Below are 115,343 nucleotides of genomic sequence, written 5' to 3'. Positions count from 1 at the left end.
ATTCGTTTTGCTGTATCAAAAAACAGTATGGTTTTCATCACTCAAAACCATACTGTTCCTATTATTACACACTACTATAATTATTACTATTAATGAACTGTTATGAAACAGCCTATCTTTAAAGTTTTGTTATTATAATTCAAATTGAGCTATAAGCTCTGAAAGCTTAGCAGATATATTCTGTAATTCTTTTGCAGAAAGGGTTATATTATTAAGTCCTTTATTCTGACTTTCCAGAGATGCTGTTATTTCCTCCGTAGCTGCACTGGATTCCTGTGCAACAGAGGAAATATCACCGATAAGTTTTACTGTTTCTTCTTTTTTTCCATGGACCGCTTTCATATCTGAGTCAATTACCTGCAATTGATTTAACGCTGAATGTACTGCTTCTAAAATACTTCTAAAGGATTCGCCTGCCTCTCTGGAAGCATCATTCGTAAGGCTTACTGTCTGTATTCCCTTTTCCATAATATCAACGGTTTGTGAAAAAGCCAGCTTCACCTCTTTTGAGATATTATCTATCTCCAGGACAGAGTGTGTGGTCTGTTCCGCTAATTTACCAATCTCTTCTGCAACTACCCCAAACCCTCTGCCCTGTTCCCCGGCTCTTGCGCTTTCGATTCTGGCATTCACTGCAAGCAGATTGGTTTGATCTGCGATTGCCTTGATAACGGATGTTACATTTACAATAGTACCAAGCTTAACAGCAAGTTCATCAAGCTTATCTTTTATCTCACCAATGACTTTTCCGTTACTGTCTACCTGATTGTGAAGCTCTTTTTGACACAGGCTTCCCTGTTCACTTACAAGTTTTATATTCTCCATGCTTCCTTGAGTAGCAGCCAGATGACCATAAAGAGAATTAATCTTATTGGCAAGAACATTCATATTATCCAGTCCTGATTGCGAATCATCTGCCAACCCTGCCGCTCCGCAGGCTAACTCTTCTGAAACCTTTGATATTTCCATTGATAAACGGGAATTTTCATCCATTGAAGTATTTAACTCATTGACATTATCAAGTACCTGTAAAGAATTCTCTTTTATTCCCTTTACTAATTGCACCAAGTTCTCCCTCATGGAATCCAGAGCGATACTAATATCACCAATTTCATCCTTACTCTGTATCCTGGCGCTCTTTCGAAAGTCACCAGCTGCATATTGCTTAATATTCTCTGATATCAGTGAGACAGGTTTTAGTAATCCATTTGAAAATAAAATGCCCAACCCTGCTGATATCACTATGATAATAAGGGTCACCAATCCCATAAGAAGAGAGGAGGACTGGATTTCAGAATACATCGACACCAGTGATATGCCAATATTTAAAGAGCAGGTTTCCTTGTTATATTCAAACTCAGTGGAAATATTATAAACTGTAGTACCATCCGGCATAGTCAGTATGCTTCCGGTCGCGGAAGTTTTTTTAATGTCTTTCCCCCCAGTCCTGCCAACTGTAGCTGAGGATACTCCATCCACATCATTACCGGAATCCTCAATAATCTTATCATCTGTCAAAAAGACTTCCGCCTTCGAGTTTGACAATGAAATATATGTAATATTTCCGTTTCCTTCTTCTTTTATTTCTTTGAACATTTTCTGCATGTCAGATAAGTCTGTAATATTATTTTTTATCAGTTCTCTCTTAATGGTAGTAATAAGAGTCTGCCCGTCACTTTTCATCTGGACCGTGACAGCTCTCTTCATTACAAAAAAAGAAACAGCCATATAGGACAGGCCGCAAATAATAACCAGTAATACAATAAAGAAACTAATTTTTTTACGCAATGATAACCGCACTTTTTTATCCTCCCTTTACAATGATTTTACCTAGGAGCAACGATAAAATCAAGCTAATTCTCTGTTTTATAACCTATTTATACTATATTCGACAAACAAAATGCAAAAATAGGCCGGACATTGTGTCCGGCCTGGCAGTAATACAATAATGCTATATTTAACATATGAAATCTTCTTCCTATTCGACTGAATCAAGTGCCTGCTTTAAATCTGCAATCAGGTCCTCTGCATCTTCTATTCCGATGGAAAGACGTAGGGTATCCTCGTAGACACCAGCCTTCTCTCTCTCCTCTGCTGTTTGGCCAAAATGAGTGGAAGTAGCTGAATGTACAATCAGAGATTTGGCATCACCCACATTTACCATATAGTCAAATACTCTCACCTTCTCGAGTACTGTCTTTGCCGCATTTAATCCTCCTTTTAACCGAATAGACAGGATAGCACCCGGCCCCTTGGGGAAATACTTCTTTGCCAGTTCATAATAAGGGCTGTTAGAAAGACCAGGGTAATTTACTGCAAGAACTTGAGGGTGAGTGCTTAGGAACTCTGCCACCTTCTTTGCATTCTGCGTATGACGTTCCATACGAAGAGAAAGAGTCTCCATTCCCTGTAACAGATAGAATGCAGAGGTAGGTGAAAGATGTGATCCCAAATCTGTCAGATATCGTATTCTCAGCCTTTTCGTAAAGATCGAGCGATTAAGTTCTGCTTCTCCAATAGAGTTTTTGTATTCCTCATAGAAGGCTTCGAATTGAGGGAATTTACCATTAAACCAGTTAAAACCTCCTTTTTCCACCACAAGCCCTACAATGATGGTACCATGACCGGACAGATATTTGGTCGCCGAATAGCAGATAATATCCGCACCATAATCAAAAGCTCTTAACAGATAAGGAGTAGCAAAAGTATTATCAATAATCAAAGGAATTCCGTTTTCATGGGCAAGGTTAGCCACTGCCTCAATATCAACGATATTCATCCCTGGATTACCAAGGCTCTCTATGTAAATTGCCTTTGTTTTCTCATTGATAACCTTCTTATAGGATTCGATATCATTTTCATTCTCAACGAATCTTCCCTGTATACCATATTCCGGTATTATCTTATTTAAAAGAGTAGTACTTCCGCCATAGAGGGTCGAAACAGCAACAATTTCATCTCCTGCTCTGGCTATATTTAAGAAAGTGTTTGAAATAGCTGCCATACCGGAGCTTAAAGAGAGGGCAGCACTGCCACCTTCCAATGACGCTATTCTTTTCTCAAGGACATCATTGGTAGGGTTTGAGAAACGCACATAGGAATGCCCTTCTTCTGAGTATTCAAATAATCTGGTACAACGGTCGAAATCCCCCAGCTCAAAGGCTGCTGTCTGATAGATAGGAACTGCCTTTGAACGGTAATGTTCCGCCGGATTATATCCTGCATGGAGCTGTCTGGTCGTAAACCCTAGTGAATTATCCTTGTATGCCTCATAACTCATATTGATACCCTGCCTTTTTATAGAGATATTTTTCTAATGTCCTAAGTAATATATCTGCCACCAATGCGATACCGGCGCAGAAAATGGTTCCCCAAATAATTTTATAGGAGTTCATGGTTCGTAATCCGTCAAATAGAATCCTGCCCAGTCCTCCGGCATGTATCGTTGCAGCAATGGTGGCAATTCCTATGGTTGAGATTACTGCCAAATGAATTCCTGCCATAATTACCGGCAGGGCAAGAGGAATCTGCACCTTATAGAGCCTTTGCCAATCACTCATTCCCATGCCTTTTGCTGCTTCCATTACTGCTGCGTCCACACCTCGTAAGCCTGAAATATTATTGCGAAGCAGCAGGAACTGGTTATACAAGACCAGCACGAAGATAGCTGTCTTTTCACCAATCCCCATCAAAGGAATCAGCAAAGAAAATAAAGCCAGACTTGGTATGGAATACACTACTCCAAACACCTGAAGAATAATATTTGAGATAAGCTCTGACCGTATTACCAGTATGGTTATCGCAAAGGCTAGAATAACGGATAGTGCCAGTGTGATTCCAACAATCTTTAAATGCTCTATGAGGGCAGTAAAGAGTTTATCATGATATTTAAAGAAATACTCAAACATCAAATTCCTCCCCCATCTGTTATAAAGTACTGCTTACTTGCCGAGCGGATTAACGACTCTACAAATTCATCAGCCGGATTCTTAATAATCGCTTCCGGCGTATCAAACTGTTTTACCTGCCCTTTATCCATAATAAGAACCCTAGTACCTAACTTAAAAGCTTCATTAATATCATGGGTAACAAACAGAAAAGTTTTTTGGGAAGCCTCATGAATTCTTAGAAGTTCATCCTGCAGCTTTTCACGGTTAATAGCATCAATTGCACCAAAAGGTTCGTCTAAGAGCATAAGGGAAGGGTCTGCCGCCAGAGCTCTTGCGAGGCCAATTCTTTGCTGCTGCCCTCCTGATAACTGGGACGGATAGCGATCTTTAAATTCCTTATAGTCCAGATTCACGAGACGGAATAATTCTTCTTCCCTTTTCCGTATCTTTTCCTTATCCCATCCCAGAATCTTTGGCACAGTCGCGATATTATGATAGATTGTCATGTGAGGAAATAGTCCTACCTGCTGAATTACATAACCAATACTCCGCCTTAGCTTTACCGGGTCCATCTCCTGTATATTCTGACCGAATAATCTTATCTCTCCGCTGTCGGGCTCGTAGATTCGGTTAACCAGCTTTAAAAGTGTGGTTTTGCCGCAGCCGGAGGTTCCAAGGATAGTTACCAGCTCACCTTCCCTAATGCTTAGATTCACTTCATCCAGAGCCATATAATTGGAGCCTTTAAATTGTTTATTTATATGAATAAATTCAGCAGCGATATTCATTCTATCATCCTCATTCCTGCACATGGTTTTGTTTAATCAGATCTCTGGATCAGGTCAAATTATTCTGTATATCCTTGTCGTTTGTTAAGCTTCAGAGATTTTGTAGGGCAGCCCTCCACGCAGATTCCACAGCCGACGCATTTTGACTGGTCTGCCTGAATTTTACTCTCTTTTTTAAATACATCAAAATGACAGGTTCTGATACATTTACCACAGGATATACAACTATTATTATCCAGCTTAATAACATAATTGGTCTCCGGCCAGAAGCCCAGACTATCTCGTCTTTTCTGCCCTCGGAAAAGATAACAGCAGTCTTCACAACAGTTACAGATTCCGTTAGGATTTACCGTGTGCATCAATCCATCTTTATCTGCCTTTCGGACAATCTCTTTAGCCGTTTCTTTATCAATTCTCTCTGATAATCCTCTGTGAGCAAAGGAGTTAATACCGTTCTTATAGGTAATGCAGGTTCTGGTGGGCAGACCACAGTCTCCTTTTAAGCTCCTGCAGTCGCAGAAGTTTAGATATACCGGACGATCCTGTTCTTCAATAAAGGCAAGCACTTCCTTAAGAGGCATGATGACATCCGAGGTCGGTCTGACATTCTTATCCTGAGACAGTCCATTATAATAGGCTTCAAAGTACCAACTATCCAAAGCCTCCCGTCCCTCTTTCGGGAAGCTTCTGTAGGTATCTGTCTCTGAAATTGAGAAAATATCCAGCCTTCCATAAAAGTCTGAAAGCTTATACCTCTCACTTTTTTCATCTGCAAGGGATATAATCCCTCTTTTATAGCTTGATTGGATAAATTCCTCTGCCTGCCCTAATCCAAGTTCCTCTATATCTGACGCTGTAAATGTATCCTTCTCTATATTACTTATAAAATCTATCTCCACTTTGGTAAATATCTGTTCCAAATAAGGATAGGCAGCCTCCGGAACTTTAAATTTCTCAATAAAGGACTGGCTTATCATAGTAACCCCTTTCGCAAGTATCAAACCTTCGTATTTACAAACTTTCATATAAAATAATGTTTTATTTCCCCTAATTACTTAATAGAATAATTACTTAATGGAGTCGTAGAATTCCTTTGCTACATCTTCGTATTCCTGCTTATCTACATCCACTTTGGCATTTAAACCAGTAATCGTTTTTGTATCTATCTTGGCATCAATAGCATTTAATACATCCGCGATATCAGGATTTGCATCCAGTATGTCTTTTCTGACTACTGGTGCAATATTGTAAGGAGGCCATACATATTTATCGTCCTCTAATAAAGTATAGGTTGATGAATCTACCAACTGTCCTTCTGTTGTATAAGCTACGGCTACATCTGCTTCGTCATTCTTTAATACCTCATACTTTAAGCCATTGTCATATACCTTGGAAGACTTCCATTTAAAATCACCATATTTAGCCGTTAAAGCAGGAATTCCGTCTTCTCTGGTATCAAATTCACCCTGGGAAGCAAATCTTAATTTATCTGCGTTCTTTTGCAAGTCAGAGATGGTCTTAATTCCGTATTCATTGGCTGCCTTTGTGGTAATTACAAGTCCCTGACCGTCATTTGCCTGCGCATAATCAAGCCATATCAGGTTGAACTGCTTCTCATATTCAGCTTTAACGGTATCATAGACTTTCTGAGGGTCTGTTTCTAAGGGAAGCTTTAATACAGAGAGCAATCCGGTACCGGTATATTCAGGGTATAAATCAATATCCCCGCTGACTAAAGTTGTATGTACCACTGCACTTGCCAGGTTAAATACTCTCTCTACCTTATAGCCTTTGTCTTCAAGAGCCAGGGCATAAATCTCTGCCAGCAGAAGATTCTCTGTAAAATCCTTGGAACCGATTTTAATTACCGTGTCTTTTTTGTTGTCCTCTGCTGCCTTCGTAGCTTCGGGAGTTGCAGTACCTGCATCAGTTGCGGCTTTTGTAACCTCTGGTGTTGATTCTGATTTACCGGTATTGGTGTTTCCATTTTTTGAACAAGCGGCTAAGGATGCCACTACTAAAATAAGTGCTAACATAAGTGATACTCTTCTAAAAACAGAATGTTTCATATATTCTCCTTTTCCGCCCCTACTTAGGGGCACCCCTCCACAGGGGCATCTATTCTTCCTATTCATGTTCATTCCATATTCATATAAAATTTATTTTCCAGGATTCTTATACCTGGTAATTCTATGGTCTAATAAATTAAGTAAATATCCTGATAACAAGGAAAGGATAGCCACACTTGCTCCACCTATTATCAATAAGTCAGTCCTCATAAGTCCTAGTCCGGTAAAGATAAGGCTTCCCAGTCCCCCTGCTCCGATATAAGCTGCCAGTGTAGCACTGGCAATTACTTCTACCACAGCTGTCTTTATTCCTGTAAATATCAGTGGAAATGCTAATGGAAATTTCACTGTAAAAAACATCCTCCACCTTCCCATTCCCATAGCATAGGCTGTCTCCAGAACAGGACCCGGCAATGTCTGAAAAGCAAGGGTAGTATTGATTAAAACCGGGGGTATGGCAAGGACTGCCAGAGCTGTTACAGCAGGCTTCATCCCAGTACCCATTATTGGTATACAAAGAATCAGGATGGCGAGGCTGGGTATTACCCTGAGAGTTCCGAAGATACCTTTAAATAACTTTGTAAGGCTTCTACATCGCGTACTGAATATTCCAAGTGGAATTGCAATTACCATAGCAAAGATGATGGAAACCAGACTTATATCAAGATGTTCCAAGGCTAATTTCAAAACATCATTCCAATTATGTAGCAAATAATCCAGAATTGGCTGCATGGAGTACCCCTTTCTTTTTTTATTTCATACTATTTTAATATGAATAATATGTATTAAAGACATAGTAATGCAGAATGTAAAAAATGTCAATGATTAAATTTTTCATTTTCATTTGAATTTATTAAAGGTAGAAAAAGGCAAAAAAATACCAGATAATATTAAAATGATTTTCCTAATGTTGATTTTGAAGTCATTGTATCAAACATGTAGGTTCATTTCCTATCATCTGGTAATTTTTAAGTATTATTACGTTTCAAACTGTATTCGTTAAGCTCTTCCACAGCAGAATTTATATTTCTTGCCGCTGCCACAAGGACAGGGATCATTTCTTCCAACTTTTTTCTCTTTTACAATTGTATTAGCCTTTTTTTGCTCCAGATAGAGTTCTTTTCTTCTCTCCTGGGATAAGAGGCTGTCCCATACAGGAAGCTCATAAAGCCATTCAGCTTTTGCTTCAACCATATTGCGGTATAATTTCTCTTTATCAAATCCAAGATTAACTACAGTTGTTTCTTCCATTTCTTCGATGGGATTTTCTTTTACAAGACTTTCATTGATACCATCTAAGAATCCAGTCATAAGGGAGATTGTAGTTCCATATTTTTCAGCAAGTTCTGCTACTGTTCCTTCCACTACTACTTCGGGCTCCGCAAGAATCTTCTCATATATTCCCTGCTCTACGCTAAAATAATTTCCCCAGAAAAGCTGTCCTTCTTTTTTGTTTGTGTCGAGGGCATATGCAAAATCTCTCCACTCTGTTAATAAACTCATTGTTTTACCTTCCTTTATCAAACTTTTGATTCTCTATAGATTTTTTACATAATCTTTTTTATTTATGTATAATCTTAGAAATACTGTATCATACTATAGTTAATCTAATTCCAATCCGAACTAGATTAAGGTACCATCAACTCGTTGGACCCCCCCTCCAGCAAGAGGATGTCCGCCTTGTGCAGTTTCTGCACAGACAATACCAAAGAAAAGTTAAATACTTATCCTCCCCTTTTTAGTGAACACTCCGTTGCAAAGGCGTAACGGGGTGTTTGCTTTTTTATAAAGAAGATTGTATAACCTCATGGTTTTGACATCATGGGGGTTTTTGAAAACCTACTGTTTTCTTGGGTTTATCGATTAACACGATTTATGGCACAATGTGTATTTTAACATATAATTTCTTTCCACGCAACTTTTACGCTACTTTTAATTTGCACCGAATATTTTCATTAACTTTCACATTTATATATTTGTTTAAATTTGGTATAATAGTTATATGAATTTTCCATAATCCATAGTATGTGTAAGTTTTAGGAGTAGCATTATGATCATATTACTTTTTCGCCCTTTGCTTATCATTTTTCTTGGCTTGATATTTAAAGTTATGCCTCTTGATAAACCAGGCGGTAAATTTCTTATGACAGGATTTCAGATACCTTCTGCCTATAAGTCTAAGCAACATTGGATTTATGCTCAAAAATTTGGGCCAAAGGTATTTATAATAACTGGACTCATATCTTTTGTACTTACAATTTTATTACTATTTTTTAGGAGAAAAGCAATTTCTTATGATACTATGGAATATGCTACTGCTATTTTTAACGCTCTCTTAATGATTATCTCATTTATTGTATTAGAGTATAAAGTTAGAAAGCTGAAATCAGATATTAATTCCAAAGAAAAAAATAACGTTTTTTGAAGAAAGTTTTGATAAATTTATCTCACTTGGCTAAAAATCTGTATCTTGTATAAACTTGACTCCAGTACTCGTATCTAAAGACATCTCAATTTTACCACTTGCCTTATAGCCTGTTAATGCGATAACTGTATCCCCTTTAGGTAGTGTATAAGTAAATTCTTTCTGGTCAATAGGAATGGATATAATTTTATCATCTACAATCAAATCCAGTCTCATAGAATCTTTCTTCATGGTTGTTGAATAATGTATTGTTACTTTTGATTCCTGTTCTGTATGAATGATTTTACTAAAATCACATCCACTAAAGGTACCAACACTAATTTCAAAATTATTGTCAGAATACGAGCTGCTATAATTTTTAGTATTATAACCTACCGTGCGTTGTATTATCATATCATCGGTAATGTCATCTAAGGATTTCATATCCTTTACGTGAATTGGTTCGTCATCAGCATCATCTTTCATACTTGTTACACTACTTGCATCTGATATTTTCGTTTGATTATTCACATTTTGATATATATAAATAATGCTAAATCCCATAATGACTAAACCAGATATAATAGGTATTACCTTTTTTCTTATTAACATATAATCTCCTTCTGTAGAATTTTACGATAATAAGAATATTTTAGCTTATATCTACAATTTTGTAAATATTTCCAACGATAGACTTTGTTTAATATTATCTTACAGTTATTTTATTTCTTTATTCGTTGGGACATTCCCCTTTTCTTACCGCAATAAGAACGGTTAAATAGTCCTTTATCATCTCTCTGGTTACATTCATATAGGATAGATATAAATCTGTCAGCGACTTCTTTAAACTGAGAATCATCTCTTTATCTTCTACCTCCGGAGGTACCGGTGTATATTCCACCAATAATACCGTTCTTGCAACATCGTATAAATAATCGCCATGGCAGATATTCATAAAGTCTATTATATAGGCATCTCCTGCTGACAATATGATATTACCCGGATGGAAATCTCCATGGCATAAGGTGTTTCCATTTGGTAGTTGATCTATCATCTGCAATAAATTATCCTGTTCCTCTGCTGGTAATGAGGTCTGTGGTATAAATTGCTTCAGAAAATCCTTGTAATCTGCTACACTGCAAATAGTATTCTGGGCAACTGTTTTATGAAGTGTTGCCATATAGGAAGCACATTTTTGTACATCGCGAGTTCTCATGACCCAATCCAGCAATGATTCTCCCTCTATCTTATCATATATAATGCCTTTTCTGCCTTCATAAGAGATTATTTCATATATCTTAGGTTTTGCAAATTCCATATCTCTTATTAACATTGCATTACGATATTCATTTTCTACTGCTTCATCAGGGTACTCCTTATGAAAAAGTTTAAGTACTTTACCTTCTTCCCATTCGTATACGCTTGCTGTATTACCGATACCAATAATTTTTCCGAATTTCATATGCTGAACTCCATTATTTTATTATTCTGTTTCTAAAGCAATAGAAACCAAATCATCATATTCTATTGAGAATAACATACTGTCAGTCACATTCTCAACCCGTGATAATCTGTTTGCCTGATTGACCAGTGCTTTCTCATAGTAATTTCTAACATCTCTGGCATTTGCAAAAGCAGGCAGATGCATGCTTTTCTGCTTGACATAGTAGGAATATGCTTGCTGTTCCGCTTTATCAGATAATGTAAGACCAGCTTTTGTACACATTGTTTTTAAAATCAGTATTAAATCCTCCGCACTGTAATCATCGAACTCAATAAACTTATTAAATCGAGAGCGCAATCCGGTATTGGAATTTAAGAAATTTTCCATTTCCTTTGGATAGCCCGCTACAATTACCACTAAGTCAGCACGCCCATCTTCCATTGCTTTAACAAGTATATCAATGGCTTCTTGCCCGTAATCTTCGTTGCCACCGTTTTCCGTCAAAGAATAAGCCTCATCAATAAATAATATCCCGCCCTTAGCTTTGCTGATGATTTCCTGGGTCTTAATAGCTGTCTGACCTACATATCCAGCAACCAGTCCTGACCTGTCGGTTTCTATCAGTTGTCCTGTTGAGATAAGGCCCAAACTCTTATATATTCTAGCCAGAAGCCTCGCTACTGTTGTTTTTCCTGTTCCTGGATTACCGGAAAAAACCAGGTGCAAGGATATTGGAATACGTTTAAATCCTCTCTCTTCACGCATTTTTTGCACTTTTATTAAATTAATCAAACTGTTTAAATCGCTTTTTACACGATCCAGTCCAATTAACCCATTCAATTCTGCCATTAACTCTTCAAGACTCTCCTGAGTATCCTGGGTATTTAAATCTTTTACAGCCACTTCCTCTATTTCTGCTTCACAAAATTCTTCTAGGCTGTCCATAGGCAAATAATTCATTGCAAGCAAGTTATTGATATTCAACAGATATTGATACAATTCAGCTATCTTTTCAGGAACAATATCCGAACAGCTTCTATATAAAAAGAGTATTCCCATTTCTTTTAACAGAATCAGGACGCTGATAGCAGCCGCACTATCTGAACCATTCCGTATTAATTTTTGATCAGCTTTAATAAAAACATCCATGCATTCAGGAATTTCCAAAGAATATGGCCCATTTTCTTTAACACGTTTTTCAACAGCTTGGATGTAATAGTCAATGTCATCAACTTGCAATAATTCCATTATAATCTGCTTTTCTACTTCATCTATCTCACCATCTACAACAGATAAATAAATGAGGAGTTCTATAGCCATTTCAAGGAATTGTGTCCCCACGGACCGTCCATCTGAAAAACCAATCCCCACTCTATCCATCGTGTCACACATACTAAGAATTTTATCAATAGCCGAATGTTGTTCTCCCAGAAGTTGAAACCATTGTTCATCGGTCAATGGTATATTATCCTCTTCCAATATTATATTTCTTTGCTTGCTATCTTCTAACAGGATTTCCAATACCCCATCATAGACCATCTGAGCATTTTGAATCATCTGATTGAAATCTTGACTAACCAGGTTAATCCCTTTATCATAGTAAGCTTCTTTATAATCATACATATATTTTAGTATAAGTTTATAAAAACTCATTTGCCCACGAAGATTTCCTGCGTTCCCCGCTTCTTCATCCATTTCTTGAAGCTTCTCTATTTTATTTATAAGAGATTTAAAGTTATCACTTGCTTCACAACTGCAGGCATCGCATAGGGAATCCACAGGAGACATTTCCGATTCCGTAAATGTATTATTGCAAAGTATACACTTATATACAGGACTACTGGGTTTTGATTTCTTTAAAAAGTTTAACATTCAGATGTCTCCTTTTATTCTCATTAGTATGGTGTTAGTACTTATTACTGTCAGTATAATACATTAATATACATAAATCTACCATATTCACATGTAATACACCATAATATCGGAATGCAAATTCAATATTTCCCTTTTTTTATATGCTCTTTTAAGACCTGAATATTTTTATTGATTTCCTCAATCACCTTGACAAACTCTTCCTCAGATTTCCCTGTGGGGTCTTCAAGTCCCCAGTCTTCCCTGTGCCTGCAGGGCAGAAAAGGACATTGTACATTACAGCCCATGGTAATAACAATATCTACCTCAGGAATATCTGCTAAAAGCTTTGAATATTGTGTTTTCTCCATGTCAATACCATACAACTTTTTCATAATGCGAACTGCATCCTGATTAATCTGAGGCTTTGTTTCCGTACCGGCAGAATAGCTTTCAAATACTTCCCCAGCAAGATATTTCCCCAATGCTTCCGCTATTTGACTTCGGCAAGAATTGTGGACGCATATAAATGCGACTTTTGGTTTATTGTCCATTCTTCTCTCCTTTCTTAAATGGCACGCCTTGTTGATCAAAAAATTTATCCTTTAGATAGAGTGAAAGCTGTACCAGTATAATCATAACCGGCACTTCAATTAACGGTCCGATGACGGCGGCAAAAGCCTGGCCGGATCCGATTCCAAAAACAGCAACGGATACTGCTATTGCAAGTTCAAAGTTATTACTGGCTGCTGTAAAGGATAGTGTTGTAGTTTGTTTATAAGGAAATCCCTTTTTATAAGAGATAAAAAAGCTGATGACAAACATCAAAATAAAATAAATTAATAGGGGAATAGCTATCCTTACCACATCAAAAGGCAATCTTACAATTAACTGCCCTTTTATCATAAACATAATGATGATTGTATAAAGTAATGCTCCCAGTGCAAGAGGTGAAACCTTCGGAATAAAGGTATGATTAAGCCACTCTCTGCCCTTAAAATGTATAACGGAAAAACGTGTGATAATCCCGCAGATAAACGGGATTCCCAAATAAGTCAGCACGCTTTTTGCGACTTCTCCCACAGAGATGTGAACAGCTGCTCCTGTCCAGGAGAGCTTCAGAGCGTGAGGAATTATTGTAAGAAACAGCCAGATATATACTGAGTAAAGCAGTATCTGAAAGAATGCATTCAGCGCGACCAGTGCGGCGCAGTACTCGTTATCCCCCTTTGCAAGGGTATTCCAGATAATTACCATAGCAATACACCTGGCAAGTCCTATTATGATGATTCCCTCTGCATATTGCTGTTGGTCCGGTAAGAATAGAAGGGCAAGCAGGAACATCAGAACCGGTCCGATGATCCAGTTCTGCAGCAAAGAAAACCCAAATACCTGCTTATTGTCCGCCACTTTTCCAATCTCTTCGTATTTGACTTTAATCAACGGCGGATACATCATTAAGATTAAACCCACTGCTATAGGCCAGGAAGTAGTCCCTGAACTTAGACTGTTTATTGCTGTAGCAGCACCTGGAAAAAAGTTGCCGATGCCGACTCCTACTGCCATGGCAATAAAGATCCATAATGTCAGAAAACGATCCAAAAAAGATAGTTTGCCACCCGTTCGTTCCATAATTTTAAACCTCCTCAATTTCAAAAATTATTTTTTATCTCATTTGTAGCCGGGATTAACATAATAAAGCCTTAAACTCCATAGTATTTCCTTAATTCTATAAAGTTTATGTTTTCATATCAAAAAATATTGATATGTTATACTTAAGAAAAACCATCACACTGATGGTTATCTTAATCACAGCATCGGTCAGGCTGCTGCTCCTCATAAGGAGTGGTTAGTTTATTTAAAAGTTCTTCTGCATATCTGCTGCCAGATTCACTTAAACGATAATGTGTCCATTTACCCTCCTGCCTGCTGTCTACTATGCCGGATTCACAAAGGATCTTCATATGGTAGGATAAAGAGGATTGGCCGATGTCCATCTGTTCAATTAAAACGCAGGCACACTTTTCACCGCTGCGTAAAAGTTCCAGTATCCCAAGCCGTTTTTCATCACAGAATGCCTTAAATACTCTGGCGTTTTTAACATGTTCGCTTTCTATCTCCATCACCTCAAATCAAATATTTTTGATATGAATATTATATTGTTATTACGATCCGCTGTCAATCCTAAAAAACAGATCCTTAACTATCTATTTGCTTCAGTCAATAATCTGTACAGAATTGCCTTCTATCCAGATAGCCTGTGTATCTGCCAGGTAAACTGGGTTATCTTTCGGCAGATCACCGCAGTTGGTCCCTTCCTTGCAATGGACATGGATTTCATTCCTTATATATCCTAAACTATCAGGAAAATTCCCGGCAGTAACCATACTCCCAGCACTTACTCCCAAATAGAACAGTCCATTTTCTACACTTCCCTTTATGACTTCATCAAATCCAGTCCGATTAATTTCTGAAAGCAGAATAGCAGAATCACCTCCACTGAAAACCAGCAAATCATAATGATTTAGCTCATCTACAGATAGAAGGCGATAGAGAGGCGGGATATCCGTAACCTCTGATGAGTATGTCCTTGTATAATTCTTAGATAACAGATATCCCAAATGATAAACAGAGATGTTTTCCTCCAATATTCCCATATTCATCAGATTGAAAATGCACAGCGATATCCCTTCTCTTGCACCGTCATTCATAATTGAGGCAGAAGGAACAAAGATAACTTTAATATCACATGCCCTTTTCTGTATTTTATCAAAGAAAAATACTTCAAGGTTTTTCGTTAATCCAGCCGAAGTAAGAAGAAGCCTTCTCATACATGAAACCTCCTGTTCTTATGCTCTTGTCACGACCCTGTTGATTTGTAATGGCTTAAGCCAAATCGGAAGAATCCATAACTGGGAATTAAAAAAAGCAATGCTGCTACCGGAAAGAACATAAAAAGAACATTTTTCTCTTTATCCAATAAATAGAGCAGCGGATAATATTGAATTAAAGCCAGCGGTATTACAAAGGTAAGGAACTTCAGAATTCCGTTCCCATAGGCAGAGAAGGGAAATCTGCCGAACTGCCGTGCCCCATAGGTAAAAATATTCATAAACTCCAAGCCTTCAATCGTAAAAAAGGAAAATGCTGCATTTATAAGGAATAATCCAAAGAACAGAGCACTTCCGCAAAGTATCATTAGACCGAGCGTCACGACCTTTTGCCAAGTCCACACAATACCACTGATTGGAATCGCATAACATAGTACAAAGATAGCCTGTAACAGTAAGCCGAGTCTTGTAAAATCCATGTTGGGCATCAATATTTGTAACAAAATATTTCTAGGTCTGACAAGAGCACGGTCGAATTCTCCGTTACCAAGCAAACGTGAAAATACGGCAAATCCACCTCCAAACATCTCTCCCAGAGAAAAGGCCATCATAATTACCGCGAAGCACAAGAACACCTGCCTATTCGTAAAACCGTCTACTGCACTGACTCTGGAAAAAATAAAATATAATCCAAAAAAGGCCGTAAAAGCTGTAATAAATTGCCCGAATATCGTTAAAAAGAAGGATACTTTATACTGCATCTGGCTCTTTAAGTTCATACATATATAATTTAAGTATAACTTCATCTTAAACACCATACCCTTTCTCTCTTATCTCCATCTATCTCAACAAGTTCGTACCGAGGATTTCACAGGCACCAACTTGCGTAGGAAAAATGCTTCTCAATTTCCCCCCAAAAAACTCTCCTTGAAAAATGCTTCTTAATTTTTCCCCAAAAAGCTCTCCTTGAAAAATGCTTTTCAATTTCCCCCCAAAAAGCTCTCCTTCCCCAACAAGTTCGTGCCAAGGATTTCGTAGGCACGTACTTGGGTAGAAAAATGCTTCTTATTTTTTTCCCAAAAAGCTCTCCTTCCCCAACAAGTTCGTGCCGAGGATTTCGCAGGCACGAACTTGCGTAGGAAAAATGCTTTTCAATTTTTCCTACTATCCGCCTTGTACCACTACTCTTTTTAATGCATTTTGCATGGTAAACTTACCGATAAGAAACAGTGCTGCAAGCCAGAATATCTGAAAAGCAATCCCCTTTAAGGCTTCCACCCCAACAATACTCTCATTGTATATAAGAAGGGGCATATTTTGCATTGCCGCAAAGGGCAGTAATTTAACAATAGCAAGCACTGAGGGCGGAAAAAAGGGTAAAGGTATTATTCCTCCCGATAAAAACGCTGTCAATGCTGTTACGATTATCTTAACACCTCTTTGAGATAGTATATAGAACAGAGAAATATACATAAGCATAGCAAATGCCACTACAACGCCTAAGGCAAGTATCATAGATATTAAAAATAAGAAAAACTGTCCGCTGACAAGGGGCAGGGACATCCGATAAGGCTTTGGAATCAATAATGCAACCAATAGAACAGGCACGCAGTTTACTACTGTAAATGCTACTCGGTTCGCCGCCGACTGACAATACCAGCGGCCATATAAATCCATCGGCCGGACAAGTTCATATGCAATAGAACCATCTCCAATTGCAGAATAGATTTCACCATCTTGGAATACCACCGAAAACAGAACTATAAATATTTGCTGCATCCATATGTAAGAAACCGTTTGTGAGAGGTCCATAGGGAAAACATTATGACCCGTCCGGTAAAGCATCGAATATGCCAATATTTCCATGATACCCCATCCAAACCTTGTTATAATTGCTCCGAAGGTAACAGCACGGTATTGAAGGCTGTTCACAAATCGTATCCGAAACACTGACATGTACATCTTCATATATGATTCTCCTTAAAAACGGCAACTTAACCTCTGTAAGTATTTTCACAGTTAAAGCCCCTGACCTTAAAACCATTCTTAAGATATAATCTCTGAGCTTTTCTGTTCTGGTAGTAAGTCGCTAAATATAAATTGTCAAAGTAATTTTCATATATCCTATCTTTTATGCAATAGTTTAGAATATCACTTCCATAACCTTTCCTTTCATAATTAGGATGTACTGCAATGATATCAATATAATTTTCATTAACTATATATAAGCCGACTAAATCATCATTTATCCAAAAAGTTTTAAAATCATTTTCTTTCATTCCTTTTAACCATGCCTTATTTCCCTCATGATTCTTACTGAAGATATCTTGATCTTCCTTACACGCTATCTGCTGCTTTCTGAAAGCTTCATCTAATAATTTTAGGTATTTTAGAGAATGTTCCTCCTCATAATTTTTAGCACTCATATCTGGTCTCAAGGTAAAATCTTTCAGTCTGTTTACCTTAACTGAGTCTTTTGTAATATAAAACTCGAAACCAAGGGCATCTCTTACTAAACCGTATTCCATAAAATAATTTACTAGTGCTTCATTATAAGCATTAAAATTAACATAGATATCTTTATTCTCTTGTACACTGACGAAATAATTCAATTCCACTTCTATGAATTTTATAACTTCATAGTCACTCACATCATTTTCAAAAGATAGTTGAAAGGAATAAAAGGTGTCGCCTTCAACAACAGTAAAAACCCCGTGATTATACTCCTGCTCAAGAATGAATTTTTTAGATACCCTTCCCGCCCTATAAGACCTATAAAATATATCAGCTGCACTATGATTGATTCTTAATAACATGCACCTGGCATATTCTAAATCCTCATCCACCATTTCTCTGAACATATAAATTACCTCAAGCCAAATAGATTCCGTAATCTAAAATGACGTTTCCTTGTTCATCTTTTTGTGTAAAACGCGGGCAGTTGTACCTTTCAAAGATATAAGCCCTATTTTCATCATCACTTTTAAAGTTCCCCATATTATTTTTTTGAAATTCTGCTATGCATTCATCGTTCATATTGTAGATACTGCCGTCACTGTCTGACCCTTTAATCCAGCATATACCTGCATCACTTTCTTCCAGATCAATAAACTCGTATCCTTCCGGTACCTCAGTATCTGTCGGAAGGAACAAACCCATCCAATACTCAAAAGTATTTTCAAAGTCTGAACCATTACAACGCATAAAGCCCAAGTAACCATTTTCAACATTTTCTAGGGAGCCTAATTTCTCCAGTTCTTCAAACCACCCATTTTCGAACCATTCTCCCCACTTATATCCATAGCCGCCGTCCTTACCCCTATCGGCATTTGTATATCTCTTACCAATAAAACGCATTGCCGGTAAGTGTTCCTTATAAACCTTAATAATTTCTGCCATATTAATCCTCCTATCCTATAAATAATATTTCTATTACTTGTTACTATAAATGTAGATAGTTTGTCCATATATCCATTTAAAGTCAGGGTTCTGTGATTCCGAATTAGAATATTATACTCCAGTTTTATCCAAACTACCAGATATCTTTTAAATTAAAATTATTACTTCCGCAAGTTTTTATTTAGGCTATGACAGTATCCCTATGGCAGTATCCGGATATTAACATTAAAAAGCAGTTATCCGTAAGATAACTGCAAATAAGGTATTGATGATTTAATAAAGGCTGCTTCTATAAAAATAGCTGCTTCTATAATAATAGCTTCTTCTATAATAATTGCAAAGCGGTATATTCTCTAAGATATGCTCCACGTTTCTCTTCGTAGGTAGACGCATACTCCTGATGACGTGAAAATATCTCCAGTGCCGTATCAAAATCAACCCATTCTGCTACCAGCTTTCTTTCTGCTTCCATTTCGGTTAAGTTTGTAGATGACTCTCCTATAATTTCACAAATATAATAATAGTCTATGTATTTGTAATCTTCATAATATTCGTTAATTTGAAGATACGCACCGTCCCTGCTTGTCTTAACGATATATCCGGTCTCTTCCTGCAGTTCTCTGACACAACAATCTTCTAGGCTTTCCTCCTCTTCCAGCCCTCCACCCGGAATCATAAAAAAGTCATTCTTTAATTCATGAACTAAGAGAATCTGGGAATCTTTCAGTAAAATTCCACGGCAGCCTGTTCTTTCTTTTGAATAACTCACAAATTTATTTTCACCATATATTTCTTTTGTTATCATAACTATTACTCCTTCTTATTCGGTCTTAACCAGCGGTATTGGTACACTTTAAGCTTTCTTCAGCTGATAGCCAAAAAAACCGATTGAACCAAATAACAAAATTATGAAAACCGGCACAAACAGCAATGGCATATTTTCCGCTGAAGTTGAATGTAAAATGATATAAGAAAAAACTAAAACTACACACAATTTTAATGTCCCCAGCATGTTTTTTAAGATTCTGTATACTTTCTCTCTATTCCGCTCTGTTACTTGTACTCCGGTATTCCATGTCCCGGGAAATCTTTCTATAAGAGAGAGAAATAAAAACAATCCCCAATTAACCGCCAGCAGTACTTTTAATGAGCTTTTATCAGTGATTTTATCGATTTTCCCTGCAAAATTATAATGACCGGGTATTTTTACAGGTATCTTATCCCAGGATACTAGCAAAAAAATCGATACCCCTAACAGGCATAGTACAGATAATATATTTATAATATAGTCATATTTATTTCTGGCAACTTTCATATTGACCCTTTCACTTTCAATTCTTTTGTTTAATACTATTACTCTACCTTACATATCTTCTGTCGTTACGCAAGCTCAAGAACATAACTTAGTTCTTCTCTTTCTTCCTCGGAAGCCTTATTCCGACGACCTTTCGTTTTACTTTCCAATTTCATGCCCAACTTCTCCATCACTCTATAAGATGCAACATTTTCACTATCGCAGTGTGCAATGAACTTCTTTATATTCAACTCATTCTTTGCAAAGTTTATGATTTCCTTTGCTGCTTCAAGAACATAGCCATTCCCCCAGTACTCCTTGCCTATAATCCAGCCAAGTTCACCCTCTGTATTCCCTTCATTGATATAAATACTGATAGCGCCGATATGCTGACTATCCAGCAGAATAGCAAATTCATAAAATGCAGGATTGGGTTTTTGCCATTCTACATGTGCCATTTCCAGGAAATTCTTAGTTTCTTCGATATCAGTATTGGGCAAAAACATCATATACTTCGTATTTTCCAAATCACTTGAATATTTGTGCGTAGACATAAGATATTGAGGCCCTAACGGTGCCAGCAGTAACCTTTTAGTATGTATATTCATTATTATTGTTCTCCTTTATTTTTATAAACCCCTCTTAGTTTAACTCTTTCCTTAAATATCTGCATCCATCTTCCACTATTACCCCTAGCTTATAGCCGCATTTTTCATATAAACCTCTTGCTTCTATGTTAAAATCAAAAACATTTAAGGTGATTGTTTTGCAGCCAAGCTTTTTCACTTCATATTCCATACGTTCTAGTGTTTGCCCAGCATACCCTTTTCTTCGGAATTCTTCCTTTATATATAAGTCACATAAAAATGCATCTTTATTACCCTCAAGCATATACCAAATGTACCCTACGTCTTCTTTGTTTTCATTTACAATTGAAAAGAAATAGTTATTCGGTGTATCTAACCCTTGGGGAATAATATTATTCATGTCTTCCTCAGCTCTTTTTAATGCCATTTCTTCTGTGTAATTATTTGATTTTATGAAATCCTTTGCATATTCATGTATGCTAAAATCTTTAAACTTTTCAAATTGCAATTTATCAAATTTATTAAATTGTACTATCACTTTGTATCCTCCATGATTCGATTTCAGGCTATTGAAAGATATCTATTAAAAGCAAAATTTTTACTGTCTTTTATCCATTATACATAGTTTCGAATATCTGCCCCTCTATACTGATTATGTCATCTATTGGAATCTCTGTACCATCGGTCATAACAACGTTATGCCCATATTTATCTATCTTTTTAGCGGTACTGATTATAGTAACATAAGTCCCGCCATCCTTCTTTGTATCCGGCTGAAAATAGGTGATTACAATTTCAGGATGCTCTTTTATCCCATCTGTTATAATTTGCAGCCGAGCGCTTAAAATGTCCTTCATATATTCATCCAATTTTACTCTTTCGTCTGTCAGCCTTGCAGTTTCTTTGATGGCAGAATCATATCCGGTCAGTGCGGCAAAAGGTGAGAACTGAGCTGCCCGGTCAAGGGCTGTCATCTGAGGATGTTTGGCAGAGATATGGTGTGGCAGATCGATAATATCGTCATAGGTCTTTTTCATGCTTTATGTCCTCCAATCTGTTTGTTCCGGTCTACAGTGGTAGCTCCTTCCTCAAAGTTCATACCCTTTAAGATAGCGTTCTTACCATGTTTCTTTTTTATCTCTAACATGGCTTGCTGTAACTTCTTTTCCCGTGCAAGTTTAGCTTCTTCCTCTTCTTTTTTTGCCTGTACTGTCTTATAGTCCGTAAAAAGATCAAGCTGTTCAAAGCTTTCCATCTTTTGAACAGCTGCTTCATCAATAACATGATTCGCAGTGATATTGACTCTTCTGACAAGGAGATTATTATCAACGATACGATCAAAAAGCTCGGTAATAGCATCCAGAATTAGTTTTGTAGAAGAGGTGTGTCTTCCTAGATTTATTGAGCCATGGGCGGATTTTGGTACGGAACGCCCATAGTGGTCAGTGGTGATTTCTCCGCGATAGGACTTTTTTATCTCCGGATTTGCCAGATTTTCTATATCATATCCGACGGTTAAAACAAGCTGATCAGTCATTAGTCTTTTATCCACCAGATCAAGTACAAGCAGATCTGCCATTTCCCTCACAACCAGCTTGGCTTTGTCATAGGAATAGGCACTATGCAGCACCTGTCCTGAGCCAATGCTGTTAGTGCTTGGCTTATACGCTTTAATATCTGTAATCGTACATGGCTCCCAACCCCAGGCATGATCAATCAGCAATTCCGCATTGATACCAAACATTTTGTACAATAAATCTTCATTGTAGTAATCGGAAGGCTTTCCGATAGAACATCTTGCGATATCTCCCATCGTATAGAGACCTTGCTCTTCCAACTTCTTGGCATATCCTTTTCCTACCCGCCAGAAGTCTGTTAACGGCTGATGTGACCACAGAGAATGTCTGTAACTCATCTCATCCAGCTCAGCAATTCGCATGCCGTTACTATCAGCAGGGATGTGTTTTGCCTGAATATCCATAGCAATCTTGCTAAGATAGAGATTTGAGCCAATACCTGCTGTTGCTGTAATCCCGGTTGTATTGAGAACGTCCATTATCATTTTTGTGGCAAGCTCACGGGCTGAAAGGTTGTAGGTGCCAAGGTAATCGGTGGCATCAAGAAGTACCTCATCGATTGAGTAGACATGAATATCTTCCGGTGCGATGTACTTTAAATAGACATTGTAAATTTTCGTACTGTACTCAATATAATACGCCATTCTTGGCGGAGCAGCAATATAGTTCAGTGCGATACTTGGTGAGGCTTTCACTTCAGTATCTATGAAAGAGTCACCGGAAAAGGCGCGTCCCGGGGCTTTAAGCAGCCGTGCTGCATTCACTTCCCTGACCTTTTCTACAACTTCAAACAATCTTGCCCTGCCGGGAATTCCATAGGCTTTCAGAGAGGGAGAGACAGCAAGACAGATGGTCTTTTCGGTACGGCTTGCGTCTGCTACTACAAGATTAGTAGTCAGCGGATCAAGGCCTCGTTCAATACACTCGACGGAAGCGTAAAAAGATTTTAAGTCGATTGCTATATAGCTTCTGTTCTTCATGATTATTTCTCTGTGTCCCTCCTATTCAACGAATTCCTATATTCCACTCATCTATTTAATTATGAAGTATTCTATAGTTACTATACACTTATATACCAAAATATCCCGTATTTATCCATTACATTCGCACAGCAGGAACTCCAAGGTAAGGCACCCAACGGAATCAGAATACTTCCTTTTACGTAAGCTTGTAATCCAACCTTCATAAGATTCCCTTTCTCCTAATTGCTTCTTAGTTAACTTACTTGTATTGTCTTCTATGCAGTAACTTCCATTTCAAATAGTGCCATTGTTCTTCCTTTATCAGATTCAGCTGTTTTTATATGCTTAAAACCGGCATCCATATATATCTGCTTTACAACTTCTTTGTTATTTCCGGTATCCAGCCGAATATACTTGACTCCTCTTTCAATACACACGTTTTTGATATACGCTATTACCTGCTTTGTCATTCCTTGATGAGCAAACTTTCTTCTGACACAAAATTTATGCAGATAAGCTGCTTCGTTATCCTTTGCATCGGGCCACCAGAGAGAATCTCTCCATTGCAGAATGAAACTACAGGCATGTTCTCCGTCAATACTGCCAACACAAAAATATTCTTCCTTTGCTTCTTCGGTTACCAGTTCTTCCGGTGTAAGCCATTCATCCAGCCACACATCGAATCCTCTACTGCGTCCCCAGTCAGCTACTTCTTTCATGATAGATATGGCAGTATAGACATCTCCGTTTTTTATCTCTAATCTACCCATCTTACTCTCCAAAAGTTCAACCATTCATATTTATAGCAGATTTTATTTCTTACTATTATATCCCAATATTGTCCATACTTCCACTTATCTTTTATACAGGTTAGATCTTATATCTTCCCCCACTATACAATATAACCCGTCTATTTTAACCTCTTTATATCAGAAAACTCCCAAAACTATTTCAGTTATGGGAGTTGAGATAACCTCTAAGCCGGTAATTATTTTTATCCTTGTAAGCCTCTGGACTGCCTGTCCATATCTTCCACTACTATATCATAAATTTCACCTAATGATGAGCAATACTCTAATACTTTCCAAGGCTCGTTTGTATGGTAATGAATCTTAATTAGCTCCTCATCCCCAACTGCCAATAAACAATCTCCTTTAAAATTATTGGTAAAATACTCATTTATAGCATCTTCATCTAAATTTTTCCCTTCAATAAGAAGTTGTGTATCGTATTTGTATTCTAACATTTCCTTCACCTTTCCTTTCTCTTGTCTTTAATTATCTCATACTTCATCAGCTATTGACAACTTATTTTCTGCTAAATGAAATTTATTCTCAGAATTAAGTATGTATTCAAGTAGCTCCATACAAAGAATACGGCCAACTTTTTGCATTACCTTCATACGGAATTTCATGAAAAGCACTCTCTGACATTGCGCAGCTGATTAATTTTTTTGTAAGCTCCGCCACATCCTCCCGGTCTAGAGCTTCGTCGATGTCCAGCCATATGGCCTCGCTATTTTCTTTTCCATCAGATATAGCTTCTCCGCTGATATAATTTGCAGTAAATGCAACATACCAATCATGATTATTAAATCTGATACCAACCACTCTGTCCGGCTCAACAATTACCTTAGTTTCCTCAAAAACTTCTCTTTTGACAGCCTCTTGAGGGGTTTCATTCAGATTCACATAGCCACCCGGAACAATTAATTTCCCCTTACCGCTTCCATATGTATGCCTTACCAGAAGTACTTTATTATCTTTAAATACTATTCCTGTGACAGATTGGTACCAGTTCGTATTATCATGGTTATCCATCTTGTATTCCTTTCTCAATTCATTTCTGCTAATTTGATAGGTTATGGCTTTGTTTTCTTTCGTATTATAATCCATATTCAGCCATGTTTCCACTATAACTCTCCTATAATTTGGCTGATAGGTATAAAGAAAAACACTACAAGTTTTCAAAATGTTGACGAAAACTTATAGTGCTTAGGTTTATCTATCAAAGCTCTGCTCCTACCAGATGCCCTGCGCTAACATGGCATCTGCAACTTTTAAGAATCCGGCTATATTAGCTCCAAGGACATAATTTCCTTCAGCATTATATTCTCTGGCTGCATTGGACATATTATGGAATATATTTTTCATTATGAGTTTTAGCTTTTCATCAACTTCTTCAAAGCTCCAGCTTAGTCTTTCACTATTTTGTGACATTTCCAAAGCAGAAGTTGCAACACCTCCGGCATTGGCTGCTTTTCCAGGAGCAAAGAGGATTCCGTTCTCCTGCAGATATTTCGTTGCATCAAGATCTGTAGGCATATTAGCCCCTTCCGCAACTGCGAGACAACCATTCGCTACCAGGTTCTTTGCATCCTCTAACAGTAATTCATTCTGGGTAGCACAGGGAAGTGCTATGTCGCATTTTACGTTCCATACTCCACGGCCTTCGGTATATATTGCGCCGGGACGATACTTAAGATATTCTGTCAGTCTTTCTCTTTTTACTTCCTTAATCTCTTTTAAAGCTTTTATATCAATGCCAGCTTCATCATATATCCATCCATTGGAATCGCTGACTGTTACCACTCTCGCTCCCAGTTCAGCAGCTTTTTCTACCGCATATATTGCTACATTTCCGGAACCAGATACAGCAACTATTTTCTCTGCCAGCGTATGACCATGGGCTTTTAACATTTCTTCCGTAAGATATACCAGACCATAACCCGTGGCTTCTTTTCTGACAAGAGAGCCTCCATAGGTAAGGCCTTTTCCGGTAAGTACCCCTTCATAGGTGCCTCTTATCTTCTTATATTGTCCATACAGATAACCAATCTCTCTGGCACCGGTTCCGATATCTCCGGCGGGTACGTCTGTATCAGCCCCGATATACTTATATAATTCTGTCATAAAGCTCTTACAAAAGGCTAATACTTCCCTGTCTGATTTTCCTTTGGGGTCGAAGTCTGATCCTCCCTTGGCTCCACCAATAGGAAGTCCGGTAAGGGAATTCTTAAATACTTGTTCAAAACCAAGGAACTTGATGATTCCCCGATTAACGGATGGATGCAGCCTTAAGCCTCCCTTATATGGCCCAATGGCATTGTTAAACTGGATACGATAACCGGTATTTACCTGCACATATCCTTTGTCATCTACCCAGGGTACTTTAAAGCTAATCTGACGGTCCGGTTCAACCAGCCTTTCTAATAATGCTTCTCTGCGGTAATTTTCTTCATTTACTTCCACAACTGGACGAAGTGATTCTAATACCTCTTTCACTGCCTGATGAAATTCATTTTCAGCAGGGTTCTTACGTACTACCATGTCTAAGACTTCATTTATATAATCCATGCTTCTCTCTCGTCTACCGCCTCTTTGCGGTACCGCCACATAAGGGTCGTATGAATGAATGTGGCACTCTCTATCATATTTTCATACACCTAAAGCTGTTTTACTAATTTTATTATGGCAGAATTATAGCCCCTGCCTCGCTCATTTATTATCATACAATATTAATTAATTTATATCAATTCATTACAAAACCTGTTTTTAAGTTTTAAACTATCGCTCTTTCCATGAAAATACTCCTATCCAAATCCGCTTTCCCACAAATTCGCCAGTAATAGTATCAAGGTTCTTATCATCTTTCGTTACCTTTAATTCAAGGTCCAGATACATACGCCTGCCTTTATAAGATATCTTATAATTGCTTAATGTCTGTGCTGATACTCCCCTATATTCTTTGTGATTGTCTGCATAGAGTGATACTACTTCACCAACATATTTATAGTAAATATATGTTTTATAGTTATTTCCATAAGCTATTGCTTCCAGGCGGACAGGCAGGAAATGAATGAGTATACATAGAATCAGCACACTGATTAAAATAACTTGAATCATTCTTTTAAACTTTCTCATCCTACCTCCCCCCCATATTACTCATTACAAGTTATGATCTTATGCTGCTCCATTATTAATACTTATAGATACCTTGATGATAACACTTTAAAATCAGGTTGGGTTACGTAGGAACAATAATGAACTTTTCCGCTAAAATCCAGTATCTGCTGAAATCTTAATCGAGGAGCAGGCGCAGTAATATAATCTAATACATTTTCCTTGGGTACCCATATAACATCGCTTGTTTCATCGGATGGTGTCAGGTTTCCGTCCTCATAATCACATATAAAATCAAACATCACTTTCGTAGGAACCGGTGTAACCCCGTCGTAATAAGTATTCATGCTTACATTGGAATAGATACCGCATAGACATCTGACAGAAGCCCTTACCCCGCTTTCTTCAAGAATCTCCCGCAGCACTCCTTCTTCCAGGTTCTCTCCTACTTCAATTTGTCCTCCGGTGCAATCCCATCCCCTATTATAAGTTTTTACGATAAGGATATTCCCGTTCTTATCAAATACATATCCTCCTGCTGCTACAATATGTGTTGGCCAGCCCATATACAATCTCCTAACTGTAAAATATTATTTCTCTATTTTTTTGCGTTTCTGGGAACTTATAAAAGTATATACTTCCGTTACAAGTATACTTAGAAAAATATAAAATGTCCCACATTGATTTAACAGAGCATCGTAATGTTTAATATCAGAAATTTTAAATGTAATAGCCATAGTAAGGTAAATTATAGAACCAATCATTACTAATAATCCAAAGCATTTATTAGACAACATCCAGACATCCTTATACATCCCTTGCTGCATTGATTTGTAGCCTAGTATATTCTTTTTATATATTGGAGAAATGAAATATAAAAAGAGAGAAAGCGCAAAAAATAATAATCCAAACCCTATATTTACCATTATACACCTCCAAAAGAAATAAAAATTCACCAGATTCTATTATAGCTTATACATGGATGATTTTCCAGGGTTTTGTAATAATCTTCCTGTATTCAGGTTCTTACTATAAAATCCTTTTAATATTAGGAAACCCTGTACAACCGGTTCGTCTGTAAAGTCTCTAATACTTCTCCGGTTAAAGATTGCTTCTAAAGTTTCCATTGGGAATTTTTCTCCAGTTTATAGTTATTGACTACATTTTTTTATTTTATTATATTCATTTTCTTAATCATCTCTTTTACCATGAAAAATGACTGGTAAGAAGCCCTGTTTTCATTTCTCACCCTCACTATTCCATTTCCGATTTAACAGGAATTCTCTAACCCTTTTACTTTCTTCTTTGTCACATATAAAATGAAAGTACTCTGCTACCTCCCCTTCCAGTTCATGAAAATAATCATACATTAGAAAAAGCTTATCCCAAATATTTTTATAACTTCCATCCGGAAAAATCTCCTGTACGTGTTTCATATCTGTATCTGAAAGATACCTCTTCAAATATTTACTGTGAGCTCCAGTGGTTACTTTAAAATCATGATGTAATCCTATGGTCCAATTTAGCATCTTCAAAAACATTTTCATTATAAGAACATCAAAACAGTATTTAGCATAATAGAATTCTTCCCGGCACAACCCCTTAGCTATGTACAAAGACAACCACCGAAATTCGTTGGTGGTGTTATGGAATTCCATCTTTGAGGGGGGCTGAATAAAGAATGCCTCCTCATTCTCTATTAATCTTAATGCTGTAAAATTGTCCTTATTGAGCAATATGATTCTTGGCTCGTTTTTGCTCCTTTCTGCTTCGATGTTCTTTACATCAATCAGTGTGAGATCAATACGGTTACCATCTGAAAATTGAATCAGATATGTGAAGGAATCACTACTGGAATAATCATAGGGATGCAAGTACCAATCCATTGGGCACTGAAGAATAAGGATTTCGCCAAAATAATTCACCCAGCTTTTATCTTTCGTAAATTCACGCACATCAGTTACAAAATATACAATATCGAAATCACTGTATTGGTCGTGGACAGCATTTTTATTCGCTCTTGAGCCATCCATTGCAACAGCGCGTATTCTATCATCTTCCCTGGCTTTTTTCATAATTAATTCCATCATTTCGGATTCTTTACGCATGTTATCTCCTATTCCCAATGCAATTATAATTATTTGAGTTCATCTAGAATCTTTCTTCCAAGTTCTTTTAGGGCTGGATTATAATCTCCTGTAGTATCGATATAGAATGTCGGTACATCAAGCTTAGGTTCCTCGTAAGGACTCACTTTCAGTTCCATTCCCTTTCTAGCCAAATCAACGCCTTTGTCACCATGAAAATATTCTCTCCTTGAATTGTTTAAACCCCGCTGCAGAAATCTGTCAAGAGCGATTTTTTCATCTACTTTACATATTAACAGAACGATACGAGCTTTGTCCGTGAATGCTTCCAGCCTGTTTGACCATAGCTTATGCTGAAATGCAGCTTCAACAATTACAGATACTTTATTGGTTATTAACCCCATAACTGTATCAAAGAAGATATCCGTAGCTATCCCATTGGTTTCTTCCGGAAGTTCTGTATGCTTTTTACCAAAAGTATGGACATAACCTTCCTTTATCTGGTCCCGGCTGATTACCGGCATAAAAATCTCATTGCCAAGATTTTTAGCAAAGGTTGTTTTCCCTGCACCAGGTCTCCCGGTAACCACTAACAAATATGGCTTCTCCATATATTCGACTCCTTTTATATGACAACTATAAATAAAAATGATATTAACCTTTTATTTTCACTAAGAATTAACTATCTCATTTAATACCTCAATTGGAAATTCCTGATTATTAAAATAAGCAGCATACCTTTCGGCGTTATTAGAAATCTCTATAATTCCTCCCTGAATTGCACCACATGATAAGTTGTAAGATTGATCATATGGATATAGGCTTTCATCGGAACACGATTTATATATTATTGCAATAATTAATCCTATAAGTGTCAGCACCTTAATAACTTTCGGATTATTATTACTTGCATTTATAATCCCGTATACTGTTATTCCAATTATCAAACCTATTAGTAACGGCCATAAAATATACATGTTTATTTACCCTCCCTAATACTGCTCCACCGGACCTTTTTTCATTATGCTATTATAAGCTTGTCCTAAATTTTCCATATTTAAATATACCCTAAACTCAGCAAAAATTCTATCTTTTTTACATTAGATCTCAAAGGACTTTAATTTTAGCTAATAGAATAAAATAGAATATATTTAAAACAAGTGAGCAGTACTGACTTTCTCTATTGAGTTTCTTACTCAATACGAATATCCATACTGCCCCATAGCATGCTGCCGTATATTTACTTTATACAATATAACCATATCCCCAGTCCGGATTAGGATATTCTAAATCCGTACTTCTCCTAGCCAGATAGGTAAGAATAAGCCTCAGCAACTGTGTATTAACTACCTGTGTTGGATTAATTATTGTACCACCTTCCATAATGGCCGCCATAGTTCCTGCAGTAAAGGCCACCGCCAATCCGCTCCCGGACAGCGGATAGAACCCGCCGTCAAGTATTGGTACAACGATATTTACCCCTGGTGCGGCAATATCGGGCTTGGGCTTATTTTCAGAGGTATAGCCTCTTCCGGCACTTGGTGCAAGGTTACTGGTAATTGCATCATAGGAGGTCACTGTAACTATCTGATCTGCATTACCCGGTATTGATATGGTAGTATATTGATTTGAATTTAAAAAGTAGGTATCATTTGAAAGAAAGTTCCTTATGGGAAGCCATATATGGCAAAAGGAAATTACACCTCCTGGTTCCTCAATTAGAAAGCGCCAAACTCCTTCTCTTATATTCTGAAAACGAAATACGATCAGTTTCTTCTGAGAATATGTTTCATTCATAAACAAGTCCACATACAAACTCATATTTTCATAGGTAACTACTTCATTACGACTGGGCGGCAAGGAAGAGTCCAACCTATAAATGGTATCACCCTCCGGTGATAGAACGGAAACACTTAATGTACTTTGGATATTGGTCCACAACTCCATGGTAAAGTTAGGATTGCCTTCACTGACATTCAATTCAGCTATACTGGTACTTTCATCCGCCTGCTTTAATCCATAATAATGCAACTCCTGATTTCCTTCATTTCCCACAGCAACTGCTATACCGACATTGTTTCGTTTTCCGCACTCTTCCAGGTATATGCTCATAATGTCCTTACCGTCATGGGCTCCCTGGGAAGAGCTTAACCCCAAACCTATAATAATGGGCATACCAAACTGCTCCGCTTTTTGTAATAGATACTTAATTCCCATCATAATATCATTTTGCTGATAGCAAATCGCTTTTTCCGGAATGCCATAGAATTCAGTTAAGTATTTTTTTGCAGGTTTCAGTTTCACAACTGCCAGTTCCGCATTCACGACAATCCCTGTAAATGCGGAGGATTCCGATTGATTGCCTGCTGCAATGGCAGCCATAGCTGTCCCTTCTCCAACATCATCTCTGCTTGGCAGCGTTTCCAGGGGATTTTGTGCATGAAGCGCGATATTAATGTCTTCCGCTGTATATTCTGAACCATATAAGAAGCCTACCGGTTCTTTGCCGATATTATCTATGGTCTGATCCCAAAGAGCTCTTATTTTCGTGGTGCCTCCCACATTTATGAATGCGGGGTTCAAATAATCAATGCCCGTATCCACAATTCCGATTAGTATGCCGCTTCCCTTGATATCTTCCAGATCGAATTTTTGTACGATATAAGAGTATTCAATTATTTCATTACGATAGGTAGTGATCCCATAACACTTAGGCATAGCAGAGTATCCATATTTTTGCATAATATCCGGAGTAATCTCCTCTACCGGTATTTGAAGCACTGCAAACTGTTCATTTATTTTCTGTAAGAAAGGACTCCGATTATCCAGCTCTATCCCGTCCGTTCTGGTCAAATCCACTATCAAATCAGCATACCTTTCATCCGTAACTGCATTTTGTGTTTCGTCGATCATAAATATTTTACAATCCTAGTATGGTTAGTTATATCTATGCTATATATAAATTGATTATTCTTCTTACACAGGAAAGCTCTTTTAAGCAAATAAAAAGAAGGAGAACAATCCTCCTTCTTTCATCTAGGTCTTATCCAACAAAATTCATTAATTCACAGTTAAATTTATCTTTCTCATCATAAAAGAGCCCATGTCCGCTATCTTCAAAGGTAACAAATTTAGAACCCTTTATTCCTTTATGCTGCGCTACTCCTAAAGGGTATTTACATACTTGATCATGGATTCCGTGCATAATTAATGTTGGTACATTGACACACTTCATATCATCAAATAAGGTTTCATATAACCAGGCACATGCCACATAAGCGGTAGCCCAGCTTGCAGCTTCTAATCCCAGAGAGAGGAACCAGCTGGAGAAAGCTTCTGTTATAGGCTGATAGAAGAACATCTTACCAAAGTCTGCTAACATCTGAGGGCGGTCTTGGTATGTGTTATAAATAATCTGAAGTACATCATCCTCTTTCAAACCAAAAGGGAAATCCGGTCTTTCTATAAGACTGGGAGCTGCTGCTGCACATAAAACCAATTTTGATACACCGAATCCTTTATGTCTTGCCATATAACGTATTGCTACAGCCCCTGCGGTAGAATGCCCCAGCAGTGTAAGATTGCACAGCTTCAAAGTTTCGATTACGCAGCGGATATCATCTGCTGAGGTATCGTAATCATACCCATATACCGGTTTATCAGATTTTCCGAATCCTCTGACATCCATGCCGATACAACGATATCCTTTTTGAATCAGTTCATCATATTGATACTCGAATAAATGATGGTTTGCAGGCCACCCATGCATAAACAGGATGGGTTTATCCCCCTGAGGATTTATGTCATTCACATATATCCTTACGCCGGGTTCTACCGTAATATAATATTCCATAAACTGCACCATTATTTTTAGTTTAGTAATAGAATATTCCAATAAAATATTTTTGCCACTGCAAACCAAATTATATATTCATAAAATCCTTTAATGTATTAATGATACCTGACGGATTCAATATCCCATAACCCCAGTCTCCATTCGGATATTTCATGTCCTTCTGCCTTTGGGCACTTAACTGAAATATGTGTTTTACATGAGGAGTATTTAGGAAATCAGCTCTGCCTTCTACAATTCCCCATTGTAATACATGAGCGGAAACACCGGCGGTAAAGGCTGCTGCAATACTGCTTCCGCTGGCTGATACATAGGAATTATTCAAGAAGGGGGCAGGTATATTAACGCCCGGTGCCGCTATATCCGGCTTCGGCATCTCATCCACATTAAATCCTCTGCTGGAGTAATCATTAAGCTCTCCCGTACTTGTATTATAACAGGAAACAGTTATAATTCCGGTATTATTTCCAGGACCTACTATTGTTGTATAGATATTTGGTTTCAAAAAATAAGTACCTTCATGGAGATAATTATGCATTGTAAGCCATAAATGGAATTCTCTCGGTAAATCCCCCATGGAACCAAACACCATAAAGGTCCAATTTCCTTCCACCGGCTTATAAACCCTAAAAATTATCGACTGATTATGAAAAGATGGTATCCCAACGATACTGTCTGCTATTACTAACATCTTATCATACTGCCTTATAGTGGTCTGCCCGTCAATGGGTGGAATACGTACCAAGAACTCTCCCGATGGCAAATAAATATCAATCCAAAAGAAATTAGGAGAGACTCCCCAGAATTGAATCATAAACCCCGGATCTTCTTTCGCTATCTGCAGCTCTACAAAATCTGAAATAGAATTACCTGTAATATTGCCGTAATAATGATTTTGACGGTTGGCTTCATTTCCGGCTGCCGCCAAAAACACACACCCCGGCTTTTCGCCGATTCTTGCATAGAATTTGCTGCCGATACGAAGGCCCGCATGGTCCACAATGTTATTACCAACGCCTAAGCATATAACAATAGGTTTGTTATGCTTTGCCGCAATACGATTCAGATATTCAACCCCTGCCATGATATCATTTTCCTGGTAACATGGAATCCCGTCGGGTATTAATAAGATTTCTTTCAAGTATTGCTTTGCTGGTTTAAGTTTGACAATAACTAGTTCTGCCTCCGGTGCAATACCTCTAAAATTATTTTCATCATTACGGGTGCCACAGGCTATCCCGGCCATCATAGTACCGTGACCGATATCGTCTGTACTAGGAATAACAGAAAGAGGATCTTCCTTTTGCAATGCAAAATTAATCTCCTCACTGTTATATTCCGTTCCATAATAAAGTCCATCCGGATACCTCTCCAGACTTTTTATATTCTGATCCCATATAGAAATAATCTTAGTTGTATTATCGCTTTTCCGAAAAGCCGGGTGCCGGTAATCTATTCCAGTATCAACAAATCCGATTAATACCCCTTTTCCGCTGCTCTCTTCCAGATTATACGGCATAGGATTAGCAGCTGCTTCGTTGCCATTATCCGAACCTAATAGTCCGAAACAGCCGGGAATGGAATAATAACCAAATTGATTAAAACTGCTTAACGGAACCCTATCAATCGGTATATAAGCAAATGCAATATTGTCATTGATTTTATTTACAACATCATTGGCAAATTTCTGCATTACCTCAGGGTCATTCCAATTATCCAATATAATATCAGCATAATCTTCACTGGTAATCTTGTATCTGTCAGCCTCATTCATAATGTCTACCAAAAAAAGTGGTTAATTATCTATATGACTGCTATCAGAAAGTATGACTTATGAATGGATGATATTATTTCTGATATAATTAATAGAACATCCCACATTCAGTCCTTCTGTTAATTTAACCATCTTCCTTGTATCCCCTATTAATATGGCCCCTACCAGTTTATTATCTATAAAATAATATTTCTCATAATTCATCTCTTCTTTGTCAATATACTCAAGCATTTGGTAATCAAGCTCTGCATTTTTACCATTATCTCCGCCTGCAAAGAGAGCTGTCCTCATACCTTCAAAGGTTAGTGCGGGGGGATTTAACTCATACTCTGTCTCCTCGCCGGCTGCATTGCAGCCTGCTGTTTTGCCCATCTGGACAGCCTGAGACCACACAGCGTAATTAACACCGCCATATTCTGCACAATCACCACAAGCATAGATACCTTCCACACCGGTTTCCATTTTCTCATTCACCACTATCGCCCGATTGACAGGAATTCCGCATACTTTTGCTATGTCTGTGTTTGCTCGGATACCACAGGATATAATAACAAGATCAGCTTCAAAGATCTCACCGTTCTGCAACATTACGCCTGTTACTTTATCCTCTCCTGTAATCTCGCTGATAGAAGCATTTACCCGGAATTCAATGCCTGCCTTTTGAATCAGCTTCCCAAGTACTTCGCTTGCTTTATCATCCAACTGCCTTACCATTAGCTTGTCTGCAACCTCCAGAACAGTCACAGTACATAATTTACTTAACTCCCATGCAGCTTCAAGGCCAAGGACTCCACCGCCTATTACAACAGCTCTTTTAGCAGTTCTGCCAATTTCACTGGCTCTCTTAACATCTTCCATATTACGGATAGCGATTACTTCCGGCTTGTCACTCCCTTTCATCGGGGGGACAAAGCTTTCTGCACCTAGAGCATAAATACATTTATCAAAAGCAATATCTCTGCCGTCTTTTAAACAGACAGTTTTATTTTCTATATCAAGCTTTACAATTTCGGCATTCAGTATATTTGTTATATTGTTTTCCTCATACCAATCAGGCTGATGAATTAGGATTTCCTGTGCTGAAATAAGGGAACTTAAACTTTTGGTCAGCATAGGCCGATTATAACTAAGTTCTCCTTCCTTTGATATCATTATGATAGAACAGGTTCCGTTCCGCTCTCGTATTGCTTCGGCTGCACTGACGCCTGCTGCACCATTACCAAGAATAACAAAGGTCTCGCTTGTATCCTTTTTGAAACTTACATCTTCCTCATCATACGGGATAAAATAATCCCTTCCTACACCACAAACCGGACAAATATCCAGCTCCGAATCAAAGATTTCTCCGCAAACAATACATTTTACCAGTTTCCTCTTCCCTTTTGGCATCACATAGCCTCCTGTTCTTATGTTTATGGATATAATACCCTTATTCCCCAATTTCTATCATTATATTCCATGATAAGTTGAAGGTCAATAAAAGAAAAGCTGTAATCTTGAGGATCGTTGGCATCAAGATTACAGCTTTCTTCGTATAACATTTATTTCATTTTATTCATCATTAAAATCGTATCCGGATTGCTCATTTCTTCTGGAAACATGCAGGTAAAATGCAGCTGTAGCAGCTTGAATATAAGGAGCCACCCAAAGTAAACCAATAAAGAAGGTAACCATACCTAAGAGGATCCATCCAAGGAAACTAATTTGAAGGCAAAAATACTTCCATTTATAGCCCTTCATCATTTCCTTTGACTGTCTGATAGCTTCCATAATGCCAATTTCAGGATTTTCAGCCATAATATAAGGAGCCATTACGTAACGGAAGCTTGCTATTATACCAGGAATAATAAATAACAATGTCCATAAAAACGTGAATAAACCTATCATAAAAAATAAACCAAAGATTTTAAACAGCTTACCAACTCTTGCAAAAATATTCTCAAAGCGGAATTCGCTTCCCTTTACAAGATTGATATTAAAATAATAATAACCTACACTAATTGCTAATATCACAAAATTCACCAATATTGTCAATATAAAGTATGCCAGCACACCTATAGGTGACGGAAATGCATTCTCATCTAAATAAGCTAACGCATTAAAACTTAATAGTCCCGTTAGCACCAATGCAAACTGCACAATATAAATTAGTGCCATACTTATTGCTTCCACTGCAAATCCGGTACCGACTGCCAGTCCCCAGTTCCCTTTCAGAGCTTCCCTTGCTCTGGCTCTGTAATCTCTTGCTCTTAACATAAATGTCCTCCCTATTATAAGTAATCTTGTATTTTCTTATATTGGGAAAGGTCTCCCAACTATAAGAATATGCAAAGAACAAAGCTATTATAACATAAATGAGAATAAAGTCAATTTATGTAATAAAATAGTACAGAGGCTTTTACTGGCAAATATATTAATCATGGAATCAGGTTATTAATATCATCTGCATCTTCTCGGTCTCTTCTATAAAAGTGCCCTGCAATCAGAACAAATATACCTGCAAAACACAGCGTCATGATAAGAAGCATTTTTATATCCGTAAGATCAAACCAATGAAAGAAATAAGCTGAAACTAAATAAATAGGATATGAAATTATTGCTTCTGTTAACATGAAGGAAAAGTAATTTTTAAATAGAAAATACTTTCCAATGGTACATGGTAGCTTTCATTTCCTTTATAGAGTATTATTGAAAAAGAATATTGGCGTATCAATTCAATCAGCTGTTTTAGTCTGTCATCCAGATAACTGCAATTAATGATTATTTCATCTTCTGATATCTCCATATTCTGGTTTATTGTTACCTTCATTTCCCCCCCTGTTCTGCTATCCTGCCTTACTCCTTTAATGCAGTTAGACAATTCTATTATCTGAATTGATTATATCTTATAAACTTAACGAATCAATAGTTAATCCACAAGATACCCTTACTTCCATATAAAATACCTTCAACAGATTTATTCCTTCTTTAATGCAAAAAACTCCCCCGAAAAAATACCTCGGGGGAGCCTGCTTCTAATTCCTATTATAACGCTTTTTCACCGCGTTCTTTCGTACGGATTCTGATGCAATCTGTAACTTCTGTGACAAATATCTTACCATCGCCGAATTTACCGGTTTGAGCGATGCTTATTATCGTTTCAATGATTTCCTCCAGACGTTCATCCGGTACCACCAGCATAATCTCAATCTTTGGAAGTGTATTCATTATGATGGTATTACCTCTGACATACTCTGTAAAACCATATTGTTTCCCACATCCTAAAACCTGGTTAATGGTGAGTCCGTTGACCTGCTGCTTTAATAAGGCATCCTTTAGAGGTTCAAGTTTCTCCGGCCTTACAATCGCTTCGATTTTCTTCATATACAGTCTTCCTTTCTATTCAATCATAAAATAGTCTTAATCTAAACCGTTAAAAGAAGGATATGCAACTTCACCATGTTCCACCAAATCAAGCCCCTGTGCTTCTTCTTCCTGTGTTACCTTAATAGGCATTACCAGCTTGATAACAGAAACAATAATAAAGGTAGCAATTCCTGCAAATGCAATTGTAATTACAATACTGAGAATCTGTGCTACGAACAGTTTCACATCACCGAATACAAGCCCGTTCCACTGTGCACCGGAGTTAATAGAAGTCTTTGCAAATAAACCAGTTGCAATACCACCCCAAATACCACCAAGACCATGGCATCCAAATGCATCTAATGCATCATCATAACCAAATCTGCCCTTAATCTTTGTCATACCGAAGTAGCAGATAGGGCTTACTAGTAAACCAATAATAATGGAAGCCCAGATAGGAACAAATCCAGCACCGGGAGTAATTGCTACAAGACCAACAACCGCACCAGTGGCTGCGCCTAGGACTGTAGCCTTGCCATGAAGTAACTTTTCTATCAGCATCCAGGAAAGAAGAGCTGCTGCTGCTGAAGTATTAGTAGTCATAAAGGCATGGGCTGCCAGACCATCAGCTGCCAAGGCGCTGCCACTGTTAAAACCAAACCATCCAAACCATAAAAGAGCTGCTCCTAGTATTACAAAAGGAATATTGTGAGGTTTATAGGATACCACTCCATATTCCCTGCGCTTTCCAAGAAGGATACAGGCTACCAACCCGGATATACCGGAACTGATGTGAACTACATTACCACCTGCAAAGTCAACAGCACCTAATTCTCTGATAAAACCGCCAACACCCCAAACCATGTGTGCTAACGGGTAATATACTATTAAAGACCAGGCAGTTACAAAAACAAATAAAGCAGAGAATTTCATTCTGCCTGCAATTGCTCCGCAAATAAGAGCAGGAGTAATAATCGCAAACATCATTTGAAATGCAGCAAATACCGTTTCAGGTATTGAACCGGCATAATCTCCATTCGGTTCAAAGCCGACTCCGTTAAAGAACGCTTTGCTGAAATCTCCAATAATTCCGCCATGATCAGAACCAAAGCTAAGAGAATAACCTACTGTAACCCATAATAATGAACCCAGACCTAAAATAAAAAAACATGACATTAATGTATTAAGGGCATTTTTTCTTCTCTCCATACCTGCATAGAAGAATGCCAACCCCGGAGTCATTAAGAGTACTAATGCACTGCTCACAAGTACATATGCGGTGTTTCCATTGTTAATTTCCATAGACTCTAACCTTCCTTTTTATGATTTCTTGATAGATAGTGTTAATACAGTTCTGAATTCTGCTTCTCCCGGGTATTGCGTTATCTTATTAAAGCATCAAACAGTGAAGGTACAGCTTATGAAATCACAGGTATACGGCCGTTTAATACCTTATCCATTGGCTGTCGAAGTAAATAAAAAAGGCAACTATCCCATAAAATGAGATAATCGCCTTTGACTTTAAATGTATTATACATGATATTTTATAATTGTCAAATAGAAAGTTTAAATTACCTATAAATCCCATATAATGCAGTAGTAATTTCTATTCTTTCTCTTGTCTCTACTGCAATTTGCACAAAAAATAACTTTAATGAGCCCGTCTCTTCGCACTTGCTTGCTTTTCCAGTGCATTTCCCTTATACTATATAGTAATCTTATTCGAAGTTTATATCCATATCTTTGATAAGAAAACGGTGTTCAATCATCGTTATTGTTTATAGGAATATTTTTTTATAATATGATTTTTACAAAATAATGCTACAAAAAATAATGTGGTTTACAAAAAAATGTTTCAGCTACTTATCAACGCATATCCATCAAAGATACGATATGCAGAAAAGAGGTTTAATGAAGAAAATAAAACGTATTGGTGCTTTAATCGCCGTAATTCTATTGCTTTCCTTATATGGCATTAGTTTCTACGCAGGTCTTACAGCATCCCCAAACTCAAAAGGTCTTCTTATGGCCAGCATATACTCTACCATCATGATTCCAATTATGCTCTACGTATACATGTTTGTATACAAACTGCTTAAAAGACATGGTGAGGAAGAAGCGAAGAAGAGAAAAGAAAACCAATAGAAACAGACCGTCTACTCTTCTGCCTCCCTTTTTATACGCTCCTGATATTCCTTTAGATTTTTTTCATATCCCTGTTCAGATAAGTGATAAAAGGTGCGTCCCTGATATTCATCGGGCAGATACTGCTGTTTCACATAATGATTCTTATAGGAATGAGCATACTTATAGTCCAGTCCGTGTCCTAACTTTCCTGCTCCTTTATAATGAGCATCCATAAGGTGCGGCGGTATGGCAGGAGTGTGCTCATTTTTTACTGCTTCCATAGCTTCATCAATTGCCATGATGGCAGAATTACTCTTAGGCGCACAGGCTACATAAGCAGCTGCCTGAGCCAGAACGATTCGTGCTTCCGGCATTCCTAACCTTTCTACCGCTTCTGCCGCTGCATTGGCGACTACTAATGCATTGGGATCAGCATTGGAAACATCCTCAGATGCACAAATCACTATACGTCTGGCAATAAAAGATACACTTTCTCCTGCATAAAGCATTCTGGCAAGATAATAGATGGCGGCATCCGCATCCGACCCTCGCATACTCTTTATAAAAGCAGAAATCGTATCATAATGGTTGTCTCCGGCCTTATCATATCGAATAGCTCTTTTTTGCACACAGTCCTGTGCCACTTCAAGTGTAATGTGTATCTTACCATCCGCTGAACGCTCTGTGGTAAGAATACCAAGCTCAATGGCATTCAATGCCGTTCTTGCATCACCGCCTGCAATATTAGAAAGAAATTCCAATGCCTCTTCCTCGATGTCTCCGTTATAATTCCCCATTCCTCTTTCTTTATCATAGACGGCTCTTCGTATTAACTCCCTGATATCCTTTTTCTCCAAGGACTTTAATTCAAAAATAGAAGACCTGGAAATTAGAGCCCCATTTACCTCAAAATAGGGATTTTCTGTGGTTGCACCGATTAAGACAATTGTTCCGTCCTCCACAAAAGGTAACAGATAATCCTGCTGCCCTTTATTAAAACGATGTATCTCGTCTACAAACAATATGGTTCTCTTTCCATACATACCCATATTATCTTTCGCCTGGGCAATCACTTCTTCCATATCTTTTTTTCCTGCTACCGTAGCGTTCAATTGGAGAAAAGCCGCACTGGTGGTACCTGCAATCACCTTGGCCAGAGTAGTCTTACCCGTCCCTGGGGGACCATAAAATATGATAGAGCTTATCTTATCTGCTTTAATCGCCCTGTACAGCAGCTTGTCCTTTCCAATAATATGCTCCTGCCCTACAACCTCATCCAATGTCCTGGGACGCAGCCTGTTAGCCAGTGGTGCCTCTTTCTCTTTATTTGTTTCCCTCATATATTCAAATAAATCCATAACCCGCTCCATTTCTGTACGGTATATGTCACTAATACCATACAAACCTTTGTTCTTTTATTTTATAGAATATTTGTATTCGAGTCAACTCAAATAAACATTTTCCCTCCCAATTTATAGTGAGAATACACAATATCTTAACTTCTAAAATAGCCCACAATTAAAAAAATCCCAGCCTGCACATTATTATGGCAGACTGAGATTTTTTTGCAAATCGAAATATCTTATTTCAACAGAGGTGATACTAAGGTAATATAAATTCCTGTAAGAATTGCTGTGGTAATCACCCCACAGATATTTGCACTTAAAGCATACTCTAGAATAAAACTCATTTTATTGATTTTAGAAACTTCTTTTTGCGCAACTTTTGCTGTGGTAGGAACACAAGAAACACCGGCTATTCCAACGACAGGATTAAAATTCTTACCTGAAACCAGATATACTATATATCCCCCGATAATTCCTCCTATTCCCGAAAGAAGAAGTGCAAGCATTCCAAGCAATAATAATAATAAAATCTTTGGATTCATTATTGTCTGTGCATCACATAACACTCCAAGAATTAAACCAAGAAAAAAGGTCGCCGTATACAAGAACCCTTCTTCAATTAACTTAGTATATTGTGGAATCCCAGCTTCTCTGATTGCAATTCCAAGAAAAAAGCTAATAAACAACGGTGCTGCTACAGGAAACAACAAGCAAAATACTGCATTTGCAATAACCGCAAAGATTAACTTATCTTTGGAAGGTATATTAGCCGCACTTTTATTTTTTGTAATGATTACACACCCTCTGAGTCTCTTGGGTATCAGTAAGCGAATCAGAAAAGGATAACCGCCATAAGTCAAGCTTAAATACAGATAAGCTACAATAGTAATTGGAACAAATAAATCCGGTGCCAGTTTCAAGGAAGCAAATAATACCATTGGTCCGTCAGCACCGCCTATTATAGATACTGCGGCAGCTGCTCCGGGTTCTAATCCCAGTAACCTTGCCACCGGATAGGTAGCTACTGTTCCAAGCTCTGCGCACATGGCAATAAACATACCAATGAACGGATGGGAAAGTACCATACCCACATCACAAATAATTCCGATTCCCATAAATACCAGACAGGCTATTAAGCCATTGCTGAAAGTAAACGTATAGATAGGCTGCAAAAAATCAATCTGCATAACATTCATTAGCCCATTGGTATCCGTTGTCATGGGAGAAATAAAAAGATTACTTAAATCTCCCGATGCCTTTATAATCAAGACACCTGCATTAATAGCCGACATGCCAAATCCCATAGGAATCATAATAAGCGGTTCTAAAACACGTTTTGCCCCTAAATAAACCAATAAAAACCCAAGAAATATGAGTAATACTCTTGCAATAACAATAGCCGGTTCCTGCTGAAACATGGAGCCTATTCCCTGAAACAATTCAAAAATATTGATAATAAGCACCTTACTTTCTATTTACGATTACTTCTAAATTTAACGTTATATATTAGCTTTCTTATTTCTTGAAAAATGTCTGATGGAATTCATTAATAACTTCATAAAAACAGAAATGCTCATTGCCATAACGAAACCTAAACCAAATACCTCAAATGGTATATAAAATAAATCACTCATATTAACCTCTTTCCTGAATATCTAACCCCTGATTGGATATTCCTACTATTCCTTTACATTTGGGGCAAAGTCAGGATATGCCTGACTGCCATGTTCACCTATATCAAGTCCTTGAATTTCTTCTTCCTGGCTAACACGCAGACCAAGAGTTGCTTTAATAATAAACCAAACAATAGAGGTCGAGGCGACAACAAATGCTCCTACAACTATAATACCTAAAAGCTGCGTTCCAAGAAGCTTAAAACCGCCTCCATAGAATAGTCCATTACCTGTTGAAGCTCCGGTAATGCCATCTTGTGCAAATAATCCCACACAGATCGTACCGAATATACCATTCACCAGATGTACGGAAAGAGCACCTACCGGGTCATCCACCTTAATCTTATCAAAGAACAATACGGCAAATACCACAATAACTCCGGCTATTGCACCGATAAGCAAAGAAGCGGGAACACTGACAAAAGCACAAGGTGCTGTAATAGCAACCAGTCCTGCCAGCAGACCATTTATACTCATACCAAGATCCGGTTTTCCAATAACTATCCAGGAAGTTGCCGTTGCTGTAAGAACTGCCACAATACCTGCTGTATTGGTAGTTACAACAATATGAGAAATTGAGTTTGGATCTGCTGCCATGGTGGAGCCGGGATTGAATCCAAACCATCCAAGCCAAAGAACTAATGCACCGATTGTAGCCAGTGACATATTATGCCCCGGAATGGTATTTGCTTTCCCATTGGTGTATTTTCCGATTCTGGGACCAAGGATTATTGCACCGGTTAACGCTGCCCATCCACCTACGCTGTGAACAACTGTTGAACCAGCGAAATCCCAAAATCCAAGTCCTGCAAGCCAACCGCCACCCCAAATCCAATGGCCTACGATTGGATATATAACTAAGGTAAGAGCGAAAGAAAATACAATAAAAGAAATATACTTAATTCTTTCTGCTACTGCTCCGGAAACAATCGTAGCAGCAGTCCCACAAAATACAAGTTGGAAGAAAAATTTCGCCCATAACGGTACTCCTGTCCAGGATATTGCAGAATAAACTCCTGAATAGGCATCTCCGATAGCAGGTGAGTTATCCGCTCCTCCTACGAAAAATAAACCTTTCAGCCCAATGAAACCATTGCCGTCGCCAAACATGAGACCCCATCCCAGCAAAAGGAACCCTAAGGATGAGACAGCAAAAACAATAAAATTTTTGGATAGAATGTTGACTGCATTTTTTGACCTTGCAAATCCACTTTCTACCGATGCAAATCCCAGATTCATAAAAAATACCAGAAATGCTGTAACTAAAACCCAGACTGTGTCCAATCCTACCTTCAAATCTCCTATCTCCATATTAAACTTCCTTTCCTATTTCTTTTTATATCCATTTCTAACAAAAGTTCTTCATTAGAAGTGTATATTTCTTTCGAACCTTCCCTCTTGCAAATGATAAAAAAATGGAGTCAAGGATTGCTTCCCTGACTCCAATGTCCTGCTATTAAAGGTATTGATAATATTCTTCACCAGAAATCAAAAAAGTCAAAGCTAAAAAGCTTTGACTACATTGCCACCTATTATTAACATATTAATTTATATCATAATACTTATCTGCTCATGACTTTCCAAGAATTATTAGAACCTGTTAAATTTTTCTTAGAATGAAGATATTATATCACACTAATTTGGGATTACAATACTTTTTCTATTAATATAACATTTTTATTAATATTCTCTAAATACTTTAGTCCTTTCGGATTTATTTTTATAGAAATTAAAGTACTTGTACATATAATCAGTTTTAAGTAATTCAGTTATTTTTTATATTGAAATAAATAATATCTGCTTTTTGCTATAGATTTCACTATTTTGTTTTATGTAACCTTATGATATAATAATGAAAAATACTGCTTAGGAGGACATCATGACACTGCCCAAAGACCCGTTTATACTGTTAAGTTATGTCAATACCCAATTGAGAGATACATTTAAGAACTTAGCAGAATTATGCGAAACACTGGAAATTAATGAGCAGGATTTAAAAGAGAAGTTAAATATCATTCACTACGAATATATTTCCGAACTCAATCAATTCAGATAAGGAGAGGGCAATGAACGAAAGTTTCCGAACGGTATACGATTACGCTACAGGTGAAGTATCCGTTAAAAAGTCCCGATTTATTGCTTCCATCTACCCAATTTCTACTGAAGAAGAAGCCCTTCGGTATATTGATCAGGTAAAAAAGGAACATCCTGCTGCCAGGCATAACTGCTTTGCCTATGTGATTGGCCGCAAGAATGAGCTGAAACGATTAAGTGATGATGGGGAACCGGCTAAAACTGCCGGAATGCCCATCATGGATTTACTTATACAAGAAAATCTTCGCAACATACTTATAGTAGTTACACGCTATTTTGGCGGAACACTGCTTGGTACAGGCGGACTGGTTCATGCTTATCAAAGTGCGGCGAAAGAAGGCCTTCTTAATGCACAGATTATAGAGAAGTCACCATGTATTAAATCAGAGCTGCAGATTGATTATACTTTAACAGGAAAGCTAAAGTATACTATAGCTAAAATGGGTATTTTCTTGCTTAAGGAGGAATATCTGGATAAGGTAACCCTTACACTTTTAATTCCTGTTGATGCCTTTACTGCCTTTCAGCAAAGTCTTGTAGAGCTTACTGCCGGTAAACTTAACTTAGCTGAGGGCGAGAAGCTTTTATTCTCTGTAGTAAATGGTAACATCATTACTTTTATTGATAATTAAGAAAGGAACTATATCCAAATCTGTTTTTGTTTGGCATAGTTCCTTTCTTAACTGTTTCCCTTAGTTTTATTATTCTATTATCTGATATTACATTCCATTTGTTTCCCTCGGTAAAACTACTGCATACATTCTGTAACTAAGTCATCTACTATTTCTAGCATTGTAATAAGTGTAACATCATTTCTCCAGAGCTTATGTATCATATCCTTTACTACTTCTCTTGAATCAGAGATAGGTTCCGAATACTCTACCAAAAGATGATCCCTCATATGCTGGAATACCTTAATTCCATAAAGCTTTTCCTCATTCTGACTTCCCCTGCTTTCTTCTACTAAATAATAGTCAAAAATAAGTTCCTGCTCATTTTCCAGCATTATCTTCTTTGTTCCTTCTAAAAATAATTTTTCCATTGCCCCTCCAAAATATCTGAAAATTATTAAATAATATTGCAATAATAGAAATAATAAACTATGGCTATTATATCTTTAACACAATATAAAATAAAGCTATAATTTTCGGATTATTCACATTTTAAGAATCTAAAATAGTCAAATTTCACATATTGTAAATTTTTGTGTGAATAACTATATTTTTACAACATGTTCTGTGATATTTTTAACATTTTTAGAGTTTTTTCTTGCGCTACACTTTGTAGCATGTGTGCATAACTACCTGGTTTCAACATATGAAACCACCAACTTTGTGTATACTTAACATATTTGAATGAAAGTTATATAATATATCTTGTGTTGTATAGTCAGAAATTGTTAGTCAATAATGGAAACATAAAATTTCAAAATTTCTTCCTAAAGTTCCTTGTTAAAATATAAATGACGGCATTTATCAAGTGCTGCACATTTAGTACCTATACTGTATAAACAAAATATTTCTTTATTTTAAAGGCTGTATTTGATATAATAACGAAATAGTAGGAAAAAATAGAAGACATTTTTTCCTACACAAATTTGTGCTGATGCCCAGATTTGCGGCCGTTGGCTGAGAAAGATTTTGGGACATTAACAATATGTTGATTCGTAGGAATTAGATAGAACATATTCCTATACAAATTTGTGTTAACACCAATATCAACGGTGTTGGCAACATGGAGGTTTAATATGGATTTTAGCAAGAAGGGAACCGCCAAAAAGCAGCAATATATCAGATCTGCTTCCAGAAAGATATCAACTAAGATAAGCGTTACCGCATTCAGGTTGATTCTGGTAGGCTTGGTTTCTATTATAATTATCGGCTCTTATTTAGGATTCGGTGTTCTAAAGGGACTTGCAGACAGTGCCCCCAGCGTAGATCAGATTAATTTGGCACCAAAAGGCTTTACTACCAATATATATGACAAAGACGGAAATTTAATTGATACTTTAATTGGTGCTGAATCGAATCGTGTATATGTTACGATAGACAAAATACCTACCGTATTACAGAATTGCTTTATCAGTATTGAGGACGAGCGTTTTTATCAGCATAACGGAATTGATATGCAAGGTATCTTCCGAGCCTTTCTGCTTGGTGTCAAAACAGGTGATTTTGACCAGGGTGCCAGTACTATAACCCAGCAGTTAATAAAAAATCAAGTATTTAACGGCGGTGCTGAGGATAACTTTATGGACCGTGCGGTCCGTAAGATACAAGAACAGTATCTGGCTATTCAGTTGGAGCAAAAACTTAGTAAAGAGCAGATACTGGAATACTATATGAATACGATTAATCTAGGTGCCGGAACTTATGGTGTGCAGACTGCCTCTAAGCGTTACTTTGATAAAGACGTGGCTGACCTTACCTTATCGGAAGCAGCCGTTATTGCTGCAATCGCCCAGTCACCTACCAATATGAATCCTATCTCTCATCCGGAAAACAATTCCCAGCGACGTTTACAGATTCTTGATAACATGAAGCGTCTGGACAAATGTACGGAAGAAGAATATAAGGAAGCTGTAGCTGATGATGTTTATTCCCGTATACAGTCTGTAAATGAAGAACAGGTTGAGTCGTCCTCCTATAACAGTTATTTTGTCGATGAGCTGATCGAACAGGTTATCGCTGACTTACAGGAAGAGAAGGGTTATACTTATACGCAGGCCAGCAATACCCTCTATAGCGGCGGATTAAACATTTATACAACCCTAGATTCCAAGGTCCAATCTGTTCTTGACGATGTTTATACCGATGAAAGTTATTTTCCTAAATTGGGTACGGACTCTTTCTGGGAATTAACCTATGCTCTTTCTATTGAGAAAAAGAGCGGAAAAACCGTACATTATCACACAAATGATTTATTAGCTTATGGGCATATGACTAACGCGTATTTTTCCTCAAAGGATAAAGCACTTAAACTCATTGATGACTTCAAAGCTGCAAAAGTTGAAGCCGGCGATACGATTCTCGGTGAAAAAAACAGCCTTATCATCCAGCCTCAATCTTCTATGGTAATCATGGATCAGCATACGGGATATGTTGTAGGTCTCATCGGCGGACGTGGAGAAAAGACCGGCAACCGTACTTTAAACCGTGCTACAAATACTACCAGACAGCCAGGTTCCACCTTTAAGGTTCTCTCAACTTACCTGCCTGCCCTTGACTCAGCCGGTATGACATTGGCAACGGTAGTAGATGATGCTCCTTATAAATATCCGGGCACAGATAAGTACGTTAACAACTGGTATGGTGAGAATTATGAAGGGTTAACTACTCTTCGAAAAGCTATTACCAGGTCAATGAATGTTGTTACTGTTAAAACCCTGGAAAAAGTAACTCCAAAAGTTGGTTTTGACTACCTTCAGAAGCTTGGTTTTACCACACTTGTAGACAATATGACCTCTGACACCGGTAAGACTTATTCTGATATTAACCTTTCCCTGGCATTAGGTGGTATTACAAAAGGTGTTTCCAACCTCGAACTGACAGCTGCTTATGCTGCTATTGCCAATGGTGGTGTATATTCAAAGCCTATATTCTATACAAAGATATTAGACCATGATAACAAGGTATTATTGAAAAACAAGTCAACGGTACGTCAGGTTATGATGGAGTCTACCGCTTTCCTCCTAACCAACGCAATGGAGGATGTTGTAAAGAAGGGAACCGGTACTTTAGTGAAGTTCCAGAACTATAATATGCCAATTGCAGGTAAGACCGGTACGACTTCTGATGAAAATGACTTATGGTTCGCAGGTTTCACTCCTTATTATACCGCCGGTATCTGGTCTGGCTTCGATAACAACAAAACACAGACAAATACAAGCTATCAAAAGATTATCTGGCGGGATGTTATGGAAAAGATTCACAAAGAATACAAGCTTGAATCAGTTCCCTTTACCATGCCGGATTCCATTGTTCAACGTAACATCTGTACACAGAGCGGTAAACTGGCTGTGGATGGACTATGTGACAAATACGAAGGCGGTTCCACCGTAATCAGCGAATATTTCGCAAAAAACACAGAACCTACTGAAAAATGTGATGTTCATGTAAAAGTTCCTATCTGTACAATTTCAGGCGATATTGCAAATGATTTCTGTCCCAAAGCTAAAGTAGTTGAAAAGGTATTGCTGGTCAAAGAGGAAACCGATAAAACAAAGGATACTCCTTATATACTGCCAAAGGATACCTGTAAGATACACAACGCTAAAAACTCAGGGCTGCAGAACCTTATTCCACCTCCTGGAACTACAACTACTCCAAGTATAACGCCGCCTGTGACTACTCCACCGGCGGATGCCGGCAATACCGGAGGAGTAAATAATGGAGCAGATACCGAAAACACTGGTGATAATGGTACTGATGAAGATACTACTGATTCGGAATTTAACTACGATTATGGAAATTAAATAGCTCTTATAAATAAAAACAGCAGATGTCACTTGTTCTAACAAAATGGCACCTGCTGTTTTACTATTCTTACTGTATTATCAAACAATACATACACAATTTAATACTTATCAGAAATCCAAATCAAATCATGATTGCTTTTACTCTTTCATCTTAGGTTCAAATATTAACGAAGCAATATAGCTGAATATCAATGCTCCTGCAATACCTGCAGAGGTGGCTGTCAGACCGCCTTTAAATATTCCTAAAAATCCATCTTTATCTATACCATCCTTAATCCCCTGAAATAGAGAATTACCAAAGCCGCTGAGGGGAACAGTGGCTCCTGCACCAGCCCACTTTGCAAAGGGTTCATAGAGTCCCACTGCGCCTAACACAGCTCCCAGACAAACCAGAATAACCATGATACGTCCCGGCATGAGTTTCGTATTGTCCATAAATATCTGTACAATAAAACAAATTGCTCCGCCAATCAAAAAAGCTTTCAAATAGTCCATAGGAATCCTTTCTGCAATCTTAAATAAGCCCATAAATAGTTATCTAAGATTCTTAACTTTATATCATTTTGTATCGTTAAATCCCTGATGTAAAAATAATTTTATAACCAAATTTATAACCCTTCAATTACAACTGCATGCGCAATGCCCGGAACAGGGTTTCCCTCATTAAAACTAACCGTAGACAGTAAGGCACCGGTAGGAACAAAGAGAACCCTCTTCCACTCCCTCCTGCGAAGCTTTGGCAGAACATAACCTGTTAAGGTGATTGCACTGCAGCCGCAGCCGCTTCCTCCTGAATGGGTATCCTGCGTTTCTTTATCAAACATTTCAATACCACAATCCATATGGTTTTTGGTTATATCAAAACCATCCTGTTTCAAAAGATCAATCAAGATATCTTTACCGATATATCCTAAATCACCGGTAATAATTTTATCATAGTACTCTGGCTTTACACCAAGATCATTAAAATTAGCAGAAATGGTCTTATAGGCAGAAGGTGCCATACAAGCCCCCATATTCATGGAATCTTTTATTCCATAATCAACAATACGGCCAATGGTTACACCCTTCACACAGACCGGTGCTTCTGACTGAAGCTGTTCTTCGCTCCTTTTATCCTCTTTATCTATAATAACAGCTCCGCTTCCTGTCACGGTCCAGCTGGTAGCTAAAGGTCTCTGGCTTCCATAGGCCAGAGGAAAACGAAATTGTTTCTCAGCTCCTGCGAAGTGACTGGACGTAATTGCCATGACCTTATCAGAAAATCCTCCATCCACCAAGACGGAACCAACCGCAATGGACTCACCCATAGTTGAACAGGCCCCGTAAACTCCGAATAGCGGAATCTCCAGTTCCATAATTCCAAAGGATGTAGCAATTAACTGTCCCAGTAAGTCACCGCCTACCATATAACGAATATCTGTATTCTTAAGTCCGGCATGTTCTATTACTAGGTCAGCCGCTCTTCGCATCATTCTGCTCTCTGCCTCTTCCCAGGTTTTCCCGCCAAACATCGGATCTTCCTGGATTTCATCAAAATGTTTTCCAAGAGGTCCTTCCCCTTCCTTCTTACCTGCAACCGAGGAACCTGCTATAATATAAGGCGGATTAGCAAATAGGATACTTTGCTTTCCGCTCATTTTGCTATTCTCCATAATACCTCCAATCTAAATCAACAATCTATCAAGTATGAATTATGTTTTTCAATAATTCATACTACGCCTATACCTTTTCCAACACGCCTCAAGTTCGTGCCGAGGATTTCGCAGGCGCGTACTTGTGTATGAATTATACTTTTAATAATTCATACTACGCCCATTTTCATCAAAATATAGTAGATAATTCCCAATACCCAGGAGGAAAATACACCATATAATATTACCGGCCCTGCAATGGTAAATATCTTGCACCCAATACCAAAAACCTGTCCTTCTTTCTTAAACTCAACTGCCGGGGCTGCAACGGAATTTGCAAATCCTGTAATCGGTACAACCGTTCCCGCACCTGCAAATTTGGCAAGTTTAGGATATAGATTTAAACCGGTAAAAAGTACTGATAAAAATATGAGAGACAACGCTGTATAACCCGATGCCTGATCCTTGTTACAACCCAGGTGTGTATAATAGTTATTAAATGCTTGACCGATAACACAAATAGCTCCTCCTACCCAGAAGGCATTAATGAGATTAATGATCTTATTATGGGTAGGTGTCTTGTCTTTTACATATTGATTGTATTTTTCGGCTTTCTTGGTTTTATCCTGCTCTTTCACCACATCAGCAGCAGTAACTTTCTTTTTATTCTCCATCTAAAGAACCTCCTTACACTGGAATGCCTGTCTAACTACTTTATATTTTTATATAAAATCGCAAAATTTATTCTTTACTTTTTATAATGGATAAAAAGATGGAATAAGGCTCCCGCTCCTTTTCCCAGTGCGAGAAACAATACAATAATAGGAATACCCATTTTAAGCTTTAAACGGTGTATCATAATGGGATAAATCTGAATTACCTCTTCCAGTGCAACAGAGAGGCACCCAACAAAGCAGCCCATAAACAGACCAAATATTATAAGCCCTATTGTTCCCAAAGGAATAGGTATTTTAAATAAATCCAGAATATTTCCAAAAGCAGCGCCTAGTACAACAATATCTTCATAAAGTAGTATTCTCTTGGCTGTATCCGTACGTATAGCAAGTCTTGTAAGAACACCTACAATTGTAATAAAAGCTACTGTTCCGGCTGCAATTAGAAAACCTGCAGTAAGTCCTAAAAGGCTTAGTAATACATATCTAATGAACATCTATGGATTTCCCCTCTCTGGAACTGTTCTCAATTAATGTATCATCCATATCTGATTCATATAGGCGCAGCTGAACCTGCATTGGTGTAGGATCTTTCCCCACCTTCAACTTACTAAAGTGATTAAAGAAGATGACAATACCCAATGGTAATCCTACAGCATAAGATATTTCAAGAACTGAGGCTTTTGCCTCCTTTGTACCAAGCGCAGATTTATATATTATCTCAAATATGGTGGATACATTTGCGTCTTCATTAAAGGTCATAATCGTAAAAGCCCCTCCAAAAAATACAATGCAGCATACAAAAGCTACTTTGAAATACTCCCATAGTTTTTTCTCTTTAACAGCAGGTTCATACTGTATAATAAAATCAGCTTCTCCAAGATTTATAATATCTATGTCCGGATACATGCGATGGATAAGCTCCATCAGTTTTAATACAGAAAAAATATAGTCTTTCTTTTTATCTTCTTTTATAATGAAAACAACCTGTTGGTAAAGCTCTTCCGTTATCTTTTTTTCTGGTGAGTAGAGCTTTGCCACATCTTTTAAGCGTACTACTTTGTAATGCAGCAGACTGCTTTTTTCAATCTTTATATACAGGCGTGTATTTTTCATTTTGCACCTTCCCCTCAAAATCATACATTGCTTGTGCAGTTTCTACATATTCCCTTTCATAGACAAAGGTACCTTTATGAAAATTCTTTTGTGTATCCTGTGTGAAATAAGCTATTACGATACCTGCTGCAATCAGTAGGAGCAGAGCGGCAAATATCCATAAACTCTTCTGTCTTAATGCCATACTTTTCATCCTCTTTCGAATTTACTGTAAATAAAAAACAGCATCTCTTTTTCAGCGATGCTGTTTTCTACGATTTTTTGTGGATTGACTTGTAGAATTTTCTATCTACTCTGATATTATCTGTTTACTCCTGCATTCTATACTGGTAATGTAATCCAGTTTAAGACATTTTTTCTCTCATTTTCATAAGTATCTTCTTTTCCAGCCGGGATACCTGCACTTGGGATATTCCCATTTCTTTTGCGATATCTGTCTGGGTTCTATTCATAAAGTATCGAAGCCTGATTAGTTCCTGATCCTTTTCATCCAGGGATGCTATTGTTTCCTTCAATGCAAGCTTGTCAATCATATTTTCGCTCTCATCATTTGTCTGCTCTAATTTATCAATCAGAAAAATAGCATTACCATCTCCTTGATAAATTGTTTTGTATAATGATTCTACTTCTGCACCTGATTCTAAAGCCATTAACACTTCTTCTTTTGCCAGATTAAGCTCCTTACTGATTTCTTCCAAGGTTGGTTCTCTCCCATACAGAGTTCCCAGTTTTTCTCTGGTGATACGTATCTTACCGGCTGTCTCCTTCATGGAACGACTAACCTTAATGGCGCCATCATCCCTTAAAAATCTCTTTATTTCACCCATTATCATTGGTACTGCATAGGTGGAGAACTTTACATCATAGGACATATCAAATTTATCAATTGCTTTTATAAGTCCTATGCTCCCTATCTGGAATAAATCCTCTGTTTCATGGCCTCTTGACATAAATCTTCTTACTATACTCCATACCAATCCAATATTCTCCGTTATTACCCTATCTCTAGCCTCCTTATCACCTGCTTGTGATAAACGGATTAGTTCGATTGTATCCAACGTTTCACTTCCTTCCTGACGTCTTTTTTATCAGGATAACCGCCATGAGTGCCTTGGCACCTTAATGGATTTTTTTCTTCATCTTAACAATGGTTCCCTTGCCCATTTCTGACTCAACTTCCAAACCATCCATAAAGGCTTCCATAAATGAAAATCCCATACCGGATCTTTCTTCCTCCGGCTTAGTCGTAAATAGCGGCACCATAGCTTGCTTGATATCCTTTATGCCCTTACCCTGGTCATGGACCTCTACATAAACTTCATGCTCAAATATTCTGCATACTACAACTACTTTTCCTTTTGTTCCTTCATAGCCATGAATAATTGCATTGGTCACAGCTTCTGATACAGCAGTTTTTATATCGGAAATCTCCTCCAGTGTCGGGTCCAGCTTTGCTACAAAGCTTGCTACTACGGACCTTGCAAAGCTTTCATTTTCAGACCTGCTGTCAAATTCTAATAACATTTCGTTGGTATCCATACTTATCCTCCTGTTCAAATCCCTTTCCCCGATTAAACCTCCCTGTGAACATGTTTATCACCAGCAATCAGATATCTGCCAGCAACAGAATGTTCGACAATCAAAAGTGGAAAATTTATATTATCTGGCTCTGGCAACCGCCTCTTCTATGGAATCGAATTTCGGAACGATCCGATATAATCCGGACATTCTGAATATTCTGTCAAGATTGTGGTTAATTCCTGTTACAAATATCTTCCCCCCGGAAAGTGTAAGTCTCTTGTAACGTCCCATTATGACTCCAATTCCTGAACTGTCCATAAAATCAGTCCCAGAGAAGTCAAATACAATACTTTTTATCTGTCCTCTATCAAGCAGCTTGTCCGACTGTTCCCTGATAGACAAAGTATTATGATGGTCTAAATCCTGTTTTACCTCAATAATAAGACACCTATCCTTTATATGATATTCCGCAGCCTCCTTTCTGCTTGTAATGCTTGTCTTCTTTAAGGGCTCTTTTTTTTCCATGCATACCTCTTTTCCGGATAAACACCATACGCTTTTTGAAATAAAACTTTACCCGTTCCATATTTCATTCTCTGTAAAAACCTTTTCTTTTGCCGGATTTACCGTTACAAAAATCCAAAAGTTTACATTTACATATTTTAACATATATTTTTCATTTCGTCTATATGAGAAAAGACAATTCCTGCTAATTTTTGGAATTGTCTTTTCTTTTGATTCATTATTCTATTCAGTTAAGCTATAATCTTTATTGAATACTCGACAGACGTTCCTTCGCATCACTAACACGCCAGGAATCCGGGAACTTATCAACAACGAGATTATAGTATTTCTTTGCATTTTCATAATCACCAAGCTGGTGATAACTTCTGGCAATAAAGTATACCGCATCAACATTCTTATCATCTAACTCATAAGCGCTTAAGAGGCTCTTTAAGGCATCCTCATATTTTCTTGAGGAATACTGGTCATGACCTTTGTCGTAGAGTGCTGCTGAAGCGTTGCTTCCTACTGCCTGCTTAATCTCATTGTACAAGTCCAATGCCTGGGGTTTATCAAATTTATCACTTTGTGTCTTGGCAAGTTCATTGGCAACAGAAAGATAATCAATCTCTGCCCCATTCCCCTTTTGCAATTCACTGACATAAAGGGATGCTGTCTTAAATAACTGGTCGTAGATAGAATCATCCACCTGACTCCCCTTTAACTCATCAATCTGCTTATTTAAATCTGCTATGGTTGCATCCTGGGTTTCTTTATCTTTTTGAAGTGAATCGTAATTCTGCTGCAGCTCATTGACTGTTGCACTGTTCGTTTTGATCTTAGCTTCATATTCACGCTGGACATTGTCTCTTGCCGTTGGCAGAACTAAGAATACTGCACCAAGAATACCAACCGCAATTCCGATAATCAGATTTACAAAAGGCCATATATTAGGTTTATCTTCTTTATAAGGCGCGTGAGAAAAGGCAACTGGTTCCGTTCTGACCTTACGCTCTTCTTTCGTTTCTGTTTTTCCCTCTTCCTCTGAGGTATTCATGAGGGAATTAATTTCTTTCAGGTAACGAAGGGTGGTAGTATTGGAAACATCAATCTTACTTGCCTTCGTCAGATTCTTTAGTGCCTTCTCCATCTCACCGGTCTTCATATATAAAAGTGCTAATAATTGAAGTGCCTTAACGAAATGAGGATTTAAACTGGTTACTTTTTTTAATTGAATAATAGCCAAATCTTCGTTTCCTTGTTTTGCCGATAAAAGAGCAGCATTATATCTCTTAGTAGTCTGATTCAGGTTCTCAAGTCTTGTTGGATTAGCCTGTACCAGCTCCATATAACGGTCTGCATCATTACTCTCCTGCTGAAAATGTTTACTGATAACCCACTCACTTAAAGCAGCTACCGATTCACCCATCTCATAGTAAATTAAGCCCAGCAGATTTCTGGCTTCGGTATTTCTTTTATTTAATTCAAGGCTTTTCTTAAGCAGAACGGCAGCTCCGGATAGATCTCTCACCTTTGACTTCGCAAGCCCCTCATTGTAATACCTGTTTGATATCATATTCACTTTTTTATAAACCGTGATATCTTCACCGCAGTGTTCACAGCGGTTATTCTTACTCTGTATGCTCTTGTTACATGCAGGACATATCATGTTTTTTTCCCGCCACTATCCCGAACAATGTTCATTGAATCAAAAGTGGATTTGCTTTTCGTGGCTTCCTTTCCTTTATTTTCTATCCTTAATTTCCTTCAGCATCGTTTTAATAATATCTGTTATATCAGATAAGTCATTGCTGTGTATTACCTCTTCCGCCTGATCGACCTCAAGGCTTGGCTGGAATTTGGCGATTTCTTCATCAAAATTAATCATATTAACCCCTTTCGTGAATATTAAATCTTCGATTTTATATTCCTGAATCCGCAGTTGAAAACTGTCTTTTGTCTTTTCAACCTAACCTTCCATGTAATGTGCTTTCGTGTATACTAAAATCAAAGTGAAAATTGTGTGATGCGCTCTATAAGTTACACTCAACCTGAAACGTACTTAAATCAAGATGTTGAAAAACATCCTCCTGTTTACTTCTCTATTAACATTATCTTACCCATAATATGGCTAAAAATCAAGTATATTTATATAATAAAAATCTACGACATTGAAAAGGCAGCAGTTATGACTAGGTTAAATTATACCATCTTTGAGCGCACAGTGTTACATATTCCATAACTTTGATGCGAGTTTGGCGTAATTTTACCTTCTAGGAATAACTGCTGCCATTTTAGTGGGTTTGCTGCTATTTATTTCAGAGTTTTAAGGCGTTCCTCTACCTGTTCCATAAGCTGAGTATATTTAGCCAGCTTTTCCTTTTCTTCCAGAATCTTTGCTTCCGGTGCTTTACTTACAAATTTCTCATTGGATAACATTCCGGTAACACGGTTTAATTCCCCTTTAAGACGTTCTCTCTCCTGGGTTAATCTTTCGATCTCCTTCTCGATATCTACAAGTTCAGCAAAAGGCATATATATAACTGCTTCCGGTATAAGTGCTGTTACCGCATCAGATGGAATTCCATCGGTATCCTTTTGAATCTTAACTTCTGAAGCAAAGGCAAGGGTTGCAAAGAAAGCTTTACTGTTCTCAAAGATTTCGGCAATTCTGCCGCTCTCTGTCACTATAATAACAGATGCTTTCTTTGACGGCGGAACATTCATTCCGGTACGAACGGTACGAATGCCCTTTACGGCTGCTTTTATTAATTCTACGGCTTCTTCCTCCTGGGTAAAGCCAAGCTTTTCATCAAAAACAGGCCAGTCAGCTATCATAATGGAGACATCTTCTCCGTCTTTTCCTTCTGCTTCTTTCAGGGTACAATAGATTTCTTCCGTGATAAAGGGCATATAAGGATGAAGCAGCTTCAAGGAGGTTATAAGCACTTGTTTTAAAGTATGAATTGCCGCACTCTTTGTCTCATCGGTATCACTGTAAAGTCTGGGTTTTACCATCTCTATATACCAATCGCAGAATTCCTCCCAGATAAAGTCATATATCTTCTGAACTGCAATACCAAGCTCAAAATTCTCCATATTCTCGGTTACTTCTTTTACTAACGTATTGCATTTTGAAAGTATCCATTTATCTGCTTGAGTCAGGTGAATTTCTTCTTTTCCTTCGCTTTCCGCCTTTTCCAGATTCATCATAATAAAGCGGGAGGCATTCCATACCTTATTGGCAAAATTTCTGCTGGCTTCCACTCTTTCCAAATAAAAACGCATGTCATTACCGGGAGCATTTCCGGTTATCAAAGTTAGACGCAGCGCATCTGCTCCATATTTATCAATAATTTCAAGAGGATCAATACCATTTCCTAAGGACTTGCTCATCTTTCTGCCTAAGGAATCCCTTACAAGTCCGTGGATAAGCACCTTCTGAAAAGGAGCTTTTCCGGTATACTCATAGCCGGAAAATACCATACGGATTACCCAGAAGAAGATAATGTCATAGCCGGTTACCAATACGTTGGTAGGATAGAAATAATCAAGGTCCTCCGTCTTCTTTGGCCAGCCCAGGGTGGAAAAAGGCCAGAGGGCGGAACTAAACCAGGTATCCAGCGTATCCTCATCCTGCCTGAAGTGGGTATGACCGCATTTCGGGCACACATCCGGCATTTCTCTTGCTACGATTACCTCACCGCATTCCTTGCAATAGTAGGCAGGTATTCTGTGTCCCCACCAAAGCTGTCTGGAAATACACCAGTCTCTGATATTATCCGTCCAGTTAAAATAGATCTTATCAAAACGCTCCGGTACAAAAGCAATTTCACCGCTCTTAACCGCCTCCACTGCAGGCTTAATCAGCTCATCCATCTTAACAAACCACTGCTGTTTTATCAGCGGTTCTACTGTTGTATTACATCTGTCATGGATACCAACATTATGGGTATGGTCTTCCACTTTCTTTAAAAGGCCCATTTCCTCCAGCTCTTTTACCATAAGCTTTCTGGCTGCATAACGGTCCATACCAGCGAATTTACCGCCTTTTTCGTTGATAGTGGCGTCATCATTCATAATATTAATCTGTTCCAGACCATGTCTCTTGCCAACTTCAAAATCGTTGGGGTCATGAGCGGGAGTTATTTTTACAACACCTGTTCCGAATTCCTTATCTACATAGGTATCCGCAATTATAGGAATTTCTTTGTTTAAGAAGGGCAGAATAACATTCTTTCCAATTAAAGCTTTATAACGTTCATCATCGGGATGTACTGCAACCGCAACATCTCCCAGCATGGTCTCCGGTCTGGTAGTGGCAACTTCCAGAAAATCTTCTGTTCCTGCTATGGGGTAGAGAATATGCCAGAAATGACCTGCCTGTTCCTCATGCTCCACCTCAGCATCAGAGATACTGGTCTTGCATACCGGACACCAGTTAATTATACGGGAGCCCTTATAAATCAAGCCTTTTTCATAAAGTCTTAAAAATACCTCTTCTACTGCCTCGGAACATCCTTCATCCATTGTAAAACGTTCTCTGTCCCAGTCACAGGAAGAGCCCATTTTCTTTAACTGACTGATGATACGTCCGCCGTACTCCTCTTTCCACTGCCAGGCTCTCTCTAAGAAACCATCTCGGCCAAGGTCTTTTTTGTCAATTCCTTCTTTTTTTAACTGTTCTATAATTTTTACTTCTGTAGCAATGCTGGCATGGTCCGTTCCCGGCTGCCAAAGCGCATTGAAGCCTTGCATTCTTTTAAATCTGGTAAGGATGTCCTGCATGGTATTATCCAGTGCATGCCCCATATGAAGCTGTCCTGTAATATTTGGGGGAGGCATTACGATTGTGAAAGGTTTTTTTGATCTATCCACTTCCGCCTTAAAATATTTCTTATTTATCCACTTGGAATAGAGTCTATCCTCAATGTCCGCAGGATTATAGGTTTTTTCCAATTCTTTCTTCATTTTCTTCCTCCTGATTTTACTTCATACTATTTTTGTTAACCTATAGAATTTGCTTAATGGGTGTTAATCTTTCTGATTCTCGATATTCTTATCCATCTGTTTATGGGATTAACCAAGCTGATTTTGCTATTTTAACTGCCCTTTCCTGTTCATTCCGGACAATAAAAAAAGTTCCCCGCCAAAAAGGACGAAGAACCGTGGTACCACCTTTATTTACAGCAAAATAAATAAGCTGCCTTTTACTCTGTAACGGGATTTCCCGGTATCTCCTACTCTTCTTCAAAGACACAGTTTAGGAGCTACCTTCAACAAGCAGTAAGTAAAACAGTCTTTCAGCCTATGAACTGTCCTCTCTGGTACACTTACCTATCTAATCCTCTCCATCATAACATTTGCATTATTCGATTATACAACAACTATGAATATCATATGAAAACTTTGTCTATATGTCAAGAGCGATTCCCTTCTTTTTTAGAAGCTCAGCTACATAAATCTTGTTTTCTTCATTTTCTTTTGTAAATTTTTCTATTTCTTCTATACATTTATCTTTCAGAGTACTGTTCTGATCGATCTGTTCCTTAACCTTATGCCTTCTCTCAATGAGTGCTGTATTTACTGTTTCCATTTCTGCCGGGGTAAGAAGCGCTTCCAACTGGTGGATCCATATTTTCGCGTCGGTTACTCTGGCCTCCTTTAAACGGGCAATTAATTCCTTTTTATAATACTCCAACTGATCTTTGCTTAATTTATACTGATTTTCATCTTCTTTTTCTTTTTGGTATTGTTCCCACATTATTTCAAGTTTAGCCTGACTGTCTACCAAATACTTTGCGTAGCAATAATCCAGAGCATTGGTATTATTAACATATTTGATACGTACTTTATTTAATAAAAGAATGGCCCGGTTTAATTTCTTTTCTGTTTCTGCCATTTCTTTTTTGTTTTCCTTAGAACGCAGAAAAATATAAGCGGCTGCGGCGGCATCCATGGCTATGGTCAGCATAAAGGGCAGCTGCATATTAGCGCCAGCCTTCCTATTTATCCATATGAACACCAGGAATAGCAGTACAGAAAGTATACAGGTGGTAATTCCTATGGTACCAAGGGTCTTCTGGTTTGATTCCACCTCCAATATCTGGTGGTGAAGAGCGGTTTTTTCACTCTCCAGATACTTAAAGTCATTTTGAATATTGACGCTGTATTCTTCCCAGTATTTCATCTTCTTTAAATCTCTTGGCACGCTCTCTTCAAACTTTGCCATGTTCAGATAATGAGTATCTTTAATCTTCCTGATACCCTTCTTATATCTTTCCCGGTCTTTTGACAGGGTGATTATTTTTCTGGCAAGGTCATTCACCAGTTCCCTATCCTCGCGATTAAGGCCTTCGATTTTTTGAATATCGCTGATATAGGCTGTTACCGCTTGAAATTCTGCCTTCAACTCCTGACCCTGAAGTGTACTTTCCACAACCTGGTCACAGCTTTCTTCAATAAAGCTTCTCTTTAATGTCCGGTAGTCTGCTTCCGTTAACTGGGCAGTAAGTCCCGCTGGCCCCGAAAGATTCTCATCCTTATTTAGGTTGTCCTTACCTTTATTTTTACGCTTCCAAAACGCCATGCCTGTTCTCCTCTGTGCTTGTGCTGCCTAAAATTCCGACCGGAATTCTTTTTTATAAGCCTCTATCAATTCCTTGACTCCCTGCACGAACTCTACTAAATTACCACTGCTTTTAACTTCCTTTAATTCTTCAAGTCTCTGATACTCTGTTGAAGAGTTATACTGTATTATACTATTTTGAATATCTTTTCTAATATCCTCTATATAAGCTTCCTCTATTCCTTCCTCGCTCTGCAGGGAAGATTCTTCTTCGCAAAGAATACAGCAAATCAAATACTGCCTTTTCGACACTTCCTCTCCCGTCATCTCGTAAGCTCGTTTAAAATGCTTCGCGGCTTCCTTGAAGCCTTCCGTATAAAGCTTGCAGACACCCAGGTTATGCCAGAGCCTTCCGGCTTCTTCTTTTACAACAGCATTCATTACATCTCCCGCTAACAAGGTTTCATAAATTCTTCCTGCTTCATAGTATCTGTTATGGTCAAGAAAAGATTCTGCTCTTTTTAAGGCTAATTCTGAAGGAGATACATTCTTTCTTTCTCTCTGTCGTATCAAAAACTCCTTCACTTCATCAGGGGTATATATATTAACCTCTGAAAGAAGAATGGAAGCTGCTTCTATTAATGCATCATATCCGGAAAAGCTTTTTTTAATTTCTCTTATTCCAGCTGCTTTCTCACTTAGTTGTAATTCTTGTTCCAGCCAAGTCAAAAAAATCTCATCATATAATTCATCGGTTAAAAGAAAAAAATTATGATAGATATAATAAAAAAGTTCTTCCGCTGTAAAAATACTAGTATCAGTTACCATAAAGCGGTAAGGAAGCTTTGCTTTATTTTCTTCACAAACGAATAGTATTCCCATAAAATAGTTATGCCCCTTCCTATAGCTTTATTTCACTCTCCCAGCTCAGTCCCAGAGAAGGAATCATCTGACCGAAGCCTTTTTCTCTTATATGAACGAGAGCTGTCTTGCTATCTTTAAAGGAAACTGAAATTTCAATCCTGGTGGTTTTGTCCGATCTGACTTCCAGCCCATCCAGGGTAATTTCATGATACTCCTTTTTTAGGGTAAATAAGTCCTTTGCCAGTATTGTCAGCTTATTATCTTCTGTCAGAATAAATTCCCGGGTCAGACCTCCATCAAACCAGGGTTTATATCCATCCCATAGAGGTATCTGACAAGACGTCTCTCCTTTTATAGCTTCCAGCGATATTGAAGAAGTAATCTGGTCGGAGTCCAGGAAAAGAAACTCTCCGCTTTTCCCTTCTTCTATATTTTTCTTTTCTTTTGCCGCATAGCATGCTCCCTTTGCATACAGGTTCTGTCCTTTGAACACCCTTCGGCCCACGCATAATTCTTTTAATGCATTATCAGCCCAATCCCCTTCAAATCCGCATCCGGTAACATAGATAGTCGTAACTAGCTGTTTATGCAAAATACTTTTCGCAAGATTTAAAAAGCAGTACTCCAACCGTTCCTTATCTCCCTTTAATACCTCTTCATAACTTAATACATCATTAAAATCTTTCTGGCTCACACAAACAGGTATCGGTGTAAACTTACGGCTGATACTAATCTGCTTGTATTGAAATTCCTCTTCGTCCATATGAAATAATCCGATATCATTGCTCCAAAGCTCTTTTTTCTGATTCAGAGCATAGTATTCGTAACTTAATGAATGACTTTGAAGGGATAATCTATCCTCTTTTAGCCCAAGGTTAGCGAAAGCTTCTTGTAATACTGCTCTTACTGAATCATTTAGCTCTTTGACAGTGACATTAAGCTTGGATATTCCTTCTCCCGGAAATTTTAACGTTACGCAGGTAAGGCACTTGCGAAAAAGCTTTTCCAGCAGATAAGCTGCGGTATAAGCTTTGTCATAGAATACCGTCTCAGTGCCCTGTACTGCTATCTGATATAAATTGCCTGCTGCCTGGCACATGCCCTTCTTCTGTAATTCCAAGGCCTCTTCCCCAAATACCCACTCTTTGCCCCCTGGCTTTACACCAATCACTGCCGGAAAGAAGTATGGATTATTACCTGTACATAAGGAAACCGATTCCGGTTCAAGGGCTTTTGAATTAAAACAGCATATCTGTATATCCTGATCACCAAAATCAAGTCCTAATATCAAGCTCTTATTATCAGCCACAATAAACCTCCTGACTAAACGAAATACCTTTAAAGGGCTTTGAATAAATCCTTCATAAGATGTCTGTTCATCGAGTAATTTCTGATACCTTCCTGAATGCTTTCGTAATCACCCATGTCCAAAGCGGTCACCATAAAATTTATCCCTTCATAGGGGGTACCCTCATCTTGTGACATCTCCTGTTCGGCTTTTATGCTTCCGCTCTCGGTGATAGCCGCATCCGGCCCCTCGCCCTCCGTTATATAATACTGCAAGGTCTCGTCAGCAAAAAGGATAAAGTCCTTAACATGAATCCCTTGAAACATGTCTCGCATTTCTTCTTCTGTAAACTCCTCCGAGTCTTCCAATCTGTAGTGGATAAATACTCTTCCCTTTGGATTCGATATGTATTCTACGAAGCTGCTGCTAAGAAGCTTTCCGTTCAGAGGCAGAACTCCTTTAAAATCTTTGAAAAAGGGCATCACGATACCCCTTCGTAAAAAGCGTTGAAGATTATAATCAATAAATTCTTTCTCACTCTCATCAAAACAATCCTCCTTGGAAAGTTTCTTTAAAAGCGCCAGCATACAGACCTCATTCTCTTCATAAATCAGTTCCCTTCGCATTACCTGAAAGATTTCCGCTCCAAGAATTCTTCCGTTAACAAGGTATTTATATGCATGATAGGACAAGAAAGCCTTGATTAATTGCCTATTGCAGCCTTTTTTGTAGTATTTTAGGAACACCTGAGGTGAATTTATAAGATATTCACGGGTGGTGAGCATCTGCATAAGAAGTCTCTCTTCCAAAATACAGGTATCAATTTCAAAGCCACAAGCGGCTTCCCACAGACCATATAATTCTCGGGTAGAACCCTCGTATGTCTTTACCAGGTATGACAATATCTCTTCATTGTATTTTCCTGCTTTAAAGATATAAAAGCTTAAGTTTGACGCCAGTTCTTTCCCTAAAACATCATTATAGGTCATCCTAGTTTCACTGGAAGTCTTTTGTTCCTCGTATGAGTCCTGCACTGCTTCCTCAGAAGCCAATAACAGCCAGTTACATAGCTTCAGCAATCTGCCAAGCTGAACACCTTCAAAGCCATACTCTATTAATGCAGCTTTCGCTTCCTCATAGAAATTCCTGTTGATATATAATTCAATAATCTTAATCCTGTCAGCTTTGTTTAACCCTTCCAGGTGAATTTCTCTCAGGTAATCCTCTAAAATATCTGCCTGAAAATTATCATAATAATAAGAAATTAACTCCATTTGAAGTTTGCTTCTATAGCTATCTACCAGAAAAGGAAGCTCAAGAAGCTTTCTCCGAATTCGAACAGATTCTTCATCAAATTTTTGGTAGGCTTCTATCTTCTGTGCAAAATTCAAAAGTACCATGGGATTACTGTTTTCATACTTCAGATAATCCGTCAGATAACTATCCTTTCCAAGAAAAGGATATAAAGTATAGGGAATCGTCTTAGCATACCGGTTATCCTGGTTATCCACAAGGAGAATCTCGTGGTTTTCCGTATACAGGTCAATGAAAGCACAGCCTGAAACCAAAGGGGAATAGATTTCATCGCCGGTCTCCTGATGAAGCGTGATTACACCTTTTATATTGCTGTTATTGCAATACAACTCCTGCTTAAAGCCGACATTAGATAAGTCTTTAAAAATCTCTTCTGAAAACCCGTCCATCCGAACCAATTCCTCATAGATAACAGACAAGTTTCTGTCAATTGCCCCCAGTTTTAACATCTTCTTTCCGAAATTCTCAATCTTTTTATTATAACTTCGGTAAATAGAAGAAAGCTCTTCCTTGTTCTTAATAATGTATGCATAGAGAAAGGCTCGTTTTTTGTCCTGGAGACTGCTGTTATAGATAAAATAAAGCAGTACCTGCATAGGCAGTTTCTCCTGGCCCTCTTCGTCGCAGGAATAAAGGTAATTCTCATAAAGCTCTGTTATGCGAAGCTGTTCCTTTACTCCTTCCTGATACCAGACATAATACTTCTTCCCTCTTTTATGGCCTTTTATTAAAAGACTGATCAGAGCGGTTAATATACTGGTTAGAAGGGTCTGATCTTCCTTTTTACCCTTTTCTGAATACTCCTTGTATATCCGTGTAAGGCCAAAATAAATACCTCTTGAGAATTCCTTTCTCTTGGCTGCCAGATATGTAAACTGCCTTACTAATTCATCCTCCAGAAATCCTTCCTTCGTCCCAAAGAGCAATACTTGTATCTCAAAGTCCGTCAAATCTGTTAAAAGGACCGGATTCTCCTTATAGATTATAAGGGCTTCAAAATATAGATATGGACTGCGGCAGCCGCTCATATACTGTTCTTTTAAAAGCTCCAATGCCTGTGGTTTATTATTGTCAAAACGTTTATCCGTATATAGCAGGAACCAGAGTATTCTGTAATCATTTGAATTCATGTGAAAGATATTTCTGACTTCCCTGACGGCTGTCTCTACTGCTTCCTCGGTTTTTTCTATCAGTGCATGAAGGTACCAGTAGCCGCAGATAAGCGCCATATCCTTTTGCTTTTCATCCATAATTTCATTTTTGACAGCCTTCAGAGCGGTTCTGGCTTCCAGGTCGGAAGCTTTGGTATCAACAGTCTCTGTGTCATTTGAGACTCCTATATTTGAAGTCTCCCTGTCAGCAATCTGCAGCAGATGGATTTCTAAAAGCTTATGCCAGAGCCGTTTCTCTTTGTTACCGCTCTTTAAACCTTTTAATTCTACTTCTGTGTTTTGAATATACTCCTCAGAACTGATACGGTTTTCTCTGAAGTTCAGGTAATTTCTCACACAGGAAATGACTTTTCCCCTGATATGCCTTTGTTTAAGCCTCTCTGTATCCTTCGCACCCTTACGCAGGGCTGTCACCTCTACTACAACTGTATCATGAACAGTGGACAATACTATCCTGCCGTAATTCCTGCCTTTTCGCATCTTTAGAGGCTGGATTACAAATTCTAACGGATATGTATTCCCCACAAAATAATCTGACCATATAATCTTATGCTCCGGTATAATAAACTCCCCTTCGCAGCTTACTCTTATCTCTTCATATCCCCAGTTATCCTTCATTAAGATAACCTTGTCCATAAAGCTTTCGGTATCAACTTCATATTCCAGGATATTCTTGTCTACAATAAAACTAATGGGATTTTTTTTATGAACCGAAACGAGAAATTCCTCTAAAGCCAGGTTTGCCGATCTGCTTTTTCTCAAAGCATCATATAATGTAAGATACTTTCTATCCCGGTAGCTCAGGAATTCCCTGAATTCTTCTGCTTTAAAGAATTTTACTGCTTCCCCCCAGTCAGATTTTGCGAGATTGGTAAAATGAAAAAAGTCTTTTATTTTGCCAAGGGAAGAGTTTAAGAAAGGTGGTTCTGCTGTAATGATGTAAGGTACTTTTACCTCACCGCTATCACTTACAATATCAAGAAACCCCCGGATAACATCTCCCGGGGCAAGGTTCTTTGCCTCTACGGTATAGGTTATTGTAGGGTTTTCACCATGCAGTTCCTTTTCTTTGATATGAAAAAAGGTGCTGGAAGTATAAATTTGTCCTGTAATTTTCGTGCGAAGAGTATTCGAGACGGTAAGTGTACCCTCATAGCAACCGCCTGCATCCACCGTTATAATAAGTTCTTCCTCTGATAATAATAAAGCGGGAGATTCATATTCAAAGCATCCGCCTGCTAATTGTTTTATCTTCTCCTTCAACAACTTCACCCCAGACCTGGATTATTTATGTATATATTGCAATTTTTTTTCTTTACATTATAATTATTATAACACTAAACGACAGGATTTCGCAAGGGAAAGGATAGGCTATGATAACGTCAAAGGAACATTTTCACGGAAGTGATTTAGAAAAAATAGAAAAATATTATGGAATAAAAAAAGAGGATATCATTAACTTTGCAGGGAATGTCAATCCCCTTGGTATATCACCGGTGTTAAGATCCGCGCTTGCAAGCCATCTTGACGCCATAACAGATTATCCCGACAGAGAATATACAGCTTTGCGAAGAAATATTGCCGCTTATATTGATAAGGATACTCCAAGTGATAATAAATGCAATATCGACCATATCCTGGTAGGAAATGGTTCAACGGAACTTATCTCATTGTTTATAAAATTTATAAAGCCTAAAAAAGCTCTGATTCTAAGTCCTACCTATTCTGAATACGAAAGAGAACTAAAGCTTGCAGGAAGTATGATTGATTATTTTCCTTTAAAGGAAGAGGAGAACTTTCAGGTAAATATCTCTGCACTAAAAGAAACCCTGGAAGCTCCCTATAACCTCCTTATAATCTGTAATCCGAACAATCCTACCTCTACTGTGATTCGGACAGAGACCATGGCAGAAATTCTTACCTTTTGCAGGGATAGAAATATATATTGTATGGTGGATGAGACTTATGTAGAATTTGCCCCGGATATTTCCTCTGCAACCTCGGTATCTCTTCTTTCTGCCTTTCAAAACCTTATCATCCTCCGGGGTATCTCCAAGTTCTTTGCAGCTCCCGGTCTCCGTCTGGGCTATGCTATGACCAGTGACGAAGCATTGCTTCAATTGGTCAACGAAAATAAGAACCCCTGGACGATAAATATTCTGGCTTCGATAGCAGGTGAAATCATGTTTTCTGATGAAAATTATATTCAAGAAACCAGAAGCTTTATAAACAATGAAAGAGAAAGAATTAAGACCGAATTAAGTAAAATAAATACCATAAAGTATTACGAACCTAACGGGAACTTTATTCTGTTAAAGCTTACCGATGAGCATCCTGACTCCTATGAGGTATTTGAAGGTGCTATCAAGAAAGGAATGATGATCAGAGATTGTTCAAGCTTTCCAGGCCTTGGTAATCGCTTTATAAGATTTTGCTTTCAGTCAAAGGAAGCCAATAACCGGTTATTAGAATATCTATACCAAACCCTGCACTCTTAAATTTCATAAATCCTATATAGATCGGCAGTTCCTCCGGCGTGAATCATAATTCCTGAGAAACTGCCTTTTCTCTATAGGCAGCTCTTCTTACCTTTCAAAGCACCACTAATTCAAATCATCTTCTGCCTGTTAATCTTCTTTCATTTAGATACTTCTCTATTATTCATTTCTATTATTCTTCTATAATGAATCTATCTATAAGGAAAACAAATTCATTAAACTATCCTTTTTTAACACTTGATAATGTTCTATATTTGTTAACGTTGTCATTGATAGAAGTATATTAAAAAATATTTTCATTACTTATATAAATGAATTTTACTTAAAAATATATAATAAAATATACTGCTTAACATTTTTACTTATTTATATGATAGATATTTACTTCTTTTTATGACAACGTTGACATTTAATTCATATACGTATATACTCTAATTATTACCAGAACAATCAATTTCCACTTTATTAAAAGAACAGGAGTTTTTATGATAACCAGTAAGGATGTCGCTAAATTAGCAGGAGTATCACATACAACCGTATCCAGAGCCTTTCGTGGAGATGCCAAAATAAAACCGGAAACCTACCAACGAATCATGAATGTTTCAAAAGAGCTGGGATATTCTCCGAATAGGATTGCATCCAGTCTCCGCCAAAAAAACACGAAAACTATCGGCTTAATTATTTCCCATGGATTCAATCCTCTGTTTTTAAAGATTACTCACAGGATTGAAACAGAGCTGGCCATTCATGGGTATCACCTTCTAATCTCCTTTGATGACGGTGATTCGGATAAACAATGGAATATAATTCAATCTCTGGCAGCTGGTCAAGTAAACGTAATAATATTTACACCATTAATCCATTCAACGGCTGACCATAATCGCTTATATTCCTTAATACAGCATTCACCAATACGGTTTATTCAATTAATCTCTAATCCATTTGAGGATATTACAAGCTTTTATTTTGACGATAATTATGGTTCCTATTTAGGTACCCGCCATCTGCTCTCTAATGGGCATAATCGTATACTCATGATTGGCGGTATTAACCGTGTGGAGGGTTATGAAAAGGCTTATCAGGAATCAGAGTTAACTCCCCCCATAAAATTTAGTGACCTGACCGGCAGTACAGAGGAGGCAAGCTACCATAATATCAAGGAAGCACTATTAAAAGAGAAACCAACCGCTGTTTTCTCGGTGTCTGAGCCTTTAAGCTATATCACTTATCAGGTACTTTCCGATCTGGCCATGCAGATACCTTCAGATATCTCTTTCTTATCCTTTGATGATGAACGTTGGCTGCAGCTCCTCCATATCTCAGCCATCGGCCATCCCGTTCAGGCACTGTCCAATGTAATCGTAAGGGAAATTTTGTCTTACGAAACCTCTGACAGTGAGGTATATCCTTCATCCACCAGCTTTAAGCCATTTTTAATTGAGAGAAATTCAGTCCTGCCTAATAATAAGCAATAAATAATAAATATAAAGGAGTTAGAATTTATGATTAAAAGAGACATCTTATGCGAACATGATTATCTACACATTCCCATTATTCCAGGCGGTAAGAGAAACGATATGCAAATCTGGGCTGGTGGTGAGCTGGTTCGCAGCTTCTGCCTGGCTCTGACAGACGAAGGAGGCGAATATTTCTACTTAAAGGTCAGTCAGCACAAAGATAAAACACTTACGCTGCTGGTAGCCGATCCGGAAGGAATAACCGAAACCGCACTGAATCGTATTGTTAGCGGGGGAAAAGCCAGTTCTCTACATCCCCTTTATCCGAATCTATACAGAGAACCCCTTCGTCCTTTGTATCACTTTTCCAGTAAAAGAGGCTGGCTTAACGATCCTAACGGGTTGTTCTACAAAGACGGGCTTTATCATATGTATTACCAGCATAATCCCCTTGGTACTCCTCATGGCAGCGTCAATATCTGCTGGGGGCATGCCATCAGCAAAGACCTCCTGCATTGGGAGGAAAAAGATGATGCCATTCTGCCCTGGCGCAGGGACTGGTCCATAGCCTCCGGAAGTGCTGTTGTAGATACAGAGAATCGGGCGGGCTATGGTAAAGATGCTATTATTGCGGCATTTACCGCTTTAGGTACACAAAACATTAAAAACGGACGGGACTACCCTTCAGGCGGTCAATTTTTAGCAGCCAGTACCGATGGAGGTTATACTTTTTATTTATTTTCCCATGAAGCAACTGTCCCGACACAAAGCGGCTATGGCTGGAGAGATCCCCGCCTTTTCCGCTATGATGACCATTATGTTATGGCAGTTTATGAAACCGACGAAAACAATAGGAATTGTGTATCTTTTTATGTATCAGATAATTTTCATGATTGGAAACTGACTTCAAGAAATGATGACCTGTACGAATGCCCTGATATTTTCCCCTTAACCGTTGAAGGTACCGATGAAGTAAAATGGGTGCTGTACGGAGCTGACTGTATGGCAAGAGTAGGAGACTTTGATGGATACCACTTTACTGAATCCGGACAATTTAATCCTCTGGACTATGGAAATGCCTCCTATGCTGGACAGACCTGGAGCCATCAGCCGGAGGGTAAACGCATACATATCAGCTGGGTACGGGGAATGGGTGGTACCGGAGAAGACTTAGGTTACGAGAATATGCCCTTCTCTCAGTGTATGACAATACCTTGTGAAATCACCTTAAGAAAGGGCAGAGACGGCCTTCGTGTATGCCGTGCTCCAATTCAGCAGATAGAGCAGTTACGGCAAGAGCTGCTCTTTGAAAATAATTTTCAACAGACGGCTGAGACTTCAATTGAAATTGTTACTCCTGCTCAATATGTAATTGATTTATCCTCCTGCACAGATATGCTTTCTATCCGGGTCGGCGCACATACGATTCATTACCAGGCATCGGAGCGAAAACTTTTGTTTGAAAATGGCCGCAGTGTGTTGTTAGATAGGGAATCTCTGCAATTTACTGTATTAATCGATACTACAACCGTGGAATTATGTTTTGAGGACAGCGTTACGGCAAGTTATGCTATGTCATCTGAACACATGAGTTTAATCATAAAAGGAAGCTGCACTGTTTCCTGTCAATGTTACCAAATGAAAAATATCTGGGAGCAATAACACAAAACAATAAAGCTCCGGGCACTATGACTTGTCATATGCACCCGGAGCTATTTTATTCAACCCTTCATTCATCATAATAGGTTAGGTTATAGATTGGATTATTCTTAACTTTGGCAATGCTCACAAAAATAGATGGTACCTCCAAGAAAATTCTCTTTATGAATCAGGTAACCACACTTCGTACAAGGCTCACCATAGGTGTTCTTACTTAAGTATGTCATATAACCGCCTTTGTTTCCATACAAATCTTTTTCCGTATCTCTGCCGCCGTTCTCTGTCATTTCTTTCAGTACTTCCTTTAAGGTTTGATATAGATTACTCATATCTTCTTCCGTAAGGGAATTCATTTTACGCTTAGGGTGAAACCCTGCCTTAAATAGAATGTCTTGGATTACTCCATTTCCAACCCCCGGAATTCTCTGCTCCGTGGCAAGAAATGCTTTCACTGACTTATTCTGTAAGGCTTCATTATTAAGTCCTTTAAAATACTCATAAGAAAATTCATGACTTAGAGGTGATGGCTTTTCACAGGAACCCAGGTAATAAGGATTATCATTTTGACCTTCCTTGAATGCCCATAGACCTCCATACATTTGAATGGTTGCCGCAAGAGCTGATTTGTCTGTAAATTCAATATAAAGCTGATTCTTTTTCGGCACATCCCTGCTGTCACCGTAGAACCTGAGTGCTGCTCCGTCTCCAAGAACAATCCTGCAATCCCCTGCTTCTATTTCAACCATTCCTCCTCTGGCAAAGGAGGTCCCGATTTTCTTTCCTGCAAGCAGACTGTTATAGTCCTCCGGGTCACCAAAATACCATGCAAACTTATGAGGAGATTTATTCGCTTCCACCAATTTGATAACTTTACCCTGAACGGCTTCATTCAACTGCAAGGCAATGGTACTGCTTTCCGGTATTTCCAGCATACTTCCTCCAATCCCCATCCTTATTTAGCGGTAGATAATCTCATCTCTACCCGGTCCGTTGGATACCATCGTAATCGGAACTCCAATTTCTTTCTCGATGAATTCAATGTATTTTCTGCAATTTTCCGGCAAATCTTCGTATTTCTTAATTCCCCTGATTTCCTGTTTCCAACCGGGAAGCTTCTCATACACCGGTTTTGCTTTGGCAAGCTTAACAGTGGTAGGGAAATCCTTTGTTACCACTCCGTCTATTTCATAACCTACACATACCGGAAGTTCTTCCAGGTATCCAAGGACATCAAGTACTGTTAAAGCAACCCCTGTAGCTCCCTGCATTCTACAGCCATATCTGGTCGCAACCGCATCAAACCAGCCCATACGTCTGGGTCTTCCGGTAGTTGCACCGTACTCGCCGCCGTCACCGCCTCTTCTTCTAAGCTCATCAGCTTCCTCACCAAAGATTTCACTGACGAACTCCCCTGCACCTACTGCACTGGAGTAAGCCTTGGCTACTGCTATGATTTCCTTTATTTCATAAGGAGGTATTCCAGCTCCGATAGCACCGTAGGCTGCCAAAGTGGAGGAGGAAGTTACCATAGGATAGATTCCAAAATCCGGGTCTTTTAGAGCACCCAGCTGCCCCTCTAATAAGATGTTTTTTCCGGCTTTGATAGCTTCATATAGATAAGCAGACACATCACAAACATAAGGTGCTACCATATCTCTGTATTCTAAAAGAGTCTTAAGTAATTCTTCTGTATTGATGGCCGGTTTGTGATACATATACTCTAAAAGCACATTCTTTGCTTCACATACCCTCTCCACCTTTTCTTTCAAGGCTTCTTCGTCAAAGAGTTCTGATACCTGAAAGCCTATTTTAGCATATTTATCGGAATAAAATGGAGCAATTCCTGACTTGGTGGAGCCAAAGGATTTACCCCCCAGTCTTTCTTCTTCATATTGATCAAAGAGGATATGATAAGGCATCATAATCTGCGCCCTGTCTGATACCAGAAGCTTTGGCTCCGGTACTCCCCTGTCTGTTAAGGACTTTACTTCTTTAAAAAGGTATGGAATGTTAAGAGCTACTCCGTTACCGATAATACAGGTAGTGTGGTTGTAAAAAACACCTGAAGGTAGGAGATGAAGTGCAAACTTACCATACTCGTTAATAATGGTATGTCCTGCATTGCTGCCGCCCTGAAATCTTACGATGATGTCGGATTCCTGCCCCAGCATATCTGTTATCTTTCCCTTGCCTTCGTCGCCCCAATTAGCGCCTACTATTGCTTTTACCATGTAAATTTCCTCCTTTATATCTCCGTGAATTCGCTCTGCTATACCTAAACCTTAGCACAGTCCATGTTTATAAATTACATATAAATAAGGCATGTAACAAACCAGTTACCATGCCTTATTACTTTCTTATTATACATATAGTTAAGGTATAAGTAAAATCAATATTATTTATACTGTCCATAATATATAGTTATATTTCCTTTATGAAAATAGTTAATGATTTATCTGAGAAAAGTATACCACTTCTTACTCCAAATAAACCGTAAGGTATCAAGAGATCCTGACTCATATTCTTTCTGGCTTACCTGCTCCTTATTTGCCAGGTAAATAATCTTCTTACCGTCTTTTTCATAGGTATTGAGAAAGGAATATTCCTTTGAGGAAATTCTACTGCCGGTACCCAAAAAGCTATCCCTGGTTGAATCTGTTACTGCATAGAACTTTGTTCCGTCATAAATAATATCTGCGATTATCGGATCGCCTTCGGTTGTATAGGTAACCTTTCTTAGATAAGCACAGATACCTTGACTTGCATTTTGCCAAAAGCGTACAGCTGCCTCCAGATTTTTATTATTATTATTTTTTCCGTTTATATTTTCCACATAGCAGCCGTCAGCTATTGCTTCTTCGGGTGAATAGGTACTATCAATCTGCATAGTAGGCGGCCAGTTATCCTTGACTTCTTGTATCACAGTAATATCTTTCGCTGTAACTTGCACCGGATAGGATTCTCTTACCGTACCATCATAGGTTATCCTAATTAGTGTACCCCTGGGGAAGCTCTCCTTCACATTCTTATAAAAAACCGAAACAGGCTCAAAGGGAGACAATATACCTTCTTTTCCTGAGAATGCTATCATAAAGCTGCCTTCCTTGTCTGCCATTACAATTCCGTCTAAGTAAGATTCCTTGGCAGAACTTTGCTTTATACTGCAGCCATTCTGAACCATTAAGAACGAGAAAAGAAAAACAAAAGTAACAATACGTCTCAAAACTCCACCTCTCACTTAAATTATTTTATATATTATACTGCTTCAAAAAGGAAAAAGATATTCACAGTGACTTTTGTCGATTTATATGATATTATCATTATAATTGTAATTGTTGTATACTCTATTAAGGGAAGATTGAGTAAGTTCAACTTCCGTATGCAGTAATTATAGCATAGCATAATAATTCCGGCAGATTTTGATTAGTATCGGGCTTTCATGAGGTGAGGAAAATGGACGTAAATCATATTAATCCCTTTATAAGCGCTTTTGCATCTGTAATCCCCCAGTTGGGTTTTCAGACTGTGAACAAGGGTGGATTAAGCGTTAAGGGGAAAGAATTACAAAGTTCAGGGGTAATAATAATTGTAGGGATTGTAGGAGCAATCAGAGGCAGCGTGGTATATACCATGGATACAGAGAATGCTAAAAAAGTAGCCTCTTGTATGATGATGGGCATGCCGGTTAATGAATTAGATGATATGGCACAAAGTGCTTTAGGCGAATTAACAAATATGTTAACCGCCAATGCTGCCACCCATTTTGCAGGGCTGGGAATTTCCATAGACATATCAACACCTACTGTAATGCATGGAAATAATATGTCTCTCAAAATGGGCACCGGACAAGTACTGTGTATACAGCTTTTTGCAGATGACATACCTATAGAAGTTAATATTTCTATTGAAAATTAATCCAACTATAAATGCCCCTGTACGCGGAGTCTCCAGCAGTCAGGGGCATTAATTTTATCGATGTTTAGTTGTTATCGGTTACATTACCTTTTTCAATCTGCCAACTTACATTATGATTCTTCATCAATACAAACTTTTAGCTCTTCCAGATTCTTTTCAGAGAAGATTTTCACGCCTCTTTTCGCAAGGATTTCTGCGGTCATTCCATTTCCCTGAATGAGCTTACCCTGAAAGCTGCCGTCATAAATCTGTCCATAGCCGCAGGATGGGCTGTTGGCTTTTAGGATTGCAGCCGTGCATTCAAAGTATTCAGCCAACTTACAGACTTCTTCAGCGCCTTTGCAAAACTGTTCCGTACAATCCCTACCCTCCTTATCAAAGGCCTTTCCTAGCTTAAGTTCCACTGGGTTTCTGGGGGTAGGAAGTCCGCCAAGCTGCTCCGGACATACCGGTATTAGATGAACTTTCCCTTTTAATTCTTCCAGCTCCTTTATATATTTGCCGTCCCCGCTATACCTGCAGTTAAGCCCCAGAAGACAAGCACTAACCAGAATGTTCATAACCTATCTCCGTTTCTTACAAGATTTACTGTTTTGAGGTACTGCCAAAACCACCGTTACGTATCTCCTCGCATTCGTCGTCAAAAGTAATTCCGTATTCTACAAAAATCCCCTGCATAAAACCGGTCCATGCCTTTACTTCCGCCGTCTTACCTTCATTGGAATCATTCGTAACCTTGGCAAAGATGTGTCCTTCGTTATCTGAGTAATAATAATCGCTGTCAATGATGCCGACGGTATTATTCATCTGAAGGCGGAATTTAAAACCAAGTCCGCTTCTGGGATAACACTTTAACACCCACCCCTCTTCCATGGATACTCTGATACCGGTCGGTATCTTTATTCCTTCTCTGGGAGCAAGGGAAAAGCTTAACGGACTGTAAAAATCATAGCCTGCAGAACCTGCAGTCGCACGTTTTGGCAGTTCAATGCTTTCATAAATCCTAGTTATCTCTTCTCTTCTTTCAAGGGAAGTCTTCCCGTTTTCAGGAAACGTATCTTCCCAATCTTTTATAAATTGTTCTATACTTATCTTTTCAAATTTTGCGATTCTCTTCATACGTATATTTTTTGCAGCTTTTTAGTAACTGCATTTCCTTTCTATTTCTTTGCACTTTTTCAGATAGGTGGATTCTATACTCCAATTTTAGCCTTTCATCATAGACAGGAGATTTTTTGCAGCCGTTGCCACTGGATTTTTTGAGCTTGTAACGATACAAAAATGTCGCGGCGGAAGCTCTCTTTTAAGCTTTAACTCAAAGAGCTCCCCTCTATCCAGATATTCTTTTGCAAAATCCCTTACTACAGAACCGACTCCCAGATTTCTTAAAGAAAACTGAACGATCATGTCGCTGGTAGCCAGTTCAAATTCCGGTTTTAACACTACTCCATTATTCTTAAGAATACCATCCACATAAGATCTGGTACTAGTCAGACCCTCCAGACATATGATAGGAAGTTCCTCCAGTTCTTTATATTCAAGCTCTTTATGTACCAATGGAAGAAAACTGCTTCCTGCTACAAAGATATCCTTTATTTCTTTTACTCTCCAGGAAGTGACTTCCGTCTTCGCGGTAAAAGGTTCACTTACAATTCCAAAATCAATCTTACCCTCATAAAGATAGGACAAGGTCTCCGGCGTCGGACCATTGGTAACGCTGACTTTGATACCCGGATATTTCTTGTGGAACTCCTCAAGAAAAGGGAGCAGATAGTATTGCAGAGTCATATCGCTGGCACCGATTCGAATCTCTCCGTTTTCCATATCCAATACTTTCCGTAAGCTTTCTTCTCCTTTCAGAATAGTCTCATAACCTGATGAAATATAAGAATAAAGCAAATCTCCTTCCGGTGTAAGTCTCACACCTTTTTGGGTACGTAAAAATATATTACTTCCAAGTTCCCTCTCCAGTAATTTAACAGCTTGACTTACCGCCGGCTGTGATATATTAAGCTTCTCTGCCGCAGCAGTAAAGCTTCCTGTCTTCACAACATAATAAAATATCTTATAGTATTCCAGGCTGATATCCATGGTTTAAACCCACTCTTTCCAGACATCCGGCTGATAGCCTACGGTTGCTTGTCTGCCATTTCTAACAATGGGAGTCTGAAACATCCCCTGATTTTCTAAAAGCTTTTCTTCCCTGTCTATTTCCTCTGACAAATATTTTACATAATTGTCTTCGTATTCTTTGGAATGTTCATCTATCAGCTTATTCATGCCGCCTATGGCTGCCTTCACGCTTTTGTATTCACCCAGACTCATGCCATGTTTTCTTAAATCAATCATCTGGTATTTGATCCTTCTTTCCTTGAAATATCTCTCTGCTTTTTTAGTGTCAAAACATTTGGATTTCCCAAAGATTTGTATGTTCATCCCATCCTCTTTTCTTACCTGCAACAATTGGGTATGCTGGCTTCCATCCGCAGATTAGATAATCTGCAGATTAAAACCTGCACATCCCCAAATTAACGACATCTATCTTACTCTACCTGCTTATTAAATCTGCATTTTCACTATTCTTTTCAAACCAGCTTATTGCATAGGAACAGGTAAGTACTGCAGTCTTACCCTCTGAACGAAGCCTCTTTGCCAGTTCTTCCATCAGCTTTCCTGCAATGCCTTGTCCTCTTAGGGAGTCATCCACGAAGGTATGATTAATCTCCACTGAATTCTCGTTAATGTCAGGAAATGTAACCTCAGCTATTGTCTTTCCCATACCGTCTTCCAGATAAATACGGTTTGTTCCATGTTTAAATTCCATATAACCTGCTCCTTTCTATTGATATACTTTAATTTCCAATTATGATTTATGCATACATTACTATTGTAAGATGGGGAAGGATTAAATGCAAGGCTATTTGAGAATATTTTTATGACGTTATTTGCCATATTTGGTGAAAATAAGAGGCATCTGCAGCTTACATAAAGCAGCAGATGCCTCTTATTTTATTCTTTTATTTCAATTTTGCTCCTATTATTTTAAAATGTTAAAAGATTCCCAGGTGCTTGGTGTTGCTGTTACTGCTTTTAGTACACCATTGTTATTTAAGTCAGCCATAACATAGAGATTATTGGCATAGGCCTTGATATTATATGCGCCGTTTGCTGTTTTTGTTATATAAAATTTCTCCCAGGTGCTTATGGTGGCACTTCTGGCGAGGAGCTGACTGCTTTCATCAATTACTGCGCACACATACTTATTATTCGCTCTTGAGAGGAAGGAGTAAGTTCCGTCACCGTTAGCGACAATATTGAAAGTCTCCCAGGCTCCGCCGTTTGCATTGCGGTTAGCTATCAGAGGGTCATTTCCTGTATTGTCAGCGCATACCACTTTACTATTTGCATTTGCAACAATGTAACAATCTCCTGTAGGGATTGTAGAGGGTGATGGGTTTGCGGTAAAGTAACTCTTAATACCATTTACAAGATTACTATTGATGGTTGAACTGCCAACCTGTGCCCACTTTGAACGAATGCTAGCCTCAGAATCTGTTGCCACATTCGTAGCGGAAACATTCTGGTTATAAAGCCCCCAGTTATTGTTGCTTCCAGTAACTTTATAAGTCCAGGTAGTCCAGTTGATACCTGCATCATTTAATAGTTGAAGCCCTTGCTGCCAAGCTGATACGCTGTTAAAATATGAGAATTCTCCCATGTAACTGGGAACATTGTAATTCTTGCTGCTGATTAGACTTAGCTTATCCTGCATATTAGTAATCTGCTTGCCGGCTGCATTATCATAGTCATCATAAAGATAATTATGGTATTCATACATAACATTGGACCAGTTATAATCAGAAGGATTCGGTAAATCAGAAGGATTCCAGGTAGCTTCCATGATAACAACATGATTGGTGTCTACAGAACGGATTACATTATAAGCATTGTTATAAATCCCCCACAATAAGGAATGCAGATAATCATCACTATAACCGGAGTTATAACGATAGGTGCAATAAGGCTCATTTAATAAATCATAGCCTGCAACTACAGGATTGTCCTTATAACGCTGTGCTATCTTATACCATAAATCATAATATTTCTGCTGATTACTGTTAGCATTGTTTCCAAAGAAGAACTGGGAGGCTGTAACTTTACTGTTTCCACCATCAATACCACTATGGTCACTTCCGTTTTGTGAACCCGGAGCGCCATGCATATCTAAGATTACATAGATGCCTCTCTTACCGGCTTCCTGCAGGAACCAATCAATACGGTCAAAAGCATTGCTTATATAATTGCCGTTAAAATCAACAAAATTCATAAACCACATAGGCAAGCGAATGCAATTAATTCCTAAAGCCTGGCAGTTGTCAAAATCTTGTGTTGTCCAATAGTTATCCTGGTAGACCTTGATTAAATCCCTCATTTTAGCTTCGCCGAATCTGGAGGTTAAGGTCTTATATATGTCCATTTCACAATTCACCGTATAGGTACCGGTACTATAGCTGGTTGGGCACATCCAGAACTCCTGCAGTAAATAACCGCCGGCATTGGTTCCTCTTAAGGTTACAACATCGCCGTTACCATAGTTGTTACGAAGCTGCTTTCCGTTTGCCTTTAAGAAACTGGATGAACTAATAGCAGCTGCCTGAGCCTTCTGCGCAGGAATCAGTCCGGCTGTTAACATACCTGCTACCAAAACGGCCGCCATAAAGATGGCTGTAAATCGTCTTGCAAACACGTTTTTCATTATCCTTTTCATAGTAAATACCCCTTTTACATTATTTTTGCTTCCATAAGTTAAACAAAGTATATTAACTGCTTGTCCAACTTATTAAGAATCATTTGGACAATGATTCATCTTCTCCCCTCCCCCTGTTAATCTTTATATAAGCCAGGCTCATATCGGAAAATGTGCCAGGTTTATATCAAACTATCTATACCTTTTAACAAAAACAGCCTCACCTTGCTGTCAATTCACTCCATAATATTTTCCATATCTTAGCATTGTTTTTTCATTACTGCAATTGTAATTTTTTAACTTTTAGTGTAATTATTAATAAAAGTAAGAAAATGCGTCTTAAGGTACTTATTTGCGAATTATCTTTTTGAAATTCCCGTTATTGTTCCAATTATATCCATTATTTTAATAATTTAAAGTATGACAGTTTAAATTTGGATTTATTAGAACTAAATAACAATATAGTTCTCTTTCAATCAAAAAGGACACGACAAGCAGGAAGAGTTCTTTTCCAGCTTGCCGTGTCTTTTTATGGTAAAATCATAAGAATTCTGTTTTTATTTGCATCAAACTTTAATATCTGCTGTAATTCCAAGATATTCTTTATTTTCATCCAGTATCGGTTTTATTACTTCCTCTATAAATTCCTCTACCTGTTCTTTGGAACGCCCGATATATTTCTTGGGTTCCATGGTGTTCTTCAACTCCTCCAAGGTCAGATTAAAGGAAGGGTCTGCTGCGATTAATTCCAGAAGATTATTCTCCAGCCCTTTTTCCTTTACATTTCTTCCGGCTTCCATGGACAGAGTACGAATCTTCTCATGCAGCTCCTGTCTGTCACCGCCCGCTTTTACGGCATCCATCATGATATTTTCTGTGGCCATAAAGGGAAGCTCTGCCAGCAAGTGCTTTTCGATAACCTTGGGATATACCACCAGTCCGTCTACTACATTCAAATACAGATCCAGGATACCATCCACTGCCAGAAAGGCTTCCGGTACACTGATACGTTTATTGGCAGAATCATCCAGCGTTCTCTCAAACCACTGGGTAGAAGAGGTGATAGCAGGATTTAAGGCATCACAGATAACATAATTAGCAAGGGAAGCGATACGCTCACTTCTCATGGGATTTCTCTTATATGCCATTGCAGAAGATCCTATCTGGTTCTTTTCAAAAGGCTCCTCAATTTCCTTTAAATGCTGTAAAAGTCTGATATCATTGGAGAACTTGTGAGCACTGGCGGCAATACCTGCCAGTATATTCAACACTCTCGTGTCCACTTTTCTGGAATAAGTCTGTCCGGACACCGGATAACAATCCACATATCCCATCTTTCTTGCAATTCTTTTATCCAGTTCTTTTACTTTTTCATGATCACCTTCAAAGAGTTCCAAGAAGCTTGCCTGGGTTCCGGTTGTGCCTTTGGAACCAAGTAATCTCATGGAATCGATTATATATTCCACATCATCAAAATCCAGTTTTAATTCCATCAGCCAAAGGGCAGCTCTCTTTCCTACGGTAGTAGGCTGAGCCGGCTGAAAATGAGTAAAGGCAAGAGTTGGTAAATCTCTGTATTCATAGGCAAAATCCTTTAACTTATCCATTACATTTAAGAGCTTCGTGCGGATTTCTTTCAAAGCCTCTGTCATTACAATTATATCGGTATTATCTCCGACATAGCAGGAGGTGGCTCCTAGATGAATAATTCCCTTCGCCTTCTCACACTGAACACCATAAGCATAGACATGGGACATAACATCATGACGTACCAGTGCTTCTCTTTCTCTTGCTACATCATAGTTGATATCATCCTGATATTTTTTAAGTTCATCTATCTGCTCTTTCGTAACGGGAAGTCCCAGCTCCATCTCTGCTTCTGCAAGTGCTACCCATAACTTTCTCCAGGTTCGAAACTTCATATCCGGAGAAAAAATATACTGCATCCTTTTACTGGCATATCTTTCTGACATAGGGCTTACATATTTATCATTACTCATTACTGCCTCCTGTAACTGTACGGTTTTTAACGTATCTATTGTGATATGGATTTCTCTATCCCCAAACAAGGGACTGCAGGATAAAAGTTCTATTTTTCTTCCTGCACTCCCCTTTTTCTTTCCTATCCTATTATCCTTAATAACTGACAGAAAAGCAAGTCTGATTTTTGCTATTCTTTATCTTTCATAATCGCCCCGAATATCCTCTTTTGGCGGTTCGATCGGGTAATTCCCGGTAAAGCAGGCATCGCAATAGCCTTTGTCTCCTTCTATTAACTCACTTAACCTGTCAACTCCCAGATATCCCAAGGAATCTGCTCCTATCATATCTCTGATTTTTTCTACCGTATTATTGTGAGCGATTAACTGATCATCAGAGGGTACATCGGTTCCAAAATAACAGGGATAGAGAAAAGGAGGTGAGCTTATTCTAACATGAACTTCTTTTGCCCCTGCACTCTTTAACATTCGTACAATGCGTTCACTGGTAGTTCCCCGGACAATAGAGTCATCTATCATAATAACGCGCTTTCCCTTAACTACGTCCTTTAATACATTGAGCTTTATCTTTACACTGGACTCTCTCATAGACTGCTTGGGCTTGATAAAGGTTCTGCCCACATAGCTGTTCTTTACAAAGGCAGTGGCAAGCTGTATCCCTGATTCAAGAGAATATCCGTAAGCTGCTGCATTACCGGAATCCGGTACACCGACTACAATGTCTGCTTCCACAGGGTAGGTCTGAGCTAATATTCTTCCTGCCATAATTCTGGAATTGTATACGCTGACGGAGTCCAGGCAACTGTCCGGTCTTGCAAAGTAGATATATTCAAATATACACTTTGCCTTTCTTGGCTGTACCATGGACATATCGGAATGAATACCATCTTTATTTATCATAACGACTTCTCCGGGCTCAACATCCCTTACAAAATCTGCACCAACCGTATCAAGTGCCGCACTTTCGGAAGCCAATACGTAGGAATTCCCTCTCTTGCCGATACAAAGAGGTCTGAATCCAAAGGGGTCCCTGGCTCCGATAAGCTTTCTGGGGCTCATAATAACAAGGGAGTAGGCTCCCTTTAATTTTAACATTGCATTCTTAACCGCTTCCTCTACACTCCTGGTCTGAAGTCTCTCTCTCGCTATCAGATAGGCAATTACTTCCGAGTCAATGGTAGTCTGAAAAATAGCTCCGGTATATGCCAGCTTTGCTTTTAATTCCGGTGCATTGACCAGATTCCCATTATGTGCCAGCGCCAGGGTGCCCTTGACATAATTTAATACCAAAGGCTGGGTATTCTCTCTGTTACTGGCTCCGGCGGTAGAATAGCGTACATGTCCCACACCGATATTACCCGTTAGATTTTCTATACTCTCCGGGGTAAAAACTTCATTTACCAGTCCCATTCCTTTATAGGACTTTACACTTCCCTTTGGTCCGCTGGTATCGCTGACAGCAATACCACAGCTCTCCTGCCCTCTGTGCTGCAGGGCAAACAAGCCGTAATATATGGAAGAAGCAATATCATTACCATCAAAATCATAGATTCCGAAAACTCCACATTCCTCGTGAATTTCGTCCGATATCCAGGTATCAATTTGTGTGTTATTATCCATCTATAATCCTTTCTACTATCACTTTAGATACCTATAGTATCTGTTCCATCGAATGAAGAAAGGCTGCTGCAAAATCAGTACGAGATGTACTTATTACTATTCCTGCAGCAACCCTTGATTACTCTTACGCCAGACCGATTCTCTTTAATACTTCGGCATAGGCATCTTCTACCCCGCCCATATCTCTTCTGAAACGATCTTTATCCAGTTTTTCATGGGTTCTGATGTCCCAAAGTCTGCAAGTATCCGGTGATATCTCATCAGCCAGGATAACTTCCCCTTTGCTCCTGCCGAACTCAATCTTAAAATCTATTAATTCAATGCCGCATTCCTCAAAATACTTGCAAAGAACTTCATTTACCTTAAATGCCATCTTTGAAATCTTGTCAATCTCTTCTCTTGTAGCAAGACCTAAAGCAATTGCATAATAATCATTAATCATAGGGTCACCCAGATCATCATTTTTATAACTGAATTCCAGGGTGGGAGCAAGTAATTTAATACCTTCTTCCATTCCTAACTTCTTTGAAAAACTGCCTGCAGATACATTACGTATAATAACTTCCAAAGGAACAATTTCAACTTTCTTAACAGCAGTTTCCCTGTCGCTTAATTCTTCGATATAGTGAGTTGGAACACCTTCATTTTCCAGCAGTTTAAACATATGGTTGGACATGCGGTTATTAATAACGCCTTTTCCGACTATGGTTCCTTTTTTTAAGCCATTAAATGCAGTAGCATCGTCTTTATAATCAACAATATAAACATCTTCCTGTGCTGTTTTATAAACTTTCTTAGCTTTACCTTCATAAAGCATTTCTAATTTTTCCATATACGGCTCCTATCTGTGTTCTTATCACATAGTTCGTTACTACTTAAAAATTGAAAGTCAACTTGTCTTACTCTTCTTATTATAACTTACAAAATTAGATTCGCAATAGAAAAATCGCAATTTGAAGCCCTGATTAGGCATTTTTATACTAATCATAGTTATAAGTTCATCTAATATATTTATCAATCCACTATGTTTTTCTTATTAGTCCAGGCTTTTTTCTTTGTTAATTTTAGCTTAGTTCCCTTTCTTTCGAATGATAGAAAGCTGTATGAATTCCAGAAAGATACACAGCAAAAAGTCTGCAAGTTAATTTCTTATACTTGCAGACTTTCTTGATCAGGCTTACCTTTTGTGTACCAGCGATAAAATCCGATTAAAGAAAATTACTTTGAGGGGAATAGTATCTAATAATTGCGGTATTTTATCAATAGTACCTTGTATGATAACCTGTAAGCTAAATTCTCCTACAAAAATCCAGCTTGTTGCTTGTTACATTTATTATTATATGACTATTAGTCATATTTGTCAATATGATTATTTGCTTTAGTTATATTTTTACATAATTGCTAAAACTTATTATATAATAACAAACGTTAGGGGGTGTAGAATTGTTCGATGTAAGATTAAAGGAGCTAAGAGAACTCAAAGGATTAACCCAGAAGGATTTGGCACATAAATTGAATCTTACCCAGAGTACTATCGCATATTATGAAAGCGGCAAGAAACTGCCGACCGTTGATACTCTGTTGTCTCTGGCGAAATTCTTTTATGTTTCCACAGACTTTTTGCTAGGGCTTAGCGAAGGAAGTAATTCTCCGGATACTCTCTCACAAAACAACCTGAATGAAGCAACGAATTATCAGACGAGCACCCTGACCAGCGAGCACCGAAAGATACTGCGTTATTTTGATAGATTAAGTACTGAAAACAAAGAACTTATTATAGGAAAAATGATAGAGCTCTACAAAGAGCAGCCCATAGACAGCGAAATCACAAGGGAGCTTGAGCGATACCGTTTGGAGTTATTATCCAAAAATGAAAGTGTCTGATGCAAATAGCGGTTATGAAGAATATACCTTCCATTACCTTCTGTTTGACAGACACTTTCTTTCATTTATAAAGTATTATCACATAACCAGCAATATTTCATTCTCTTCTTTCATTTCTGCTTCTGAAATATAATTATCCGTCAGCCTTTCTCCATTCAGATACATTTCCCTGAACCCGCTTTCTGCTCCGTCTTTGTTTTCAATCCTTATGTTTAAACATTTTCCGCGGAATATCTTTTTCATGGTAAGTTCCTTCCATTCAGAGGGAATGGAGGGAGCAACTCGAAGTCCATTCAGATCCGGTCTCATTCCAAGAATTCCTTCCACACAACCAACCATAACAGTGGAGGCGGTTCCTGTAAGCCAGTGTACATGGGAACGGCCTTCAAACGGGCTCTCCGTACTCTCCGTAAACTGACCGTGCACATAAGGCTCCAGAACCCTTATTTCTGCCCGGTCATTTAACATAGCCGGAGAACTTTCTTTAAAATATTCAAAAGCACGGTTTCCATGCCCCATAAGGCTTTCAGCAAGAATTATCCAGCCCTGAGGCTGTGAAAATATTCCGCCGTTTTCTTTTGTGGACGGATTAAAAAGAATGGCAAGTGCACCCGGGAAAGCATGGTCTGCAAAGGAAGGGGCCATTAGCCTAACACCAAAGGGTGTATTTAATTCACGATGCACCGATTCCAAGGCTGCTTCTGCCTGCTGCTTATCCGCCAAACCGCTGATGACTGCCCAGGATTGAGGATTCAGCCACATACTTGCTTCCTTGTTCTGCTTGGAACCTATCACCTGCCCGTCTTCCTTGATTCCACGGATAAACCGGTCATCTTCCCAGCAAAGGTTCTGGATGATTTCATACAGCTCCTTTTGAACACCTTTCATATGTTCTGCATATTCGATGTCCTTTCTGCTTTCTGCCAGGCTTATCATAATGCTCATAGCATAATACAGCTGTAGAGCAACAAAGGTGGATTCCCCTTTCTTGCCAAGTCTTAAACAGTCATTCCAGTCCGCATGGAGACCTGCCGGCATCCTATGGTCGCCAAGCCTTTCCAGAGAAAACCGGATGGCTCTTTTTAGATGATCATAAACAGTATCCGCCTCTTTATTCGCATATGGAATCACTTCTTCTAGAAAGCCGGAATCACCTGTCTCACCGATATATTTTAATATCGTAGGAAAGAGCCATAAGGCATCATCTGCCCTGTAAGCGGGGTGCCCTGTAGCTTGTACATAGGAATAATCATCAGGCGTATCCTCATGTCCCGGGTTATGGTCATATTTTACCAGCGGCAGCCCTCCCCCGTTATCTACCTGGGCAGATAGCATGAAACGGATTCGTTCTTTTGCCATTGGGGCATCGAGATGTATGATTCCTTGTATATCCTGAACTGTATCCCGGTAGCCATAACCATTTCTTTGCCCGCAGTATACAAAAGAAGCTGCTCTCGACCAGATAAAGGTAATGAAACACTGGTAAGCATTCCAGGTATTAATCATACTATTAAATTCCTTGCTGGGAGTGTTGACCTGGAAATGCTCCAGCTTTCCGTGCCAGTAATTCTTTAATTCCTGCAATTCCTTCTCTATAATACTCAGGTCTTGGTAACTTTCTAATATCTTATCCGAGTCTTTGTCGTTGTGCCTGCCTAGGATATATACTATTTCTTTCGTTTCGCCGGGTTTTAAACAAATGCTTGATTGAAGGGCAGCACAGCCATTGGAATTATAATTCAAAACATTATCACAATGCCCTCTTTCTACAGCAATAGGATTACTATAACTGCGATAAGCACCAAGAAAAGCGGCTTTATCTCCGTTAAAGGAGGTTACTTCTGCACCTGCACAGCCAAAGAAGCGTTCTTGTCCGTTGGAACCCTCCTCATTCTTCTCCACATTCTGATTTATAGTCTGTAGTATTTTATTCTTTTTAAAATACGTTCTTGTAATGAATAAGGTATATTGCAGATTAATCTGATCCTGCTCATAATTACTGTCATTGGTAAATTCTGCGTATCCAAAAGCTGAAATCTTTCTATCCTTTTCAGAATTATTCTTAACCTTAAGTCTCCATACCTCATAAGTTTTATGAAGGGGTACATAATAGAGGGCCTCACTCTGAATATCTTCATACTCTGCCGTAATCCGAGTATAAGACATACCATGACGGCATTCATTCTTATAGACATTCAGGTCTTTTCCTACGGGCTGCCAGGAAGCAGACCAATAATCACCGGATACATCATCTCTTAGATAGAGATATCTCCCCGGAGTGTCATCACTGTTAAAATGATATCTTAAAATTCTTCCATTGGCACCGCTCTTTACAAAGCTATAGCCCCCTGCATTATTGGAGATAATTGCTCCATATTCCGGAGATCCCAGATAATTAGCCCAGGGTGCCGGAGTATCCGGTCTTGTGATAACGTATTCTCTCTGTGCTTCATCAAAATAACCGTAATTCATGTTTGTGCTCCTTTTCTTTACGAAATATTTAGTATCCAAACCATTTCTCTACTATATTTACAGAGATTATCATAATATTATGTAGGATAATACGAGCTACTCTTATTTTACTATATTTATCCAAATTCATCAATTGCATCTTTTACAATGTCCCAAATGGGCCTATCATTACTTTATAATAAAAACCACCGGATAACACATTGATTATAGTAACTAGTAAGAATTTATCACGAAATTTTAGTACCATTAAACTATAAAAAACCGGCATCTGTATGCTGTATACAAATGCCGGTTCATATAATCAAAATTATTTACTTCTTTTCATGATTTCTTTCAAGTCATCTACTGAAAAATGATATTTTGTACTGCAGAAATGGCAGTTTACTTCTATCGTTTCATTTTCATCGATCATTTCCTGTATTTCTTTTTTTCCGATACTTACAATTGCTTTCTCTACCCTTTCCTTGGTACAGTTACAATAGAAATTCGTATTCATTGTATCATGGAAAGTCAATCCCATGTCCCCGAGAATCAGCGTCAGGATACTCTCCGGTGTGTTTTCAGCCTCTAATAAAGTAGTGATAGAAGGCAGTGCAGCTATTCTTTCCTCCAGTTTCTGTATTACTTCCTCTTCTGCGAAAGGCATAAGCTGAATGATAAAACCGCCTGCCTGTCTTACCGTATTCTCCTTATTCATCAGAACGCCTAAAGCTACAGAAGAGGGTACCTGCTCAGAAACCGCATAATAATAAGTAATATCTTCTGCTATTTCACCGGACACTAATTCTGTCTGTCCCACATAAGGTTCCTTCAGTCCCATATCTTTAATAACGCTTAATATTCCGGGCCTTAGAGCACCTCCCACGTCTAATTTACCTTTAGAACTGGGGGGAAGCATAACCTCCGGGTGATATACATAACCTTTTACATTTGCCATGGAATCAGCTGTTACCGTAATCCCTCCGATAGGTCCATCACTTTTTATCTGAAGTGTCAATAAATCATCCGTTCCTTTCATCATGCTGCCCATCATGGCTCCTGCAGTCAAAAGTCTTCCCAAAGCAGCTGTCGCTACCGGACTTGTATTATGGATACTTCTTGCATGCTCCACCAGATTCCTGGTAGTCGCTGCAAAGGCTCGTATCTGATTATCTGCTGCGGTTGCTCTTACTATATAATCTTTCATATTAACCCCTTTCGTGAATATCAAATCTTCGATTTGATATTGCTAAATCCGTAGTTGAAAAACATCTCTTCGTTTTTTCAACCTAATCTCCATGTTATTTATAGGTATACTTTACCGGTTTGGAATTTTTCTCCGGCAATAAAACATACCCTTTCTGTAGTATCTTTTGGTGGCTCCTCCGAAAAGGCTTCATAGACCCCTATAAATTCCATTCCTGCTTCTTCTAATAATCGTCTGATCACATCGATAGAATACGCCTTCTGATAATGGGTTTCACTGAACTTTTCATAGAGCTTGCTCTTTGACTGGCTTATTTCCTGTTCTTGTGCTTCTACAAATATAGTCACCTGATATTCATTTATATTTGTTTCTTTATCAAAATAATTCTCCCAGATAAAGCTGCAATCATCCCTGTTTTCAGCAATTACACTGTCCTTTAGAATCTCACGGTACTTATACTCCGTGTTCATATCAAAGAGAAAGATTCCCCCTGCTTCCAGATAATTATTCACCAAAGTAAAAATGTGCAAAAGCTCTTCTTCTTTGGTTATATAATTTAAACTGTCACAAGTACATACAATTGCAGCAACCGTTCCGTATAATTCAAAGTCCTTCATATCCTGCTTCAAATAGAGAATATCTTCTCTTTTACTGTTTGGCGGGATATTCTCCTCCTCATCGTACTTTTTTTCAATCGCTATCTGAAGCATCTCTTCGGATATATCAATTCCAATCATATCATAGCCGTAATCTGCCATTCTTCTGGTAATGCTTCCTGTCCCACAGCCAAGATCCAGAAGAATCCCTTCTGATATACCATTGTTCACCAGAATCCTTCTAATATCTGCTGCCCAATCCTCATAAGGAACATTGTCCATAAACCGGTCATAAACCTGTGCAAAGCCTGTATATGCTTCCATTCCTACACCAATAAATACCGCTCCACCTACGGTACTGCCATTATACACCACTTCAGAGAAGTTTTATAATGGCATCCTTTCTATTCCATAATTTTCGGTTACTATCATTCCGGATTACTTTTCATTTAAGAAAATTTTTCCCGATGGATTTTTAACCGGCATGATTGGTGAACCATTCCACTACATTTTTGTATGGAAGAGGTCCTCCAAACAAGCTTAGGGAACTTCCTATAGTAACATCAATATTTCCTTTACCGTATTCTCTTATACTCTCAAGCTCAGGAAAACCACTGACCCCGCCGGCATAAGTGACAGGGCTTTCTTGCCATTTACTCAGAAAACAGATTAAATCCATCTCAATCCCTGAGGATTTTCCTTCTACATCCACCGCATGAATCAAAAATTCATCGCAATATCCGGACAAATCTTTTAGAAGCTCCAGTGTAAGCCTTTCATTGGTGAATTTTTGCCAGCGATCCGTTACAATATAATAATCTTCACCCTTCCTGCGACAGCTAACATCCAGAACTAATTTATCTTTACCTGTTTCACAAGTTATTTTTCTCAGATTCTCATAATTTATAAAACCATCCCGGAAAACATAAGAGGTGACTATGACGTGAGAAGCTCCGGCCTGAAGAAAAGCAGCTGCATTCTTATCCGTAATACCACCACCGATCTGCAGCCCGCCAGGATATGCTTTTAAAGCCTTCCGTGCCTGGAGCATGTCCAGCTCATACTCATGAGTCCCGGCAGGATTTAAAAGCACAATATGTCCTCCTTTTAGCCCATCCTCTTTGTAAAGGGCAGCATAATACTCCGCTCCCTTTTCAGATACAAAGTTTTCTTTGGCCTCGCTCTCTTCATCTCTCAGACTTCCGCCTACAATCTGTTTCACTTTTCCGTTGTGTATGTCAATACATGGTCTGAATCTCATCGGTTCCTCCTAAAAAGACATTTTTACCTCCTGCTGGAACATGCGTAAAAGCATTATACCCTAGATATGAAAAACAATCAACTGCCCGGACACCACTGAACAAGATAAACACAAAGTCTGGGACAACTCATTCCGTACATTACAATAATAAAACTGCTTCTAGAGAAAACAACTGGTATTCAGCTGTTTTCTCTAGAAGCAGAGCAGATAATTCTTATAGATGTATTCGATTTAAACTACAAATAGCGTAAATAATTTTCTTTTATATTCTTTTCTTACGAAACAACTGAATGGATACTATGATACACCCAATTATCAGAGCAGTTGTTATGCCTATAGTCAAATAGATAGAATGTGCTTTCTCTGCACCATTTAGTAATGCCATGTTTTTTGAGGCAAGGGTAACTGGATTGAACTTCTCTGTTTTCGGAAAGATATTAAGTATCAGCAGTACAGCTAATATTGCTGCTGAAAGAATTAATCCACCAAAAGAACCGGCTGCTATCACACTGGATAGAAGAATCAAAGCAATAATAAAACAACCGAACAACCAGAGACAAAGAAGTGATAAAAATAAATTTTGGACTTTGCTGTCCTCAAATAAATATACCGTGTAGACATAATTTATAATAGCCGACAGAATAAAACCCACGGACCATAAGCTAACAGCTGCGGTAAATTTTGAGAGTAATACCGAAGACCTTGATAACCCTTTAGCCAGTATATTTACTAATGTCCCCTTCATCAACTCATTGGATAAGGTACCTCCAAACACCAGAAGCACAACGATAATCCCCATCTGGTTCATATTCTTAAAGTATTGGGTATAGGCATCCAAAACTGTAGGTTCCGGAATTTCTAACTTTAGTCCTCCCATATCCATAGAAGAAATAATATCCGGCATTAATTTGGCAAGCAACGGACTGGTCATACCAAAAAGGAAGAAAACCATCAGGATGATCAACCACTTAAAATTACGAATCTGTTCTATAAATTCTTTTTTTGTAAATGCAAGAAAGCCTCCCATATATTACATACCCTTTCCTATAAACTGCAACACAGATTTTAAGATTATGTCCAGGATTTCGTAGGCATAATCTTGGGTGTGAATTATGTCTTTTATAATTCACTGACAGCCATGCCTTTCCTATAAACCTCAAGATTATTCCGAGGATTTCGCAGGCTTAATCTTGGGTGTGAATTATGTCCTTTTAATAATTCACACTACTTCCAGAAATACACTCTCCAGGGAGGGTTCCATAATTTCGTACCTTACAATAGGAATTTCTTCTGTTAATATCCATGTCAGGATATCTTTTCTTATATCTTTCCCATTCTGTATCTGAACTTCAAGCACATGGTTATCCCGATGCACCTCTGCAACTCCGCAAAGTTTCTTCAAGCTCTCTGCCGCTCTTTCTCCTGGATATTGCCTGTCTAATTCTATCCGAATGATATCTTTGCGGTATCTTTCCCTGATCTCCTCCACTCTTCCCTCTAATACCAGCTTACCCTGATCTAATATTCCGATGTTTTCGCAGATGCGTTCCACATCTGATAAGATATGAGTGGAAAACACTATGGTGGTCTTCTCTCTGGCCAGTGAAAGGATATCCAGTATTTCCTTTCTGCCAACCGGGTCCAGCGCCGAGGTTGGTTCATCACAAATTAAGAGTTTCGGCTCATTTAACAAAGCCTGGGCTATTCCAAGCCTTTGCTTCATACCTCGTGAAAATCCTTTGATTCTCCTGTTTACACCGTTCAGTCCTACCATCTCCAGCAGTTCGGTAGATTTCGATGAGATGACTTCTTTTTTCAGTCCAGTGATTTCCCCGCACAGCTTCAGATATTCTTTCGGAGTCATATAGCTGTAGAATTCCGGTACATCCGGAAGATATCCAATATTTCGGTTGGTTTTTGCATTTCCGAAGCTGACCTTATCACCGCATACAAAAATATCTCCTTTATCCTGCTGCAAAAACCCCAGTATCATTTTCATCGTAGTAGTTTTACCTGCACCATTCTTACCGATAAATCCAAAAACGGAATGTTCCGGAACCTGAAAGCTCAAATCATCGATTACCTGTCTGTCCCCGAATTTCTTACTTACATGCTGTAATTCCAGAATTTCCATTACTCTTCACCTCTGCCTATTGTAAAATAAAGAATAGGACCTAACGTATTAATTCCTACCGTTATAATAATCCAAAGAATCCTATTTCCGAAACGGTAGCTGTTATGCCGAAAGATGTGCACTAAGGCTGTTATCATTAAACAGAACTGAACTGCCAAAAGCGGTATTATAAATGGCAGATACTCCTTAAGTTGATTTAAACTATTCATTTTGGCTCCCATCTGCGTGCTTAGTAGCACCCAAGGGTGTTACCGCACGCGTACAAAATCAGGGGGGAGTGAAAGATTTATATTTCACTCTTCCCTCTTTCCAGCCCCAAAAGCGGCTATTGTTTATAAAGCTCTTGCAGACTTCTCTTTATTTTCTGAAAACGTTCCTCTTTCTCCAATATAGAAAATACCGGATTATCTGAAATAATATTCTTTATATCTCTTCGTATCACTTCACCGCTTCGGGGAGCACTTGTCTGTACATCGATTGTTGCAAGATAGCCATCCAAACAATCAAATATATTACTGGCATGGAGCGTAAAATCCTTATCTAATGTTCGCCTTGCCAGATCAGCATATTTATCTAATACATCCAATGCCTTCTCCGTTCTATCCTGTGCGATATAAGTAGCTGCTGCTACCAGATAGATTGTATAAAGTCCTCCGGGATATAATTCCTCTATTTTAAAGATATCTATTAATTTGATAAATATCTCATAGTAAATATCCATCCGCTCCGGCTGGTCCTCATATAGTTGAAAGAAGTCCACTGCTGTGCCCAGCAAATTATTTAAGTTTGTAAAAGCATGACCTTGCAGGTATTCCATTGCTTTCTTCTTATCACCCTTCATTTGATAAGCTTTTACTAACAGAGATTCTGTCTGTATCAGTGGTTCGCTTAAGTTTTCCAATACTTCTATAGCATCCACAGGTTTTTGCTGGCAAAGGTAGCAATAGGCCCTTAGCTGCCTTGCCTGTTTGGCAAGACTGATATCCTCACTACCATGCTCTACAAGCTCCATTATTTCAATTACCCTTTCTAGAACTTCCTGTGTCCTTTCAGGCTTTACTGCAAGAGAACAGTGATTCAGATATAGTAATCCAAGCTGATATTGCAAATACCAACAAGAATAATACTTCTTAAGGAGCCCCTCACATTCTGCATATACTTCTTCAAAAGGCTTTTTTGCAAAATCCTCTGCTAAACGCTGGTAGAGCTTACGTACCTCTTCATTGGACATTCCAGGTTCATATCCAATCAGTTCATCCACTGAAATATCAAAGTAAGAAGCCAGAACGGGCAGCAGTAGAATATCCGGATAACTCTGTCCTGATTCCCATTTTGATACGGCAGGTTTTGAAATCCCTAGATAGCCCGCCAGTTCTTCCTGGGTAATACCCTTTGCTTTTCGTTTTTCTGATATTGTTTTTCCTATGTTGATAGTATTCATATAAGAAAAAGCTCCTCTCCTATCACTGCTCATTTCATGCTTTTATTTTAGTACCCTTGCGAATATTATACAATGGATTTATAGTTAACTTCTGTTAATAAAATTAACTTACAGTTAACTATAGGTTGTCCAAGTTATGTTTTTTTACTTATAAATGAAGCATCTAATACTTTACAGCCATATATATTTTCATTCTACAAAAAAGCAGCAATAAGTCTCTGCTGAATTATCTTCCAGCTTATCTTATTGCTGCTTATAACTTCTATTATCTATTCGTTATCTTGTCAATTAATCCTGTGCTTGTGCCATTTTTGAATATACCGGTACCAAAGTAGGATAGATTTCTTTGAATACCTCATACTTCTTATCATACAAAGCTGCAATTTCTGCTTCCGGTTCCGTAGTTTCTGTTACCTGTATTAACTCTCCGGCGGCTTCCTCCACTGTTTTGTATTCTCCACAACCTACGGCTGCAAGAATAGCAGCGCCAAAGGCCGGTCCTTCTTCCGAATTAATCTTATCAACTTTTACATTCAGCACATTGGCAATAATCTTGCACCAAAGGGGGCTCTTTGCACCACCGCCGTTTATACGGATACGGTCGATAGAAAGACCGGTAGCTTTGATAATTTCAAAGGAATCCCTTAAAGCAAAGGCAACTCCCTCTAATACAGCCTGGGTCATATCTTCTCTTGAAGTATCCATTGTCATACCAATAAATGTGCCTCTTGCGTCAGGGTTATTGTGAGGTGTTCTCTCTCCCATAAGGTAAGGTAAAAAGAAGACGTTATTTTTTCCAAGTTTTATGATACCTTCCTGCTCTTCCCCATACTTTTTGGTTTTAAGTATTTCATCCATCCACCATTTATTGGAAGCTGCAGCCGAGAGCATAACCCCCATAAAATGATATTTACCGTCAGCATGAGCAAAAACATGCAGGGCATTGTCTTTGATTTCGGAATAGTCCTTACTGGCTACGAATACTACTCCTGAAGTTCCAAGGGACACGTTGCACATGCCGGAGCCAACGGTACCGGTTCCTACAGCCGCAACTGCCTGGTCCCCGCCGCCTGCTATGATCTTGCAATCCAATGGAAATCCCAGTTCCTTTGCAAGCTCTTCTTTTATAGTACCTGTTATCTCAAAGCTCTCATATACTTTTGCCATCTGCTCTTCCTGCAGACCTACAATATCAAGCATTTCCTTGGACCAGCATTTTTCCTTTACATTAAAGAGCAGCATTCCGGAAGCATCGGAAACGTCCGTAGAATGAACTCCGGATAAACAATAAGCAATATAATCTTTTGGAAGCATTACTTTATTAATTCTGATGAAATTATCCGGTTCATGCTTTTTCACCCATAAAAGCTTTGGAGCTGTAAACCCTGTTAAAGCCATATTTCCGGTATAAGCAGATATCTTCTCTCTTCCTATGGTACCATTCAGATAATCACATTCTTCACCGGTACGTCCATCATTCCACAAAATTGCCGGACGAATAACACGGTCTTCCTTATCGAGAATTACCATTCCATGCATCTGTCCGCTAAAACTGATTCCCTTAACCTGACTTTTTTCTTCCTCTTTTACTAGTTCCTTTAATCCCTCGCAAAGAGCTGAATACCAGTCCTCCGGGTTCTGCTCCGACCAGCCGGGCTTTGGAAAGCTGATGGGATATTCCTTTGTTACAATATTTTTAATAGATCCCTTTTCATCCATTAACAGTAATTTAACCGATGAGGTACCTAAATCAACACCAATAAAGCGCATACCTACCTCTTTTCTGTTCAAAGGCTATTGCAATTTTATCATAATATCCGTAATTGCAATAGCCTCATCAAATTTACTATTTATATCTTCATATGTCTAACTGTTGGTTTTATTTTGTTTCTAAGATATACTGGTTTAAAATAGACTCTAACATTTCCTGTCTTCCGGAGGTATTAGGAGCTATTCCGTTATTAAGTGCATAAGCTTCCAAGGTCTTAAAGTCAGCTTTGCCATCCACAATATCTTTGCCAAGGCCTTCTTTATAACTTGCATAACGGTTTTCCTTGAAATCTTCAAATACGCCATCTTCTAATAATTTGGCAGCTACTTTCAATCCCTTGGCAAAAGCATCCATACCAGCGATGTAAGCAAGGAATAAATCCTCTTCTTCAAAGGAGCCTCTTCTTACTTTGGAGTCAAAGTTAAGTCCGCCCTTGGTAAATCCGCCGCCTAATAGTATCTCGTACATAGCGAGAGTAGTGTCATAAAGATTAGTAGGGAATTGGTCTGTATCCCATCCAAGCATAGGATCTCCCATATTAGCATCTACACTGCCAAGAACTCCGTTGATACGGCACATATTCAGCTCGTGCTGGAAGGTATGCATAGCAAGGGTTGCATGGTTTGCTTCGATGTTTAATTTAAATTTATCCATTAAATCGTACTTTCTTAAGAAAGCCATTACTGTAGCTGCATCGGTATCATACTGATGTTTTGTAGGTTCCTTGGGCTTGGGCTCAATTAAGAACTGGCCGGTAAAACCAATCTGCTCTGCATAATTGCAGGCCATCTTAAGAAGTCTTGCCATGTTATCAAGCTCTAATTCTGTGTTCGTATTAAGGAGTGTTTCATAGCCTTCTCTACCGCCCCAGAATACATAGTTTTCTCCGCCTAACTCCTTGGTGATTTCAATTGCTTTCTTGATCTGAGCTGCTGCATAAGCAAAAACCGTTGCGTTGCAAGAGGTACCTGCACCATGTACGAATCTGGGATTTCCAAAAGCATTGGTTGTACCCCAAAGACATTTAATACCAGTACGCTTCATTTCTTCTTTGATTACTGCTACGATTTCATCAAGTCTAGCATTGGTCTCCGCAAGGTCTTTACCCTCAGGTGCTATATCTCTGTCATGGAAACAGAAATAAGGAATCTGAGCCTTTTCCATAAACTCGAAAGCAGCATGTACTCTTTCTTTTGCCACTTCCATGGAACACTCATGATTATCCCAAGGTCTGAACATAGTTGCTGAACCAAACGGGTCATTTCCCATATAGGTAAAAGTATGCCAGTAAGACATAGCAAAACGAAGCTGTTCTTTCATAGTCTTTCCCATAACAACTTCAGACGGGTTGTAATACTTGAAAGAGAACGGATTGGTACTTGCCGGTCCTTCAAATTCAATTTTTTGAACCTTTTCAAAATAAGCCATATTGATATCCTCCATTTTGTTTATTAACTAAACTATATCGATGTATTTATCATACCAGTATTTCTTCCACTTGTCAACTGGATTTATTCATCTATCACAATGAAATTATTTACTCATGATCCATATTCAGCAAAATGCCAGAAAGTAGTCCGGCTGCTAAACAATTTTAATCTTTATCGCGAAATTCACACCCCTGAGTCTTTTCAACTTAAGTCAAGTATGTTAGTATAAATATTATGTGAAGTAGATTATTCATCTATTTCGTGCAGTCGTATGTAATGAAGCTGCTATGGCCTGGACAATGGGATGTTATATGCCTTGTATCCAAAGCCTAATATTGCGGCATGTCGGAATAGGCATTACATTTCACTCCCAAGTTGAAGCATTCTGAGAATAATTATTATATTATATAGAACAAGTGGATAAGTAAAAATACATGATACCTTAGAGGGAATACGAGATGATAACAGGAAGCAAAGAGCTTATACGTGATATTAACAGTACTTTGGTGCTGGAAACTATTATTAATCAAGGACCGATTTCAAGGGCAAACATTTCAAAAATGCTTGGTTTAACGAAGGCAACTATCTCTGCAATTGTCGCAGATTTGATAGGGCGTAATCTGGTGGAAGAAATAGGCTGTGACAATACGGATTTTGGACGAAAACCTATCTTATTAAGCTTTCAAAGGAAGGCCGGATATATTATCAGCGTGGATTTAGGCGTAGATACCATTTCTGTTATGCTGACGGATCTCCAGGGCGAGAATTGCCGTTTAAAGCAAATAAAGACTCCTAAGACCAGGGATGCGATTCTGGAATCCCTGATACAGGTTATTGATTCTATAAAGCCTGAGAATGACACAACCCCTTATGGTTTAGTGGGCATATCACTGGGAATACATGGTGTAGTCCATGAGAATAAGGTTTCCTTTGCACCTTACTATAATCTACAGGATTATGACCTTGCGGGCAAGTTAAATGAGTACTTTCATACCTCAATATACCTCGAGAATGAAGCAAACCTTTCTGTTCTGGGTGAAAGAACCTTTATGCACGATTATCCGAATATTGCGAATATAAGTGTTCACTCCGGTATCGGACTTGGCCTTTTAATTCATAACGAATTGTATACAGGATATAACGGTAGAGCCGGTGAATTCGGACATACTATCATTGAAATTGATGGAAAGGAATGTCCTTGCGGAAATCATGGCTGCCTGGAACAATACGTTTCTGAGCGAGCCTTGTTAAATGACTTTGCAGCTAAAAAAGGATTGGATGGCATTACTTTTGATCAGCTTGTCTCCTTTTATGAATCAGGTGATAAGGACGCTCTGGATATCATTGACCGGTTCGTAAAACTAATGGGCCTTTGCATCAATAATGTACTTAATGCTTATAACCCTGACATTATCATTATCAACAGCTCTTTTACAAGTTTCATTCCCGCTCTAACCAAACGTATTGAAAATTCCTTAAACAGCAGAATGAACAGCTTTATACGTATTGAATCTTCCCTGTTACAGGACTCTTCCATTCTGCTTGGAGGAATCTGCGTTGCAATTAAGAACTTTTTGGGTATAAGAACCCTAAATTTAAATAATAAAGAGGATTTTCATAAAGCACTATAAAAGCAAGAGCCATAACAGCTTTTAGTTTGAACGAAAGCCTGCTAATCCACCCCTCGAATAATCGTGATTGCCTTATGGAGGTTTTTAATTTCCACTGTATTGTATTCCCCTCCGTATTCACCATCCAAGGACCAGGGAACCATCTCCTCACATAGTAAACTAATTTCTTTTACGAGGAAGGAATAAATGAAATCACTGTTTAGGTTTCCTTTTAAAAGATCATTGATAACAGCTTGAAATTCTATTACATTTTGAGGCATTTTAACAAAGATGCCTTCAAATAGTCCGTCGTCTAACAGGACATCTTTACCTGCAATACCTTTAAATCCTCCTACCGACACGGAGTTTGTCACCATTCCATATATAAAATTATCATTGATTACACGGTCTTCGCATTTAATCTCCATATGATAGGCTTTCCAGTTTGGAAGCCTCTTAATTCCCTCTAATATATAAGCCATTCTTCCAAGTGTATTCTTATAAATTTGAGGTGTTTCATAGGAAGCATCGGTAAATAAACCAAAGGCAGCGGTATATGTAAAATACTTCCCATTGATAACACCTATATCACAGGGAAATACTTCTCCATGCATAATTACTTTTGCTGCTTTGGGAAGACTTTTGGGAAGTTTCAGATTACTGGCGAAATCATTGGTAGTGCCCGAAGGCAGAAAACCGATAACCGGTTTCTTCTCCAGTTCCATAATACCGCTGATTACTTCATTCAGGGTTCCGTCTCCTCCTGAACATACAACAAGCTCATAGTCATCCCTTTTCAAGCAGTCTATTACAATATTCTTAGCGTCCTTTTTACCCTTCGTGGCGTAAATTACGATTTCGTAGTTCCCTCTTCCAAAACATTCAACGATGCTGGAAAGCCAGGTTTTGATTTTACTCTTACCTGCCATGGGATTATAAATAAACAACAACTTATTTTTCATGGCTCATTTTGCAGACTTTTCTGCTGCCCCTCCATCATTCTTTGTTTCTTTCTTTTTGTCATAATACCGCCTATCCTCCCGCTTTCTTTGGCAGATAAGGATTTCCAGCCGGTCTCTCTCACTTTATCTATAAGGCCTAATTCACTAGCTATTTCATATTTTAATCTTTCATCAGGTCCCATCTCTTCTATGGGTTTTATTTCCTTTTTTGTCTGTGTCTTACTCATATAATTATACACCCTTTCTAGATTTTAACAAGGGACTGTTTCAATGAAATATCTTCTCACTAAAACAGCCCCTGTATATTCATTTATTAAAAGTGTATCCCCTTCTATAAGTTTCATACAGGATTATGTGGAAATTAAAAGACAATTTCCCATAATTCACATAAAGGGTAGTGCCTGTGACATTTACTGGATTTTAAACAGTTTAATAGCTTTCTCCAGGTTCTTCGCATCCTCTTCCAATTCAGTAGCAGAATGGCTTAAGTTCTCAACGGCACCTATCTGAGCATTTGCAGTTGCACTAACTTCTTCAGAAGCTGCAGCAGTCTGCTGGGATACTGCAGATATACTTCTGATTGCATCAAGGGTATCTTCTTTCGCTGCTTCAATACTCTTAACACCAATTGAAATATTATCCAGATTACTAACAAGACCTCCAACATAAGTATTAATTCTGTCAAAAGTAGCAATGGTTTTACTCAATGCCTCTGACTGAGAATCAACAATATTTCCTGCCATCTTAGCTGATTCTACGGTTCCAAGAGTCTTGTTCTGTATATCCTTTACAATGTCTTGAATCTGTCTTACCGCTTCCACTGACTGATCTGCAAGCTTTCTGATTTCATCTGCAACAACAGCAAATCCACGGCCTGCTTCACCGGCACGTGCAGCTTCTATGGAAGCATTTAAGGAAAGAAGATTCGTCTGAGCGGCGATTTCATTGATGATTCCGACAAAACTATTGATACTTCTGGATTTTAACTCCAGTTCTTCGATGCTCTTTATTACAGTCTGTGTCACTTCTGAGGTGTCTTTTGCCTTTTTACCCAGTTCGTCAATGGTTACCATGCCTTCGCCGATAACAACTTTTGTATCGGTGGCCTTCTTTTCAATCTCATAAGTATTGCTGTATACCTGGCTAATCTGATCGGATAATCTTGCCATCTGGCCAAGGCATTTCTCCGTATCATCTGCCTGTTGTACAACACCACCCTCAATCTCATCAATTGTCAGGGAGATTCCCTTGGTAGACGTTAATATCTGGTCAGAAGTCTGGGATAACTCTGCTGCTGATCTGGTTACTTTATTACCTACCTGATATGCTTCTCCAATTAATTGCTTCATATTGGTAGTCATATCCTCAAGGCTCTTTGCCAGAATACCGAATTCATCTTTTTTATCCGTATCAAATTCAACGGTTAAATCACCTTTTGCTGCCTTTGATATAGAAACCATAAGTCTTCTGATAGCTTGTGCTATGCCAACAGCAATGACATAACCGATTAAGATCGCCAGAATACTGGCAAATGCAACAAAGAATATATTCAAGGTTTTTAAAGATTTTACCTGCTTTAATATCTCTGCTTTTGGAATCAGCGCGCAGACCATACTGCCGGTATCACCGATTGTATTGTATACATAGAGATAGCTGCTTCCTTTGTATTTCACATATTGAGAACCATCCAAATCATTGGATTTAAGCGCCTTTTGATAGAAATCAGTACTGGTAAAAACTGCATCGCCTGATTCTGTGGTATTAGTCTCCGAACCATCCGGAGCTACTAAAGCTGCAATACTACCCGCAACGGTAGTAACATTCTTCAAGGAGCTCATGACTTCTTTCTTGCTGACATCGAGGATAATAAAACCATCGGGGGTCGTCATTCTTGTAACCACAGCCAAAGCATATTTAGAATCATCTCTCTCAAGAATTTCATCTATGGAGGAGTGTCTGCCTATCCATCGATTGCTTATCTTTTTCTCAGAAAAGGTTTTTCCCTGTTCTGATTCTAAAAACTTGGCATATAAGTCATCCGGTGCTTTTCCGTTGGTTACAATAGGTTTTCCGGTACCGGTAAAAATATATGCATCACTAACAAAGGGATTTGTTTGATTGATGACCATTACTTCCTGCTGCAATGCCTTCAGATTATTGTAGTCTTCAATGGAATCTTCTTTGTTCAGCCTTACATAGTAATTAGAAACTGATTTACTTAGCAGTAATTCCACTGCTTTATCCTGTACCGTGCTAAATCCTAAATTGAGATAATCACTTACAGCACTTACTGTCTTGTCCATATTGGTTTCGTAACTGCTTGTTATGGCAGTGGAAGACTTCGTATAAGATATAGCGCCGTAAACACCCATAAATATAATCGGAACTAATACCGCAAGAATAATCTTTGTTCTTGTTTCCTTAAGCCTACTTAAAATCCCTTTGTCAACTGACATGGCTTCAAATATTAACTTACTTTCCTGCTTCTTTGCTTTTATGTACTCTTTTCTTGCTTTCTTATCCATTGGCAATGCATTTACAGATTTTTTAGACCTTTTTTTGGATTTGCTTACTGCTTTATTTGTATGTACTTTAGCTTGGTCATTCTCCCCAAAAATCTCATCCTCCTGCCTTGGTTCCAGGTTTTTCTTCTTCCTTTCGAATTTTAGAAAATTCCTGAAATCCTTTTTCTCTTTTTTAGCCGAAATTGGTTTGTTCCCTCTCATCATATCCTCCTGATAGCATCTTTTCATACAAATGCAACTTTTGAAGTCGACAAAAACAGGCATAATATCCACATATTACATACTATTAACATATTTTTTTCCCGTTTTTTATCTATTTAGCATAATACTACCACAAAACCTGACAAAATGAAACAAATTATCTCGAAACAGTTTCTGTTTATTTAGTTTAACGTAAAACTTAAGTGTTGGTATGTGCAACATTCCCAAAACCCAGGAATTATTTTACATATATTCTCAAATTATTATTGTTTTACCAAGCCAGAAGGAATAAAGTATACTCTCTTTTACTTTTTTCCCGGTAAGCTGTTCCAAAGCCCTGCGGTAGAAATTCAACTGGCGGCTGTACCGGTTTCTTAATATCTCGTCCGTTACCTGAACATCACTCTTGTAATCCACGAGCACCAATTTATTATCTTCTTCATAATAAGCATCTATTACACCTTGGATCAGCACTAATTCCTCACTTTTATACTCTTCACTTATATCTTCTGCCTTCATTCCCATAATGAACTGCCGCTCTTTGTAAAGTCTTCCTTCCTTCTCGGCTCTTCTCATCTTCTCTGCCAGGGGACTCACAAAAAATACTCCAAATTTCTTCACATCCAGAACTCCGGCTTCCTCTTCTGTGATTTTTTTACCTGCTACCAGTTTATTTATTAACTCACGGACATCTTCTTCCTCTTGTATTCTGGTGAATTCCGCCAGTTCCATTACCTTATGAATTAATGTACCAAGGTCGGCACCTTTTTCGGTTTTTCCTTCTTTTAAAAACTCCGGCACCGGATAATCGGCTTCCCTCAGCCTGTTCTCATCCAATAGTTCTACAGCGGCTTCCTCTTCCTCCTTTTGACCCATTTTCTTTAATTCTGATACCGTTAGTTTTGCATGGATATTGCTTTCATTCTCATAAGGGTAGCTGTAATTTAAATAGTCCTGGATTTCACTTTTATATCCTGCATCATATATCGTGTCCATATCCCTATTTAACAGTATATCTTCTTTCAGGGCTTTCACTTCCTGATTTATTTTTTCTTTCAATAAGAGCATTTCGTAAGTGTTTTCACAAACAGAGAACCTACTCTCCTCCAAAGAATTTGCAGATTCCAAAGAATTCTCAGATTTCAAAGAATTCGAAATTTCCAAATACGCAGCTGTGGAATCATTCGCTATTTCATGAGCAGCTAATAGTTCGTTAAAGCAATTTTGGTTAATAAGAGCAGCCATCAACCAGTCAATATAGGAAACTGCACCGGAGAGTTCGAGAAAGCTCAGACTTTTCTTAACCTCCGTGATATTATTTGAATATTCCGTCAATAACTTATCCATATCCTTAACACCGGCTGTCAGAATAAGCTTCTCCTTTGCTCTGGTTAAAGCAACGTAGAGGACACGCAGTTCTTCTCCCAAACTGTCTAGAATAAGCTGCTTCTGAATGAATTTTTTAAGTAAGGTAGGTGCCTTAATTCTAAGTGTAAGATCCAAAAAGTCCGTACCCACACCATAATCCTGATGCAAGAGTATCTTTGCTCTGGAATCCTGCTGGTTAAAGTTCTTCCCCATACCGGCAACAAATACAATTGGGAATTCCAAACCTTTACTTTTGTGAATACTCATAATCCTTACACTTTTTTCGTCTTCTCCGGTAACTTTAGCTTCTCCAAAATCCACATCATACTTATCAAGGCGTTCCATATAACGGATAAAATGAAACAATCCACTGTAACTGGTTTTCTCAAAATTAATCGCCTGCTGCACCAGCATATCAAGATTTGCTCTTCGCTTATTGCCTCCTGGCATGGCAGAGACATAGTTATAGTAGCCGGTATCCTCCAGTACCCTGATAATAAGCTCATTAATTGACAGTTGCACTGCCATATCCCGATACTTATTTAACTTTTCAAAAAAAACTGCCAGCTTTTCAGATAAATCATTTTCATTCTCTGTGCAGTAAAGTCTTGCTGCCTCGTACATAGTTACCCTTCTTTTAATCATACGGATACTTGCCAGTTCATTGTCTGTAAACTCCGCCATAGGACTCCTTAAAACTGCAGAAAACGGAATATCCTGTCTAGGGTTATCAATAATACGTAAGAGATTTAACGCTGCCGATATCTCAAGAGTCTTAAAATATCCTGTCTGGGTTTCTGTATGGGTGGGAATTCCTTCTACTAATAAGGTCTCTGCAAAAATATCCGCAAAGCCAGTCACGGAACGAAGCAATATTGATATATCTCCCAGTACAGCTCTTCTTAGCTCACCGGTTTTTTTGTCCTGAACCATAATTCCTGTCTCAGGATCTGTCAGTTCCTTGATTCTCCGGGCAATCGCCAGTGCCTCTAATTCCTTAGCGGTATATTCCTCTTCCTCTTCTTTTTTACTCTCCTCCTTATCCTTTTCGATTGGGGTTGTAGTTATGAAAAGCAGCTCGGTATTATCAGAAACACCGTCTCCCTCCAGATAACTTGCGCCAGGATAGAGATATGCTTTCTCGTCATACTCGATATCCCCAAGTTTCTTTGTCATAATCTTCTTGAATATACTGTTGATACCGCCAATTACCACATCTCTGCTTCGAAAATTCTTATGAAGGTCAATACGCTCATTCACTCCCTCTTCTTCCAGCTCCCAAAGAGGATAGCTCTCATATTTCTCCATGAAAATTCTTGGATCTGCCTGGCGGAACTTATAGATACTCTGCTTCACATCTCCTACCATAAAACGGTCGGGTCTTCCAAAGCGTCCCCCTGCTATGCTCTCCAGGATAATTTCCTGCACTAGATTACTGTCCTGATATTCATCTACCATTATCTCCTGGTAATACTCCGAAAGATCATCTGCAGCAGCAGTAGGGACAATCTCTCCCTCTTCTTTTTTTACCAGAACAGACAGTGTCAAGTGTTCCAGATCATTAAAATCCACTATATTTTTTTCATTCTTTTTCTGTTGAAATCTTTCAGAAAAATCTCTGCATAGTCTAATCAGCACCTCAATATGAGGTTTCATTGCAGCAATATCAGAAACCATGTCTTCTTCTGACTGAAAATAAAAATTATTTACGATGTCGGATACTGCCTTTTTGATCTTATCTCTTATCCCCTTGACCTGTTCTTTCTTCCTCAGATCAACTCCCTCTTCTTTCTTGGAAGAAAGTCTTGCAAATCCTATATTCCTGATTTTTTCACCAAAAGAGGAATAGTCATAGGTTTCTGTCAGACCTTCCAACTGTTCCATATCACTGTTAACAGCCGGGAAGTATGCCGCCGGTCCGTCTTCCTGTCTGCAAAGCGCCAAGGCCTCTTCACACATGGCAAGTATATCTGTTACCATATGATTTAACAGCTTCATAAGGTCTTTCAGCCAGGAAGCTTCCTTTAGCTCCTCAGCCGTTTGTATGGCATAATTATTTGCTAGTCTTTCATACCAATCCTCAGGCCAGGGAGCACTCATGGAAAACCGATGGATGTTAAGTATCAGTTCTTCCATTCCAATATCTGTTTTTCCTCCGCCAAAGCCCTCCGAAAAGGCAAGGAAGTCTTCACTGCCTTCTTCATAATACTCTTCCAGAAGTTCTTCCAGCACATCAGACTTTAACAAAGTAAGCTCCGCTTCCTCCGCTATACGAAAGGAGGGGTCAATGGGCAAGGACTGGAAATTCTCTCTGATAACCGAAAGGCAAAAGCTATGGATAGTTGTAATCTGCGCATTATGTATAAGAGCTGCCTGCCTCTGGAGAACAGCATCATCAGAGTCTGCCATCAGCCTGTCATCAATGGCTTTTCGAATTCTCTCCTTCATTTCTGCCGCCGCAGCATTGGTAAAGGTAACAACTAAAAGTCTGTCAATATCAATTCCATTCTCTTTATCCGTTATACGGTTAATAATACGCTCAACTAATACAGCTGTCTTACCGGAACCGGCTGCGGCTGATACCAGGATATTCTTACCTCTGGCTTCAATTACCCTTTTCTGTTCCCTTGTCCACTCCATCTTCCTTGCCTCCTTTCCTCATTCGTTCCAGAATTTCTTCCTTTTCTAGTATTTTTAACTTTTTATACTCAAAGCTTGCAAGCTTCGTATCAAAACCGCATACGTCTTTGTAGGGACAATACTCACAAGCCGTATGATTACCCATCTTATAAGGTTCCGCCTTGGTACTTCCGCTTAGGATACCTTCTCCGATACTTCCCACCAGATTTCTGACATGGGACAAGAGCAGTCTGATATCCTCTGTACTGGCTCCCTGGGAACGCTTGGTCAGCTCACCGTCCTTATTGGATTCCACCGGAATAACCTCAGACTTAACAGAGGGCCGTACTCCTTCCCCTTCTGTCTCAAAGCTCTTATCCTGATGTTTTACCATATCGTGGTCACTATTAACCAAACCGTTCATTTTTAAAGCTTTTAGGATACTTTCCTCAACATTTCCCGACCGCTCCACCAGAGGGTCATCCATGTTGTAATACAAAATTCCCGCAGGTAATATTTCCTTGTCCTTTTTGTCTTTCCCATATAATTCAATTGCAGCGCTTAAATAAAAAGCAAGCTGAATCTGCAGCCCGTAATACAGGGAATTCAGATCAAAGGAAGTGCTGCCGGATTTATAATCCACTACCCTAAGAAGCAATTTATCGACTTCTTCGTAGGTGTCCAGTCTGTCAATTCTACCTGTAAGACTGATACTCTCCTCCGTTCCTAAGGGTATTATAAGTGTGTCAAGAGCGCTCCGGTCGGAAAAGTACAGTTCGAAGGCCTCCGGTTCAAAGTCTCCTCTTTCAATCTGCTTGCATACCGCCCACAGGGTTCTGTTTACTATCCGTTTGGCTCTCCTAACAATGGCTTGGTATCGCCTGGTGCTCGTAAAGATCATATTGCCGTAATCCTTAACAGCTTCCTCCACGCAGGCATCACTAAGCCTTTCTCTTACATCCTCGGGAATGGTGTGCCAGTTATAACCGGTATCTTTTATTTCTCTGGCAAAAAGCTCGAGAGCCTTATGAAAGATATTACCGATATCCGGCGCACTGATTCGGTATTGCTCTCTTTCTGACAGTTCCAATCCATACGCCGCAAAATGAGCAAAGGCACATTCCGCAAACTTCTCAAATCTTGTGACACTGCCGGATAATTTTTCTCCGTACAGCTGCCTGGCAGCCTCTTTTTGCAGTCCTTTTTCTTCATCAATATAGAATACGGCCCTTATAAGCCGTGATAATTCTCTTTGTCTTTCTGGTGTTCTAAAATAGTATTGAAACAGCTCCTGCCACAAAAGATCCTCTCTGCTCTCAGGAAACTTCCGCAGCCCCTCTATCAGATAGTCAAGTCCTTCTTTGATACTAAGGATTTCGCTTATACTAACGTCCTCCCTTTCCTCCTCTGCTATATCAAGTTTTGGGAAGATCTTCTGGATATCATTGATTAAATAAGCAGGCAGGATTTTCTTCCCATCTTCGCTTAATTTACTAAATGTAATATAGAGATAGTCCTTCGGCTTTGTAAGATTTAAGTAAAGATAGAACTTTTCCGTATAGATTTCCTGCTTTCCTGTTGGCGCAAGCTCTACATCCTTTTCTTCTAGTATCTCTCTGTCACTGTCTGTAAGTATAAGACCCTTCGATGGTTTCTTTGGGATAATGCCGTCATTTACTCCCATGAACATTAACACCTTAATGTCTTTTAGCCTCGTTCTCTCAATATCACCAATTACAATCTGATCGAGTCCAGGCGGTATAAGTCCTACCTTTGCTTCTCTTAAACCCGCTTCCAGAACCTGGGAATATTCTCGGATAGGCATCCTTTCCTCTCCTAAGAGCTCTACCAGCTTATCATATAAGGCAATAACGCCTGCATATATCTGGCGGTATTCTTTCTCTTCCGATAAGCGGTTCTCCCTTAAGTAATTCTCTGCATAATCCAAGAGCTGTCCAGGTACATTGAGCTTAACTCCAAGCTCATATAAGGCCATGGTATAATCCTTTACCGTCAGTTTTTTATCACTTGCTACCTGATAAAAAGGCAGAAATATCTCACAGAATTTCTCTCTGGCAGCATTTATCCTGGTTAAGTCTTCTTCTTTTGTCCTTCTGGATAAACGAAGGAAAGGCTCTTCCCACCTTTTCTTTCCTCTGATTCCAAGTGCAAGCACATAATTCTCTAACAGGTCAATATCCTCTCTATCGATACCGGTTAATCCTGTTCTCAGATATCCAAAGACTCCCTCATAGCTGAAATTATCATATACAATCATAAGTGCACTACGAATCAAAGTTGAAAAGGGGTTTCCAAGGATATCTCTCTTACTGTCTAAAAAGTATGGAATTCCTTCTCTTTCAAACCCTTTTTGCAGTTCCCTGCCATAAGAGGTGATATCTCCTGTGACTACAGCAATATCCTGGTAACGGTAATTTTTCTCTCTTACCAGGGATTTGATACCGCGGACAATATAATTTACCTCCTCTTCCCTATTCTTAGCTCCGTAAAGAAAAATATTTTCAACAGGCTTTTGGAATGGAAGAATACGATAACGGAAAATATTTTCTTCCAGGCAGGCAAGCTCATTATTTTTCTGATAGCGTCTTGGTACCTTTTCCTTAAAATACTCCTCCATAAACAAGGTTTCTTCAACCGGGATATTCTCCTCTGCTGCTATTTTTGTGAGTTTATCAATGGTCTTACGGCTAAGATGAAAAAGTTTGTAGGGCTCGTCCTTCTCCCTTAACTCTGCTTTTCCGATTGTTACTGTTACAATTACCATTTTGGCATACTTCATTAATTCCGTCAGCAAACGGTACTGGGAAGGTGTAAAACCGGTAAAGCCATCCAAACAGATAATACTCTCTCGAATCAACTTAGAACGTCCGATGGAGGGAATTAATGCTTCCAGAATCTCTTCAGCCGTTATATAGTTATTCTCCATATAATCCTGAAAAGCTTCATATATTACCTTAATGTCATGGAGCTTGTCCTTTAGCCGCTCTTTACCCTTAAGGCTTTCGCTTACCCTGGAGATATCCTCCATCTTCAGGCTGTACTGGCATATTTCAGATATCAGGGATTTCAGTTCCTCTGTAAACCCCTGCTTATTCACATCATGGGAGAAGTACTTTAATTCCTCCTTCTTGTTAGCCACCAATTTGCGAAGTACCATGGTTTTACCCGTATCTTCCAGTATTTTTCTCTCATCTTTACCGGTTTCATCGAATATCCTGTAAGCCAGACGCATAAAGCTTAAGATATCAATGTTCATGGTTCCCTTAAGGGGGTGCATGGTGACAATATCCTTCTGGGTCTGGAGTGTAAATTGTTCCGGCACCAGAACCAGATACCCTGCATCCGGATGCTCCATGGACTTTTCTATGATTTCATGGTAAAGCCTGTAGGATTTTCCTGAACCGGAGTGTCCCATAATGAACTTTAATGACATGCTTTATCCTTTTCCTTTCTTTATTGCCTTACACTAATTTACATAAATTGAAAACTCAAGGACTCTGTCCTTTCGTTTATATTCTTTCGCTCCTTTTGGAAAATTGGAGAAAGCTCCAAGTTCCTCTCTGCGCTTTCATTATATCATGTTATTCCATCAAAATATAATCATAATTTATTACTGCATTTAATAAGATATATAAAGGATTTACGGAGGCTCTTAAGTCAAATATGCGAAATATTAACCAGGAAAGGCATGGTGCAGCGTCATGGCAAATACCAAAATAGTTGTTCTTCACTTAAAGGAAATCATATATACAGTTCTGTTTGCGGGCCTGGGGATACTATTAATAATCTTATTAGTTATTATGTTCGTAAGCAAAAACAACGATAAATCCGATTCAACAACGGATGCCAGATACATACCGGGAGTATATACCTCAACCTTCGTTCTAAACGATACTTCCCTTAATCTTGAAGTTATAGTAGATAGAGACCACATCAATAGCGTTCGTATTGTAAATATTGATGATGCAATTACCACTATGTTTCCTTTAGTTGAACCCACCCTTGAAAAAATAGCTGACCAATTATACAATGGTACGGATATTAAAGATGTCGAGATCTCAAATGACAGTAAATATACGGAGAATTATTTAGTAAACGCAATCAAGTCCACCCTTGCAAAGGCGGAGCCGTCAAGTAATGTACAATAATAACACAGAGGGACATATTACAGCCGGGTCAGAATTCGGCATGGAATATGTCCTTTATTAATGCTTATACTTATTAATTCTTCTGAAACCTTATTGAATATGATATGAGGGTCAAGAAGTACAGTCTATCTCTATGAGAGGCAATTAACACAAAACAGAAAGACTCATGCCAGATTCCAAGGCGCACTCGTTCTTTCTGCTTTGTATAAAGTTTAATGAATTTTTTCTAATTCTTTGTAAGGTGATTCTTCACTTAGGAATATTACACCGATAACGCCTGGGCCGGTATGTGCGCCGATAGCGCATCCTATATAGCTCTCAAGAAAGTTTTGGCAGCCGTATTTTTCTCTCAGCATTTCCTTTACTTCCTCAATGGTTTTCTTATCGTCTCCATGTACCAATCCGATCGTCTGTTCTTTTAAATCTTTTCCCCGTTCTCCCACAATTTCTACAATTCGTTTTAGGGATTTTCCTCTGCCCCTTACTTTCTCTATGGCCTGCAGTGCTCCGGCATCCGTAATTTCTATGATAGGCTTGATGTCCAGTAAGCCCCCGGCTATGGCAGAGGTTCTGGAGAGTCTGCCGCCTTTATATAAGTATTCCAGTGTTTCTACAGTAAAGATATGTTCCATGTTACTGCAATAAAAATTAATAGCCTCCACTAAGGTTTTCTTATCTACATTATTTGCCGCAAGCTTTAATGCTTTTTCCGTTGCAAGACCAAACCCCAAGGAGGCACATTTGGTATCAATGATAGTCAAATCAAAATCCGGATATTCCTCTAACAATTCCTGCTTCGCAAGATTTGCCGCGTTAAAGGTTCCGGCAATCCCAGTTGAAAAGCACAGATATATGACCTGATCTCCCTTTTTCGCATAGGGTTCAAAATGTTTATGGAACATAAAAGAATTAATGTGATATGTCTTAACGTCAGTCCCGCTTCTTAAGATATTATAAAACTCTTCCGGAAATATAGTCTCTCCGTCAAAGTAATCCTTTTCTTCTATTACAACAGGCGTAGGTATTACATGAAGGTCATATTTTTCTATCAGTGAACGTGGTACATCCGAAGCAGAATCCGTGATTATTTTTAATGCCATTACGATACTCTTTGCTTTACGCTTGTAAAAGCGCCACTGCTAAAGTTAAGCTGGAGATTTTAGCAGCTGCAACTATCCTTCTTTTGTTATTTTTCCAGCTATTTTGATTAAGCTACTTAAAATTATAAGTATTCAATAAGATATTTACTGCAAAAGCTATATTTATAAAAGCTCCAGCTCTTTCATCCATTGGGCCGCACTTGCATCACTAGGCATCCTTAAATCTCCTCTGGGAGAAACTGCAACTGAACCAACCTTAGGCCCATCAGGGAGACAGGAACGCTTAAACTGCTGACTGAAGAATCGGCGGTAAAAGTTCTTAAGCCATTTTAATATAACATCTGCACTATAATCTTCCAGAAAAGCTATTCTGGCAAGTCTGAAAATCTTACCGGGAGTATATCCATACCGTAATACATGATATAAGAAAAAGTCATGGAGCTCATAAGGACCAACCAGTTCTTCCGTCTTCTGGGCTATCACTCCATCCTTCGGCGGAAGAAGTTCCGGACTTACAGGTGTATCTAAAATATCCGTCAGTACTTCCCTTAGAGCAGCATTATCTGTAATCATTGCAAAATAACCTACCAGATATCTCACCAGAGTCTTTGGAACAGAGGCATTAACACCGTACATGGACATATGATCTCCATTATAGGTTGCCCATCCAAGAGCCAGTTCGGACATATCACCGGTTCCGATAACAAGACCATTGTATTTATTGGATAAATCCATAATTACCTGCGTCCGCTCTCTTGCCTGCACATTCTCATAGATAACATCATGTACCAGCGGATCATGCCCTATATCTTTAAAATGAAGATTTACCGCATCCTTTATCGGAATTTCCAAAAAGCTAACGGACAGCTCTCTTGCCAAGGTTACAGCATTATTATAGGTTCTGTCAGTCGTTCCAAAGCAAGGCATGGTTACTGCTATAATACCTTTTCTGTCAAGTCTTAACAGGTCAAAAGCTTTGCAGACTACTAACAGTGCCAGCGTAGAATCCAAGCCTCCCGATATAGCAAGTACTGCCGTCTTAAGCCCGGTGTGTTCCAGTCGTTTCTTTAATCCATAAGCCTGGATATTGATAATTTCTTCGCAGCGTTTCTCTCTTTCCTCTTTTTTACCTGGAACAAAAGGCGCTTTGTCAATAAATCTTGTAAGCTCTGTTTCTTCTGATAAAATATCTTCACCAAAAGCGAAACTCACATACAGGTAATCCTTCCGCTCTGCCACATGGTAGGTGGTCATTCTTCTGCGTTCACTGGCCAGCTTACCCATATCCAGCTCTGTTATTGTCATTTCATTAATAAAACGGGGAGACTCTTTTAATAAAATACCATTTTCCGCAATTAAATTATGGGCTCCAAAGACTAAGTCCGTACTGGATTCTCCCTCCCCTGAAGCAGCATATATATATCCGCATACCAGTTTCGCTGACTGCATACGGATAAGCTCTCTGCGGTAGATATCCTTGCCTGTTGTCTCATCACTGGCTGATGGATTCAGAATAAGAGTAGCTCCTGCCAAAGTATGGCTCACGCTTGGAGATAAAGGTACCCAAAGGTCTTCACAGATCTCAATTCCTATCATAAGCTGCCCAAAATCCTCACAGCAGAATAATATATTCATTCCAAAAGGAATTTTCTCCCCAAAAAATGTGACTTCTGATACCTCTTCCTCTCCGGCATTAAAATGTCTGACTTCATAAAATTCAGAATACCCCGGTAGATTTTTTTTGGGAACAAAGCCAAGTAACTTTCCGTTATAGATGGCTGCTGCCACATTGTATAACTTCGCATTTCTTAGTATAGGAAGTCCAAGAGTTACAAATATCTTTCTGCCTTTTGTAAAATCTACAATCTGTTTTAGTTCAACCATCGCAGAGTTTAACAGACTATCCTGTAAAAAAAGTTCTCCGCAGGTATACCCGCTAAGGCACAGCTCCGGCAGTACCAAGACTTTAACTGCCTGACTTTGAGCCTCTTCAATAAGGCTTCTTATCTGCCTGCCATTATATTCACAGTCTGCCACTTTAATAGTTGGGGTGGCTGCTGCTACTTTAATAAATCCGTCTCTCATCTTTTACTCCCATCTAAAATCAAGTGAAAGAAACGATAGGCACACTTCTCATTTAAAATTTCTTTCACATTTCATATTCTAATTTATAGATTTCACAAGTAAACTGCAAAGCTCTTTCTATATCTAAAATCGCCTTTATATATGATTATAAACTTTATCTATCCTTTATTCTATCAGAAGAGAGTTATTATGTAAACAAAAAAA

107 protein-coding genes and 1 other annotated feature are annotated in these 115,343 nt (G+C 38.6%); of the genes, 12 read left to right on the top strand and 95 right to left on the bottom strand.

Annotation, left to right across the window (positions count from 1 at the left end; genetic code table 11):
* Positions 1-132: 132 nt before the first annotated feature.
* The 8 genes from bsdcttw_RS04270 to bsdcttw_RS04235 all read right to left on the bottom strand — a co-directional run bounded on the left by bsdcttw_RS04270 (position 133) and on the right by bsdcttw_RS04235 (position 8,250).
* On the bottom strand, positions 133-1,800 hold the full coding sequence (locus tag bsdcttw_RS04270) for a methyl-accepting chemotaxis protein (protein WP_185258171.1): 1,668 nt from the start codon (positions 1,798-1,800) through the stop codon (positions 133-135).
* 178 nt (positions 1,801-1,978) lie between these two features.
* Positions 1,979-3,280 (bottom strand): O-acetylhomoserine aminocarboxypropyltransferase/cysteine synthase family protein, encoded by a 1,302-nt coding sequence (locus bsdcttw_RS04265; RefSeq protein WP_185258170.1) that lies wholly within the window; start codon positions 3,278-3,280, stop codon positions 1,979-1,981.
* Positions 3,270-3,908, bottom strand: coding sequence for an ABC transporter permease (locus tag bsdcttw_RS04260; RefSeq protein WP_185258169.1), 639 nt, complete (start codon positions 3,906-3,908; stop codon positions 3,270-3,272). Before bsdcttw_RS04260 ends, bsdcttw_RS04265 begins: the two co-directional genes overlap by 11 nt.
* Positions 3,908-4,678 carry an ABC transporter ATP-binding protein gene (locus tag bsdcttw_RS04255; protein ID WP_185258168.1) on the bottom strand — a complete coding sequence of 257 codons (771 nt, stop codon included), beginning with the start codon at positions 4,676-4,678 and terminating at the stop codon, positions 3,908-3,910. Before bsdcttw_RS04255 ends, bsdcttw_RS04260 begins: the two co-directional genes overlap by 1 nt.
* A gap of 59 nt (positions 4,679-4,737) precedes the next feature.
* Entirely contained in the window at positions 4,738-5,703 is a 966-nt protein-coding gene (locus bsdcttw_RS04250; RefSeq protein WP_225903787.1) for a 4Fe-4S binding protein, read from the bottom strand.
* 42 nt (positions 5,704-5,745) lie between these two features.
* Positions 5,746-6,747: a glycine betaine ABC transporter substrate-binding protein gene (locus bsdcttw_RS04245; RefSeq protein WP_225903786.1), complete on the bottom strand. Its 1,002-nt coding sequence runs from the start codon at positions 6,745-6,747 to the stop codon at positions 5,746-5,748.
* A 90-nt stretch (positions 6,748-6,837) separates the two neighbouring features.
* A complete protein-coding gene (locus bsdcttw_RS04240) occupies positions 6,838-7,479 on the bottom strand; it encodes an ABC transporter permease (protein ID WP_185258167.1) in 642 nt (213 codons plus the stop codon).
* 267 nt (positions 7,480-7,746) lie between these two features.
* Entirely contained in the window at positions 7,747-8,250 is a 504-nt protein-coding gene (locus bsdcttw_RS04235) for an SEC-C metal-binding domain-containing protein (protein WP_185258166.1), read from the bottom strand.
* Between the two features lie 547 nt (positions 8,251-8,797).
* On the opposite strand from bsdcttw_RS04235, the gene bsdcttw_RS04230 reads away from it, so the two are divergent.
* Entirely contained in the window at positions 8,798-9,172 is a 375-nt protein-coding gene (locus bsdcttw_RS04230) for an SdpI family protein (RefSeq protein WP_185258165.1), read from the top strand.
* Positions 9,173-9,202: 30 nt separating this feature from the next.
* Here bsdcttw_RS04230 and bsdcttw_RS04225 read toward each other — a convergent pair whose 3' ends face one another.
* From bsdcttw_RS04225 to bsdcttw_RS04040, 38 genes are all read right to left on the bottom strand, one after another.
* Entirely contained in the window at positions 9,203-9,763 is a 561-nt protein-coding gene (locus tag bsdcttw_RS04225) for a hypothetical protein (RefSeq protein ID WP_185258164.1), read from the bottom strand.
* Positions 9,764-9,881: 118 nt separating this feature from the next.
* On the bottom strand, positions 9,882-10,613 hold the full coding sequence (locus bsdcttw_RS04220; protein WP_185258163.1) for an aminoglycoside phosphotransferase family protein: 732 nt from the start codon (positions 10,611-10,613) through the stop codon (positions 9,882-9,884).
* Positions 10,614-10,634: 21 nt separating this feature from the next.
* Positions 10,635-12,467, bottom strand: coding sequence for an AAA family ATPase (locus bsdcttw_RS04215; protein ID WP_185258162.1), 1,833 nt, complete (start codon positions 12,465-12,467; stop codon positions 10,635-10,637).
* Positions 12,468-12,589: 122 nt separating this feature from the next.
* Positions 12,590-13,000, bottom strand: a complete 411-nt coding sequence (locus bsdcttw_RS04210; RefSeq protein ID WP_185258161.1) for an arsenate reductase ArsC — start codon at positions 12,998-13,000, stop codon at positions 12,590-12,592.
* On the bottom strand, positions 12,990-14,078 hold the full coding sequence (gene arsB / locus bsdcttw_RS04205) for an ACR3 family arsenite efflux transporter (RefSeq protein WP_185258160.1): 1,089 nt from the start codon (positions 14,076-14,078) through the stop codon (positions 12,990-12,992). The genes bsdcttw_RS04210 and arsB overlap by 11 nt, the downstream gene beginning before the upstream one ends.
* 173 nt (positions 14,079-14,251) lie before the next feature.
* Positions 14,252-14,569, bottom strand: a complete 318-nt coding sequence (locus bsdcttw_RS04200) for an ArsR/SmtB family transcription factor (RefSeq protein ID WP_197979823.1) — start codon at positions 14,567-14,569, stop codon at positions 14,252-14,254.
* 93 nt (positions 14,570-14,662) lie between these two features.
* Positions 14,663-15,277 (bottom strand): Type 1 glutamine amidotransferase-like domain-containing protein, encoded by a 615-nt coding sequence (locus tag bsdcttw_RS04195; RefSeq protein WP_185258159.1) that lies wholly within the window; start codon positions 15,275-15,277, stop codon positions 14,663-14,665.
* A 29-nt stretch (positions 15,278-15,306) separates the two neighbouring features.
* Positions 15,307-16,095: an ABC transporter permease gene (locus tag bsdcttw_RS04190; protein WP_330602365.1), complete on the bottom strand. Its 789-nt coding sequence runs from the start codon at positions 16,093-16,095 to the stop codon at positions 15,307-15,309.
* Between the two features lie 346 nt (positions 16,096-16,441).
* Positions 16,442-17,245, bottom strand: a complete 804-nt coding sequence (locus bsdcttw_RS04185; RefSeq protein ID WP_185258157.1) for an ABC transporter permease — start codon at positions 17,243-17,245, stop codon at positions 16,442-16,444.
* A 26-nt stretch (positions 17,246-17,271) separates the two neighbouring features.
* Positions 17,272-18,138 (bottom strand): GNAT family N-acetyltransferase, encoded by an 867-nt coding sequence (locus tag bsdcttw_RS04180; protein WP_185258156.1) that lies wholly within the window; start codon positions 18,136-18,138, stop codon positions 17,272-17,274.
* A 10-nt stretch (positions 18,139-18,148) separates the two neighbouring features.
* Entirely contained in the window at positions 18,149-18,676 is a 528-nt protein-coding gene (locus bsdcttw_RS04175; RefSeq protein ID WP_185258155.1) for a hypothetical protein, read from the bottom strand.
* Between the two features lie 325 nt (positions 18,677-19,001).
* Positions 19,002-19,481, bottom strand: coding sequence for an NUDIX hydrolase (locus bsdcttw_RS04170; protein ID WP_185258154.1), 480 nt, complete (start codon positions 19,479-19,481; stop codon positions 19,002-19,004).
* A 48-nt stretch (positions 19,482-19,529) separates the two neighbouring features.
* A complete protein-coding gene (locus tag bsdcttw_RS04165; protein ID WP_185258153.1) occupies positions 19,530-19,991 on the bottom strand; it encodes a DUF1648 domain-containing protein in 462 nt (153 codons plus the stop codon).
* Positions 19,992-20,056: 65 nt separating this feature from the next.
* The gene (locus bsdcttw_RS04160) at positions 20,057-20,578 is read right to left on the bottom strand and encodes a GNAT family N-acetyltransferase (RefSeq protein WP_185258152.1); all 522 of its coding nucleotides are present in this window, start codon (positions 20,576-20,578) and stop codon (positions 20,057-20,059) included.
* 34 nt (positions 20,579-20,612) lie between these two features.
* Positions 20,613-21,095 carry a GNAT family N-acetyltransferase gene (locus bsdcttw_RS04155; RefSeq protein ID WP_185258151.1) on the bottom strand — a complete coding sequence of 161 codons (483 nt, stop codon included), beginning with the start codon at positions 21,093-21,095 and terminating at the stop codon, positions 20,613-20,615.
* Between the two features lie 70 nt (positions 21,096-21,165).
* Positions 21,166-21,594, bottom strand: a complete 429-nt coding sequence (locus tag bsdcttw_RS04150) for a hypothetical protein (protein ID WP_185258150.1) — start codon at positions 21,592-21,594, stop codon at positions 21,166-21,168.
* The gene (locus bsdcttw_RS04145) at positions 21,591-23,114 is read right to left on the bottom strand and encodes a Y-family DNA polymerase (RefSeq protein ID WP_185258149.1); all 1,524 of its coding nucleotides are present in this window, start codon (positions 23,112-23,114) and stop codon (positions 21,591-21,593) included. The genes bsdcttw_RS04150 and bsdcttw_RS04145 overlap by 4 nt, the downstream gene beginning before the upstream one ends.
* An 80-nt stretch (positions 23,115-23,194) precedes the next feature.
* Entirely contained in the window at positions 23,195-23,320 is a 126-nt protein-coding gene (locus tag bsdcttw_RS25210; RefSeq protein WP_269140613.1) for a VOC family protein, read from the bottom strand.
* Between the two features lie 51 nt (positions 23,321-23,371).
* Positions 23,372-23,866 carry a GNAT family N-acetyltransferase gene (locus bsdcttw_RS04135; protein ID WP_185258148.1) on the bottom strand — a complete coding sequence of 165 codons (495 nt, stop codon included), beginning with the start codon at positions 23,864-23,866 and terminating at the stop codon, positions 23,372-23,374.
* A 224-nt stretch (positions 23,867-24,090) separates the two neighbouring features.
* Positions 24,091-24,342, bottom strand: coding sequence for a kinase to dihydroxyacetone kinase (locus bsdcttw_RS04130; RefSeq protein WP_185258147.1), 252 nt, complete (start codon positions 24,340-24,342; stop codon positions 24,091-24,093).
* Between the two features lie 106 nt (positions 24,343-24,448).
* Positions 24,449-25,009 carry an NUDIX domain-containing protein gene (locus tag bsdcttw_RS04125; protein ID WP_225903785.1) on the bottom strand — a complete coding sequence of 187 codons (561 nt, stop codon included), beginning with the start codon at positions 25,007-25,009 and terminating at the stop codon, positions 24,449-24,451.
* Positions 25,010-25,117: 108 nt separating this feature from the next.
* Positions 25,118-26,452, bottom strand: a complete 1,335-nt coding sequence (gene gdhA / locus bsdcttw_RS04120; RefSeq protein WP_185258146.1) for an NADP-specific glutamate dehydrogenase — start codon at positions 26,450-26,452, stop codon at positions 25,118-25,120.
* 210 nt (positions 26,453-26,662) lie between these two features.
* Positions 26,663-27,019: a hypothetical protein gene (locus bsdcttw_RS04115; RefSeq protein WP_185258145.1), complete on the bottom strand. Its 357-nt coding sequence runs from the start codon at positions 27,017-27,019 to the stop codon at positions 26,663-26,665.
* Between the two features lie 62 nt (positions 27,020-27,081).
* Complete coding sequence (locus bsdcttw_RS04110) at positions 27,082-27,564, bottom strand: NUDIX hydrolase (RefSeq protein WP_185258144.1); 483 nt, start codon at positions 27,562-27,564, stop codon at positions 27,082-27,084.
* A 24-nt stretch (positions 27,565-27,588) separates the two neighbouring features.
* Entirely contained in the window at positions 27,589-27,924 is a 336-nt protein-coding gene (locus tag bsdcttw_RS04105; protein ID WP_185258143.1) for a hypothetical protein, read from the bottom strand.
* A 39-nt stretch (positions 27,925-27,963) separates the two neighbouring features.
* Positions 27,964-28,125 carry a nitroreductase family protein gene (locus tag bsdcttw_RS04100; RefSeq protein WP_185258142.1) on the bottom strand — a complete coding sequence of 54 codons (162 nt, stop codon included), beginning with the start codon at positions 28,123-28,125 and terminating at the stop codon, positions 27,964-27,966.
* 111 nt (positions 28,126-28,236) lie between these two features.
* Positions 28,237-29,106, bottom strand: a complete 870-nt coding sequence (locus bsdcttw_RS04095) for an aminoglycoside 6-adenylyltransferase (RefSeq protein WP_185258141.1) — start codon at positions 29,104-29,106, stop codon at positions 28,237-28,239.
* Between the two features lie 29 nt (positions 29,107-29,135).
* The gene (locus bsdcttw_RS04090; protein WP_185258140.1) at positions 29,136-29,696 is read right to left on the bottom strand and encodes an AAA family ATPase; all 561 of its coding nucleotides are present in this window, start codon (positions 29,694-29,696) and stop codon (positions 29,136-29,138) included.
* Positions 29,697-29,756: 60 nt separating this feature from the next.
* On the bottom strand, positions 29,757-30,062 hold the full coding sequence (locus tag bsdcttw_RS04085) for a hypothetical protein (RefSeq protein ID WP_185258139.1): 306 nt from the start codon (positions 30,060-30,062) through the stop codon (positions 29,757-29,759).
* A gap of 268 nt (positions 30,063-30,330) precedes the next feature.
* Positions 30,331-31,998, bottom strand: a complete 1,668-nt coding sequence (locus tag bsdcttw_RS04080; protein WP_185258138.1) for a S8 family peptidase — start codon at positions 31,996-31,998, stop codon at positions 30,331-30,333.
* Between the two features lie 130 nt (positions 31,999-32,128).
* Positions 32,129-32,938, bottom strand: coding sequence for an alpha/beta fold hydrolase (locus bsdcttw_RS04075; protein WP_185258137.1), 810 nt, complete (start codon positions 32,936-32,938; stop codon positions 32,129-32,131).
* A 70-nt stretch (positions 32,939-33,008) separates the two neighbouring features.
* Positions 33,009-34,712 (bottom strand): S8 family peptidase, encoded by a 1,704-nt coding sequence (locus bsdcttw_RS04070; RefSeq protein ID WP_207726489.1) that lies wholly within the window; start codon positions 34,710-34,712, stop codon positions 33,009-33,011.
* Between the two features lie 57 nt (positions 34,713-34,769).
* On the bottom strand, positions 34,770-36,101 hold the full coding sequence (locus bsdcttw_RS04065) for an FAD-dependent oxidoreductase (RefSeq protein WP_185258135.1): 1,332 nt from the start codon (positions 36,099-36,101) through the stop codon (positions 34,770-34,772).
* A 162-nt stretch (positions 36,102-36,263) separates the two neighbouring features.
* The gene (locus bsdcttw_RS04060; protein ID WP_225903784.1) at positions 36,264-36,968 is read right to left on the bottom strand and encodes a DUF975 family protein; all 705 of its coding nucleotides are present in this window, start codon (positions 36,966-36,968) and stop codon (positions 36,264-36,266) included.
* A gap of 161 nt (positions 36,969-37,129) precedes the next feature.
* Positions 37,130-37,324 carry a DUF3021 family protein gene (locus bsdcttw_RS25455; protein WP_185258134.1) on the bottom strand — a complete coding sequence of 65 codons (195 nt, stop codon included), beginning with the start codon at positions 37,322-37,324 and terminating at the stop codon, positions 37,130-37,132.
* Positions 37,318-37,521 carry a hypothetical protein gene (locus bsdcttw_RS04050; RefSeq protein WP_185258133.1) on the bottom strand — a complete coding sequence of 68 codons (204 nt, stop codon included), beginning with the start codon at positions 37,519-37,521 and terminating at the stop codon, positions 37,318-37,320. The genes bsdcttw_RS25455 and bsdcttw_RS04050 overlap by 7 nt, the downstream gene beginning before the upstream one ends.
* A 215-nt stretch (positions 37,522-37,736) precedes the next feature.
* Complete coding sequence (locus bsdcttw_RS04045; RefSeq protein WP_185258132.1) at positions 37,737-38,075, bottom strand: P-II family nitrogen regulator; 339 nt, start codon at positions 38,073-38,075, stop codon at positions 37,737-37,739.
* 36 nt (positions 38,076-38,111) lie between these two features.
* Positions 38,112-39,353: an ammonium transporter gene (locus bsdcttw_RS04040; protein ID WP_334297351.1), complete on the bottom strand. Its 1,242-nt coding sequence runs from the start codon at positions 39,351-39,353 to the stop codon at positions 38,112-38,114.
* 615 nt (positions 39,354-39,968) lie between these two features.
* Here bsdcttw_RS04040 and bsdcttw_RS04035 point away from each other — a divergent pair.
* Positions 39,969-40,202, top strand: coding sequence for a hypothetical protein (locus bsdcttw_RS04035; protein WP_185258130.1), 234 nt, complete (start codon positions 39,969-39,971; stop codon positions 40,200-40,202).
* Between the two features lie 11 nt (positions 40,203-40,213).
* Here bsdcttw_RS04035 and bsdcttw_RS04030 read toward each other — a convergent pair whose 3' ends face one another.
* The 3 genes from bsdcttw_RS04030 to bsdcttw_RS04020 all read right to left on the bottom strand — a co-directional run bounded on the left by bsdcttw_RS04030 (position 40,214) and on the right by bsdcttw_RS04020 (position 44,514).
* Positions 40,214-41,542, bottom strand: coding sequence for a replication-associated recombination protein A (locus tag bsdcttw_RS04030; protein WP_185258129.1), 1,329 nt, complete (start codon positions 41,540-41,542; stop codon positions 40,214-40,216).
* 224 nt (positions 41,543-41,766) lie between these two features.
* Positions 41,767-42,948 carry a sodium ion-translocating decarboxylase subunit beta gene (locus bsdcttw_RS04025; RefSeq protein ID WP_185259690.1) on the bottom strand — a complete coding sequence of 394 codons (1,182 nt, stop codon included), beginning with the start codon at positions 42,946-42,948 and terminating at the stop codon, positions 41,767-41,769.
* A 261-nt stretch (positions 42,949-43,209) separates the two neighbouring features.
* Positions 43,210-44,514, bottom strand: coding sequence for an ammonium transporter (locus bsdcttw_RS04020; protein WP_185258128.1), 1,305 nt, complete (start codon positions 44,512-44,514; stop codon positions 43,210-43,212).
* A gap of 568 nt (positions 44,515-45,082) precedes the next feature.
* Here bsdcttw_RS04020 and bsdcttw_RS04015 point away from each other — a divergent pair.
* Positions 45,083-45,259: a DUF4250 domain-containing protein gene (locus bsdcttw_RS04015; protein ID WP_185258127.1), complete on the top strand. Its 177-nt coding sequence runs from the start codon at positions 45,083-45,085 to the stop codon at positions 45,257-45,259.
* A gap of 10 nt (positions 45,260-45,269) precedes the next feature.
* On the top strand, positions 45,270-45,929 hold the full coding sequence (locus bsdcttw_RS04010; protein WP_185258126.1) for a YigZ family protein: 660 nt from the start codon (positions 45,270-45,272) through the stop codon (positions 45,927-45,929).
* A 116-nt stretch (positions 45,930-46,045) separates the two neighbouring features.
* Here bsdcttw_RS04010 and bsdcttw_RS04005 read toward each other — a convergent pair whose 3' ends face one another.
* Complete coding sequence (locus bsdcttw_RS04005; protein WP_185258125.1) at positions 46,046-46,339, bottom strand: DUF6514 family protein; 294 nt, start codon at positions 46,337-46,339, stop codon at positions 46,046-46,048.
* Between the two features lie 705 nt (positions 46,340-47,044).
* On the opposite strand from bsdcttw_RS04005, the gene bsdcttw_RS04000 reads away from it, so the two are divergent.
* Positions 47,045-49,771 carry a transglycosylase domain-containing protein gene (locus tag bsdcttw_RS04000; RefSeq protein ID WP_185258124.1) on the top strand — a complete coding sequence of 909 codons (2,727 nt, stop codon included), beginning with the start codon at positions 47,045-47,047 and terminating at the stop codon, positions 49,769-49,771.
* A gap of 141 nt (positions 49,772-49,912) precedes the next feature.
* Here bsdcttw_RS04000 and spoVAE read toward each other — a convergent pair whose 3' ends face one another.
* The 16 genes from spoVAE to bsdcttw_RS03920 all read right to left on the bottom strand — a co-directional run bounded on the left by spoVAE (position 49,913) and on the right by bsdcttw_RS03920 (position 67,692).
* Positions 49,913-50,269, bottom strand: coding sequence for a stage V sporulation protein AE (gene spoVAE / locus bsdcttw_RS03995; RefSeq protein ID WP_185258123.1), 357 nt, complete (start codon positions 50,267-50,269; stop codon positions 49,913-49,915).
* 113 nt (positions 50,270-50,382) lie between these two features.
* A complete protein-coding gene (locus bsdcttw_RS03990; protein WP_185258122.1) occupies positions 50,383-51,429 on the bottom strand; it encodes a stage V sporulation protein AD in 1,047 nt (348 codons plus the stop codon).
* Between the two features lie 149 nt (positions 51,430-51,578).
* Complete coding sequence (spoVAC, locus tag bsdcttw_RS03985; protein WP_185258121.1) at positions 51,579-52,082, bottom strand: stage V sporulation protein AC; 504 nt, start codon at positions 52,080-52,082, stop codon at positions 51,579-51,581.
* Between the two features lie 74 nt (positions 52,083-52,156).
* Positions 52,157-52,579: a stage V sporulation protein AB gene (locus bsdcttw_RS03980; protein ID WP_185258120.1), complete on the bottom strand. Its 423-nt coding sequence runs from the start codon at positions 52,577-52,579 to the stop codon at positions 52,157-52,159.
* Positions 52,569-53,198, bottom strand: coding sequence for a stage V sporulation protein AA (locus bsdcttw_RS03975; protein ID WP_185258119.1), 630 nt, complete (start codon positions 53,196-53,198; stop codon positions 52,569-52,571). Before bsdcttw_RS03975 ends, bsdcttw_RS03980 begins: the two co-directional genes overlap by 11 nt.
* Positions 53,167-53,382, bottom strand: a complete 216-nt coding sequence (locus bsdcttw_RS03970) for a hypothetical protein (protein WP_185258118.1) — start codon at positions 53,380-53,382, stop codon at positions 53,167-53,169. Before bsdcttw_RS03970 ends, bsdcttw_RS03975 begins: the two co-directional genes overlap by 32 nt.
* A 160-nt stretch (positions 53,383-53,542) precedes the next feature.
* On the bottom strand, positions 53,543-54,256 hold the full coding sequence (gene sigF / locus bsdcttw_RS03965) for an RNA polymerase sporulation sigma factor SigF (RefSeq protein WP_185258117.1): 714 nt from the start codon (positions 54,254-54,256) through the stop codon (positions 53,543-53,545).
* Positions 54,257-54,317: 61 nt separating this feature from the next.
* A complete protein-coding gene (gene spoIIAB, locus bsdcttw_RS03960; protein WP_185258116.1) occupies positions 54,318-54,737 on the bottom strand; it encodes an anti-sigma F factor in 420 nt (139 codons plus the stop codon).
* A 120-nt stretch (positions 54,738-54,857) separates the two neighbouring features.
* Entirely contained in the window at positions 54,858-55,244 is a 387-nt protein-coding gene (locus bsdcttw_RS03955; protein WP_185258115.1) for an STAS domain-containing protein, read from the bottom strand.
* Between the two features lie 244 nt (positions 55,245-55,488).
* Positions 55,489-56,892: a tetratricopeptide repeat protein gene (locus bsdcttw_RS03950; RefSeq protein WP_185258114.1), complete on the bottom strand. Its 1,404-nt coding sequence runs from the start codon at positions 56,890-56,892 to the stop codon at positions 55,489-55,491.
* Positions 56,893-56,967: 75 nt separating this feature from the next.
* Complete coding sequence (locus bsdcttw_RS03945; RefSeq protein WP_185258113.1) at positions 56,968-57,111, bottom strand: hypothetical protein; 144 nt, start codon at positions 57,109-57,111, stop codon at positions 56,968-56,970.
* A gap of 425 nt (positions 57,112-57,536) precedes the next feature.
* On the bottom strand, positions 57,537-60,194 hold the full coding sequence (locus bsdcttw_RS03940) for a valine--tRNA ligase (RefSeq protein WP_185258112.1): 2,658 nt from the start codon (positions 60,192-60,194) through the stop codon (positions 57,537-57,539).
* A gap of 180 nt (positions 60,195-60,374) precedes the next feature.
* Positions 60,375-60,590, bottom strand: a binding site (T-box leader).
* Between the two features lie 46 nt (positions 60,591-60,636).
* The gene (locus tag bsdcttw_RS03935; RefSeq protein ID WP_185258111.1) at positions 60,637-61,812 is read right to left on the bottom strand and encodes a hypothetical protein; all 1,176 of its coding nucleotides are present in this window, start codon (positions 61,810-61,812) and stop codon (positions 60,637-60,639) included.
* Between the two features lie 27 nt (positions 61,813-61,839).
* Positions 61,840-62,673 carry a hypothetical protein gene (locus tag bsdcttw_RS03930; protein WP_185258110.1) on the bottom strand — a complete coding sequence of 278 codons (834 nt, stop codon included), beginning with the start codon at positions 62,671-62,673 and terminating at the stop codon, positions 61,840-61,842.
* A 19-nt stretch (positions 62,674-62,692) separates the two neighbouring features.
* Positions 62,693-63,964: a DUF5716 family protein gene (locus bsdcttw_RS03925; RefSeq protein ID WP_185258109.1), complete on the bottom strand. Its 1,272-nt coding sequence runs from the start codon at positions 63,962-63,964 to the stop codon at positions 62,693-62,695.
* 29 nt (positions 63,965-63,993) lie between these two features.
* Positions 63,994-67,692, bottom strand: coding sequence for a DUF5717 family protein (locus tag bsdcttw_RS03920; RefSeq protein WP_185258108.1), 3,699 nt, complete (start codon positions 67,690-67,692; stop codon positions 63,994-63,996).
* 110 nt (positions 67,693-67,802) lie between these two features.
* Between bsdcttw_RS03920 and bsdcttw_RS03915 the strand changes: the two genes are divergently transcribed.
* The 3 genes from bsdcttw_RS03915 (at position 67,803) to bsdcttw_RS03905 (ending at position 72,046) form a co-directional block, all read left to right on the top strand.
* The gene (locus tag bsdcttw_RS03915) at positions 67,803-68,927 is read left to right on the top strand and encodes a pyridoxal phosphate-dependent aminotransferase (protein WP_185258107.1); all 1,125 of its coding nucleotides are present in this window, start codon (positions 67,803-67,805) and stop codon (positions 68,925-68,927) included.
* Positions 68,928-69,412: 485 nt separating this feature from the next.
* Positions 69,413-70,402 carry a LacI family DNA-binding transcriptional regulator gene (locus bsdcttw_RS03910; RefSeq protein WP_185258106.1) on the top strand — a complete coding sequence of 330 codons (990 nt, stop codon included), beginning with the start codon at positions 69,413-69,415 and terminating at the stop codon, positions 70,400-70,402.
* Positions 70,403-70,429: 27 nt separating this feature from the next.
* Positions 70,430-72,046, top strand: a complete 1,617-nt coding sequence (locus bsdcttw_RS03905; protein ID WP_185258105.1) for a glycoside hydrolase family 32 protein — start codon at positions 70,430-70,432, stop codon at positions 72,044-72,046.
* 107 nt (positions 72,047-72,153) lie between these two features.
* Here bsdcttw_RS03905 and bsdcttw_RS03900 read toward each other — a convergent pair whose 3' ends face one another.
* From bsdcttw_RS03900 to bsdcttw_RS03890, 3 genes are all read right to left on the bottom strand, one after another.
* Positions 72,154-72,975: an endonuclease VIII gene (locus tag bsdcttw_RS03900; protein WP_185258104.1), complete on the bottom strand. Its 822-nt coding sequence runs from the start codon at positions 72,973-72,975 to the stop codon at positions 72,154-72,156.
* A 24-nt stretch (positions 72,976-72,999) separates the two neighbouring features.
* Positions 73,000-74,274 (bottom strand): adenylosuccinate synthase, encoded by a 1,275-nt coding sequence (locus bsdcttw_RS03895; RefSeq protein ID WP_185258103.1) that lies wholly within the window; start codon positions 74,272-74,274, stop codon positions 73,000-73,002.
* 221 nt (positions 74,275-74,495) lie between these two features.
* Positions 74,496-75,266: a DUF4362 domain-containing protein gene (locus bsdcttw_RS03890; RefSeq protein ID WP_185258102.1), complete on the bottom strand. Its 771-nt coding sequence runs from the start codon at positions 75,264-75,266 to the stop codon at positions 74,496-74,498.
* A gap of 230 nt (positions 75,267-75,496) precedes the next feature.
* Here bsdcttw_RS03890 and bsdcttw_RS03885 point away from each other — a divergent pair, with 230 nt between their 5' ends.
* Positions 75,497-75,958: a chemotaxis protein CheX gene (locus bsdcttw_RS03885; RefSeq protein ID WP_185258101.1), complete on the top strand. Its 462-nt coding sequence runs from the start codon at positions 75,497-75,499 to the stop codon at positions 75,956-75,958.
* 110 nt (positions 75,959-76,068) lie between these two features.
* On the opposite strand, the gene bsdcttw_RS03880 is transcribed toward bsdcttw_RS03885, so the two are convergent.
* The 9 genes from bsdcttw_RS03880 to purC all read right to left on the bottom strand — a co-directional run bounded on the left by bsdcttw_RS03880 (position 76,069) and on the right by purC (position 85,157).
* Positions 76,069-76,518 (bottom strand): DUF523 domain-containing protein, encoded by a 450-nt coding sequence (locus bsdcttw_RS03880; protein ID WP_185258100.1) that lies wholly within the window; start codon positions 76,516-76,518, stop codon positions 76,069-76,071.
* Positions 76,519-76,543: 25 nt separating this feature from the next.
* On the bottom strand, positions 76,544-77,077 hold the full coding sequence (locus bsdcttw_RS03875) for a dCTP deaminase/dUTPase family protein (RefSeq protein ID WP_185258099.1): 534 nt from the start codon (positions 77,075-77,077) through the stop codon (positions 76,544-76,546).
* Positions 77,078-77,164: 87 nt separating this feature from the next.
* A complete protein-coding gene (locus bsdcttw_RS03870) occupies positions 77,165-78,049 on the bottom strand; it encodes a LysR family transcriptional regulator (RefSeq protein WP_185258098.1) in 885 nt (294 codons plus the stop codon).
* Between the two features lie 3 nt (positions 78,050-78,052).
* Positions 78,053-78,394 (bottom strand): arsenate reductase family protein, encoded by a 342-nt coding sequence (locus tag bsdcttw_RS03865; RefSeq protein WP_185258097.1) that lies wholly within the window; start codon positions 78,392-78,394, stop codon positions 78,053-78,055.
* Positions 78,395-78,506: 112 nt separating this feature from the next.
* Entirely contained in the window at positions 78,507-78,782 is a 276-nt protein-coding gene (locus bsdcttw_RS03860) for a GNAT family N-acetyltransferase (RefSeq protein ID WP_185258096.1), read from the bottom strand.
* 213 nt (positions 78,783-78,995) lie between these two features.
* Positions 78,996-80,726: a cellulase family glycosylhydrolase gene (locus bsdcttw_RS03855; RefSeq protein ID WP_185258095.1), complete on the bottom strand. Its 1,731-nt coding sequence runs from the start codon at positions 80,724-80,726 to the stop codon at positions 78,996-78,998.
* Positions 80,727-81,271: 545 nt separating this feature from the next.
* Entirely contained in the window at positions 81,272-82,705 is a 1,434-nt protein-coding gene (purB, locus tag bsdcttw_RS03850; protein ID WP_185258094.1) for an adenylosuccinate lyase, read from the bottom strand.
* 177 nt (positions 82,706-82,882) lie between these two features.
* Positions 82,883-84,325, bottom strand: coding sequence for an amidophosphoribosyltransferase (gene purF, locus bsdcttw_RS03845; protein WP_185258093.1), 1,443 nt, complete (start codon positions 84,323-84,325; stop codon positions 82,883-82,885).
* A 124-nt stretch (positions 84,326-84,449) separates the two neighbouring features.
* Complete coding sequence (purC, locus tag bsdcttw_RS03840; RefSeq protein ID WP_185258092.1) at positions 84,450-85,157, bottom strand: phosphoribosylaminoimidazolesuccinocarboxamide synthase; 708 nt, start codon at positions 85,155-85,157, stop codon at positions 84,450-84,452.
* Positions 85,158-85,768: 611 nt separating this feature from the next.
* Between purC and bsdcttw_RS03835 the strand changes: the two genes are divergently transcribed.
* Positions 85,769-86,209, top strand: a complete 441-nt coding sequence (locus tag bsdcttw_RS03835) for a helix-turn-helix domain-containing protein (RefSeq protein WP_185258091.1) — start codon at positions 85,769-85,771, stop codon at positions 86,207-86,209.
* 78 nt (positions 86,210-86,287) lie between these two features.
* On the opposite strand, the gene bsdcttw_RS03830 is transcribed toward bsdcttw_RS03835, so the two are convergent.
* The 10 genes from bsdcttw_RS03830 to xylA all read right to left on the bottom strand — a co-directional run bounded on the left by bsdcttw_RS03830 (position 86,288) and on the right by xylA (position 98,498).
* Positions 86,288-88,681, bottom strand: a complete 2,394-nt coding sequence (locus bsdcttw_RS03830) for a GH36-type glycosyl hydrolase domain-containing protein (RefSeq protein WP_185258090.1) — start codon at positions 88,679-88,681, stop codon at positions 86,288-86,290.
* A 307-nt stretch (positions 88,682-88,988) separates the two neighbouring features.
* Positions 88,989-89,867 carry an Hsp33 family molecular chaperone HslO gene (gene hslO, locus bsdcttw_RS03825; RefSeq protein ID WP_185258089.1) on the bottom strand — a complete coding sequence of 293 codons (879 nt, stop codon included), beginning with the start codon at positions 89,865-89,867 and terminating at the stop codon, positions 88,989-88,991.
* Positions 89,868-89,965: 98 nt separating this feature from the next.
* Positions 89,966-90,787: a class I SAM-dependent DNA methyltransferase gene (locus bsdcttw_RS03820; protein ID WP_185259689.1), complete on the bottom strand. Its 822-nt coding sequence runs from the start codon at positions 90,785-90,787 to the stop codon at positions 89,966-89,968.
* Between the two features lie 151 nt (positions 90,788-90,938).
* Positions 90,939-91,724, bottom strand: a complete 786-nt coding sequence (gene hisA / locus bsdcttw_RS03815; protein WP_185258088.1) for a phosphoribosylformimino-5-aminoimidazole carboxamide ribotide isomerase — start codon at positions 91,722-91,724, stop codon at positions 90,939-90,941.
* 262 nt (positions 91,725-91,986) lie between these two features.
* Positions 91,987-92,751, bottom strand: a complete 765-nt coding sequence (locus bsdcttw_RS03810) for an ABC transporter permease (RefSeq protein WP_185258087.1) — start codon at positions 92,749-92,751, stop codon at positions 91,987-91,989.
* Between the two features lie 192 nt (positions 92,752-92,943).
* Entirely contained in the window at positions 92,944-93,858 is a 915-nt protein-coding gene (locus bsdcttw_RS03805; RefSeq protein WP_185258086.1) for an ABC transporter ATP-binding protein, read from the bottom strand.
* Positions 93,858-94,067: a PLD nuclease N-terminal domain-containing protein gene (locus bsdcttw_RS03800; protein WP_185258085.1), complete on the bottom strand. Its 210-nt coding sequence runs from the start codon at positions 94,065-94,067 to the stop codon at positions 93,858-93,860. Before bsdcttw_RS03800 ends, bsdcttw_RS03805 begins: the two co-directional genes overlap by 1 nt.
* 116 nt (positions 94,068-94,183) lie before the next feature.
* A complete protein-coding gene (locus tag bsdcttw_RS03795; RefSeq protein ID WP_185258084.1) occupies positions 94,184-95,299 on the bottom strand; it encodes a helix-turn-helix domain-containing protein in 1,116 nt (371 codons plus the stop codon).
* 288 nt (positions 95,300-95,587) lie between these two features.
* Positions 95,588-97,069: a xylulokinase gene (xylB, locus tag bsdcttw_RS03790; protein ID WP_185259688.1), complete on the bottom strand. Its 1,482-nt coding sequence runs from the start codon at positions 97,067-97,069 to the stop codon at positions 95,588-95,590.
* Positions 97,070-97,178: 109 nt separating this feature from the next.
* Entirely contained in the window at positions 97,179-98,498 is a 1,320-nt protein-coding gene (gene xylA / locus bsdcttw_RS03785; protein WP_330602363.1) for a xylose isomerase, read from the bottom strand.
* Between the two features lie 460 nt (positions 98,499-98,958).
* On the opposite strand from xylA, the gene bsdcttw_RS03780 reads away from it, so the two are divergent.
* The gene (locus bsdcttw_RS03780; RefSeq protein WP_185258082.1) at positions 98,959-100,131 is read left to right on the top strand and encodes an ROK family transcriptional regulator; all 1,173 of its coding nucleotides are present in this window, start codon (positions 98,959-98,961) and stop codon (positions 100,129-100,131) included.
* A gap of 41 nt (positions 100,132-100,172) precedes the next feature.
* Here bsdcttw_RS03780 and bsdcttw_RS03775 read toward each other — a convergent pair whose 3' ends face one another.
* The 5 genes from bsdcttw_RS03775 to addB all read right to left on the bottom strand — a co-directional run bounded on the left by bsdcttw_RS03775 (position 100,173) and on the right by addB (position 111,239).
* Positions 100,173-101,072 carry a diacylglycerol/lipid kinase family protein gene (locus tag bsdcttw_RS03775; RefSeq protein WP_185258081.1) on the bottom strand — a complete coding sequence of 300 codons (900 nt, stop codon included), beginning with the start codon at positions 101,070-101,072 and terminating at the stop codon, positions 100,173-100,175.
* Positions 101,069-101,299: a small, acid-soluble spore protein, alpha/beta type gene (locus tag bsdcttw_RS03770; RefSeq protein WP_225903783.1), complete on the bottom strand. Its 231-nt coding sequence runs from the start codon at positions 101,297-101,299 to the stop codon at positions 101,069-101,071. Before bsdcttw_RS03770 ends, bsdcttw_RS03775 begins: the two co-directional genes overlap by 4 nt.
* 183 nt (positions 101,300-101,482) lie before the next feature.
* Positions 101,483-103,798 (bottom strand): methyl-accepting chemotaxis protein, encoded by a 2,316-nt coding sequence (locus bsdcttw_RS03765; protein WP_185258080.1) that lies wholly within the window; start codon positions 103,796-103,798, stop codon positions 101,483-101,485.
* 255 nt (positions 103,799-104,053) lie between these two features.
* Complete coding sequence (gene addA / locus bsdcttw_RS03760; RefSeq protein WP_185258079.1) at positions 104,054-107,806, bottom strand: helicase-exonuclease AddAB subunit AddA; 3,753 nt, start codon at positions 107,804-107,806, stop codon at positions 104,054-104,056.
* Entirely contained in the window at positions 107,772-111,239 is a 3,468-nt protein-coding gene (addB, locus tag bsdcttw_RS03755; RefSeq protein WP_185258078.1) for a helicase-exonuclease AddAB subunit AddB, read from the bottom strand. Before addB ends, addA begins: the two co-directional genes overlap by 35 nt.
* A 268-nt stretch (positions 111,240-111,507) precedes the next feature.
* Here addB and bsdcttw_RS03750 point away from each other — a divergent pair, with 268 nt between their 5' ends.
* On the top strand, positions 111,508-111,954 hold the full coding sequence (locus bsdcttw_RS03750) for a hypothetical protein (protein ID WP_185258077.1): 447 nt from the start codon (positions 111,508-111,510) through the stop codon (positions 111,952-111,954).
* A gap of 212 nt (positions 111,955-112,166) precedes the next feature.
* Here the strand turns inward: bsdcttw_RS03750 and bsdcttw_RS03745 are convergent, their stop codons facing one another.
* Both bsdcttw_RS03745 and bsdcttw_RS03740 read right to left on the bottom strand, forming a co-directional pair.
* Positions 112,167-113,054: a DegV family protein gene (locus bsdcttw_RS03745; protein ID WP_185258076.1), complete on the bottom strand. Its 888-nt coding sequence runs from the start codon at positions 113,052-113,054 to the stop codon at positions 112,167-112,169.
* Between the two features lie 162 nt (positions 113,055-113,216).
* Positions 113,217-115,139, bottom strand: coding sequence for an NAD(+) synthase (locus tag bsdcttw_RS03740; RefSeq protein WP_185258075.1), 1,923 nt, complete (start codon positions 115,137-115,139; stop codon positions 113,217-113,219).
* Between the last annotated feature and the right edge of the window lie 204 nt (positions 115,140-115,343).

This window comes from Anaerocolumna chitinilytica (genome assembly GCF_014218355.1).
GTDB classification, from domain to species: Bacteria; Bacillota; Clostridia; order Lachnospirales; family Lachnospiraceae; genus Anaerocolumna; species Anaerocolumna chitinilytica.
This window is presented reverse-complemented; position numbering and strand designations above follow the sequence as displayed.

Excerpts from the sequence above, each read along its gene's own strand:
- bsdcttw_RS04070 (WP_207726489.1), bottom strand. The coding sequence starts at position 34,712 with ATGAATGAGGCTGACAGATACAAGATTACCAGTGAAGATTATGCTGAT.
- hslO (WP_185258089.1), bottom strand. The coding sequence starts at position 89,867 with ATGAAAGATTATATAGTAAGAGCAACCGCAGCAGATAATCAGATACGA.
- bsdcttw_RS04265 (WP_185258170.1), bottom strand. The coding sequence starts at position 3,280 with ATGAGTTATGAGGCATACAAGGATAATTCACTAGGGTTTACGACCAGA.
- bsdcttw_RS04015 (WP_185258127.1), top strand. The coding sequence starts at position 45,083 with ATGACACTGCCCAAAGACCCGTTTATACTGTTAAGTTATGTCAATACC.
- bsdcttw_RS04175 (WP_185258155.1), bottom strand. The coding sequence starts at position 18,676 with ATGGCAGAAATTATTAAGGTTTATAAGGAACACTTACCGGCAATGCGT.
- bsdcttw_RS03975 (WP_185258119.1), bottom strand. The coding sequence starts at position 53,198 with ATGAAAAATACACGCCTGTATATAAAGATTGAAAAAAGCAGTCTGCTG.
- bsdcttw_RS03945 (WP_185258113.1), bottom strand. The coding sequence starts at position 57,111 with ATGATTAATTTTGATGAAGAAATCGCCAAATTCCAGCCAAGCCTTGAG.
- bsdcttw_RS03880 (WP_185258100.1), bottom strand. The coding sequence starts at position 76,518 with ATGAACATTCTGGTTAGTGCTTGTCTTCTGGGGCTTAACTGCAGGTAT.
- bsdcttw_RS04170 (WP_185258154.1), bottom strand. The coding sequence starts at position 19,481 with ATGATAACAAAAGAAATATATGGTGAAAATAAATTTGTGAGTTATTCA.
- bsdcttw_RS03895 (WP_185258103.1), bottom strand. The coding sequence starts at position 74,274 with ATGGTAAAAGCAATAGTAGGCGCTAATTGGGGCGACGAAGGCAAGGGA.
- bsdcttw_RS04160 (WP_185258152.1), bottom strand. The coding sequence starts at position 20,578 with ATGAATATACATACTAAAAGGTTACTGCTGGCACCGTTAGGGCCTCAA.
- bsdcttw_RS03800 (WP_185258085.1), bottom strand. The coding sequence starts at position 94,067 with ATGAATAGTTTAAATCAACTTAAGGAGTATCTGCCATTTATAATACCG.
- bsdcttw_RS04230 (WP_185258165.1), top strand. The coding sequence starts at position 8,798 with ATGATCATATTACTTTTTCGCCCTTTGCTTATCATTTTTCTTGGCTTG.
- bsdcttw_RS04210 (WP_185258161.1), bottom strand. The coding sequence starts at position 13,000 with ATGGACAATAAACCAAAAGTCGCATTTATATGCGTCCACAATTCTTGC.
- xylA (WP_330602363.1), bottom strand. The coding sequence starts at position 98,498 with ATGGCTTATTTTGAAAAGGTTCAAAAAATTGAATTTGAAGGACCGGCA.
- bsdcttw_RS04250 (WP_225903787.1), bottom strand. The coding sequence starts at position 5,703 with ATGAAAGTTTGTAAATACGAAGGTTTGATACTTGCGAAAGGGGTTACT.
- bsdcttw_RS04245 (WP_225903786.1), bottom strand. The coding sequence starts at position 6,747 with ATGAAACATTCTGTTTTTAGAAGAGTATCACTTATGTTAGCACTTATT.
- bsdcttw_RS03955 (WP_185258115.1), bottom strand. The coding sequence starts at position 55,244 with ATGGAAAAAAAAGAGCCCTTAAAGAAGACAAGCATTACAAGCAGAAAG.
- bsdcttw_RS03820 (WP_185259689.1), bottom strand. The coding sequence starts at position 90,787 with ATGGAAGCATATACAGGCTTTGCACAGGTTTATGACCGGTTTATGGAC.
- bsdcttw_RS04060 (WP_225903784.1), bottom strand. The coding sequence starts at position 36,968 with ATGTTAAGAGCAAGAGATTACAGAGCCAGAGCAAGGGAAGCTCTGAAA.
- bsdcttw_RS03970 (WP_185258118.1), bottom strand. The coding sequence starts at position 53,382 with ATGGCATTAAGACAGAAGAGTTTATGGATATTTGCCGCTCTGCTCCTA.
- bsdcttw_RS03915 (WP_185258107.1), top strand. The coding sequence starts at position 67,803 with ATGATAACGTCAAAGGAACATTTTCACGGAAGTGATTTAGAAAAAATA.
- bsdcttw_RS04025 (WP_185259690.1), bottom strand. The coding sequence starts at position 42,948 with ATGTTTCAGCAGGAACCGGCTATTGTTATTGCAAGAGTATTACTCATA.
- bsdcttw_RS04135 (WP_185258148.1), bottom strand. The coding sequence starts at position 23,866 with ATGGGTAGATTAGAGATAAAAAACGGAGATGTCTATACTGCCATATCT.
- bsdcttw_RS04180 (WP_185258156.1), bottom strand. The coding sequence starts at position 18,138 with ATGTTCAGAGAAATGGTGGATGAGGATTTAGAATATGCCAGGTGCATG.
- bsdcttw_RS04110 (WP_185258144.1), bottom strand. The coding sequence starts at position 27,564 with ATGGGCTGGCCAACACATATTGTAGCAGCAGGAGGATATGTATTTGAT.
- bsdcttw_RS04035 (WP_185258130.1), top strand. The coding sequence starts at position 39,969 with ATGAAGAAAATAAAACGTATTGGTGCTTTAATCGCCGTAATTCTATTG.
- bsdcttw_RS03980 (WP_185258120.1), bottom strand. The coding sequence starts at position 52,579 with ATGTTCATTAGATATGTATTACTAAGCCTTTTAGGACTTACTGCAGGT.
- bsdcttw_RS03940 (WP_185258112.1), bottom strand. The coding sequence starts at position 60,194 with ATGAAGAAAGAATTGGAAAAAACCTATAATCCTGCGGACATTGAGGAT.
- bsdcttw_RS04165 (WP_185258153.1), bottom strand. The coding sequence starts at position 19,991 with ATGAAAGTTGCCAGAAATAAATATGACTATATTATAAATATATTATCT.
- bsdcttw_RS04260 (WP_185258169.1), bottom strand. The coding sequence starts at position 3,908 with ATGTTTGAGTATTTCTTTAAATATCATGATAAACTCTTTACTGCCCTC.
- bsdcttw_RS03875 (WP_185258099.1), bottom strand. The coding sequence starts at position 77,077 with ATGAAGAGAATCGCAAAATTTGAAAAGATAAGTATAGAACAATTTATA.
- bsdcttw_RS03740 (WP_185258075.1), bottom strand. The coding sequence starts at position 115,139 with ATGAGAGACGGATTTATTAAAGTAGCAGCAGCCACCCCAACTATTAAA.
- bsdcttw_RS03805 (WP_185258086.1), bottom strand. The coding sequence starts at position 93,858 with ATGGAAATTCTGGAATTACAGCATGTAAGTAAGAAATTCGGGGACAGA.
- spoIIAB (WP_185258116.1), bottom strand. The coding sequence starts at position 54,737 with ATGGATACCAACGAAATGTTATTAGAATTTGACAGCAGGTCTGAAAAT.
- bsdcttw_RS04105 (WP_185258143.1), bottom strand. The coding sequence starts at position 27,924 with ATGGTAAATATAGGGTTTGGATTATTATTTTTTGCGCTTTCTCTCTTT.
- bsdcttw_RS03770 (WP_225903783.1), bottom strand. The coding sequence starts at position 101,299 with ATGAGTAAGACACAGACAAAAAAGGAAATAAAACCCATAGAAGAGATG.
- bsdcttw_RS04030 (WP_185258129.1), bottom strand. The coding sequence starts at position 41,542 with ATGGATTTATTTGAATATATGAGGGAAACAAATAAAGAGAAAGAGGCA.
- bsdcttw_RS03775 (WP_185258081.1), bottom strand. The coding sequence starts at position 101,072 with ATGAAAAATAAGTTGTTGTTTATTTATAATCCCATGGCAGGTAAGAGT.
- bsdcttw_RS25455 (WP_185258134.1), bottom strand. The coding sequence starts at position 37,324 with ATGTTAACAGAAGCAATAATTTCATATCCTATTTATTTAGTTTCAGCT.
- bsdcttw_RS04005 (WP_185258125.1), bottom strand. The coding sequence starts at position 46,339 with ATGGAAAAATTATTTTTAGAAGGAACAAAGAAGATAATGCTGGAAAAT.
- bsdcttw_RS04075 (WP_185258137.1), bottom strand. The coding sequence starts at position 32,938 with ATGGAATATTATATTACGGTAGAACCCGGCGTAAGGATATATGTGAAT.
- bsdcttw_RS25210 (WP_269140613.1), bottom strand. The coding sequence starts at position 23,320 with ATGAAGGTTGGATTACAAGCTTACGTAAAAGGAAGTATTCTGATTCCG.
- bsdcttw_RS04095 (WP_185258141.1), bottom strand. The coding sequence starts at position 29,106 with ATGCGTAAAGAATCCGAAATGATGGAATTAATTATGAAAAAAGCCAGG.
- bsdcttw_RS03870 (WP_185258098.1), bottom strand. The coding sequence starts at position 78,049 with ATGGATATCAGCCTGGAATACTATAAGATATTTTATTATGTTGTGAAG.
- bsdcttw_RS03855 (WP_185258095.1), bottom strand. The coding sequence starts at position 80,726 with ATGAAAAGGATAATGAAAAACGTGTTTGCAAGACGATTTACAGCCATC.
- bsdcttw_RS03830 (WP_185258090.1), bottom strand. The coding sequence starts at position 88,681 with ATGAATTACGGTTATTTTGATGAAGCACAGAGAGAATACGTTATCACA.
- spoVAC (WP_185258121.1), bottom strand. The coding sequence starts at position 52,082 with ATGGAGAATAAAAAGAAAGTTACTGCTGCTGATGTGGTGAAAGAGCAG.
- bsdcttw_RS04200 (WP_197979823.1), bottom strand. The coding sequence starts at position 14,569 with ATGGAGATAGAAAGCGAACATGTTAAAAACGCCAGAGTATTTAAGGCA.
- bsdcttw_RS03990 (WP_185258122.1), bottom strand. The coding sequence starts at position 51,429 with ATGGAGAATAGCAAAATGAGCGGAAAGCAAAGTATCCTATTTGCTAAT.
- bsdcttw_RS04185 (WP_185258157.1), bottom strand. The coding sequence starts at position 17,245 with ATGAAGATGTACATGTCAGTGTTTCGGATACGATTTGTGAACAGCCTT.
- bsdcttw_RS04050 (WP_185258133.1), bottom strand. The coding sequence starts at position 37,521 with ATGAAGGTAACAATAAACCAGAATATGGAGATATCAGAAGATGAAATA.
- bsdcttw_RS03885 (WP_185258101.1), top strand. The coding sequence starts at position 75,497 with ATGGACGTAAATCATATTAATCCCTTTATAAGCGCTTTTGCATCTGTA.
- bsdcttw_RS04190 (WP_330602365.1), bottom strand. The coding sequence starts at position 16,095 with ATGGTGTTTAAGATGAAGTTATACTTAAATTATATATGTATGAACTTA.
- bsdcttw_RS04255 (WP_185258168.1), bottom strand. The coding sequence starts at position 4,678 with ATGAATATCGCTGCTGAATTTATTCATATAAATAAACAATTTAAAGGC.
- bsdcttw_RS03930 (WP_185258110.1), bottom strand. The coding sequence starts at position 62,673 with ATGGGAATACTATTCGTTTGTGAAGAAAATAAAGCAAAGCTTCCTTAC.
- bsdcttw_RS03935 (WP_185258111.1), bottom strand. The coding sequence starts at position 61,812 with ATGGCGTTTTGGAAGCGTAAAAATAAAGGTAAGGACAACCTAAATAAG.
- bsdcttw_RS04045 (WP_185258132.1), bottom strand. The coding sequence starts at position 38,075 with ATGAAGAAAATCGAAGCGATTGTAAGGCCGGAGAAACTTGAACCTCTA.
- purF (WP_185258093.1), bottom strand. The coding sequence starts at position 84,325 with ATGGATAATAACACACAAATTGATACCTGGATATCGGACGAAATTCAC.
- arsB (WP_185258160.1), bottom strand. The coding sequence starts at position 14,078 with ATGGAACGAACGGGTGGCAAACTATCTTTTTTGGATCGTTTTCTGACA.
- bsdcttw_RS03950 (WP_185258114.1), bottom strand. The coding sequence starts at position 56,892 with ATGATATGTCCTGCATGTAACAAGAGCATACAGAGTAAGAATAACCGC.
- bsdcttw_RS03765 (WP_185258080.1), bottom strand. The coding sequence starts at position 103,798 with ATGAGAGGGAACAAACCAATTTCGGCTAAAAAAGAGAAAAAGGATTTC.
- bsdcttw_RS03795 (WP_185258084.1), bottom strand. The coding sequence starts at position 95,299 with ATGAATACTATCAACATAGGAAAAACAATATCAGAAAAACGAAAAGCA.
- xylB (WP_185259688.1), bottom strand. The coding sequence starts at position 97,069 with ATGCGCTTTATTGGTGTTGATTTAGGTACCTCATCGGTTAAATTACTG.
- bsdcttw_RS04085 (WP_185258139.1), bottom strand. The coding sequence starts at position 30,062 with ATGTATATTTTATGGCCGTTACTAATAGGTTTGATAATTGGAATAACA.
- bsdcttw_RS04020 (WP_185258128.1), bottom strand. The coding sequence starts at position 44,514 with ATGGAGATAGGAGATTTGAAGGTAGGATTGGACACAGTCTGGGTTTTA.
- bsdcttw_RS03745 (WP_185258076.1), bottom strand. The coding sequence starts at position 113,054 with ATGGCATTAAAAATAATCACGGATTCTGCTTCGGATGTACCACGTTCA.
- bsdcttw_RS03810 (WP_185258087.1), bottom strand. The coding sequence starts at position 92,751 with ATGGGAGGCTTTCTTGCATTTACAAAAAAAGAATTTATAGAACAGATT.
- addB (WP_185258078.1), bottom strand. The coding sequence starts at position 111,239 with ATGTCATTAAAGTTCATTATGGGACACTCCGGTTCAGGAAAATCCTAC.
- bsdcttw_RS04090 (WP_185258140.1), bottom strand. The coding sequence starts at position 29,696 with ATGGAGAAGCCATATTTGTTAGTGGTTACCGGGAGACCTGGTGCAGGG.
- bsdcttw_RS04080 (WP_185258138.1), bottom strand. The coding sequence starts at position 31,998 with ATGATCGACGAAACACAAAATGCAGTTACGGATGAAAGGTATGCTGAT.
- bsdcttw_RS04065 (WP_185258135.1), bottom strand. The coding sequence starts at position 36,101 with ATGCCAAAAGGGAAGAGGAAACTGGTAAAATGTATTGTTTGCGGAGAA.
- bsdcttw_RS04220 (WP_185258163.1), bottom strand. The coding sequence starts at position 10,613 with ATGAAATTCGGAAAAATTATTGGTATCGGTAATACAGCAAGCGTATAC.
- bsdcttw_RS04215 (WP_185258162.1), bottom strand. The coding sequence starts at position 12,467 with ATGTTAAACTTTTTAAAGAAATCAAAACCCAGTAGTCCTGTATATAAG.
- bsdcttw_RS04195 (WP_185258159.1), bottom strand. The coding sequence starts at position 15,277 with ATGAGAAGGCTTCTTCTTACTTCGGCTGGATTAACGAAAAACCTTGAA.
- bsdcttw_RS03750 (WP_185258077.1), top strand. The coding sequence starts at position 111,508 with ATGGCAAATACCAAAATAGTTGTTCTTCACTTAAAGGAAATCATATAT.
- bsdcttw_RS04235 (WP_185258166.1), bottom strand. The coding sequence starts at position 8,250 with ATGAGTTTATTAACAGAGTGGAGAGATTTTGCATATGCCCTCGACACA.
- bsdcttw_RS04100 (WP_185258142.1), bottom strand. The coding sequence starts at position 28,125 with ATGGAAACTTTAGAAGCAATCTTTAACCGGAGAAGTATTAGAGACTTT.
- addA (WP_185258079.1), bottom strand. The coding sequence starts at position 107,806 with ATGGAGTGGACAAGGGAACAGAAAAGGGTAATTGAAGCCAGAGGTAAG.
- bsdcttw_RS03910 (WP_185258106.1), top strand. The coding sequence starts at position 69,413 with ATGATAACCAGTAAGGATGTCGCTAAATTAGCAGGAGTATCACATACA.
- bsdcttw_RS03905 (WP_185258105.1), top strand. The coding sequence starts at position 70,430 with ATGATTAAAAGAGACATCTTATGCGAACATGATTATCTACACATTCCC.
- spoVAE (WP_185258123.1), bottom strand. The coding sequence starts at position 50,269 with ATGGACTATTTGAAAGCTTTTTTGATTGGCGGAGCAATTTGTTTTATT.
- purC (WP_185258092.1), bottom strand. The coding sequence starts at position 85,157 with ATGGAAAAATTAGAAATGCTTTATGAAGGTAAAGCTAAGAAAGTTTAT.
- bsdcttw_RS04115 (WP_185258145.1), bottom strand. The coding sequence starts at position 27,019 with ATGAGAAAGTTTAAAAGAATGATTCAAGTTATTTTAATCAGTGTGCTG.
- bsdcttw_RS03900 (WP_185258104.1), bottom strand. The coding sequence starts at position 72,975 with ATGCTGGAAATACCGGAAAGCAGTACCATTGCCTTGCAGTTGAATGAA.
- bsdcttw_RS04240 (WP_185258167.1), bottom strand. The coding sequence starts at position 7,479 with ATGCAGCCAATTCTGGATTATTTGCTACATAATTGGAATGATGTTTTG.
- gdhA (WP_185258146.1), bottom strand. The coding sequence starts at position 26,452 with ATGGATTATATAAATGAAGTCTTAGACATGGTAGTACGTAAGAACCCT.
- bsdcttw_RS04145 (WP_185258149.1), bottom strand. The coding sequence starts at position 23,114 with ATGAAGAACAGAAGCTATATAGCAATCGACTTAAAATCTTTTTACGCT.
- bsdcttw_RS04010 (WP_185258126.1), top strand. The coding sequence starts at position 45,270 with ATGAACGAAAGTTTCCGAACGGTATACGATTACGCTACAGGTGAAGTA.
- bsdcttw_RS03865 (WP_185258097.1), bottom strand. The coding sequence starts at position 78,394 with ATGAACATACAAATCTTTGGGAAATCCAAATGTTTTGACACTAAAAAA.
- bsdcttw_RS03860 (WP_185258096.1), bottom strand. The coding sequence starts at position 78,782 with ATGGAATTTAAACATGGAACAAACCGTATTTATCTGGAAGACGGTATG.
- bsdcttw_RS03780 (WP_185258082.1), top strand. The coding sequence starts at position 98,959 with ATGATAACAGGAAGCAAAGAGCTTATACGTGATATTAACAGTACTTTG.
- bsdcttw_RS04150 (WP_185258150.1), bottom strand. The coding sequence starts at position 21,594 with ATGAAAAAGACCTATGACGATATTATCGATCTGCCACACCATATCTCT.
- purB (WP_185258094.1), bottom strand. The coding sequence starts at position 82,705 with ATGAGTAATGATAAATATGTAAGCCCTATGTCAGAAAGATATGCCAGT.
- bsdcttw_RS04130 (WP_185258147.1), bottom strand. The coding sequence starts at position 24,342 with ATGTTAGAATACAAATACGATACACAACTTCTTATTGAAGGGAAAAAT.
- bsdcttw_RS04225 (WP_185258164.1), bottom strand. The coding sequence starts at position 9,763 with ATGTTAATAAGAAAAAAGGTAATACCTATTATATCTGGTTTAGTCATT.
- bsdcttw_RS04000 (WP_185258124.1), top strand. The coding sequence starts at position 47,045 with ATGGATTTTAGCAAGAAGGGAACCGCCAAAAAGCAGCAATATATCAGA.
- hisA (WP_185258088.1), bottom strand. The coding sequence starts at position 91,724 with ATGAGATTCAGACCATGTATTGACATACACAACGGAAAAGTGAAACAG.